Here is a 114059-nt window from a genome sequence, read left to right on the forward strand (position 1 = left end):
ACTTCAATCCTAACACAGGATCCCGGTGCTTTCTTTCTTTTTTCTATTAACTTTTCCTACAAAAACTTTACCCTACGGTGCTTTTCCTTATGTTTAATCGCCTCAATCGCATACGATTAAGCTCCCTTCGTGTCCTGCTTCCTAAGCCCCTCGAATTCGAGGGGCTTAAATTGAGATTATGGACTTTTCCCACAGCTGCAAAAAGGACTCTCCTCCCGGAAAGCCCTTTCTGCTGTTCTTCTATTCTGTTTTCCTTAAATCGTCGCAATATCAATGAGGCTTAAGGTCTTCACGTCCGTATTCTCCAGACTGGTTACCAGAGCCTTGGCGGTATCGATGGCAGTCAGCACATTGACGCCTGTCTCAATGGCATTTCTACGGATAACAAAGCCGTCATGGCTGTGATCCACACCCTGGGAGGGCGTGTCGATAATCAGGTCGATCTTATGGCCCAGAATCAGGTCCAGGATGTTTGGGGACTCCTGCTCCAGCTTTCTGGTCAGGCGCACGGAGACGTCTGCCTCCATGAGCGCTCTTGCGGTACCCTTGGTGGCGTAGATACAGTAGCCCAGCGCCTCAAAGCGCTTCGCAATCTCCACTGCTTCTTCCTTATCCTCGTCCCGGACGGTCATGATCATATTTTTATACTTGGGCAGACGGATGCCTGCGCCCAGGAACGCCTTGTAAAGGGCCTCGTTGAAGGTTTTTGCAATACCCAGACACTCACCGGTGGATTTCATCTCCGGTCCCAGGCTGATGTCCGCGCCGCGGATCTTCTCGAAGGAGAATACCGGCATCTTCACCGCGTAGTAATCTGCCTCCGGCTGAAGGCCCGGCTGATAGCCCAAATCCTTAATCTTATAACCCAGAATCACCTTGGTAGCCAGCGGTACAATCGGAATACCGGTTACCTTACTGATATAGGGAACCGTACGGCTGGAACGGGGATTTACCTCAATGACGTATACCTCGTCGCCCACCGCGATAAACTGAATATTGATCAGACCGATGACATGTAAGGAGCGGGCCAGGCGCTTCGTGTATTCCTCGATGGTAGCCTTTACCTTATCGCTGATGCTCTTGGCCGGATATACGGAAATACTGTCTCCGGAATGGATACCCGCGCGCTCGATATGCTCCATGATACCCGGAATCAGGATATCCTCTCCATCGCAGACCGCGTCTACCTCAATCTCCTTACCCTGCAGATACTTGTCCACCAGAATCGGATGCTCCTGGGCGATCCGGTTGATGATGCCGATGAACTCTTCCACATCCTTATCGTTGATGGCAATCTGCATGCCCTGGCCGCCCAGTACGTAGGACGGGCGAACCAGAACCGGATAGCCCAGCTCGTTTGCTGCCTTCTTTGCCTCCTCGGCGGTAAATACCGTATGTCCCTTGGGTCTCGGAATCTGACACTGCTCCAGGATCTCGTCAAAAAGTTCTCTGTCCTCTGCCGCGTCCACATTCTCCGCAGAAGTTCCAAGAATGGGCACGCCCATCTTCATCAGGGCCTCGGTCAGCTTAATGGCAGTCTGTCCACCGAACTGCACCACAGCTCCGTCCGGCTTCTCCAGACGCACAATGCTTTCCACGTCCTCCGGAGTCAGCGGCTCGAAATACAGCTTATCTGCAATATCAAAGTCGGTACTTACCGTCTCCGGGTTATTGTTGATGATAATGGTCTCATAGCCTTCTTTCGCAAAAGCCCAGGTACAGTGTACAGAACAGAAGTCGAACTCGATACCCTGTCCGATGCGGATGGGGCCGCTGCCCAGAACCAGTACCTTCTTGCGGTCTTTTGTTTCTACGACTTCATTTTCACTGCCAAATACAGAATAGTAGTAGGGTGTGCTTGCCTCGAACTCTGCCGCGCAGGTATCTACCATCTTGTATACAGCGGTGATGCCGTTGGTGTAACGGAGCTCTTTAATCTCCTCCTCCGTCTTGCCGGTCAGGCGGGCAATGACATTGTCCGGGAACTCGATCCGTTTCGCTTCTTTTAAGAGCTCCGGCGTCAGGGGCTCGCTCTTCAGGGCCTGCTCCATTTCCACCAGAATCGCAATTTTATCAATGAACCAGATATCAATCTGGGTAATGGCATGAATCTCCTCATAGGAAATGCCCTTGCGGATGGCTTCCGCAATCAGCCAGATACGGCGGTCGTCCACCACATGAAGCTGATCCAGGATTTCCTCTCTGGAAAGATTTGTAAAATCATAGGACATGAGGCTGTCCACGTGCTGTTCCAGGGAACGGATGGCTTTCATCAGAGCGCCCTCGAAATTATTGCAGATGGCCATGACCTCGCCGGTGGCCTTCATCTGGGTGGTCAGAGTACGCTTTGCGCTGATAAATTTATCGAAGGGCAGACGGGGCATCTTCACAACACAGTAGTCCAGCATGGGCTCAAAGCTGGCCTTGGTCTGTCCGGTAATGGCATTGGGAATCTCATCCAGGGTATAACCCAGAGCGATCTTCGCTGCCACCTTGGCAATGGGGTAGCCTGTAGCCTTGGAAGCCAGTGCGGAGGAACGGCTGACACGGGGATTTACCTCGATCACGCAATATTCAAAGCTTTCCGGATGCAGGGCATACTGGACGTTGCAGCCGCCGGTAATGTTCAGCTCGCTGATGATATTCAGGGCAGAGGTACGCAGCATCTGGTACTCCTTATCGCCCAGGGTCTGGGAGGGAGCTACGACGATACTGTCGCCGGTGTGTACGCCGACCGGGTCGATATTTTCCATATTACATACGGTAATGCAGTTGCCGGCGCTGTCGCGCATAACCTCATACTCAATCTCTTTCCAGCCTGCAATGCAGCGCTCTACCAGAACCTCGCCCACACGGGAAAGTCTGAGACCGTTGGCCAGAATCTCCTCCAGCTCCACCTGGTTGTGGGCAATTCCGCCGCCGCTGCCGCCCAGGGTGTATGCCGGACGGAGTACCACCGGGTAACCGATTTTATTGGCAAAGGCAATACCTGCCTCTACGTCCTTTACTACCTCGGAAGCCGCCACGGGCTCGCCGATTTTCTCCATGGTGCTCTTGAACTCCAAACGATCCTCGGCCTTCTTGATGGTCTCGGAAGTAGTTCCGATGAGACGTACGTTGTGCTCCTTTAAGAAGCCGCGCTCCTCCAGCTCCATGGCCAGATTCAGGCCCGCCTGACCGCCCAGGGTCGGCAGTACACTGTCGGGTTGCTCCTTCAGAATCAGCTGCTCTACCACCTCGACAGTCAGCGGTTCAATGTATACACGATCCGCGATATCCTTATCGGTCATGATAGTGGCCGGATTGGAATTTAAAAGAACTACCTCGATGCCCTCCTCCTTCAGGGAACGGCAGGCCTGGGTGCCCGCATAGTCGAACTCGGCTGCCTGGCCGATGATGATCGGGCCGGAGCCGATGACAAGTACTTTTTTAATCGACGGATTCTTAGGCATTTTTCTTCACCTCCATCATGCGAATAAACCGGTCAAACAGGTAGCCGGAATCCTGGGGACCCGGGCATGCCTCCGGATGGAACTGTACGGTAAAAATGTTCTTACCGGTGTATTTCAGACCCTCGTTGGTTTTGTCATTGACATTTTCAAAGGCTGCCGTAGCTACGGCCGGGTTCAGGCTGTTCACATCTACGGCATAGCCGTGGTTCTGGGAGGAAATGTATACTCTTCCGGTCTCCAGATCCTTCACCGGATGGTTGCCGCCTCTGTGGCCGTATTTCAGCTTGTAGGTGTCCGCGCCTGTGGCCAGGGCCATCAGCTGATGTCCCAGACAGATGGCAAAAATCGGGATATCGCTCTCATAGAGCTTCCGCACCTCGTCGATGATGGGACCGCAGTCCTTGGGGTCTCCGGGGCCGTTGGACAGCATGATACCGTCCGGATTAGACGCGATAATCTCCTCTGCCTTTGTATCTGCCGGATAAATCGTAACCTCACAGCCTCTTTCATAGAGAGAACGGGCAATATTGCGCTTTGCGCCGAAGTCGAGAAGAGCTACCTTATAACCGTCCCGCTTCATCACGGATTTTTCTCTGCAGGTTACCTTTTCTACCACCTTACCTGTACGGTATGCCTTTAAACGGGGCAGTACCTCGTCCAGATTATCATATTCTTTTGTGGTAATCATACCGTTCATGGTGCCGCTCTCACGCAAAATCTTGGTCAGGGCACGGGTATCAATACCTGCGATTCCGGGAATATCATATTTTTTCAGGAAATTCTGAATTGTATCTGTACTTCTGAAATTGCTGGGAAGACGAGAAAGCTCCCGAACAATATATCCATCCGGCCAGGGACGTCCGGACTCCATATCCTCATAACATATACCATAATTACCAATCAGCGGATAAGTCATTACCACTGCCTGTCCCGCGTAAGAGGGATCAGTCAGCACTTCCAGATACCCGGTCATTGACGTATTGAACACGATCTCACTTATCACTTCGCGTTCCGAGCCAATGCTGGTGCCTGTAAACACATGTCCGTCTTCCAATATCAGAAAAGCTTTCATTCGTCCACCTGTTCCTTTCAAAAATATAGTCTCTTTGTATATACTTTCTCAAAAAAAAAAGACATACCATGCCCACTCGCATTTCCAGTCTTTTTCCCTCAAATTGAAGTTATTATACTATAACTTTTTTTGATGTTCAAGAGTTTTTTTCGGTACAATCCGATTTTTTCGCGACATTTTTTTCATACCATTTTTCATAGCTTTTGCGGGCGGCTTATCTTAGCCGCCCGCTGTTCCCTATTTTTCTGCTTTCGCCGCCTGCCGTTCCAAAAGCCGCCGCTCCACGGTTGGGAACCGCTGCAAATCTGTATGCGGAATCGCCTGGGCCGCGCGCATGAGCTCGATGAACTCCTCCACCGCGCCGAACTGGACGTATTGCATCCGTTCGATGATCTCCTCTGCCTTTTCGGTAAGGCTTCGATCCAGTAACAGCTTTTTCGCCCCCTGCAGGGATGTATTTCCCGGGGAAATGATTTTGTCCCGGTCGATATCCGGGTACATGCCGATGGTCACCGCCGACTCCTTGTCGATGTGGGTGCCGAAGGCTCCGGCCACATAAAAGCGGCCCACGTCTTCCATGCCAAGACCAATCAGGTTCATCATGTATTCCACCATAGTCATGGCCGCCGCCTTGGTGCGGATGAACTCGTCGATATCGCTCTGGTAAAAATAGAGACCCTGGGCGTATTCGATGGCGTATTCCATATCTTTTTCGGAAGCTGCGTCGCGCATGGGGAGCTTTTTAAGTCCGGGAATCCGAAGCTTCTCTTTTTCATCCTCGTCTCGGCTCTCTTCCGTCCGAATTTCCGCTTCTTGAAATCTCCCCCGCAGATCAATCCAGCCATTCAGATAAAGCTCTGCCAGCAGATCCACGATACCGGAGCCGCAGATGCCCTTCGCCTCTGTCTCACCGATTACATGTGCCTTCAGCCGTCCGTTTTCCGTGGTTACGCTATCCACCGCGCCGTTCTCCGCCCGCATACCGGTACGGACCGAACCGCCCTCCAGGGCCGGGCCTGCCGCGCCTGCGCCTGCCAGCAGGAATTCCTGATTGCCCACCACCAGCTCGCCGTTGGTTCCCACATCCAGGAAGACACTGATCTCCTCCCGGTCGGGAAGCCCCGTAGCCAGCATACCGCTGATGATATCGCCGCCCAGGTAATTCTCCATGGCCGGACAAAGGTATACAAAGCCCTGTACCGGAATTCCAAGCTCCGCTCCCCGGCATACCTCCGGCTCCAGAGTCTGTACCGCGTAGGGCGACTGAAAAACCCCGAAAGCATCCAGACCCAGTAGAAAATGCATCATGGTCGTATTGCCCGCCACGGTCAGGATGTTGCACTTCCTGGTATCCACGCCCGTTTCTTTCGAAAGCTGAACCATAAGCTTCCGGAATCCCTTTGCCGTAGCCTCCTGAAGCTCACGGCGCCGCTCCGGATGATCCTTAGTATAGAAGATCCGAGTCAGAATATCGTCCCCGTAAGCGATCTGCGGATTGAATACACTTTCCGAGGCAAGCGTCTCTCCGGTATTTAAATCCACCAGCTCCATTATAATCGTAGTACTGCCCAAATCCGCGCAGAGACCATAATGCTGTGCTGCAGTATCGCCCGGCTCCAGCGCAAGCAGTTCCCAGACACGTCCGTCGAATCCCAGGGACGCCGTCACCTGCCAATCTGCTTGCTCGCAGATCGCCAGACAATCATTCAGTACCGCCGGGCGGATCCTGATATCTGCCTCATCCCGAACAACGTGAGAAAACACGCTCTGCGAGTCTCCCGTATAAAAAGAACCACAGTCCCGCAGAGCAGCCAAAAGCCGCTTCTGCATGGATCTGTGGTCCTCCTCACAGGGTCGGGGCAGCTCTACATATACTTTTCTGCTCCATTCCTTCATATTCTAACTAGTTATCCAGCAGCTTATCCTGGCCATTCCAGCTGTACAGCTTACGGATTTCCTTTCCAATCTTCTCTGACGGATGCTCAGCAGCCAGCTTTCTCATAGCCTTGAAGTGAGCCTGTCCGCCCGCCGGAGACATATCAAGCAGGAAGTCCTTTGCGAAGGTACCATCCTGGATATCCTTCAGGATCTTCTTCATGGTCTTCTTGGTCTCTTCTGTGATAAGCTTCGGTCCGGTAATGTAATCACCATACTCTGCAGTATTGGAGATAGAATAACGCATTCCTTCAAAGCCGGACTGGTAAATCAGGTCTACGATCAGCTTCATCTCATGGATACACTCGAAGTAAGCATTTCTCGGGTCGTAACCAGCCTCTACCAGAGTCTCGAAACCAGCCTGCATCAGAGCGCAAACGCCGCCGCACAGAACTGCCTGCTCACCAAACAGGTCTGTCTCGGTCTCGGTTCTGAATGTGGTCTCCAGGATACCGGCTCTTGCTCCGCCGATAGCCAGGCCGTATGCCAAAGCATACTCCAGAGCTTTGCCGGTCGCATCCTGCTCTACCGCTACCAGGCAGGGAGTTCCCTTACCAGCCTGATACTCGCTTCTTACGGTGTGGCCCGGTGCCTTCGGAGCGATCATGGTAACGTCTACGTTCTTCGGCGGTACGATCTGATTGAAATGGATGTTGAAGCCGTGGGAGAACATCAGCATGTTGCCCTCTTCCAGGTTCGGCTCGATATCCTTCTTGTACATAGCTGCCTGCAGCTCATCGTTGATCAGAATCATGATAATATCTGCGCGCTTTGCAGCCTCTGCCGCTGTATAAACCTCAAATCCCTGCTCCTCTGCTCTCTTCCAGGATTTGCTTCCCTCATAAAGACCGATAATGACATGGCATCCGGACTCCTTCGCGTTCAGTGCCTGTGCATGTCCCTGGCTGCCGTATCCGATTACTGCGATGGTCTTTCCATCCAGCAGAGACAGATTGCAGTCTTCCTGATAATAGATCTTTGCCATTTTTTCATTCCTCCATTTTACTTTGTGTAAATAATTTATGCTTGAGGCGGCGGCATCCGGCCCGCAGCCGGTAATGTAGTCACCTGAAGTATCGTAACATAAGTACTGTCGGATTAGCTGAAATCGTAATCCATCAGTTTGCCGTCCTCGTCGTACATCTTCACATCGAAGGTACCTCTGGACAGGCCAGTAATACCGGTTCTCGCCAGCTCCAGAATCTCATATCCGCTTAAGAGATCAATAAATGCCTCAATCTTGGACTGATTACCGGTCAGCTCGATGACCAGAGATTCTTTCGCCACATCCACAATCTTCGCACGGAAAATATTCGCTACGGCGATCAGGGACTGACGGTTCTCTTCACTGACCTTCAGCTTAATCATAATCAGCTCGCGGCAGATAGAAGTCTCGGGCTCCAGGCGCTTGATATCAATCACGTCTACCAGCTTATTCAGCTGATTCTCAATCTGCTGCATAATAATCTCGTCGCCCTTGGCTACTACGGTAGCTCGGGAATAACGGGGATCGGCGGTTACACCAACCGTCAAACTGTCGATATTGTAACCACGGCGGCTAAACAGGCCTGCGATACGGCTTAACACGCCGGAAGTATTGTCGACCAGAATAGAAAATACAACTCGTTTCATAGTTTTCCCTTCCCTTTTAAGTATTCACTGCGCGGACAGTTGTCCTGTCCGCGCAGTCAAAGCTTTCTATTGATTCTACCAAGTTCGACACCCGTTGTCAACCTTTTAAACAGGGAATCTTACTCCGATTTCATCCCCTAATTAGTCAGCATCATCCGGTCGTTGGCGAACTCGCCGCCGCTGACCTCCTCGAATTTGGCCAGCAGGTCGGATACTTTCAGGTTTTTCTTCTCCTCGCCCGCCACATCGTATATGATATGGCCCTCGTACATCATGATCAGACGGTTGCCGTGTACGATGGCATCCTTCATATTGTGGGTGATCATCAGGGTGGTCAGCTGATCCTCGCCAACGATGCGGTCGGTGGCGTCCAGTACCTTGGCAGCGGTCTTCGGATCCAGGGCTGCTGTATGCTCATCGAGAAGCAGCAGACGCGGTTTCTTCAAGGTAGCCATCAGAAGGGTCAGCGCCTGTCTCTGTCCGCCGGACAGAAGGCCCACTTTACTGGTCAGACGATCCTCGAGACCCAGACCCAGACTTGCCAGACGCTCTTTATAATACTCCCGCTCCTTCTGAGTAATACCGGGCTTTAAGAAACGCTTTGATCCTCTTCTGGCAGCCAGCGCCAGATTTTCCTCGATTTGCATGCCTGCTGCGGTTCCGGTCATGGGATCCTGAAATACACGTCCCAGATAAGCCGCGCGCTTATGCTCCGGCAGCTTTGTCACATCTACGCTGTCGATAAAAATCTTTCCTTCATCTACCGGCCATACGCCTGCCACTGCGTTCAGCATGGTGGACTTTCCGGCTCCGTTGCCACCGATAACGGTAACGAAATCACCCTCGTTCAGATGCAGGTTCAGGCCTGCCAGCGCGGTTTTCTCATTTACGGTGCCTGCGTTAAAGGTCTTCCATACATTTTCTACTCTAAGCATTTGCCGTACCTCCCTTTTTTACCGGTTTTGCAAAATATTTGCCCTTCAGGTACGGAATAGCCAGGAAAATAGCTACGACCAGAGCGGAAATCAGTTTCATGTCGTTGGCGTTTAAGCCCGCCATAATAACCAGCTGGTATACAATCCAGTAAATGATAGCGCCAAGCACTACCGTAAACAGCTTAAAGCCAAAGTTACGGCTGATTTTTCCGAAGAGAACATTTCCAATGATAACGGCTGCCAGTCCGATAACGATGGCGCCACGACCCGCATTGACATCCGCAAAACCATTGTACTGAGCGTACAGTCCGCTGGACAGTGCCACGATGCCGTTGGAAATCATCAGACCGAGCATTTTGCTGGTGTTGGTGTTGATACCCTGGGCTCTGGACATGTTTTCATTGTTACCGGTCGCACGGATGGAGCAGCCAAGCTCGGTTCCGAAGAACCAGTAGAGAATCGCAATGATAACCAGTACAAATATGCCCGCTACGAAATTGGTGTTCTGATAGAAGGGAACACCCTTAACCCAGCGCAGGGATACAAGCTGGTCGTATTTACCGAACGCCAGCGCCTGATTTGCCTTTTCTCCCATGATACGAAGATTCACGGAGTAGAGGCCAAGCTGTGTCAGAATTCCGGCCAGAATCGCCGGGATTCCCATGGCCGTATGGAACAGTCCGGTTACCAGCCCTGCCACCATGCCTGCCAGGAATGCCACAAACAGAGACGTCCATACAGAGTGACCGCTCTGCATCATCATAATACAGACCGCGCCGCCGGTAGCCATGGTTCCGTCCACAGTCAGATCTGCCAGATCCAACACCTTATAGGTGATGTACACGCCGATTGCCATAATACCCCAGATCAGTCCCTGGGCACAGGGTCCCGGCAGAGCATTCAAAAACTTTAAAATATCCACTTTTTACTTCCTCCTGCCTTGTAATTACGCAAAATTGCGTAAAGCTTTCAATATTATATCAAAAAGCGGGCAAAAAGGGAAGTCCTTTTTACCCGCTTTTTAAATTCATGCAAAATGCGCTGTTACAGCTTACTCTGCTGTCTCAATTGCTACATAGTCATCCGGGATGGTTACGCCCATAGCCTCTGCCAGCTCCGGATTGTATTTCTTTGTGAACTCCGGTGCGTACTCGATCGGCATCTCGGATACGTTTGCCTCGCCGGTCAGAATCTTCACTGCCATCTTACCGGTAGCTACACCCAGGTCATAGTAGCTGATGGAAAGAGTTGCCACACCACATCCTGCGCAGATACCTTCCTCACCTGCGATTACCGGAACCTTCTCCGGCTCACAGATGTTGCGGACGATCTCGGTGTTGGATGCTACTGCATTGTCAGTCGGCACGTAGATGACATCACTCTCGCTTGCTGCTGTAGTTGCTACAGAAGAAAGGTCATTGGAATCAGAGAAGGAATACTGCTTGCAGGTATAGCCCAGATCTTCCAGAGCTGCCTGTACGGTGTCTACCTGGTACTGAGAGTTTGCCTCAGCAGAGCAGTACAGAAGTCCTACGTTCTTCGCATCCGGGAACAGCTCGTTCAGCATAGCTGCCTGCTGGTCAAGCGGAGCCAGGTCAGAAGTTCCGGATACGTTGGTTCCTACCAGGCCGTCGAAGTTGTCGATATCAAGTGCTACGCCATACTCGGTAACAGCGGTTCCCAGTACCGGGATGGTATCGGTTCCCTGTGCTGCTGCCTGGAGAGCCGGTGTGGCATTTGCAAGAATCAGGTCTACATTGTCAGATACAAGCTGATTGATGATGGTCGCGCAGGTAGCGGAATCTCCGGATGCATTCTGCTCCTCGAAGGTTACATTGTCTTCACCAAGTGCTTCTACGATAGCGTCCTTGAAGCCCTGTGTTGCTGCGTCCAGTGCCTCATGCTGTACCAGCTGGCAGATACCTACGGTGTAGGTCTGTCCGTCTGTGGAAGCCGCGTCTGCGGTATCGGTTGTTTCTGTGGTCTCAGCTGCTGCGTTGTCTGCGGTTGTGGTATCAGCCTTTCCTCCGCATGCTGCCAGGGACAGGGTCATTGCGCCTGTCAGTGCTAATGCGAGTAACTTTTTCATAGTAAATCCTCCTGTTTTCCTCCATTTTGCGGCACTGACGCTTTGACGCCACAATGCTTTGACGTATTAAAGTGCCGCATCACTTGCTTTATTGTATACCCCGAGGTGCTGTTTGTCAATGCTTAATTTTGGAAAATATGGTTGATAAAACGGAAGGTTGTGGGCTCCGGGGAGAGACAGAAAGCCCTCGGGGGACACGCAGATTTTCCTACTCCTCGCAGGCGGCTTATACGCATCTGACCGCCCAACTCGCCCTTCGGGCTCAAACAGGGGCTCCTTCAGATGCTGCCAGCCTGCTCGTCCCTACGGAAAATCAGCTAACGTCCCCCGAGGGCTTCCTGTCTCTCCCCGGAGATCTACATTTTTGACTCTTACGCCTTAAATATCAGAAGATAGAGAAATTCCCCTTCCAGGTGTTTAGCTTATTTTCCGTCGCTTCTGACTGCGCTAGGCAGCACCTGAAGGAGCCCCTGTTTGAGGGCGCAGCCCGAGTTGGGCGGTCAGGTGCGGATCAGCCGCGCGGGCAGAAGCAGGAAAATAATGCGTTCACCTGGAAGGGGAATTTCTCTATCTTCGTCCGTTCATTTATTCGATTGTCATCTCAAAACTGATTCTCTCTCCGCTCGAATCACCCGGATAGTAATCCACCGTAAAACTCTTCACGCCGTCCAGAATCTGCACAACTTTCTGGTATGTGCCCGTCCGTCCTGCCGGGAGGTAAGTATAGTCATAATCTTCGAACAGATACCGTGGCCGGCTCTCTTCCTCTTCGGTGTGCCACCAGTCCAGCACATCGTTATACCTGCCGTTGTCCTCGTTGAAGTAGATCCCGTAGTAGCTATCCCCGTAGCGGGTCTCGTCGCCCTCGTTGGTGACCTGAAAATCCAGCCGGTAGAAGGTGTAGCCTTCCTCTGCCTGTGCGCCCTCACAGGTGTCGCCCAGGCATTCACTGCCGATGGGTTCCAGAGTACAGTAGGAACCACCGGTATCCGCGGTCATCATACCGGGAACCAGGCGTTTGACCCAAAGCTGCAGGGTAACTGCCAGAAAAATAATTCCCAAGACCAGAAAGATACCGCCGACAATCCGAAATATCAGTGTATTTTTCTCCGTTGTCCTAGATTCCATCCCCAGCACCTCCATCCTGCGCTTCAAAGTCTTCCGGCAGCAGACCTTCCGCCTCTGCCTCATCTGCGGCCTGCTCCAATTCTGCGGCCTCATCATCGGTCAGGCTCTTGATGGGCAGCTCGATCCTATGGCTGCGGAGCAGGTTGCCTCCGTCCCAGTCCGTGCAGTCGTACTCGTCCAACCACAGTACTGCTGTGTCCGCGTCAGCATCCACCAGGAAACCGTACCAGCCGTCGCAGTATGTCTCCCCTTTGAAGGAGCTGTCATCCAGCGCCGGGTACACGCCCAGAATCTGCGCGTAGGGTTCAAAATAATAACTGGAAATGGGTTCCCGGTAATGGCCTTCTGTCTCCAGATAGATGCCATAAAGCCCGTTGTAATCCTCGTACTGGCCGTCGCTCTCGCCCTGTACATGGACCGCCACCAGCTTTTTGCCTTCCTCCATGGTCGGGAAGACGTTTTGATCCGCCACTTCCCGGCACTCCAGTATCTGCAGGGTGATGCCATCCTGGAAAATAAAGGAATCGCCCACCCGGTTTTCCACGATTTCCACACTATTTCCGCCGTTCGTATCCGACACAATCACACCCGTCACCAAACTGGTCGTCGTATAGTTCATGGTCCCCACAAACAGGAAGATACTGACGATAAAGAACAGGAGGCTGAACACAAAGAAGCCCACACCCTTTTTCTTCGCCGTCTCCCCCTCGAAAGCCGTGTAGGTATACCCGTCCTCCTGATAGGTAAAACTGCCTTCCCGTTCTTCGCCGGGATGGGCGCTGTAGGTGCGATGGCTTCTGTGACAGTCCTTATCGGAGCTGTCCCCAAAGCGGTCATGTACGGCCTCGTGCTGCTCCTCCGCCGTCTCCTGCCGGTTGAAGCAGCCACATTTGGGACAGATGCCATAATATTTCTCGTAGTCAAATTTCTTATTGCAGTTGTAACAGCGCACCGGCGACCTCCCTCCTACTCCCAGGGGAGCTGTGAATTTTCGATTTTTTTATCGCGAAGCATCAGCTCGGTCACGGCCTCCTTTGGGGACTTGTCCTCAAATAGTACCTTATTGACCTGCTCGATAATCGGAATTTCGATGTTATATTTCCGTGCAAGAGCCACAGCTGCCTTGGCGGAATAGACGCCTTCGACCACCATTTTCACCTCGTTCATGGCCTCCCGCATGGTGCGACCCTGCCCCATCAGGTAACCGGCCTTCCGGTTCCGACTGTGTACCGAGGCACAGGTTACAATCAGATCGCCAATACCGGACAGGCCGTTGAAGGTCTCCTGGCGTCCGCCCATGGCGGTGCCGATGCGGCTCATTTCCGCGATTCCCCGGGTAATGAGGGCTGCCTTTGTGTTGTCGCCGTAGCCCAGGCCGTCCGCGATACCTGCCGCCAGCGCAATCACATTTTTCAGGGCACCTCCCAGCTCGATGCCCAGCATATCCGGGCTTGTGTATACACGGAATACCTGATTCATAAAGAGATTCTGGATGTACTCTGCTGTCTCCCGGTCATGGGCGCCTGCCACCACCGTAGTCGGTAAACCCCGGCTAACTTCTTCTGCATGGCTGGGTCCCGACAATACCGCCGCACGGCAGTTTGGAATCTCATCTTCGATGACCTCGGTCATAATCTTCAATGTGCTTTCCTCAATGCCCTTGGATACGCATACGATTAACTGACCGTCCGCCACGCAGGGAGCCATATTGTGGGCCGTGCTGCGGATGCAGGCGGACGGAACCGCCAGCACCAGCATGTCCATGTTCTTCACGGCCTGCTGCAAATCATTGGTAATCTGAATCGCTTCGGGAATCTTTACGCCCGGAAGCTTATCCTTAAGCTCCCGGTTCTTTAAAAGACTCTCCACCGAAGCCGCCGAGTGAGACCAGAGGGTCACTTCGTGCCCGTTATTGTGAAGCACCAGCGCAAGAGCCGTTCCCCAGCTGCCTGCTCCAATCACACCTGTTTTCGCCATAGTATTTCTCCTTTATTTCGCTTTCTGTCCAAGCTTGCTCTCCGTACCGTTTAAGAGTCTTCCGATATTCTTTCTGTGGCGGAAGATAGCCATCAGGCACAGGAAAATCGTAATCGCGTAGAGCTCATAGAGATGTCCCTGGGACAGTCCCCACTTTCCCTGCTGTCCAAACAGAATCGTTCCCACCGGCAGCCAGATGCTGACCAGAATAGACCCCAGGGATACGTAACGGGTCGCGCCCACGGCGCCTCCAAATAATACAACGGCCACCAGGGTCATAACCGGATCCAGGGACAGGTACAGACCTGCGGTAGCCGCAATGCCTTTTCCGCCCTTAAACTTCAGATAAAAAGGAAAATTATGCCCCAGAATCACACCCAGGGCTGCGTACATTCCCAGAAGCACGCCCATATTTTCATCCGGATAACGGCCCGCAAACAGGGCGCGTACCAGAAGCACCGCGAAGACACACTTAAAGCAGTCTCCCAGCAGGGTAATAAGGCCTGCCTTCCAGCCAAGCGTCCGGAGCGCGTTGGTGGCTCCCGCGTTGCCGCTTCCATGCTGGCGGATATCCGTACCTTTTAATTCTCCATAGATATAACCTGTCTGAAACAGTCCAAACACATAGCCGATCGCCACACATACCAGACGTATCATTACTGATCTCCCTTTCTTTCCCGAATCAGGAACCGCAGAGCGGTTCCCTTGAAGCCGAACGCATCCCGGATTTTATTTTCCAGATATCTGGTGTAGGAGAAATGCATCAACTCCTTGTCATTTACAAAAATGACGAAGGTGGGCGGCTTTACCGCCACCTGTGTAATATAGAAAAGCTTCAGACGCTTTCCTTTATCTGAGGGCGGCTGCTGCAGGGCAACGGCCTCAGTCATAATCTCGTTCAGCACGCCGGTGGCCACGCGCAGATTCTGGTTCTGGATCACCATGTCGATGAGCTCAAAGAGCTTCGGCAGGCGCTGACCGGTCACAGCGGAAATGAACGTAATCTCCGCGTAAGGCATATAGGATAAGATATTGCGGATCTTATTGGTATATTCGTAGACGGTCTTGTCATTTTTCTCGATGGCATCCCACTTATTGACTGCAATGATGATGCCCTTGCCGCGCTCATGGGCGATACCGGCGATCTTCGCATCCTGCTCGGTGACGCCCTCTTTCGCGTCAATGACCAGAATGACCACGTCGGCCCGCTCCACCGCTGTCACGGTACGGATGATACTGTAGCGCTCCAGCTCCTCTTTGATCTTGTTCTTCCGGCGCAGTCCTGCCGTATCAATGAAAATGTAGTCCTTGCCGTTCCGGCGCACCTCAGTGTCGATGGCGTCACGGGTGGTTCCCGCGATATTGGATACGATGACGCGGTTCTCGCCGATCAGCTTGTTGATAATGGAAGATTTTCCTACATTCGGTTTTCCGACGATAGCAATACGGGGACGGTCATCCTCCTCAACCTCACCGGTCTGCTCCGGGAAATGCTTCACGACCTCGTCCAGCAGATCGCCGATACCCAGTCGGGAAGCCGCGGAAATCGGCACCGGATCGCCGATACCCAGATTATAAAATTCATAGGTATCCGCCATAAACTTCTGGAAGCTGTCCACCTTATTGATAGCCAGCACTACCGGCTTTCTGGAACGGCGCAGCATATCCGCCACCTTGGAATCCGCGTCCACCAGCCCCTGACGCACATCCGCCAGGAAGATAATCACATCCGCAGTATCAATGGCGATCTGGGCCTGCTCCCGCATCTGGGACAGGATGATGTCGCTGCTGTCCGGCTCGATTCCACCGGTATCAATCAGGGTAAATGCGTGATCCAGCCATGTTACATCCGCGTAAATACGGTCTCTTGTTACGCCGGGCGTGTCCTTTACGATGGAAATATTCTCCCCCGCAAGCGCGTTGAACAGGGTGGATTTTCCCACGTTCGGGCGTCCGACAATCGCTACTATCGGTTTACTCATTCTCTAATTTCTCCTATTCTTCTTGATACTCTATCTTAATTCTCAGATCGGCCGAGTACGGCATCCAGAAAAGATTTTCCGTCTGATTTTACAATAGTTATGGGCACTTGTAAAGCCCCGGACAGTTCTTCCACGGTCACATCGTCCAGGAATACCTGCTCGCCGCTCTTCATCATATGCTCGGTCAGCAGAAGCTCCTCGCCCAGGTTCAGGTCGGCTAACTGCTTTTTCAGATCCTGTCCGGTCAGAAGGCCGGCCACGGTAATCTTACCGCCAAAAAACTCATTTTTCACGGCTTTTACCTGCAAATCCAGTTTTGGATATTTGGCTTTAATCTCCTGACCAAGCTCTTCGAGAATCGGCGCTGCCAGTTCGCCGGTGGCTATGGTCACACGGCGCTCGCAATCGTCTCCAGCCAGGGCTGCCAGTTCTTCACGCACCTCTTCTTGCAGAAGCCTTATCATACCGACGCCATTTTCCAATTGCATGTATCCGTCGTAGCTGTCTTCTGTCGGAATCTCCTCCTCTGCCAGCAGATACCACTCGTCGCCTGCGTGAATGAAATGGCTGCCATATTCTTTATAGAGACGATCCTGCCAGCTGTGAATCAGGGCCAGCACTGCGCACGCGTCCTTTTTTGTAAAAGGTTCCAGAGGATACAGGCCGTCCCGATAACGGGTCAGTCCCACCGGCACCACCGAGACACTCTGCAGATAAGGCAGATATTTTACCAGCTGCTCAATGCTGTATTCCAGCTCTTTACCGTCGTTGACACCTTTGCAGAGCACAATCTGACCGTTCATAACAATGCCCGCCTCATAGAAACGATCCACCTTTTTGAGGGCGTCCCCGGCGAAGCGGTTATGAAGCATCTGACAGCGAAGCTCCGGGTGCATGGCCTGGAAGGAAATATTAATAGGCTCCATGCGGTAGGTGATGATGCGCTGTACATCCTCGTCACTCATATTGGTAAGGGTCACATAATTGCCCTGCAAAAAAGAAAGCCGGGAATCATCGTCCTTGAAATACAGGGTATCCCGCATGCCCTTCGGCAATTGATCAATAAAACAGAAGATACATTTATTGCTGCAGGAACGATAATCGTCCATCATGCCATTTTCAAACTCGATGCCTAAATCGTCCTCGTATTCCTTCTCGATTTCCAGCTCCCACTCCTCGCCGTCTGCCTTGCGGACCAGAATCTCCAGATATTCCTCATTGATCAGATAGTGATAGTCAAAGACGTCTTTCACCGGCTGGCCGTTCACAGCCACCAGCACGTCTCCCGGCTCCAGCTCCAGCTCTTCGGCAATGCTGCCCGATTCTATGGTTTTGATTACGTGTTCTTTCGTTTTTTTCATATTTTCGCAAAAACTCCTTCTTTTCCATTTACCATCATACATTATTTGAAAATAAAAAGCAATCTGTCTTGACGATCTGTATCGGAAAATGGTATAAATGATATGTAGTATGTTTTCACTAACATATCGAAATTTACGTCATATTATTCGGAGGACAGTCATGTCAGAAACAAATCAGTTTGACAATATTTTACCCATCGCGCCGCTGAAAATCGCCGCTCTGGAAGGCAGCATGTATTTTGCCAGGAAGGTGGACAACTATCTGGTGGATTTTCGTAAGACCGCCAATATGCAGCACCGCGATAACGTATATTTTCAGGAGTATGCTCAGGATTCCTACCTGGTAGACTGCTCTTGTCCCCGTTTCGGAACCGGTGAAGCGAAAGGCCGTCTCGGTGAATCCGTCCGCGGAAGCGACCTGTTTGTCATCGTGGACGTCTGCAACTACAGCATCACTTACAATGTCTGTGGCCATGAGAATCACATGTCTCCGGACGATCATTATCAGGATCTGAAGCGTATCATTTCCGCTGCCACCGGTAAGGCACACCGCATCAATGTGGTGATTCCGTTCCTTTATGAGGGCCGCCAGCACCGCCGTACCAGCCGTGAGTCTCTGGACTGCGCGCTGGCCCTGCAGGAGCTTCAGAATATGGGTGTTACCAATATCATCACCTTCGACGCCCATGACCCGCGTGTACAGAACGCCACCCCTCTGAACGGCTTTGATAATTTCCAGCCGCCTTATCAGTTTATGAAAGCGTTGCTGCGCACCGAACCGGATCTGCAGGTGGATAACGATCACCTGATGATCATCGCCCCTGATGAGGGCGCCATGGAGCGTGCGGTATACTTCTCCAACGTCCTGGGTATCGACCTGGGTATGTTCTATAAAAGAAGAGACTACTCCACCATCGTAAATGGCAAGAATCCCATCGTAGCCCATGAGTTCCTGGGAACCTCCCTGACCGGCAAGGACGTCATCATCATCGACGATATGATCTCCTCCGGCGGAAGTATGCTGGATGTGGCTAAGCAGATGAAGGAGCGGGGTGTGCGCAACGTCTATGTCTGCTGCACCTTCGGCCTTTTCACCGATGGCTTTGAAAAGTTCGACGAGTACTACGAGAAGGGCTACATCAAGCGTATCGTCACCACGAACCTGAACTACCGCTCTCCGGAGCTTCTTGAGAAGCCCTACTACACCGAAGCGGATATGACCAAATTCCTGGCTACGATTATTGATACCATGAATCATGACACTCCGATTGGAAAGATCAACAACCCGACCGAGAAGATCCGGAAGCTCCTGGAAAAGAGACAGAACGGAGAGCTTAGGAAATAAATCAGAACTCCGATAAAACAGGGGCCGATGCAAAATTATCGAAATGGATAGAATTGCATCGGCCTTATTTTTTATCCCAAATTAACCACTCTATTTCAGCATCAGGAACGCCCCCAGATTTCCGCGCTTTCCATGGGACGCCCGGTGGCTGAATAAAAGAGAGGGATTACAGCAGGTGCAGAGATCCGTGACTGCTGTGTGCTCCGGCAGAATTCCTGCTTCCCGGAAAATCAGCTCGTTGGCTCTCCAGAGATTCAGCTGGTACTTGCCATTTTCTTTGGCATAGTATAATTCCGGCCAGTATTCCTTTGAAAACGCCTTCCGGAACTCTTCGATCACATCGGCGCTCACCTCATAGCAGTCCTGACAGATAGAGGGACCGATAACTGCCCGGATGTCCGATGGGTTACTTCCATATTCTTCCTGCATTCGTTCTACTGTCTTTTTCCCGATCTTTCCCACCGTACCCCGCCAGCCGGAATGGGACAGGCCGATGGCCTTCTTTACCGGATCCACAAAATACAGCGGTACGCAGTCCGCGTAAAAGGTGGCCAGCACGAGCCCCGGCACATTGGTAATCAGACCATCTATGTCGGTGTAGTCCTTTGGGCGCGCAAAACCCTTGCCCCGATCGGCTTCGGTGACAGCCCGGATGTTCGTGGTATGGGTCTGATCAGAGCAGACCAGATCGGCGCAGTCGAAGCCCACAGCTTCGCCCAGCCTCCGATAGTTTTCCCGTACCGCTTCTTCCCTGTCGCCACGGGTGAAGCTTACGTTCATGGTACTGCAGACGCCCTCGCTAACGCCGCCCAGACGGGTGGAAAAGGCGTGGGTAACGATGCCGGTTTCCTCCAGAAGGGAAAATTGTAAAAACGGAACGCCTGCACGCTCCACCAGGTGTGTCGTTATTCTGTCTTTTACTTTTTTCCATTCATAGACATTCTCTCTGTCCAGCTTCGTCATCTCAACCGCTGCCTGTTTCTGTTCCATTCGATTTTCTCCTTTGCATTGCCACCGATGTCTTTCCTTCTTCACTGTATTTATTTTACTTTTAAACTTTTCTTGATTGAATATTATATTTATTCAATAAAAACAATAAGGAAAGGCATCCCGAATCAGCCGGATGTTCCTCCCCTGAATCGCCACCACATCAAATCGACAGGCCTGCCCGTCCGAAACGCGGTGCTTCATCCGGTAATAATCAGCCACCTTACATATCTTCTGCTGCTTCCGTAGATTTACGGCCTCTGCCGGAGTCCCGTAAGCCGCGTTCCTCCGATATTTTACCTCTATAAATACAAGTGCGCTGCCGTCCCGGGCGATAATGTCAATCTCACCCAGACGGCAGCGAAAATTCTGTTCCAGTATCTCATAGCCCTGCGCCTTCAGAAACACAGCGGCCAAAGCTTCCTCTTCCGTGCCGATTTGACGGCGGTTTTGCATAGAAGCCTCCTAAATTTTTTCAGCGCATCTTCTTGAATTGTAAACAATTCAAGAAGCATCGGATATTCATCCGATGTGAAAAGAATAGCAAAAACAAGCTTACAAGCAAGCTTGACACTTGTTTTCACTATCCTTTTCGCGCCCTCTAAATTATTTACGTATAGTTTTTAATAAAGGTTCTGCGATGAATCGGCGTCGGCCCCAGTTCTTTCAAAGCCGCGATATGCTGCGCCGAGCCGTAGCCCTTATTGGACGCGAAGCCGTATCCCGGGTAAATCTCCTCGTATTCCACCATCATATGATCCCTGGTGACCTTGGCAATGATGCTGGCCGCCGCAATGGACACACTCTTGGCGTCGCCCTTGATAATGGGAACCTGGGGAATCTCCACCAGCGGAATCGTCACTGCGTCATTTAACAGGACGGACGGCTGCACCTTCAGATTGGAAATCGCCATCCGCATGGCCTCATAGGTGGCCTGCAGAATGTTGATCTCGTCGATACGGGCCGGGCTGATAACGCCGATGCCCGTCGCCACCGCCTTTTCCATAATCTCATCGTACAAAAGCTCACGCTTTTTCTCCGACAGCTTCTTAGAATCGTTAAGATAGAGAATCTCACAGTCTGGTGACAGAATCACAGCTCCGGCCACCACCGGGCCTGCCAGCGGTCCTCTGCCCACCTCGTCGATGCCGCAGACGGCTCCATAGCCCCCGTACTGATGCTCAAAGGAACGCATGCCCTCCAGACGCTCCCGCTCCTTCGCTAATTTTTCCTGTTTCCGCTGCTCCCGCTCCACGCGCAGCTGCTCTGTCTTTGTCATAATCCCGCCTCTACTGATGCTTCAAAATGCCGAAAGAATCCAGGGGCCAGATACGCAGCCATGCCCGTCCGATGATCTCTTTCCGGTGAATCAGCGCCACGCTGGGATCACGGCTGTCTGAGCTGTAGTTCCGGTTATCGCCCAACACGAAATACTCATCATCACCCAGGGTAATGGGCTCCGCAGCCAGTCCTGCGTCCTGCATGACCTCGCGGCCATAGGATTCCTCAAGCACCTCTCCGTTGATATAAATCTCACCATCTGCAATCTGCACGGTCTCACCCGGCAGTCCGATGATACGTTTGATATAATACGTATTATCCTTGTAGCGGAACGGAAACACAATAATGTCAAACCGCTCCGGATCGTGGAACCGATATGTAAGCTTATCCACGATCAACTGATCGCCGTCGTCCAGGGTATTTTCCATAGACTCACCGCTCACATGGGTCCGCTGCCCTACAAAGGTAATAATCAGAAATGTGATAGCCAGAACAATGCCCACATATACCAGCATGCCGAGAAGCTCCCGCATAACATTCGGCTTCTCTTCTGTCTCGATATCCTCTCTGTTATCTCTCTGTTCCATTGTCAGTCCTCCTGCGCCTGTTCCGGCAGCTCCAGTGTGATTTTGCCCAGCTTTCCACTCCGGAAATCTTCCAGCAGGATAGCTGCAGCCTTGGTCAGATCCGGTTCTCCGCCCTTCATCAGGCAGCCCCTTCGCTTCGCGATCTCTCCCAAAAGCTCCACCTCGCCAAGCGCCTCATCTGCGTCATATCGCTCGTTGATGGTGCCGCTGTACCTGCTTTTCAGAAGCTTCAAAAGTTCCAGAGACAACTCCTCTGTATTCAAAATTTCTTCTTTAATGGAACCAATCATAGCCAGCTTGATACCCACCTCCTGGTCCTCAAACTTTGGCCAGAGGATACCCGGGGTGTCTAAGAGTTCCACCTGCTTATTCAGGCGCACCCACTGGGCGCCCTTGGTGACGCCGGGCTTATTGCCGGTCTTGGTGCAGGCCTTGCCCGCAAAGCTGTTGATAAAGGTAGACTTGCCCACGTTGGGGATACCCGCCACCATGGCGCGGACTGGACGGTTCAGGATACCTCTTCTTCGATCGCGCTCAATTTTCTCCTTGCAGGCTTCCTGGACAGCCGCGTTCACACTCTTAAAGCCTGCACCGCTGCGGGAATTGAGCTTCACCACCTGGAAGCCCTTTGCCCGAAAATAAGCGCTCCAGGCCTCGTTGGCCGCCTCGTCCGCCAGATCGGACTTATTTAACAGGAGCAGTCTCGCCTTATTGCGGCCCAGATCGTCGATGTCAGGATTTCGGCTGCTCAGGGGCACGCGGGCGTCCACCAGCTCGATGACCAGATCCACCAGCTTGATATTCTCCTGCATCATTCTCCGGGCCTTGGTCATATGTCCCGGATACCACTGTATATTCATCGTTCATTCTCCATTTTCTATCTATTTCAACCACCCGAAGCGCTCCCCGGGCGTCACCACAAACCAGGCCCTGCCCAGTATATCTTCCTTTTTTACATTGCCGATGTTGGCGCTTCGGCTGTCCTCACTGTTGTTGCGGTTATCGCCCAGCACGAAATATTCGTCCGTTCCCAGCTTTACGCCTTCCTCAGCCAGTCCTGCGTCCTGCATGCTTTCGGTCTGCACGGTCTCGTTCAGCAGCTCGCCGTTGACAAAGACGCGGCCGCTCTTGATGGTGACGGTGTCGCCGGGCTTTCCTACCACCCGCTTGATGTGGTAATGGGCGTTCTGGTTGCCGTTGGGCTTAAACACAATCAAATCTCCGTAGGACGGTGACTTCACTTCATAAATCAGACGGTTAATTAACACCTTATCGCCGCTTTTCAGGGTTGGCTCCATGGACTCGCCCACATTGCTTAAGGAATAACCGAAAAACCAGACCACCATACAGCCTACCACAAAGGCCAGAATAATCTCTCCTATCCAGACTGTCGCTCCCTGCAGAGCGGACAGATTGATTGTTCTTTTTCTCCGTCGGAAATTTAATCCTCTTCTACGCATCGTTACGCCTCCACAACCTTTCCAAACAGGATTCTGCCCCTGCAAAATCCCCGCCTGCCCGGAGGGCCTTTCCTGTGTCCCAAAGCTACATGAAAGAAAAAGGGAGAATTTTCATTCTCCCTCTTATCTTTACAACTTCGTGATTATTTTACAAGCTCTTTCACCTTTGCGCGCTTTCCTACACGTCCTCTTAAGTAGTTCAGTTTCGCACGTCTTACCTTACCATGACGAACAACCTCAACCTTCTCTACGTTCGGGGAATGCAGCGGCCATGTCTTCTCAACGCCTACGCCGTTGGAATTCTTTCTTACAGTAAAGGTAGCGCGGGCTCCGCCGCCCTGCTTCTTCAGTACGATACCCTCGAATACCTGAATACGCTCACGGTTACCCTCTTTGATCTTACCGTAAACCTTTACGGTATCTCCTACCTTAAACTCCGGTACTTCAGCCTTCAGCTGCTCAGCCTCAATGTTCTTAATAATCTCGTTCATTTCGTTGTCTCCTCCTTATTTTCTGGATGTTCTTACCGCCAGTACAAAGGACCCGAAACCGCACCGGAGGCCGGCGCGTATCTGTCTCGCTTCTCTCTCGATCTTATCAAATAGAATTCTGCCAAAAGATGCCCTTTCCGACTGCTGCAGCAGCGGACCATCTGCTTTTTTATCACAACGTGGTTAATTTTATCATAGGAATCCTGAAAATGCAAGGATTTCTTTCTATCATTTTCATATAATTTTCTTAATTTTATTTTAAAGCGCCCACCTGAATCCAGCGTCCCCGCAGAAGCCGGATCAGGAAAAAGATACCGCGGCAGATAAGTTCCACCGCCATAGTCGCCCAGACGCCTAAGACCCCGAACTGTCTGGTAAATAAGAGCACCGTCACCACACGGATGCCCCACATGCTGCACAGATTGATGCGAAACGGACCCTTGCCGTCTCCCGCGCCCCGGAGCGCTCCGATAACCACGATACTGACCGCAAACAGCGGCTCGGAAAAGGCCACAATGCGAAGCGCCCGGGTACTTAGAGCAATCACCTCTGCTTCTCCTGTCAGCAGTCTGGTAAGTATCGGAGCAAAACAGAACAAGAGCGTGCCGGTACAGCTTACCAGCAGGAAGCCCACCAGCGTCGTACCGTAGGCAAAGCGCTTCGCCATATCCTTTCGAGCAGCGCCAATGCTCTGTCCCACCAGCGCCGTCGCAGCCGCCGCCACGCCGTAAGCCGGAAGGTAACAGATTCCTTCCGTCTGCACCGCCACATAGTTGGCTGCCACCGCCACCGGCCCCATGCCAGTTACAACGCCGGTCATGACAATCTGCGCCAGACACAGAGTGCTGCGTTCCAGTGCCGCCGGGAGAGCCAGAAACCAGGTATTTTTCATGCAGACCTTTGTAAAACGCCATGTTTCACCGCCCTGAAGCTTCAATGGACCTTTTCGAATCAGCAGAAATGCCAGCAGCGTCAGGCCTACACAGGCCTGGGCAAGACCGGTCCCGATGGCCGCGCCCCGGACGCCGAGTCCCGCGCCCCAGATAGTCCTATTTCCTATTTGTCTGACAGGGTTAATCAGAAAGAAATTGAAAATCACATCCAGCACGCACATGCCCACATTCATGATGCTCGGAAGCACCACATTGCCGCTGCACCGGAAAATGCTGGAATAGATGGCCGACGCCATACTGAAAGGCACAAAAAATGCCACCGTACAGAAATATGCCCGCGCATAGGGCGCAATCTCCGCCTCCGCGCCGAGAATGGCAGGCAGAAACTGACTGATACCGATGACCACTGCCCCGAAGGCCGTACCGAAAATCACATTAAAAAGAATAGCCTGACAGAGCACATCCCGGCTGTCACTCTCCCGTCCCGCGCCCAGATACTGGGCTACCTGCACGGAAAAGCCGATGGCCGCAGCATTGACAAAGGCATTCATGAACCAGATACTGCTGGCCACAACACCGATGGCTGCTGTAGCCTGATAACCCAGGCCCCCCACCATGGCTGTATCGATATAACTCATAAGAGTCATTACGAGCTGCTCCAGGATCGCCGGAACAGACAGGGAAACCACCAGCTTCATCTGTTCTTTTACCGGAATTGCCTCGCCTGCGCGCAGGCGGGCGCTCACCTCAAGCATGTTCATAATGACTCTCCTGTTACACCGTAATGCGCAGAAATCACGCCAACAGCGTGATTTCCGGCTTACTTATATAAATGATTTACGCATGAATACCGCGGTTCTCGTCGCCGGTTTCATTTACACCGAACTCATAATCATTGCCCGGCAGAATCATGTTCAGCAGGATGCCTGCGATGGCTGCGATAGCCAGTGCAGTCAGGGTAATCGGGGTGCCGCCTACCGTGAAGGTGATGCCGCTGCTGAAGCCCAGTCCGCATACAAAGATAACGCCTGCGATAATCAGGTTTCTGGACTTAGTCAAATCTACCTTGTTCTCTACCACGTTACGCACGCCGATGGCAGAAATCATACCATACAGCATGAAGCTGACGCCGCCGATGATAGCAGACGGCATGGTACTGATGATAGCGGATACCTTCGGAATAAAGCTTACGATAATAGCGAAAACTGCTGCAATCCGGATAACCCGCGGGTCATGGACACGGCTCAGCTCCAATACGCCGGTGTTCTCGCCGTAAGTGGTGTTCGCAGGTCCGCCCAGGAAACCAGCCATGGAGGTAGCCAGACCGTCGCCCAGCAGGGTTCTGTGAAGACCCGGATTTGCGATGAAGTTCTCTCCTACGGTAGCGGAAATCGCGGACATATCGCCCACGTGCTCCATCATGGTAGCGATGGCGATGGGCGCCATAACCAGAATGGCGGTTACGTCAAATTTGCAGATCTGAAGAGGCGGAACTCCTACCCAGCCGGAAGTAGCGATGGCTGAGAAGTTCAGGATAGCAGAGCCGTCCGGATTTGTCATGCCTGCCATGGTCATCAGAAGAGCGACCACATAGGAAATCATAACGCCCATCAGGATGGGGATAATCTTGAACATTCCCTTGCCCCAGATATTGAATACGATGATGACAGCCAGAGCAACCAGTGCCAGGAACCAGTTGGTGGAAGCATTGTTGATGGCAGATCCTGCCAGGCTCAGTCCGATACAGATGATAACCGGTCCGGTCACAACCGGCGGGAGGAAACGCATCACGCGCTTTACGCCTACCAGGCGGATAATCAGGGCCAGTACCAGATACAGAAGACCTGCCACTACGACACCGCCGCAGGCATAAGCCGCTTTGTCATTGACGCTCATGGTGGCGTACATGCCGGTATCCAGATGTGCTACGGTAGAAAATCCACTCAAGAAAGCGAATGAGGATCCCAGGAATGCCGGAACCTTAAACTTGGTGCAGACATGGAACAGCAGGGTTCCAAAGCCCGCGCAGAACAGTGTTACAGCTACGGTCAGTCCTCTTGTCGGTCCCTCTCCGCAGGCATCCACGAAATAGCTGTTGACCAGAATCGGAACCAGAATCGTAGCTCCGAACATGGCGAACATGTGCTGCAGACCCAGAATCAGCATCTTGGGTATACCCAGTTTTCTGGCATCACGAATTACTCCATTTGATTCATTCATAACGTTCTCCTTCGTTTGATAAGATATACTTGTTTATAGTAGCTTAATCTTATTTATTATAGTGACATTTGTCCTTGATTACAAGAACTTTTTCATCGAACCGCAGAATTTTCTGTCTCCCTGGTAATATAGAAAAAGGTCAGCACAAAAATGATACCTTTTACAATGGATGTGGAGGAGAACGCCCACCAGATACCGGTCAGCCCCATACGTCCGCCCAAAAGAACGGCCAACGGAATCCGGGCGCTGGTGAAGCTAATGCTGATAATGCTGCAAAGGCGGGTTCGTCCAAGTCCCGATAAAGCCCCCACCGTCATCAGCTCTTCGCACATAAAGCCCTCACAGAAGCCAATGATAATCAGATAACCGACTGCAATGGAAATGGCTTCCGGCTCATAGAAAAAGATTTTCGCAATGGGCCCGGGCAGTAAAACAAAGGCCAATGTGATCAAAAATCCCCAGACTCCCACAGTCCAAAGTGAAGCCCGGTAGCCTTTTTTTACCCGGTCCATTTTTCCCGCTCCATAATTCTGGCCGATAAAGGCATTCAGAGCCGCCGCGAAGCCATCTGCCGTATTCCAGGAGACGGATTCAATCTGACCGCCCACCCGCTGTACCGCCACCGCTGCTGCGCCGTAAGCAGACACCATCCGGGTCAGCACCATGGAAATGGCGCAGTAAGCCATGCCCTGCAGGGCTGTGGGAATACCGATTTTACAGATGCCCTTCAGATATTTCGACGGGATCTTCGCATAGAGGTGAATGCCCTTCAGCACATTTTCATTTTTCCGGAACACCACGCCCAGCACCATGATTCCCATTACGATAAACTGTGCCGTCACGGTAGCAATGGCAGCCCCGACCGCTCCCAGCTTCGGAAACGGACCAAGTCCCAGAATCAGCACCGGATCCAGAATCATATTGATCGCCAGACCGATGAGGTTCGCCACAAAAGGCGTCTTGGAATCGCCCTGGGCTGTATACAATCCGGTCAGTGTCAGTGTCAGAAATGAAAATACCAGCAGACCGCAGGCCACCCGTGTGTAGGAAAAGGCCGCATCCAGCGCTTCCGGATCCGTCAGCTTGAAAAAGCCTACCAGCGGATGCAGAAATATCACACACATGGCTGAAAAAGCCAGTCCCGTCAAAAGTGACAGCTGCACTGCTGCCTGGGCGTAGCCATGGGCTTCTTCCCAATCGCCCCGGCCAATATACTGGGCCACCTGCACCTGACCGCCCATACGGGACATAGATGCCAACCCTTGCGAAAGCCAGATATACATACCGCCCACTCCGACGCCTGCCACAGCCTTAGAGCCCAGCTGTCCTATCCAGGCCATATCGGTAATATTATATAAGGTCCCAAGAAAAGACGAAGCCATGATAGGAATCGCCAGCTTCGTCAATGTCTTCAAAATGGGACCTTTGGTTAAATTTCCTTCCAATGTCTCTTCCCTTTTCTCTCTCATTACGGCAGGGCGCGCAAAATCGCCATACCCTCTGCCAGATCGCCGATTTTTCGATAATAATTCACATCCGGCTCCAGATCCCGGAAGCCCGGCTGTGGGACATAGACAGTCCGAAGTCCGGCCGCCCGGGCTGCCTTTACGCCGCTGAGCGAATCCTCAAAGGCGATAACCTCGGAAGGCTTTAAGCCCCCTCGCTTCATGGCCAGCCGATACAGATCCGGCGCCGGTTTTCCTGCCTGTACTTCATTTCCAAAAGCTGTACAGTCTAGCATCTCATAGATTCCGTGAAAACGCAGCATTTTCTTCGCCCGTTCCCGAATAGTACCGCTGGCCACACCTACGGTCATGCCTTTTTCTTTTGCCAGGGTCACGATTTCCTTTGCGTAAGGCATCAGGGGCATACGGCCATCCTCCAGCGCCCCGGCCATATATCCGTCGCGGATCGCGCGCAGCTCCGGTATAAGACGCGCTTCTCCGGTCACGCTCTCAATCGCACGCTCCAGCTCCTTTCCGCCGATGCCGTTCCAACTGTTCAGTGTCTCATCCGAAATGGGAATCCCCATTTTATGAAAGGCCATCTTCCAGCACTGGGCATAAAGACGCTCGGAATCAATCAGACAACCGTCCATGTCAAAGATAACGCCCTTGAAACGGCGTTTTCTCTTATTTTTCTCCTGCATTTCCTTTTGTTGCTCTCGATAAGTCTCGTAGAGATCCGGCCGCCGCTCTTTCGTCCGCAGAATAGATAGCTCCTGCCGCCAGCCTTCAATATTTGTGTGATTTCCGGACAACAGCACCGGCGGTACCTCTTTATCGTGCCACACCTCCGGGCGGCTGTACTGGGGATATTCCAGAAGTCCGTCCTGGAAGCTTTCAAACTCCGCGGACACTTCATTATTCAGCACCCCCGGCACCAGCCGGGAAATGGCGTCGATCATGACCATAGCCGGAAATTCCCCGCCGGTCAGCACATAATCGCCAATGGATACATAGTCTGTCACAATCTCTTCCAGCACACGCTCATCAACGCCCTCATAATGGCCGCAGAGGAAAATCACATCCTCTTCCTTCGCCAACTCCTCCGCCATGCCCTGATGGAAGGTGGTTCCCTGGGGCGTTACATAGATGGTCCGGGCTTTTTTCCCGATTTTCTCCGTCACCGAAGCCCAGGCCCGGTACACCGGCTCAGCCTGCATGACCATGCCCGCGCCGCCGCCGTAGGGGTAATCGTCCACTTTATTGTGCTTATTGTCTGCAAAGTCACGAATATTGATGGCATTCAAACCAATCGTTCCATTTTCGATGGCCCGGCCTGTGATGCTGGTCTTTAAACCATTTTCAATCATTTCCGGAAATAAAGTCAGCACATGATATCGGTTCATCAAAGCAGGCCCTCCGGGATACGCACGATCATTTTTGCAGCTTCCACGTCCACATCCAGAATGCAGGACGGAATCGCCGGAAGCAGGATCTCCTTGCCCTCGTCCGTCTCCACCACGTACACGTCGTTGGCTCCGGTCTGCAGCACATCCGTCAGGGTGCCGAGACGCTTCTCCTCTTCATCGTAGACGTCCATGTCAATCAGATCCACGATGAAATTTTCATTTTCCGCAAGCGGCACCGCCTGCTCTCTATCGATTAAGAGATCTTTTCCTCTGTATTTTTCGATTTCGTTAATGTCCTGAAATTCCTGAAATTTCAGAATAACCTGATTTTTGAAAAACTTTATGCCGGTGACCTTCAGAGGCATATAGTCTTTTCCTGTGTCCAGATATACCTTTTTCAGCTTCCGGAAACGCTCCGGATCATCCGTGGTCGGGAATACCTTTACCTCGCCCTTCAGACCATGTGTGGATGAAATGACGCCTACACGCAGATACTGTTCCATTGTGTTTCCTCCCTTTTTGTCATTAATAATAGAATCCTGCAAGGCAGGATTCTCCGCCTTTTATACAATAGTTCCTATTGTATAAAAGAACAGCGGGTGTCTCCACCCGCCGTCTGTGCGGAATTCTACTGAAGAATCTCCACAACTACTTTTTTCTCTTCCTTAGATGACGCTGCCTTGACAACGCTGCGAATGGCCTTGGCGATACGACCCTGTTTGCCGATTACCTTGCCCATATCAGAAGGCGCTACGCGGAGCTCGACCAGAATGGTTTTCTCATTCTCTGTCTCCGTAACGACAACCTCATCCGGATGCTCCACCAGTGATTTTGCAATCACTTCTACTAATTCTTTCATTCGATACCTCGATTATTTCTCTACGCCTGCTGCCTTCAGGATCTTGCCTACCATCTCAGTCGGCTGAGCGCCGTTTGCAAGCCACTTCTTAGCTGCCTCAACGTCTACCTTGAAAGTACTCGGATCTGTGCTCGGATCGTAGGTACCGATCTCCTCGATAAAACGACCGTCTCTCGGGGATCTGGAATCTGCTACGATGATTCTATAGAAAGGAGCTTTCTTCTGACCCATTCTTCTTAATCTAATCTTTACTGCCATTTGTTTCACCTCCGCATTTTCTGCTGTTAATATAGTATTTTTATTTATTTAAAAAGGAAAACGCATACGTCCCTTTTTACCACGTTTGCCGCCCATTCCCATCATGCCGGGCATCTGCTTCATCATCTTACGCATCTGCTCGAACTGCTTCACCAGGCGGTTGACCTCGGCGATATCCACACCTGCGCCTTTGGCAATGCGGTGCTTTCTCGACGGGTTCAGAATCTCGGGATTGGACCGCTCCTTCGGCGTCATGGAAAGAATGATCGCCTCGGTGCGCGCCATCTTCTTCTCGTCGATGGCGTTTTCAATGTCCTTCATCTGGCTTCCCAGACCCGGCATCATGGCCAGCACGCTGGAAAGACCTCCCATTTTCTTCATCTGGTTCATACTCTCCAGATAATCGTCAAAGCCAAACTGTGCTTTCTTCAGCTTCTGCGTCATGGCCTTGGCTTTTTCCTCGTCCACGGACTCCTGCGCCTTCTCAATCAGAGTCAGCACATCGCCCATACCGAGGACACGGGACGCCATACGGTCCGGATAAAACTGCTCCAGATCCGAAAGCTTCTCGCCCATACCTATATATAAAATCGGCTTTCCGGTCACTGCCTTGACAGACAGGGCCGCTCCGCCTCGGGTATCTCCGTCTAACTTGGTCAGGATGACGCCGTCGATGCCAATCTTGTCATTGAACACAGTGGCCACATTGACTGCGTCCTGTCCTGTCATGGCGTCTACGGTCAGAAGCGCCTGATCCACATGCAGATTTTCTTTGATCTCCTGCAGCTCCTCCATCATGTCTTCGTCCACATGCAGACGGCCTGCAGTATCGAGGATGACCACATTGAAGTTATTCTTCTTCGCGTACTCATAAGCGCCCTTCGCGATATTCACCGGCTTCTGATTCTCGCCCATGGTAAATACCTCTACGCCCTGCTTCTCGCCGTTGACCTGCAGCTGCTTAATCGCAGCCGGACGATAGACGTCACAGGCTACCAGCAGTACCTTGCGGCCCTTGCTTTTCAACTTTCCGGCCAGCTTGGCCGCCGTGGTGGTTTTACCGGCTCCCTGAAGACCCATCATCATCAGAACGGTCACTTCACCGGGGTTCTTCAGCTTCAGCTCCGTGGTCTCGCTGCCCATCAGGGAAATCAGTTCCTCATGGACAATCTTTACCACCTGCTGTCCCGGCGTCAGACTGTTCATCACATCCGCGCCGATGGCGCGTTCCTCTACGGACTTGATAAACTGCTTGACTACCTTAAAGCTTACGTCGGCTTCCAGAAGAGCCATCTTGACTTCCTTTAAGGATGCTTTCACATCCGCCTCGGAAAGACGTCCCTTACCCCGCAGGTTCTTAAATACATTCTGTAATTTATCAGATAAACTTTCAAATGCCATCTATAAATTCTCCAATATCCCGTTTAACTGCCGTACAAGCGCTTCCTTGTCCGGTTCTTCGGTCTCCCTTAAGGACTTTTCCATCTCTTCGATCTGCTCTTTGATGGTCACAAACTTCTCAACCAGGTGAAGCTTCGACTCGTATTCCTGCAGAATCTTGTTGCACCGCTTAATCAGATCATGCACGCCCTGGCGGCTGATACCCTTTTCCTCCGCCACCTCGCTGAAGGAATAATCGTTCAGCACCACGTCCTCGTAAATCCGCTTCTGATGATCTGTCAGCAGTTCTCCGTAAAAATCATATAGCAGCGTCTGCTCCAGAATTTTATCCATACTTCTCACCTGCCTGACTTATCATACACAATCCGGGCAGTGATGTCAAGTATTTTTTCTTGACAAAATTATTTTTCGGATATTCTGCCCTTTAACCCAGAATTCCCAGGTGCTCCAGCAGAATCTTCAGGCCGATACAGATGAGAATCACGCCGCCCGCGAATTCCGCTCTGGATTTGTACTTCATACCAAAGATATTGCCGATGCGAATACCGATGGCGGAAATCACGAAAGTTGTTACACCGATAAATGTTACGGAAGGAATCAGCGCCACGTTTAAAAAAGCCAGGGTGATCCCCACGGCCAGGGCGTCGATGCTGGTGGCTACCGCCAGCATCAGCATGGTTTTGAACGCAAATGGATTCTCTTCCTTCGGACAGACCTCCCCGTCCTCTTCTTTTCCCAGAGCCTCCCGAATCATATTGACGCCGATGATGAGAAGCAGCACAAAGGCAATCCAGTGATCGACGCTGGTGATGTAATTCTTAAACCGGCTGCCCAGCAGGTATCCAAGAAGCGGCATCAGCGCCTGAAAGCCGCCGAACCAGACACCTGCGATACAGCATTCTTTTACACCCGCCTTCTGTACCGCCAGACCCTTACAGACCGATACGGCGAAGGCGTCCATGGACAGGCCTACCGCAAGAATGAAAAGTTCTACCAATCCCATAATGAAGTTCTCCTTTTTCTTTTTACTCCGGCGCACAAGCCCCTATATAAAACAAGAGACCTACCCGCAGAATTTCTTCTGCGGATAAGTCTCGTTATTTCATACAAAACCAGGCTTTATGGCCAATGTGTTGATTTTGTCACGCCAGCCGGCGCTAACTACTCCCTTATGCACTGGTCGCTATTCTACTATATTTTTTCAACAAATGCAAGGGGAAATTCCTCATTTGCCAGATTTTTTACAGGTTGATCTTCACTAACCGCGGCCGGAAGCCTGCCTCGTCCAGCTTCTTGACGATGCGGTTCTTGTGCTCAGTACCGAAGGCCTCGATGGTGATGCGCAGCTCCACGCCCTCGTTCCGGTTGGTACCGATAAACTGATTGTGATCAAGCTTGACGATATTGCCGTTCTCGTCGGCGATGACCTGGGAGATCTTGACCATCTCTCCGGGCTTGTCCGGAAGCATGGTGGATACGGTGAAGATACGGTCTCTCTGGATCAGGCCGAACTGTACCATGGAGGACATGGTGATGATGTCCATATTTCCGCCGCTTAAGATGGAGACAATCTTCTTACCTTTCACGTTCAGGTGGTTCAGAGCCGCTACGGTCAAAAGACCGGAGTTTTCTACCACCATCTTGTGGTTCTCCACGATATCCAGGAACGCGCCGATGAGCTCGTCGTCGGTGACGGTGATGATGTCGTCCAGATTCTTCTGAATATACGGGAAAATCTTGGTTCCCGGAGTCTTCACTGCGGTACCGTCGGCGATGGTGCTGACTGTCGGCAGGGTGGTCACCTTCTTATTCTTCAGAGAAACCTGCATACAGTTGGCGCCTGCGGGCTCCACGCCGATAACCTTGATATTCGGATTCAAAAGCTTTGCCAGAGTAGACACGCCGGTGGAAAGTCCGCCGCCTCCGATGGGAACCAGAATGTAGTCTACCAGCGGCAGCTCCTTTACAATCTCCATGGCAATAGTTCCCTGGCCGGTGGCTACCGCCAGATCATCGAAGGGATGGATAAAGGTATAGCCGTGCTCCTCCGCCAGCTTATACGCATACTCACACGCCTCATCATACACGTCGCCGTGAAGCACGACCTCAGCGCCATAGCTCTTGGTACGCTCCACCTTCATCAGCGGTGTGGTGGTCGGCATCACAATGACCGCTTTTACGCCGTAGGCCTTGGCCGCGTAAGCCACGCCCTGGGCGTGATTTCCGGCGGATGCGGTAATCAATCCCTTGGAGCGCTCTTCGTCGCTTAAGGTACTGATCTTGTAGTAAGCACCGCGAATCTTGTACGCGCCGGTTACCTGCATATTTTCCGGCTTCAGATATACCTTATTGCCGGTGCGCTCGCTGAAATACGGACTGTATAACAGCTTGGTCTCGATCGCTACTTTTTTAACCACCTCTGAGGCTTCTTCGAATTTTTCCAGTGTAAGCATGTTTTTCTCCTCTTATATTGTATTTTTACAAATTTTGTCAGTCATCATTTTCCTGATGGAACAGGGCGTTCACAAATTCGTCCGCGTCAAACTTCTGCAGATCCTCGATGCTCTCACCCACGCCGATGTACTTCACCGGGATACCAAGTTCGGACTGAATTGCCACCGCGATACCGCCCTTGGCTGTGCCGTCCAGCTTCGTCAGAATGATGCCGGTGATGTCGCAGACCTCTTTGAACTGACGGGCCTGCTCCAGGGCATTCTGTCCGGTGGTGCCATCCAAGACGACCAGTGTCTCACGGAAAGCGTCCGGGTACTCCCGGTCGATAATCCGGTTGATTTTCCGAAGCTCCTCCATCAGATTCTTCTTATTGTGAAGACGTCCCGCCGTATCACAGAGTAATACGTCCGCATGCCGTGCCTTGGCCGCGCAGACTGCGTCATAAACTACGGAAGCCGGATCTGCGCCCTCGCTGCCGCCGATAATCTCCACGCCGGCCCGGTTCGCCCACTCGGTCAGCTGCTCACCTGCTGCCGCGCGGAAGGTATCTGCCGCCGCCAGAATCACCTTTTTGCCCTGATCCTTCAGCTTGCCTGCAAGCTTCCCTACCGATGTGGTCTTACCCACGCCATTGACGCCGATGACCAGCACCACGGACTTCTCCTGCTCGAAGCGGTATGCCACGTCGCCCACCTGCATCTGCTCCTTGATACTGTTGATCAGAAGCTGCTTGCATTCGGATGGCTCCTTGATGTGCTGCTCCTTCACCTTCTGCTTCAGATCCTCCAGGATAGCGTTGGTGGCATTAATGCCGATGTCGCCCATGATCAGGATCTCCTCGATCTCCTCATAGAAATCGTCGTCAATCGCGGAATATCCGCTGAAAATACTGTCAATACCGGCCGCGATGTTTGCTCTGGTCTTGGCAAGACCGGAGACCAGACGGCTGAAAAAGCCTTTTTTTTCCTCAGACATTTCATTTCCCCCTGAATTTAACTATTCATCTAATTCCTCTTCAATCAGATTTACGGAAACCAGCGTGGAAACGCCCTTCTCCTGCATGGTAATACCATACAGACGATCTGCGGACTCCATGGTTCCCTTCCTATGTGTAATAATAATAAACTGTGTATTCTTTGTCAACTTATGAAGATATTTTGCAAAGCGGTTTACGTTGGAATCATCCAAAGCTGCCTCAATCTCATCCAGCAGACAGAAGGGCGAGGGTTTCAGGTTCTGAATGGCGAACAGGAGTGAAATGGCCGTCAGGGCCTTTTCTCCGCCGGAAAGCTGCATCATGTTCTGCAGCTTTTTGCCGGGCGGCTGGGCGATAATCCGCACGCCTGCCTCCAGCATGTCCGCATCCGGATCCAGCTCCAGGGTTCCCTTTCCGCCACCGAACAATTCTTTGAAAGCCTTGTCAAACTCTACCCGAATCCGGGCAAACTGTTCTTCGAACTGGCGGCGCATGCCTGTATCCAGTTCCGAAATAATGCCCATCAGGGTCTCCTCGGCCTTTACCAAGTCGTTCCGCTGGGTGTTCATAAATTCATACCGCTCTGAGATATTTTTATAATCCTCAATGGCATTCACATTGACATCACCCAGCTTCCGTATCTCATCCTTCAGCACACTGGTCTGCTTCTTCAGTGCCGCCAAATCCATATTCTCTTCCTGTTTCATGGGAAGGGCTGTGTTGTAGGTCAGCTCGTACTCCTCCCACATGTAATCGGTCAGAGAATCCGCCGTTTCTTCCAGTTTTTCCCTCTGACTGTTCAGGCGGAAAACCTCTTTATCCAGCCGGGTCTGCTTATCGGACAGCTCCTCACGCTTCGTAAAGAAATCCTTCTGGCCGGTCAGCAGTGCTTCCCGCTTGCCGCCAAGCTCTGCGGTCTCACCGTTTAAGCGCTCGCTCCTGGCGATCATGTCCTCTATCTGCTTCCGCAAAGCGCCGATGCCTTCCTCTTTGGCTTCAATGTCGGCATTGCCCTTCTGCATACCCTCGTGAATCTCCTGCTCTTCCGTATGAAGTCTCACAAGCTCCCGCTCAATACGGGCCGCGTTTTCATCCACAAAGCCCGCCTTCTGGGTCAGAGCCGCCAGCTTCAGGTGCGCCTTTTCGTTGTCGCCGATGCTCTCAGCCTCGCTCTGCTTCAGCTCAGCCAATCTTGCCTGCGCCGTCTCGATTCTGGCCTCGTTCTGCTTCTCCTGCTCCTCAGACTCCCGTATTTCCCGGAAAATAGCTTCGCGGCTGTCATGAATATCCGCAAACTGCTTCTCGATTTCCGAGAGTTCCTTTCGAAGTCCGGAATAGCCCTCAATAATCTCATCCAGTCTTGCTTTCGCCTGATCGGAATTCATCTTCGCCGTATTCTGCTGCAGATACAGCCGCTGTAGCTCTGTACTTAAGGACTCTGCCTCCGCGCGCCGCTCCCGGCGCTGCTCCCGCAAAGTTTCGATCTGAAGACGGGCTTCCCGGATATCAGCCTCCAGCTTCTGTACATTCTCTTCCAGCTCCGTCAGTTCCCGCTTTCGGCCAAGCAAATTGCTGGAATTGCGGAAGGCTCCGCCGGTCATGGAGCCGCCGGGGCTTAAGGACTCGCCCTCCAACGTGACGATAAAGATAGAATGCTTGTATTTCCGGGCAATGCGGATAGCGTCGTCAATGTGCTCTGCCACCAGTACCCGGCCCAGCAGATGCTGTACTACCCGATCATACTTTTTGTCCGCCCGTATCAGAGTACTGGCAAGGCCGATGGCGCCCTTTTCCTTCAGGGCCTCCGGCTTCGCGAAGCCGCCCCGTCCACCCACGCTGGTCAGGGGCAGGAAGGTGGCCCGGCCAAACCGGTTCTTTTTCAGATATTCAATCAGCTCCTTGGCAGTATCCTCATTTTCCGTGACAATATTCTGGATGCTGCCGCCCAGAGCTGTCTCGATGGCGGTCTCATACCGCTGATCCACTTTGATGAGGTCCGCTACCACGCCCTCGATGCCCGGCACGTTCTTTTTCTGCTCCATGACCTTGCGGATGCTGTTGCCGTAGCCATCGTAGCGCTCGGCCATGTTCCGCAGGGATTCCAGGCGGGAGGATTCCCGGTGAAAAGCGCTCTGGCCAATCTCCAACTCCTCGTTCTTTTTTCCCAACTCCCGGCGCAGGCCTTCGGCTTCCGCCTCCTTCTCCCGCTGAGCTTCCGACAGTGTAATAATTCTTCCGGAAATTTCTTCCAGTTTCTTCAGATGTCCTTCGTACTGTACCCGCTGCTCTTCCTCACTGCTTTTCGCCAGCAGCAGCTTCTGATTCAGCTCCGTTCTCCGAATCTGGGCCTGCTCCTGCATGGCGTCGTAGCGCTGCAGGCGGCCCTTGGTGGAGGCCCGCTCATTTAACAAACTGATGATGGTGTTCTTGCAGATCTCAGCGGCTGTATTTTCCGCCTCGATCTGCTCCCGCAGCTCCTGTAAGCGCGCGTCGGCCTCGCCGGAAACGGAGGCAGCTGCCTCCAGCTGCTTTGCAAGCTCCGCCTGCTCTGCCGCCAGTTTTTCTCTGGCCTCCTGCCGCTCCTTCACATCCGCCGCGATATTTTTCAGACGTCCTTCCAGCTGCTCGCCGCCCTGTCGGACGGAGTTGATCTGCTCCTTCAGGACTTCAATCTGGCCTTCCAGCTGCTGACGGCCCAGACCCGCCCTGGACGCCGCTTCCTTCGTCTCATCCAGACGTCGGTTCAGCTCCTCTAACTCTTCTTCGATGCGGGCGTGTTCCTTTTTGATATTCTCATACTGTCCGGTAGTCTCTTTTAACTCCCGATCCGTATCGCTGATTTTCTGCTCCAGCTCCGTCAGCGCCCCCTGGACACGCTCCGTCTCCAAAAGGAACATATTCACATCGCAGAGCTTTAATGCTTCTTTTTTCTTCAGATATTCTCTGGCTGCCGCTGACTGCTTTTCCAGCGGTCCCAGCTGCTTTTCCAGCTCCGCCAGAATGTCGTTAATGCGGACGATGTTCTGCTTCTCGTCCTCCAGCTTCTTCTGGGCCGTGTTCTTCCTGCGTTTGAATTTCACGATTCCGGTGGCCTCGTCGAAAAGCTCCCTGGACTCCTCCGGCTTACTGCTTAGAATCCGGTCAATCTGGCCCTGTCCGATGATGGAATAGCCCTCTTTACCAATACCGGTATCGTAAAACAGCTCGTTGATATCCTTGAGCCGACAGGCTGCGCCATTGATCAGGTACTCGCTCTCGCCGGAACGGTAGAGACGTCTTGACACCGTCACCTCTTCATAATCTATGGACAGCTGATGATCGGAATTATCCAGCGTAATCGCCACATAGGCATAGCTTAAGGGCCGCCGGTTTTCGGTTCCCGCGAAGATGACGTCCTGCATACTGCCGCCTCGCAGCTGCTTCACCCGCTGCTCGCCCAGAACCCAGCGCACCGCGTCCGCCACATTGCTCTTGCCGCTGCCGTTGGGTCCTACAATGCCGGTGATCCCGTTGTGAAAATCGAATACAATCTTATTTGCAAAGGACTTAAAGCCCTGTACCTCTATACTTTTTAAATACATTCCTTACCCCGTTATCCGCGGACTTTTCTGGCCAGAAGTGCCCGGTACGCCGCTTCCTGCTCCGCCGCCTTCTTAGTCCGGCCGCTGCCGCTTCCAAGCACCTTCTCGCCCAATACCACATTTACCGTGAACCGCTTATTGTGATCCGGTCCCTCTTCCTTCACCAGTTCATAGTGAATCGGTTCCTCGGTTTCACTCTGAATCTGCTCCTGAAGGATAGTCTTGCTATCATAAAAGAGTTTTTTATGCTCAATGTCATTTAAAATAAAATGATGTACGAATTCTTTTGCATTAGCAAAACCACCGTCCAGATAAATCGCGCCAAGCAATGCCTCCATGGCATCTGAGGTAATGGAATCCCTGTCACGTCCGCCGGTCAGCTCCTCGCCTTTTCCCAGCCTCAGCCATTCGCCTAACCCCAGGTCTCTCGCGCACAGCGCCAGGGTCTGCTCACAGACGATGCTCGCGCGGGTACGGGTGGCCTCACCCTCCGGCATGGTCGGATAATTCTGATACAGGAACTCACTGGTGGCAAGCTCCAGTACCGCATCTCCTAAGAACTCCAGGCGCTCGTTGTTCTGCAGGCGGTCCCAGTGGCGCTCGTTGGCATAGGAGCTGTGGCACAGGGCGTGCTCCAAAAGCCTCCGGTCGTGAAAATGGTAACCCAGTTTGTTTTCTAATTCTTCCAGCTTCATTTGTTCTCCTCACAAACAATAACGTAAAAATGTCTCAGAAAAGCCGCAGCCTTTCTGAGACAAGTTTCATATTCTTCTTAGTCCTTCTTCAGATTGCGAATGGCTTCCACCGCGTCGCCGACGGACACGATTTTCTCAGCTTCCTCCTGGGCGATCTCGATGTCGAATTCTTCTTCGATTCCCATGATAATCTGAAATACGTCCAGAGAATCTGCTCCCAAATCGTCTACAAATGTGGTGTCCATGGTGATCTCATCCTCATCCACATTCAGAACATCCGCAATAATTCCTTTCAGTTTTTCAAATTCCATTGTTTCATCCTTCCTCTCTTACGATATTCTCTTTAATCTTATCATTAATCCGCTGCTCTTTAAATGTTACGCACTGGATAATGGAGTTCTTTACTTCTTTTGCTTTGGAGCTTCCGTGGGTCTTCACCACCAGGCCCTTAAGACCCAGAAGCGGCGCTCCGCCGTATTCGGTAGCATCAAAGGACTTCAGCGTCTCCTTCAGCGCCGGCTTCACCAGCAGCGCGCCGATTTTGCTTCGGAGAGTGCTCATCATACCGGCCTTGATCTTGCTGACCAGCACGGCTCCCACGCCCTCATAAAGCTTCAGGATGACATTTCCTACAAAGGCCTCACAAACGATAACGTCCGCCTGTCCGTGGGGAATCTCTCTTGCCTCAATATTGCCCACGAAATTGATACCCTCACACTCCTTCAGAAGCGGATAAGTCTCTTTCACCAAGGCGTTGCCCTTCTCCTCCTCGGCTCCGATATTCACGATAGCCACCCGGGGATTCTTCACGCCCATGACGTGCTCCATGTAGATGGAACCCATCTTGGCAAACTGTACCAGATGAGACGGTCTGGCATCCACGTTGGCTCCGCAGTCAATCAGCAGAGACACGCCTTTTTCCGTCGGAATTAACGGCGCCAGGGGCGGTCTCTCCACGCCCTTGATGCGTCCCACCAGAAGCTGGCCTCCTGCCAGTACGGCTCCCGAGCTGCCTGCCGATACGAAGGCGTCCGCCTTCTCCTCTTTTACCAGCTTCAGTCCGACTACAATGGAAGAGTCCTTCTTCGTCCGGATAGCTGCCACCGGCGGCTCCGCCGTCTCGATCACCTCTGTCGCGTTCACGACCTCTACCTGCTGCTCTCTGTATGAATATCCCTTTAGCTTCTCCCGAATCAGTTCTTCTTTGCCCACGAGCAGAACCTGAATGTCCTCCCGCAGCGCTACGGCTTCCATGGCGCCCTTGATAATCTCGTCCGGCGCATTGTCGCCGCCCATTGCGTCCACCGCAACTCTGATCATATCCTGCATAAATCCTTCCTCCTGATCTCCTGATCCTATGTATGCAGATCCTTTATCATAATACTAAATATCAAATGAGAAATCAACAGTTTCTTTTGGGTTTGATTTTTTCGCTGATCCATGTATAATTACAATAAATACAACAATTTTGACAACATATTTTACATAATATAAGAATTTCAGAGGAATCTTTATGCAGAAAAAAGCTTTAGGAAATACAGACATCAAAGTCAGCGTCGCGGGCTTCGGGGTGCTTCCCATGGGTCCAAGCCAGCTGGCTCTGCCGGTGGAGCAGGGTGCAGCGGTGATCCGCTACGCGCTGAAAAGAGGATTTAATTTTCTGGATACGGCGCAGTACTACCGAACCTATCCGTATATCAAAAAGGCACTGGAACATGAGGGCTTTGACGATGTGGTCATTTCCTCCAAATCCCTCTGTACCGATTATGACGGGATGATGGAAGCGGTGCTGGAGGCCCGGGAGGAGCTGGGGCGCGACGTCATTGATATTTTTCTCATGCATGAGGTACGTTCGGGACAGCTTGAGGAGCGGGCCGGGGCTTGGGACGCGTTACAGGACGCCCGGGCAAAGGGGCTGGTGCGGGCCATCGGACTCTCTACCCATCACATTGATGTCACGGAGGCCGCCGCTTCCATGCCGGAGCTGGATGTGGTCTTTCCGCTGATCAATTACGCTGGACTGGGGATTCGAAAAGGGGATGCCTTCGGTTCGAAAGAGGAAATGCTCGCGGCCATCCGCCGCTGCCACCGGGCTGGCAAGGGCGTCTTTTCCATGAAAGCCTTCGGCGGCGGAAGTCTCACGTCCCATTATCAGGAAGCGCTTGACTATGTATTCTCCAAAGAGGAAATCGATTCGGTCATGATCGGCTTTGGAAAAAACGCGGAGGTGGACGATCTCATCGCCTATCTCGACGGCTCCATGCCAAAGACCTACAACCCGGACGTCTCCAAAAAGAGGGTCTACATCAACCAGGAGGACTGCGAGGGCTGCGGCTCCTGCAAGGCCGCCTGTCCCGCCGGGGCCATCTTTTACAACGACAACGGCCTGGCTGAGGTCAACCATGACAAATGCCTGACCTGCGGGTACTGCAGCCCGGTGTGTCCGGTGCGGGCTGTAATTATGTATTAGTCAGCGATATAGAAAGAAAATACCACCTGTCAAATGACAAGTGGTATTTTTTATGGAGCTGTGCGCTCAATATCCGAACTCGAGATAGTGAGCGTATTGTTCCCCGAAATGTTGAAAGTCAACACGAGCTTGCGTCCTTTGTCCCCATCATCGTACACATAAACCGAGTTGACAAGCGTGTCGATGATACGCCGCTGATACTCAACATCTTCTATATCACCCCTCTTGAACGATTCGAGCCAATACATAATTCGCTCCTTCGTCAAGAGGGGCTTTTTCATTTCCTCCCGGGCAATCTGCCCTTCGAGGTCTCTGCGTTCTTCTTCCAGCTCCTCAAGACGTTCCTTCGTTGTTGGTGTGATAATGCCTTGCTCTATTGCAGACATGAGGTTCTTGATTCTCTTATTGGTCTCCTTCAATCGTTCCTGTAAACCTATGAGAATGGAGGTGTCTTGAAGCTCCTTCTCAATCAGCTCCATAGCTCGAGTGGATATTTTTTCTATGTTTTCATCGGTGAGTACCTGTTGCACCGTGAACTCAACGACAGTCCGCTCGAGCCATTCTTTTTTCTCGACTTTCTTCTCACAGTTATGCTTCCTCTTACGATTTACGCACTTGTAGTAATGGTGAACCTTCCCGGTCTTTGAAGTGCCACTCTCACCCACCATAGGCTCGCCACAGTGACCGCAGAAGACCTTTGTAGTGAGTAGATAGTCCTCTATGGCTTTGGATTTTGCCCGGGCTGTGTAGTTGTGCCGGAAGGTTGCTTGCACCTTATCGAACAAGGTCTTGTCGATGATAGGAGGTACTGCGTCCTCCAAGACTACATCATCGTATCGGTACACTCCAATGTATTTATCATTTCGCAGAATCCGGGACAAGCTGTTCTTATTGAAAGCATTTCCTCGGGAGGTCTTGAACCCATGCTCATTCAACCAGTTTACAATCTGCGTTTTGGACTTGCCCTCTGCGTACATCGTGAAGATAGTTCTGACGGCTTTTGCACCTACTGGGTCAATCTCATACTGACGGTCATTTCCTATCTTATAACCAAGCACAGGACTTCCCATAGCGATACCGTGGAGAGCGTTCTCTTTCATACCTCGCTTGATACTCCGGGCAAGGTTCTCGCTGTAATACTCCGCATAGCCCTCGAGGACGGATTCAAGAATGATTCCTTCCGGGGTGTCCGGCATTGGTTGTTTGGCGTAGAAAATCTTCACACCATTACGTTTGAGCTTTGCTTTGTAAATGGCACTGTCGTACCTGTTTCGGGCGAAGCGGTCGAGGGTGTACATAATCACAGCGTCAAAATGCCCCTTCTCGCTGTCTTTGATAAGCCGCTGGAAGCTCGGTCTGTTGTCTGTCTTGCCGGAGATAGCCCGGTCGATATATTCGTCTACGACAATAAAGTCGTTCTTGAGAGCAAATTCGTGACATTCACGAAGCTGTCCCTCGATTGATTCTTCTCGTTGGTTGTGGCTCGAGTAACGAGCATATATTACCGCTTTGATAGTCTCACCTCCAATATCTTCTTTCTATATATCAAAGCGAAGGGAATGACCTTATCACATTGCCGCAGTTGTTCCCTTATCCCCCTCAAGCTCCTCACGGTTCTCAAATTCATAAGCCATAGACATGAACTCATGCTTCGCTCGCCGGGACAGTCCTCGGTAGATACGAAGAATGTCTTCCTCGTCTTCGTTGGCTGGTTTGGTCTCGGGTAAGTCTTCCTCGTCTGCGAAGAAGTCCATGACGGAACACTCAAGCAATTTTGCCATTTCCAGCATTTCGGATTCCTTCGGTAATGACCCTTTAGTGTTGATGGCTGTTGCGAAAGAACTTGAACCCTTAACAGCTTTGACAATGGCGGTCAGATTCGTGCCTTTTTCAGCACAGATACGATTGATATTCTCTGCGAATGTCATAGTGATTCCTCCTCTGCAAAAAATAAATTCGTAAAAACCGAATTTTCCTATTGACAATTCGCATAATAAGAATTAGAATAAGAACATGAAGTTCGGAAAATGCGAATTGGCAATAAGAAAGCGACCTCTCGAAAATGGCAGTTTTCGGGAAGTTATAGTTATTGATGGTCTTATAAGAATAATAACAATAATTCGCCTATTTGTCAATGGCAATTCTGATTTCAAGAATTTATATCGTGAAGGAGGTAAGAGATTCGTGGACATTAAAGAGAGAATGACAAATGTGGGAATGACACAGGTAGACATGATACTGGAATTGCAGAAGCGAGGTTATGCAGTTCAGCCGCCTATGATGTCAAGTATTCTCCGAGGGGTTTATACCTATCCCAAGGCAAAGCAGATTCTCGCTGTTTGCAAGGAAATTCTCAAGGAACGTGAGAATGAATGAGCCTGTCAGAAGTACAGGTAAATGACCTCGCAAGACCCTTAGTGGGTATCATCACAAAGTTTTACGCAGACCCTAAGAATGAGGAGGATTTTCAGAAATGGCTACGCAATGTAGAGGAACAAAAACAAAAAGAATCAACAGACATAAGCTCGCTGTGATTCAAGCATATATCATCATCGGTACGCTGGTACTGATTGGCTTTATCGGTGGTCTTGTCGTAGGACGAGCTACCGCTCCGAAGAAACAAGTTACCGTAACGGAGACGGCTGAAGTTCCTTCCTACGAAGCCGATTCCCTCCCGGTTGCCGAAGAAGTTACATATTTCGATGTACCACTTTCACACAGCTTGCAGAGATACATCTACGAGGTGTGTGCGGACGAAAATGTTCCAGTGTCACTCATTATCGCAATGATAGACCAAGAGAGCAAGTTCAACCCGGAAGTGGTTAGTAAGACCGGGGATTACGGTCTCATGCAGATTAACACCATCAATCACGAATGGCTGGCAGAGGAATACAGAACAGCGGATATGCTTGACCCATATCAGAATGTTTTCTGTGGAATTAAGGTCATTGGTTCGTACATTCAGAACTACAATGACTACGGTTTAGCTCTGATGGCATACAACATGGGTGACTACGGTGCTAAGAAAGCATGGGAAAACGGTATCAAATCCACCTCATACAGTGAGAGCGTTCTTGCTCTCATGCAAAAGTATGAACAGGAGGTGAATGTAAATGCCACAAATGCTGACGCTAAGTAACGGCAGACCCGAAACAATCCTATCCCCGAAGGATTTTGAGGATTTGATTGATAAGCACATGGGTATGGACTGTGCGAATTACTATCAGAATCAGATAGAACAGCTTTCAGAACTCATTCGAGACCTTGACAGTTATGTGGACGATAAAGACGTTCACTCGACCGTCAAGGAGGTGCTGAAAGAACATGGCTACTAACCGAAAAATCGGTAACAGTTTTGAGACCGAGTTCTGTGAGCTACTGTTCCAGCATGGATTTTGGTGTCACAACATGGCGCAGAACGCCGCCGGGCAACCAGCAGATGTTATCGCTGTTAAAAACAAAACGGCGTACCTCATTGACTGTAAGGTGTGTTCAAACAACCGATTCCCTCTCTCGAGAGTGGAAGAAAATCAGCACTTTGCTATGGAAACATGGAAAGCCTGTGGAAATGGCGAGGGCTGGTTCGCACTCAAGGTCGAGGACGAAATCATTATGATTCCTCACTTTTCAATGGTGGCTCTCTCCTATGAGAAGTCAACTCTGAATCTGACGGACATTCGAGAGTATGGAACGCCACTGGAAAGGTGGTTGAAGAAATGCTGATTGAAGTCTCAAACACACTGACAGTCGAGAACCCTACCCCGGAAATGGTGCTGTGGTGCAAGAGAAACCTCACCATACCAAACCCGGAATATGCGAAGAAATCTCGCATGAACCTGTGGCTCGGTAACACGCCGAAAGTCCTGTCACTCTATGAGACCCGAGGAACAACGCTGGTGCTTCCGTTTGGAACACTCCGACTACTACCGAAGGACATATCCGATAAGGCACTGTTCTTGAGCGAATTTGCCGCCCCTGTGGAGGTAAATTATAACGCCGATGTTCCACTTTATGACTACCAAGAAATCGCCGTACAAGCGATGGTAGCCGCCAAGTATGGGATATTACAGAGTGCCGCCGGAAGCGGTAAAACGCAGATGGGTATTGCCCTCGCCGCAAGGCTGGGACGGCGTACATTATGGCTCTGCCACACACTCGACCTTATTAAACAGAGTAAGGAACGAGCCAAGCTCTATATGAGCGAAGACCTCATGGGTACTATCACGGAAGGAAAAGTCAATCTCGGTGAGGGAATCACCTTCGCCACGATTCAGACCATGTGCAAGCTCGACCTCGCACAGTACCGGGACTACTGGGATTGCATAATCACAGACGAGGTACACAGGGTCAGCGGCAGTCCTACCGCCGTGACACAGTATCAAAAAGTGCTGAACAGTTTATCGGCACGACACAAATACGGTCTGTCAGCAACGGTACACAGGTCAGATGGAATGATTAAAGCTACCTACGCCCTCGTTGGTGAGGTTGCCTACAAAGTCCCGAACGAAGCTGTGGCTGACAAGATTATGAAGGTAGGTATCTACCCTGTGGGTACAGGGGTGCAGATAAGCCGGGAAGCCCTTAACACGGACGGAACGCTGAACTACACAAAGCTCATTACCTATCTTACCGAAAACGCCGCCCGGAATCAGCTCATTGCAGATTCCATTGAGCAGAGACCTTCTCTGATTCTGTCGGACAGGCTGAATCACCTCGAGGTGCTGATAAGTCTTCTCCCGGCTGATATGCGGAAGGACGCTGTGATGATAAGCGGCAAAATGACAACTAAAAAGGGCAAGGCTGAACGAGAACAGGCTCTTGAGGACATGAGGAGAGGCAAGAAGAAATACCTCTTTGCTACATACTCACTGGCGAAGGAAGGGCTGGACGTACCACGGTTGGAGCGTCTGTACCTCACCACCCCACAGAAGGACTACGCTGTGGTGACACAGAGTATCGGGCGTATCGCTCGTACCTTCGATGGAAAGTCAGACCCTATCGCCTACGATTTCGTGGACGATATAGCTTACCTCGTGAAGTCCTATAAGAAGCGATGTACGACCTATCGAAAGAACGGCTGTTACTTCGTAAAGGAAGGAGGGACAAGCCCATGCGATTGATTTCTTATGACTGTGAGGTCTTCGCCTATGACTGGCTCGTAACCCTCAAGGATAAGGAAACAGGCGTTTACACCTGTATTTGGAACGACAACGAAGCTCTGAAAATGGCATTGTCCGATGATTGTATCTATGTCGGTTTCAACTCGAAACACTACGACCAGTACATCATCAAAGCGATTGCCGCCGGGTTTGCCACGGAGGAAATTAAAAAGGTCAACGATTTCATTATTGCCGGAGGGCAAGGCTGGCAGTGTCCGCTTCTCGATGGTATCTACTTCCGTTTCAGTAATGTGGATATTCGAGACGATACGCAACAGGGGTTATCCCTTAAAGCCATTGAAGGACACCTCGGTATGTCGGTTAAAGAATCCAGCGTACCGTTTGACATTGACCGTCCTCTGACCCCGGAGGAAAAAGCCGAGACGGAGTTCTACTGTAAACATGACGTTGATACCGCCGAGAGACTGATTGACATTCGTAAAGACTACTTGAAGAACAAAATCAACCTCGGTCGGCTGGCTGGTCTTGATGAAGTCAAGGCAATGGGTATGACGAACGCCAAACTGACTGCGGCAATGCTGAAAGCAACCAAGAAGCCACACGATGATGAACGCAAGTATGTCTACCCGGACAATCTGCGAAAAGAGTACATACCACCCGAGGTTTTCGCTTTCTTCGATAGAATGTATGACCTCTCCATTTCAGACAGTGAGCTTTTCAAAGGCAAGTTCAATCTGAACATCGGTGAGTGTCCTGTGACACTCGGGTATGGCGGTATTCATGGTGCAATCCCAAACTTCTTTTGGGAGGAAACCAAGGATAGAGGAATTTGGAATGAGGACGTAGGAAGCTACTACCCACACCTCTGTACCATCAATGGGTACACAAGCAGAAACATTCCGTCTCCGCAGATTTACGAGGACATTCTCGACCGCCGTATGAAAGCGAAAGCCGCTGGCGATAAGCACACGGCGAACGCTCTGAAACTGGTTTGCAACACCACCTACGGTTGCTTGCTGAATCAGTACAACGACCTCTACGACCCTCTCATGGGTAGGTCGGTCTGCATTTCCGGGCAGTTATATCTACTGGAACTTGCAGAGCATTGTTACCAAGAGATTGAAGGACTGCGAATTGTCCAGCTCAACACGGACGGTATCATGGTCGAGTGCGATAAGAAGGACTACGACACACTGACCGCTATCTGTGCTGAATGGCAGTCTCGTACAGGCTTTGACCTCGAGGAAGATACCGTTGTCAAGATAGCGCAGAAAGACGTAAACAACTACGTTGAGGTTCAGCCGGGCGGCAAAGCAAAAGCCAAAGGCGGCTATCTCGTGAAGGGTATCGCTCCGGCTGGTGCTTTCAATATCAATAACTCCTGTGTGATTGTGGCTACCGCCCTCAAGGAGTTCTTTGTAAACGGAACGCCTGTCGAAGACACCATCAATAGTTGCGATGATATTTTCCAGTTTCAGATTATCGCCAAAGCCGGGGCGAAGTACCGGGAAGCCTATCATGTGGTGGACGGTGAAAAGCAGTCCGTTCAGAAGGTGAACCGAGTGTACGCCACAGCGGACGAGAGATACGGAAAAATCTTCAAGGTGAAAGCCGAGGACGATTCCGAAGCGAAAATAGATTCTCTCCCGGAACACTGTATCATCGACAACGATAACGAGCTGTCCATTGACGAGGTAGACAGAAGTTTCTACATTGCAATGGCGAAAAAGCGAGTTGACGATTTCAAGGGTATCAAACCCGAAAAAACTAAAAAGCCAAGGAGGACAAAGAAAATGGCAACTACTACCAAGACCACAAATGTATATCAGAAGCTCCTTACTGCAAGGGCAAAGTTCCTTGAAGCGAACGTGGAGAAGACAGGAAAGAATATGCACCTGTCCTTCAAATACTTCGAGCTTGAGGACATTGTACCGACCGCTATCCGCATTTTCAATGAGGTTGGTCTTATCCCTGTGGTGAACTTCACCGCTGATGTTGCAACCATGAACATCATCAACACCGACAACCCGGAGGAATCCGTACCGTTCGTTGCTCCGTTCAATCAGATTGCTCCTATCGTGAGCAACGCTGGCAAACAGGCTACAAACGAAATGCAAGCTCTCGGTTCTTCCATCACCTATATGCGCCGTTACCTGTATATGATTGCGCTGGACATTTGCGAGAGCGATTCCATTGACGCAAATCTCGGCAATGGCGAGACTGCTTCCGCTCCGGCGGCAGAGAAGAAAGCCCCGGCTACTCCCGAGCAGAGACAGGAAGTGAAGGAGAATCTGACTGCTCCGGCTGACAATGCTTCTGCTTTACAGATTAAGGGTCTGAAAGCTGTTCTCAAGAAGCTCAAGGACGCTGACCCGAGCAAGGAGGAACTGATTGCGAACATCGCAGTACAGACCAAGGGATTCACGGAGATTTCCAAGTCCGATTGCGAGACGCTGATTCAGAAGATTACCGCAATGCTGGAAGGAGGGGCTAAGTAATGGCAGACATTAAGTGGCTCGAGGGCAATCGTATTCAGATTGCCCCTCCCAAGAGAACCAAGAAAATCACAGGTACTCGCTTCGCTACTATCCTCGGTCTGAATCCGTGGAGTACCGCATTTGAAATGTGGTGTGCGATTACCAAGACCTATGAGAAGCCCTTCGAGGACACTATCTACACGGTTGCTGGTAAGACCATCGAGCCGAAACAGGCTCGCTACATGGAGCAGTCCTACGGTATGGACATTGTTCGCCCTTCCGATGTGTGGGGTGAGGACTACTTCAATAAGACATGGGGAGATTTCTTCTCGGAGAGCAAACACCTCGGCGGTATGTGGGACTATCTGATGAAGGGTGAAGACGGCAAGACCATCGAAGCTGTTCTCGAAATGAAGACCACCAAACGTGCGGAGGACTGGCAGAACGATGTTCCCGAGTATTACGCATTACAGGCGGCATTATACGCTTACCTGTACGGTGTGGACGATGTGATTATGGTCGCTTCCTTCCTTGACGAGAAGGACTACAAAGACCCGGCGGCGTATCAGCCGACCGCAAGCAACACCATCACTGTTGAGTTCAAGGTCTCCGAGCGTTACCCGGACTTCGCAGACAAGGTAGCCGCCGTTGAGCAGTGGTGGGTTGATTATGTCGATACTGGTATCTCCCCGGAGTATGACGAGAAGAAGGACGCTGAAATCCTTGCGGCACTCCGCACCAACACCCTGTCTCCCGAGACTGACATTGAAGCTCTGATTGCAGAAGCCGAAGGTCTCAAGAAGGAGCTGGACAAGATTTCCGCTTCTACCGCAGACAAGGAGAAGCGTCTCAAGACCATCAATGACATTATCAAGGAACACGCTATGGGGCAGTTCCGTGATGATGATAAGAAGGTCGAGGTCAAGGGTTCTACCTATGTGTGGACTATCTCTCGTTCCGAGACTACCAGCGTTGATAAGGACGCTCTGAAAGCTGACGGATTGCTGGATAAGTACAGCAAGAAATCTGAAACCTACCGTATGACGGTTAAATAAGGAGGACAAATTCATGGCAAACAGTAAGGAACTGACCGAACAGGTCATGGAACTGCATAAGAAGCAGACCGAGGAAATGAAAGCTCTCGAAGAACAACGTGAGGAAGCTCTCAAGGTTGAGAAGTACGATGAAGCCGCTGTTGAGCTTCACAATATGTACAACAGCTATATCAAGGCTGGTTTCACCGAGGAACAGGCATGGAAGTTGACGGAAATCGTCTTCGCCAACAGTACGAAAAAAGGATTTTTTTAAGGAGGACACTACAATGGCAAGAATCCCTATGACGAGCGGTTTTGTAATTATCCCGGAGGGAGAATACGTTTTCCGCATTTATGACGCAACCTATGACGAGGATTTCGGTCGTATCGAAATCAAGCTGGTAAACGCACAGGGCGCAACCCACACCGAGCGTTTTTCTATCAAGGATAAGAATGACGAGTACAACGAAAAGGCTCTGAACGCTTTCTCCTACTTCGCTAAGACGGCTATGAATGACTACACGATGGAGGACATTGACCCGGAACAGCTTATCAATCACTACATTCGTGCAGAGGTTGTTCACACCAAAGTTCCGAGCAACAAAGACCCAAACAAGGAAGTCACTTTCGCAAACCTCGGGGACAAGTCTCCGGCAGATGGTTTCGACACCGAGCCTGTCGCTCGTGCGCTCACTCTCGGCAGTGGTAACAATGCCGCTCCGAAAGCCGCACCTAAGACACAGACTGCTTCCGCTCCGGCTAAGACTGGACTGGATATTGACGCACTGTTGGGTTAAGCAATCAGCCGGGAGGGGCAAGTTCCTCTCCCGGATTTTTAATAGGAGGTGTCGCATGACAGATAATGTCAATCACCCGGCACATTATGAGACCGGGAAATTCGAGTGCATTGAGGTAATGCTCGAGACACAGGGCGTGGAAGCTGTTCTGAATTTTTGTCAGTGCAATGCTTTCAAGTATCTGTATCGTGCCAAGCGGAAGAATGGTCTCGAGGACATGAAGAAAGCCGTTTGGTATCTGAACAAATATATCGAATTGAAGGAGGGTCATAACTATGACGAAACGACAGTTGGTGAAATGGCTGGAAGCCAAACAGAGTGACGCAAAGGCAGAGGTCGAAATCCAGTACGCAACGGCTGAAAAAGCCTATTTTGCACAGAGAGACGAAGCTCTGAAAATCAATGAAACTGTGGACGAGGTGTTCCGTTTGATTTCGGAAGCTGATACGGTGGCGAACCGCTGGAAAGAAGCTCTCGAGAAGGTTGAAGGGATTGATACTACCTGTGGTTGGTACACCTCTTTGACAACGAAGCTCTCTGATTTGTCTGATAAAGAGAACATTCGTATGTACATTATGAAGGATTTCACGGACGGTACTGACGCTCTCCGTCAGTTGAAAGCAAAGCGTTCCGAAACCCTTCGTGAAATTGAGAAGAATTATATCAATGTGATTGCGAATGTGGAATCCATGAAGAACGCAAAGACGGCGGTTGAGTATCTTGAGAAGCTGGGGTTCGACCTGTCCGCTCTGATTGAAGCTGACAATCACCCTGTTACTACCGCACTCACTGTGGAGGTAGATACCAAGTTTCTGTTTATCGGAGGTGAAAAGAAATGACAATCAATGAGTATCAGACCGAAGCTCTCCGCACTGCGGCTGGCATGAACCACCCGAACAATGACGAGATTCTTCTCAACGGCGTTATGGGTCTCTGTGGTGAATCCGGCGAGTGTGTGGACATGGTTAAGAAGTACCGCTTCCAAGGTCACGAGCTGGACAAAGCTCACCTCGCAAAAGAGCTGGGCGATGTGGCGTGGTATCTCGCAGTTACCGCCCACGCTATCGGCTACGACCTCGAGACGGTGTTGCAGATGAACGTAGACAAGCTCCGCAACCGTTACCCGAATGGGTTCGAGAAAGAGCGCAGTCTTCACAGACAGGAGGGTGACGTATGACACTGGCAGAACGTATTGAGAAGTTCAATAACCTCATGGGTGACATTGTTCCCCCGGAGGTCAAGAAAGACCTGTTGGAGAAGGGATTCTTCACCGCTCCGGCAAGCACTAAGTATCACGGTAATTATGAGGGTGGTTTGTTCGACCACAGCTACATGGTAGCTCACTACCTCAAGAAGCTCACGGAGGAGTGCCGTCTTGACTGGCAGAACCCTCGCTCACCTCTGCTGGTTGGTATGTTCCACGACCTCTGTAAGATGGACAACTACCAGCACCCGGTCATTGCTGAAACTCTCGGCGGCGAGGAAATCAGAGACGATTTCAAGTGGGAATACGCTACGGACACTCTGCTCAAGGGTCACGGTGATAAGTCGGTTATGGTGCTGGCACAGTATTTCAAGCTCACCGAGGAGGAAATCATGTGTATTCGCTATCACATGGGAGCTTTCTGCGATAAGTCCGAATGGAACGATTATACACGAGCAGTGCATAAATATACAAATGTTCTGTGGACACACCAAGCCGATATGCTCGCTTCTCATATAGAGGGGGTGTGAGGTATGGTGGCAAGAATCCCGAATTTGGAGCTTCTGCTCTATAAGGCACAACAGGCTCTCGCCCATGACCCGGACTTCGTTCAGAAGATTGCCGAGATTAAGGAGAATGATAGCCGCAAGAAAGTCTACCTCGATTTCAGTGTTGAGTGTTTCTCACAGATTTGGGGTAGCACCTGTACCGGGTTCGATGTGACCGAAGCTGGTGAGCCTGTTATGGCTGGTTCGGCTATGACCGAGGAATACACCACCATCGTACATGAGAAGACCACAGATACCTACTGTGTGTTCTTCGGAGACCGCCCTTGCTACAAGGTGGATAACCCGAGCAACGAGTTTTACGAGGACATGATGAAGCGTCAGATGGCAAGCCTGTCTCGAGCCAAGAACCGCTATTAAGGAGGAGTGAGCGATGATTAAATTTGAGAAACCCGATGTATGGGGCTGGGAACACGCTATCCGAGGAATGAGAAATCCCCTCAATAGCTGGGAACGCTCCGACAGCTACCCGGCGGTTGACTGCGGCAAGTGTGGAATCATCGACCGAGAAGGTATCTGTCACCCGAAGGAGCATGACTGTACTCCGTATGAGTGCTATGCAATCGGTGACAATGATAAAGACCTTATGACCCGGCTCATTCGTGGCGGCGCACCTCACCGTAAGTTCCTTCGTCAGATTTTCGTATCGGTGGATATTACCGCTCCTCTCTATTGGTGGAAGGAGTTCGATACATACAAGGTCGGCACGACAGCTAATAGCTGTTCCACCATGCACAAGATACAGGCAAAGGAGTTCACCTTCGAGGACTTCTCCTGTGAGCATTTGGACGAGCCGAGCAAGGCGATTCTCGGTGTTGTGATTAACGAGCTTAACAACAATCGTGGCTGGTACAACGATTACAACAGGCTCGTGAGTGAGGGTGATTTCACCGATGTTGAGCGTAAGCAGTTTTGGTGGAACATGATTCAGCTTTTGCCCTCCTCTTTCAATCAGAAGCGAACGGTCACTATGACCTACGAAAACCTTCTGAATATGCTGGAATATCGCAGAGGTCACAAGCTGGACGAGTGGCGTATGTTCTGCGATTGGATTCTCACCCTCCCTCATGGTTCGCTCTTGAAGGAAGGTGTGGGTAATGAACAGAGCTGAACGGCGTAGGCAGAAGAAAGCCGGAATAAAGGTGCAGAAAGAACCCACTCTGAATCTGAAAGTCAGTGATTTCGACCACATGGTCTCTCATGCGGAGAAGTCAGCCAAGGAAAGAGCGACAGCGGCGGCAATCCACGAAATCGACCGACAGATTCTTGAGCATGACGAAGCCTATTCTCTCGACATTGACGCAATGGTGCTGTGGACGCTTCATGTTTACCTCGGGTTCGGTAAGAAGCGTCTCGAGAGATTCTACCGGGATATGTTGAAGGAACACATTCACATGAGGGAGGTCTACGAAATGGACGATACCTACCCGGAACGCTACAAACTCAAGGAGCTTTGCAATGTCGATGTGGAAGCTCTGAATAATGAATTTAAGGAGGTTATACACAATGTATAAGTTGAAGAACGTCAACGGCAGAGTGAACGCTCTGCTCCGCACCGGGAAGGACTTCGTAAAGAACAACCTCTCCGTGTCTGCGGCACAGCATATCATTGATACTGGTAAGCTGGTGGAATCTGACAACCCGGACTACCCTATCTGCATTGATGACCAGTGGTATTTCGAGGGCGTTGAGGTCAAGAAGACAGCAAAGAAAGCCCAGTTGAGTTCCATGTATGGGGAAATGAAGGAGGACAAGTAAATGAGCCGAACTTTCTACTCCGAGTATGTGAATCATTGTCTGCGATTCTATGCTCGACACGACAGACCGAAGTTCCACTCGGAAGCAGACAAGCATAACTGGGCGGCGTGTGACAGCGCACTCAAGTCGTTCTCCGATAATGACCGAGCAATGCTCCTGTATATCTATCGTGAGGGCGATACCGTCCCGGACAATATCTATCAGTTGGCGAAGTCCAAAGGTATCTCACAGGACAGCATTTGGAAGCTCGTAAATGAGCTGGAAAGAAAGGTGGCAAAGCGGCGTGGTTTACTATGACAATATTCCCGAGGAATTAAAGAAACTCGACCAGTGGGTGTGTGCGAATGATGGAAGCAAAGTCCCTATGAAAGCATGGGAGAACGAAGCCGCTTCCTCAACCAACCCGGAAACATGGTCTGATTTCGAGACTGCTCTCGAATCGTACAACCAGCACTATTACGACTACTGCGGTTTCGTGTTTGCGGACAATGGGTATGTCGGGATTGATATTGACGAGGGGTACGATGAAGACGGTCTTATGGGCGTCCTCGGGGCTGATATTGTCGGTAAGTGCCACAGCTATACGGAGAAATCCCGGAGTGGGCGTGGATTCCATATCCTACTCCGTGGAACTCTCCCCTTCAAGGGCAAGAACAATCTTGCTGGCGTGGAGATTTACAAGGCGGCTCGCTACTTCATTATGACCGGGAACACCCTTCTCTACCGAGAAATCATCGAGAACCAAGAAGCGATTGATTATGTTGTAGAGAAATACTTCCCGGAAGCTCGAAAGACCTCCGATAAGGTGGTTGTTGGGCGAGACAAGATATACGCCCCGGTATGGGAAGAACCTGTCGTGAATGGGCGTGTAAAGCTCCGTCCAGTATATCCAAGAATCCCGGACGGAAGCCGCAATATCTGTCTCACCTCCCTCGCTGGTATGCTCCACAATCAAGGCTACTCCAAGTCACAGATTTACGAGGAGCTGTTGTACGCCAATACGGTTGCCTGTGACCCACCTCTCGACCGAAACGAGTTGCGAACTATCTGCAACAGCGTCACGAGGTACAAGCGATGAAGATTAAATGCTGTAAGGACTGCGTTGCTCCGAAGCGACACCCCGGCTGTCACGGTGTATGTCCCGAGTATCTATACGAAAAGGCACTGTGGGAGGAAGAAAAGAAAGTCATTCGTGAGGAACATAGGCGATTCAGTGAGCTATACGAGCAACGCTCCGAGGGTGTGCGAAAAGCATTAAAACACAGAAGACGATAACTTGCACAGAAAAGATAAAAATTTATCTTTTAGGTATTGACATTCAATCTTGTATGTGTTATCTTATAATCACAGCAAGACAAAAACTTATCTAATAAAGATTAAGGAGGATTTTATCATGGAAGTTATGAGAAACATGACTATTGACACTGAACTGTTTGAACTGGGAGACATTATCTCCTTCACACTCACCACAGGGGAAAAGGTTAAGGCGAAAGCCATTCGTGAGACCCCGAACGGTATGCTTTTCATCACCGTTGACTGTCTCAAGGACGAGCAGAAAATGTTCGAGAATCCCGGCAGAGCCGAAAAGGTTGACTACGAACATTCCGACCTTCGCAAGAAGTTGAACGGAGAAATCTTCGAGAGCTTCCCGGAGGAAATCAAGGGTCGCATGGTTGGTATGCGAGTAGGTCAGACAAACTGCTTTGATATGCTCCGTATTCCTACCGAGCGTGAAATCTTCGGAGAGAACTCTTACGGTAAGGACGAGCCTGTATCTGTTAGACGCTTCTACGGCATGGAGAACCGCCGTGAGCGTATCGCTTTCCAAGGCTCGGAGACAGGTACATGGGAATGGTACTGGTTGCAGAATAAGGTTGAGGATTCCGCTTCCGATTTCGCCTATGTCGGCTACAACGGTAGTGCGTCCTGCGACGACGCTTCCAATTCTCTTGGCGTTCGCCCGGTCTTTCTCTTATCCTAAAATCTCGCCCCCTTGTGGGGCGAGTTCAATAAAGAACGGAGGTAAATGTCGTGCAGACAAGATGTGAAAACTGTAAGAAAAGATGTGTCTGCCACGCTTGCCCTCTACATAATCAATGCCGCTACGCTTTGAGGTGCAAATCCTCAAAGTGTTACTGCGGAAAATATAGGAGGTTATCAGAAAATGGAACAGAACAAAATCTGTCCTCTCCTCACGACTAACACTGTCGTAGACGAGAATAACACCGTGAAAATTGGCACACAGCCTGTTTTCTGCGTAACCGAGCAGTGTTCGTGGTGGTTGGAGGACAAACAGAAATGTGCAATCGCAGTTATGGGAGGTAAGAAATAATGGCATATTACATGAATAAGAGCGTCCCGGCGAAGCGAGGAGATATTTTCTACATTTCCAACTCCAAGTGCTACGCCACAGACCCGAGTAATACAGAGGGAAGACCAGCAATCGTTGTCTCCTCTGATAAATTGAATGAACACGCAGATGTTGTCGAGGTGGTCTATCTCACCACCAAGGAAAAGCGTCTCATGCCTACTCATGCAGAGGTGCTGTGCAAGATTCCTTCAACCGCTCTGTGTGAGACCATCTACACGGTCAATAAGGACAGGCTGGGCGATTTCGTCCGTACCTGTACCGATAAGGAAATGGAGGGTGTCAATGCTGGAATCCTCTGCTCACTCGGTATCGCCGCTCCTGTGGTCGATGGTGAGCCTGTTGACAACTCTGTAACGGTCGAGAGGAATCTTTACAAGCACCTTTACGAAGACCTTCTCAATAAGGTAATGGCGAGGTGATGGATATGGGTAAAGGAGCTGATATGAGCTGGGAAGACATTCAGAATGAGTTCGACATTATGAACCGAATGTCGTGCCGCCCGGTTGGGTTGCAAAAAGTCCCCGGCAATCATATTTTCGATGAAGACCAGTCTGTGAAATGGAACAGAGAACAGGTCGAATTGAATAACAAGAAGTATCAGAGTGAAGTCGCTCGGCTCAACACCGAGAAGAACAAGGCTCGAGATTCCGTCTACAATCTGATTATCGAAAAGATTCAGTATGAGGTGGGTCACAGGCTCTCTCGCAAGAAAGCGGAAGCCATTTGGAATCGTGCTCATGAGGACGGACACTCTTTCGGATTCTATGAAATCCGTTGCCGCCTGTCAGACCTTATTGATTTGACGATTACTCTGCTGGGAGGTGATAAGTAATGCAAGAGCTTTTCGAGACACGCAACGGTCGTGTCATTATGGACGAGGACTTATCCTCGAAGATGTATCTGATTAAGCAGTATCACCCCGAGAAAGCAGACGAGACCAGCTCCGGGTTTGAGTGGTCTGAAATGGGTATGGCAAACCTGTTTGGCTTGCTCTATTCTCACGAAGCTCGCTACTGCCCGGAACACAAGAGCTGGTACACCTATCACGAGGGGGCATGGCGTAAGGACGAGGGAGCAATTCTCGTGTCCGAGAAGATTAAAGATTTCGTTCGTTTGATGATTCTCTACTGCGGAGAAATCGAGGACGATGATACCCGAAAGTCCTACACCGGGTTCGTCAATAAGATGGGTGACAGGCGTATGCGAGATAGAATCCTCAAGGACGCAACAGGTGAGCTTCGTATCTCTGCTGTGCAGTTTGACGCAGACCCTTATCTCATTAACTGTCTCAATGGTACATACGACCTTCGAGACTTCTCCTTCCGGGAACATAGCTGGGACGATTTTCTCACCATGCAGACAGCATTTAGCCACACTATCTCCAAGACGGTTAAGTGTAAACGCTGGGAGAAGTTCATTAAAGAGGTCACACAGAATGACGAGGACAAGGCAGACTTCCTTCAAAGAGCTTTGGGTTATTCCATGCTGGGTATGAGCAACGAGGAGTGTATGTTCATTCTCCACGGTAAGACCACTCGTAACGGTAAGTCTACTCTGCTCAACACCATCGAGACCATGCTCGGTGACTATGCCAAGGTTGCCCCGGTCGGTATGATTTGCCGTGGAGACCGTCAGAAGGACGCAGAAGCCGCCAGTCCTACACTTGCCGGATTGAAGGGCAAACGCTTTGTCACAATGTCCGAGAGCAACGAATACGGCAAACTGGACGAGGAGAAAATCAAACAGCTTACAGGTGGTGAGGAAATCTCCGCTCGTGCGCTGTATCAGTCGGCAATCACATTCAAGCCGCAATTTACGTTATGGCTTTCCTGTAACGACCTTCCGATGGTAACGGACAAGTCTCTGTTCGCTTCCGAGCGTATCAAGGTGGTAGAGTTCAACCGCCACTTCTCCCCGGAGGAACAGGACACTCACCTAAAGGACGAGCTGTGTGAACAGTCCAGCATGAGCGGCATTTTCATGTGGCTGGTGCGTGGGTATATCCACTACAAGGAGCGTGGACTTGCAATGAGCGGTAGTCTGAAATCGGTTGTCACCAAGTACGAGCGTGATAACGACCTCGTATTGCAGTTCCTCGAGAACCGCTGTGAGCGTGTCCCGGAGGAAAGCTCGCCAACCGTTATCAAGGCGAAAGACCTGTACAACTCTTTCAAGATTTGGGCGAAGTCCGAGGGTGCTTATATCCTGTCGGCTCGTAAGTTCAATTCTGAAATGGAGCGTCACCCGGAATGGTTCGACAGGAAATCGACCTCGAGCGGCTATGCAACTTACTGTGGTTTGAAATTGAAGGAGGTGCTGTAATGACTTTACAGGAAAAATCAGAGCTGGTACGGCTCTTGAACCTATACCAAGCTGACCTTCTCAATCAGAATCAGAAGAATATTGAGAACGGCAGAACCGAGTATTTTGTTCCCGGCGTGAAAGCACAGTATGAACACGCCCGAATTATCAGCACGAAACTCTCTGTCGAACTCGGCAAGGGTATCAAATCATGGTGGGAGGTATAACTATGAATATGGTTTGCAAATGCGGTGGCAAGGAGTTCTTCACCGAGGAACACGGCAATCAGACAGGACTTTACTGCTCCGCTTGCGGTAAGTGGCAGAAATGGCTCAAGAAGGACGAGATACGACTTTTCAATCACGGTGTCAAGGTAGAGAACGCTTCTCTGTTGGAACGTCTCAAGGCTCGTATCGAGGAGAGTGCAATCAAGGTATCTACCGTCAAAGCTCCGCACACCTACATGAAAGCTGTCGGCACGAGGGAGCTTGAGAAGATTCTCGAGGAGGAGTTGGGAAATGAAGACACGAAATGACATACTTGCTGAATATGTCCGCAGTCGTTACCCCGAGATTGAGAAGACCTTCGACTTTGCCGCCTACTCCGCTGGTGTAGCTCTCAAAGAGTTCGGCAGATGTATCAAAGAAGCGTTCGGAGGTACTGATAAGGAGGTAGACGATGTTTGCGATTCAGAACATTAAGACCGGGAAGTTTTTGTATGGCACAGACTACCGATACCGCCCTCCTCACCAGCGTACCAGCAAGACGAAAATGCTCACTTACAGCTCTATCGCAGAAGCCGCACACGACTTTTGGGTTAAGAGGAAGTGCGGTAAAAATTACAGAATCGTTGTGCTGAAATCTGTTGAGGTTAAGCGAGTGATTGACTACTACGAGAGCAAAAACTTCATTTAACACAAAGCGGATAAGTATTTATCAAAAATGACATTTACCAAACTATCTGAAAAGGATTGAAAAACAATCTTTTCATAAGAACGAGTTATTCTTATTATTACAGTAGTTAAAGTAGCTGTTCTCAAGGTATTGCGTGTAACTTCCTCTATATAGAAAAATCCCTATATATAGAAGTTATACGCAAAAACCGATTTTCAACTACTTCTACTACTGCAATAAGAATAAGAAGAAAGGAGACCGAAATGGATATAGATAAACTGTTAGCAGACAGTTCCGAGGAGACTGTTGCGACTAAGGAGACTGTTTCCAGCGAGGAGAATGTCGGAACGAAAGCCGTTGCGACTACTGGAAAGAAAGAAATGAAGTCTAAGAAGAAAGGTAAGCCGAGGGGTGGCAACTCTCCTGTGATTGGTACGAATGGGTTCAACCTTGACGCTGGGGATAATGCGAAGTTTTTGAGCGTCAACATGACACTGTTCAATATGCCAAACATTGATATGGAAAGTGAATCGGAGGTTCAGCAACGACTTTCCGACTATTTTGCGTTGTATGCGAACGCTGATATGAAACCGACTGTTGCTGGTATGGCAATGGCGTTGAATGGCATGAGCAGACAGACGTTGTGGGCTATCACACATGACGCTCCGTTGGGTGGGCGTGGAAATTATAGCACGTTGCCGCCGAGCGTGACTGACACCATTAAAAAGGCGTACTTTTTGCTCGAAAATTTGTGGGAATCCTACATGAACTCCGGCAAGGTCAACCCGGTAGCTGGTATCTTCCTCGGCAAGAACAACTATGGCTACCAAGACAAGACCGAGTACGTTCTCACACCGAACCAGCAGAACGACAACGACTATTCCGCTGATGAAATCAGAGAACGCTACATTGCAAGCGACCAGCAGAAGCGACTTTCAGCAAGCAACTCTGACGAGGACACGAGCGACTAAGCGACTTTCGCTCACGCTCCGACTTTCCGACTATTAGCCGAGCGACTATCGACTATCGACTTTCGACTATGAAATTGCTCCGGGATTTCCCGGGGCTTTTTCTATGCAAAAATTCACGGAAATTTTCAGAAAATCAGCCGGACACGGCACTCACCTCTTTACCTCTTTAGTGTATTGAAGCAAAATGCACCCCGGGCGGCGTTTCTTCTATATAATGCGAATTTTTCGCCCGGTGCAATTCGTAAATTTAGAATTTAGATATTGACAATTCGTATAATAAGAATTAGAATAACAATAACAACACAAACAAGATAAACAGCCAACACGAAAAAGATAAATTTTTATCTGAAAAGTATTGACAAACAATCTTGAAAGTGTTATTGTATAGTCAAGGCAAGACAAGAAACAACACAAATAAGATTATATGGAGGTATTCAAAATGAGAAGATATGAATTAGCACCGAACGGAACACAAAAAAGTTTCTATGGAAAAGCCGTTGTTGAAATTGACAACGCCGGGAATGAAACGCTTTACAGCTATAACACCCCTATTATAAAGCGGCTTGTAAATGGTTCACTTGTTAGGTTGTGGGACGGTTGGAGTAACACCACCGGGAAACATATAAAAGCGTTTTGCGGTTTGAATAAAGCCGGGTTTATGGGGCTTGAACACGAACCAACGCCACAAGAAAAAGCGGCGGCGTATAACGGTACACTTTACAGATAAAAGAACGGAGAAAAGAAAATGAAAGTTAAAACCACAAGAAAAGCTATTGTAAACGGTTCTTATAATGTTAAATGCGCCGGGTATTGCGATTTGTCCCACTTGTTAAACAATCATTCACCCATTGCGTACACTTGCGGCGTGTATGGTTGGAATTTTGACGTTTATGAGGTTTACGGCGTTACGATTTGCACAGGTTATAGAAATATGCCGGGTGCAAGGCTTCAAAAAATTAGTGAATACGAGGAAAAAGCCCGGGCTATTTTGAGTTGGGAAGACAAACGCCCATTTGAAGAAAAGCAAATAGCCGTTGAAAACCTTTTGAAAGAATTTTGTAAATTGAACGGGGGCGTTATTTATGAATAAATACAGCTTTACGAACAACGGCAAAACGTGGGAACGTATCACGAAAAAGCAAGCCCGGGCGGCTTATAACAACGGTTTAACCGTTCTGTTTTGCCCGGTGAATATGCGCCCCTTTACGCCGTGGCATTTAGAAATTGACGTAAACAAAAATTTTGAAGGTTATAACGGTGTTTCTTTTGAAAAAGCCGTGAACGCTTTTGAAATTTATAATTGCACCGACAACGAAACAGGGCGTTATACGGCGTTTTATATCCCGGTTGTAACGGTTGACAGATTCACCGGGGAAACGCCCACGGCGTACACGTTGGGAACGGTCAAACAATATGATTATAGCGTTATGGAGGGTTGAAAAATGAAAAGATTTGAAAGTTTATGCAATGAGTACCGGGAAAACAAACGTTTAATTGAAGAATTGCAAGCTATGAACGATTCTATAAAATCAGATATTCTTGCAATTATGGGAAACGATGAAATGCACGTTGAAGGGGCGGCAAAAGCCACTAATAAAACGGTTGTTTCAAGTCGTTTTGATTCAAGCGGATTCAAGAAAAAATACCCGGATTTGTTCACCGAATACAGCCGGGAAACAAGTTATAAACGCTTTTGCGTTCTGTAAAGGGGGTTTTATTATGCGTAAAGTGTCCGCAACGGTTATTTATAAAGATAATACGCTTTATAATTTAACGGTCAATCATAAAGGGGTTTTAATTTCGTTGGTTGCATACGATGAAACAAGCGTAAAACACCCATACGAAAAACGCACGTTTCAAACAATGTATAAATCAGTATTAAACATACTGAAAAATAATAATTTCTATTGTGGTTATTATGAGCAATTCGGGCGGCGTTGGTATGATATTCAGTTTATCAATTTAGAAAACCCGGTAAATATTGAAAAATTCGGAATGGAGGTATAAACATTTGATAATTTTATGTATTTTAATTTTTCCGTTCGTTGTGTTAGCTGATTTATTAAAAATGAATAAATGATTTTACAGCCCCGGTTATATGCCGGGGCTTTTTTTGTGCGTGTACCTCCACCCGGTAAACGTAAAACATAATCAAGAATAGCCGCCCGGGTATGCGTGGCAAGCCTTGAACGCTTGTGAACGTGTCCCGGGCTTGTGTCGTTCGTGGGCGTGGGTGCATTGTGTCCGGCGTTCATCGTGTCCGGCGGCGTGGGTTGTTTGGTTGTTCGTGTCGTTGTGTCCGGCTTGCGTTGTGGGGCGTTTCCCGGGGCTTTTGTTCGTGGGTGTATGTTTATATGGGTTTACCGTTTCCCGGGCTTGTGGCGGCGTTTTCGGGGCTTGTGGGTACACCCCCGGAGGGGGATTGACAAGGGGCGAAACCGGGCGAGGGAGTACGCTGAATATTCTCAAAAAATAAAAAGACCCTATAAAAGATAATTTCTTATCCTATCAGTGTTGACAATCTCCCTTTCTCGTGCTATACTCGTATCACAAACAACATATAGGAGGTCAAAACATGGTTAAGAATAACATTGAAGTTGATGTAAAGGTGAAGCTCCTCGAAGCTGGGAAGACACAACAGCAGTTGGGTGAAGAAATCGGCACTACTGGACAGTACATCAACCGAGTTCTCAAGAAGAATGGTGGAATCGTGAACGATACCTTCGTGAAAATGATGGACGCTCTCGGTTATAACATCGTTCTCACCTACGAAAAGAAGGATTGAAGTAGCTAAAGTAGTTGAAAACAGCATTTTGCGTGTAACTTCCTCTTAGTACACGCATATATAGCAAAAGTTACCGCAATTTTTGATTTTCTACTACTTTTACTACTTGAGGAGGTGAATATCTCGTGAAAGCGATTGGTTATATCCGTGTATCTACTGAGGAACAGTCTGCGGACGATAAATACGGTATCGAGGTACAGAAACAGGCTATTTCAGATTATGCCAACAGAAATGATTTTGAAATCGTGTGCTGGCTGACCGATACAATCAGCGGTGCGAAGGACAATCGCCCGGAACTGGACAAGATTCTCTACAATGCAGACCAGCTCCCGGCACATGAAGCCGTGATTGTGTTCAAGAATGACCGTGTTGCTCGTGACACAAAATTGTATTTCTATTACTTCTACACGCTCGAGAAGCGGAATGTGAAACTGCTCTCTACCGAGGAGCATTTCTCGGAAGGTGACGATTTCGCCAACATCTACCGCTCTCTGCTGATGTTCGTTGCGGAACAGGAGCGAAAGAACATCGCTCTGCGTACCGGTCGTGGACGGTCTCTCAAGGCTCAATGTGGTGGGTACTCCGGCGGCAACAAGCCGTATGGTTATTACTGCGTAGACGGTATGCTCATGCAGAACCCGGAAGAACGCCCTATCGTGGAGACGGTATTCCGAGAGCATGACGAGAACCACACCTCTTTGCTGGACATTTGCGAGATTCTATATGATGGTGGGTATCGAACCCGAAAAGGCAAGAGATTTCAGCCGTCCACCATTCGAGGAATCCTATCTAATCGCCCCTTCTATGAGGGTAAGTACAAATATGGAGACATGGGCTGGGTACAGGGCGTACACTCACCGATTCTCCCATTGGAGGTGTAGATATGAAGAAAATGCTATCTATTATGCTTGCCGGAATGCTTATGCTGGCGGTCTCCGGGTGTGGAGCTGAACCACAACACAAGGTCTCGTATGTCAGCGGAGAAAAGCTCACTGTTCTCGAACAGTACGATTGTGTGGCTGTCTATACGCAGTACACCAACAACAGCTCCGAAACTGCTGTCCCGGCTGATGAAGTGTCGGTCAAGGCGTTTCAGAACGGTGTCGAATTGTCACCGCTTGTCCCGACAGGTGACAGAACCAACGGCTATGTGCAGTGCGATTCCAACGTACAGAGCGGCACGACCGCTGATGTGGTGTGGCTGTTCGAGCTTGACGATGATTCTACCGTATCGGTGGAGCTGTCCGGCGGCGAGAAGGTCGAAATCTCATTGACAGAGGAATAAGCCTATGTGGGTGCTGGCAATATTGATATTTCCCTTTGCGGTACTCTATGAGATTGTGAAAATGAATGAGCAGTCTCACCACAGAGGGAAACGAAAACGAAGAAAAAGATTTTAATGACGAGGGTGCGTTATCGCACAGAGATTTAATTCTCTGAACGGTGACGCACTCTCTTTTTGTTTGGAGGTATTTATGAAAGAGTTACTTGAAAAAATTCTCGGGCAAATCAAAAAGACCCCGGAAGGGGTCAGAGCCTATGAGGATTTATACCATATCTGTCTCGAGACACAGAAGACAGACATTCCCCTATCTGTGGAGTATTTGAAAAAGCTGTCGGACATTATCGAGAATCGGATTCCGCAGTCTGAAACGGACAAGGAGCTTCGCTCCCTGTTCATGCTTCACAAGAAGGTTCTGCTTGCCGCCGCTCCGTTTGATTTTGAAAGCTATCTGCTCTATGTCGAATGGGAACGTGAGCCGGACAAGAAGTTCTATGTCCCTCGCCGTGAGGTCATGCACCCTGTCGTACAGGCAATGCAAGATTTGATTGACGATAGGCTGGACTTACTTACGATTTCCATGCCGCCCGGTACTGGTAAGTCCACTCTCGGTATCTTCTTCCTGTCGTGGGTCATGGGTCGATTCCCGGATTCGCAGTCCCTTGCGTCCGCTCACTCGGGTATGCTGACACGCTCCTTCTATGACGGTGTGTATCAGATTATCACTGACAGCGAATACCTGTGGGCTGATGTGTTCCCGGGAGTAAAGATGGCGGCAACGAACTCCAAGGAGGAAACCATTGACCTTCACAAGAAGCACCGATTCTCTACACTCACCTGTCGAGCAATCAATGCTTCACTGACTGGTGCTACCCGATGTGACAAAATCCTCTACGCCGATGACTTGTGTTCCGGCATTGAGGAAGCTATGAGCAAGGAGCGATTGGATAAGCTATGGAGTGCCTACACCAATGACCTTAAATCTCGAAAAAAGGAAGGTGCGAAGGAAATCCATATCGCTACCCGATGGTCTGTCCATGATGTTATCGGTCGATTGGAGAATCAGTATGGCGGTGATTCCCGAGCGAAGTTCATTGTTCTTCCGGCACTGGACGCAGACGGTGAAAGTAATTTCAATTACACCTACGGTGTCGGATTCAGCCGCCACTATTTCGAGGATATGAGGAACAACCTTGATGAAGCGTCTTTCAAGGCTCTGTTTATGAATCAACCTATCGAGCGTGAGGGTCTGCTCTACGATGTGGACGAACTGCGCCGCTACTTCGAGCTTCCGGCAGAAGACCCGGACGCTATTATCGGTATTTGCGATACCAAGGACAAGGGTTCTGACTACGCTTTCCTTCCGGCGGCGTATGTGTACGGTAATGACTACTACATTGACGATTGTGTCTGCGATAACAGTTTGCCGAACATAGTTGACGCTCGATTGGTGGATATACTGCTCCGCTGTAAGGTCAAAATGTGCCGTTTCGAGAGCAATTCCGCTGGTGGTCGTGTTGCCGAAAAGGTGCAGAATGAGGTCAAGAAGCGTGGCGGTATCACTCGCATTACGACCAAGTTCACTACTGCCAATAAGGAGACAAAAATCATCGTCAACAGTGCATGGGTCAAGGAACACTGTCTGTTCAAAGACGATAGCCTGTATAAACGTCAGAGTGATTATGGTCGCATGATGGATATGCTCGGCTCTTACACTGTGGCTGGTAAAAACAAGCACGATGATGTTCCCGATGGTATGGCTATGCTGGCAGAGTTCGCACAAAGTCTGTCCGGCGCAAGGGTTGAGGTATTTCAGAGACCGTGGTAACACAGGTCGTATGAGTTATCCACACTTTCCACATAATTATCAACATATAGTGTGTTAGCGTATTGACTTCTACTATATCTTGTGGTATTATGATATGGTAAAAAGAACGAGTTTGAATGGGTGCATGATTGCACGAGGTAATTTAGACCTCAAGCAGTCATGCACCCATTTTTTGTATGCAGAAAGGAGGAAGGAACGTGGAACATCAAATTGACGAGAGCAAGCCGAAGTATCTAAGTCAGACACGATTTATGAGCGGTCGGCGCATTATCAAGACCAGCGTGACAGAAATCACGGACGAAAACGTGGTCGATGTTCTCCGTAAGGCTCTTGCTACTCACGATTTGAACCGCAGTGAGATTGACTACCTGTGGAAGTATTACCGTGGAGACCAGCCAATCAGAAACCGTGTCAAAGACGTTCGCCCCGAAATCTGCAATAAGATTACCGAAAATCGTGCAAACGAAATCGTGTCCTTCAAGGTTGGGTATCTGTGTGGCGAGCCGATTCAGTATGTCAGCCGTAATGGTGGCGAGGAAATCGTAAAGCAGATTAACACCCTCAACGAGTATATGTTCGCAGAGGACAAAGCCGCTCAAGACCAAGAGCTTGTTGAGTGGCAGATGATTTGTGGTACGGCGTTCCGTCTTGTCCTTCCCGATGAACCGGGTGAGGAAGACGAAGCTCCTTTTGAGCTTTACACTCTCGACCCGAGAGACACCTTCGTTGTGTATTCAAACGAAATCGGTAACAAGCCGCTGATGGCGGTTAAGTACAGCAAGGACGATAACGAGATTTTCCACTACTCGATTTACACCGAGAATCGCTATTACCTCGTGGACGGAGACATTTTGGTGGAATCCAAACCTCATGCCCTCGACATGATTCCGATTATCGAGTACCCGGGAAACAATGCTCGTCTCGGTTCTTTTGAGATTGTGCTTCCTCTACTGGACGCAATCAACAATGTGGAAAGTAACCGTATGGACGGTATGGAGCAGTTGGTACAGGCTTTTATTAAGTTCATTAACTGCGACATTACCAAGGAGGAATACGAGGAGTTCTTACAGCTCGGCGCAATCAAGGTGAAGTCCGTGGACGGACAAGCCGCTGATGTTGGTGTAGTCACCACAGAGCTGAATCAGACACAATCGCAGACCCTCAAGGACGATTACTACAACGCAATGCTCACTATCTGCGGTATGCCGAACCGTAACGGCGGTTCTTCCACGAGTGATACTGGTTCTGCCGTGTTGCTCCGTGATGGTTGGTCTGACGCAGAAGCTCGAGCAAAGGACAGCGAGAATGTCTTCAAGCGAGCAGAAAAGAAAATGCTCAAGCTGGTTCTTCGTATCTGTCGAGACCTCGGCGGTCTCACGCTCAAGTTGAGTGATATTGATATGAAGTTTACTCGCCGTAACTACGAAGCCATTCAGAGTAAATCTCAAGTCCTTATCTCCATGCTCCAAGAGCCTAAGATTCACCCACAGTTGGCGTTCCAGCATAGTGGAATGTTCTCTGACGCTGAATCTGCTTACACCATGAGCATGAAGTATTACGAGGAGCAACAGGAGAAAGCCGCTGAACTGGCTAAGAAGACCACTCTCGATGATTCCGGGGACGATGATAATGACCCGGACAATAACGATATTTAAGCGGTAAGCCGCTGTGAATATAGGCAGAGAAGCCTTAAATCGCAATAGTCAGAGAAGACTTAAACCGCAAACATTGTCACAGAAGACATTAAAAGACAGGAGGATTTCAACATGGCAAAAATTGACATTAGCAAGATTGACGGCTATGCCGACATGACCCCGGAACAGAAAATTGCCGCTCTTGAAGCGTTCGAGACAGAAGACCCCGATTACAGCGGATATGTAAAGAAGGATATTTTCGATAAGACAGCTTCCGAGCTTGCGGCTAAGAAGAAGGAGCTGAATGAAAAGCTCACCGAGGACGAGCAGAAAAAGCAGAAGGAACAGGAGGAACGTGAGGAGTTACAGTCCAAGTACGACAAACTGCTCCGTGAAAGCGAAGTTTCCAAGTTCAAGGCAAAGTTGCTCGGCATGGGTTACGAGGAGAAGCTGGCTGACGCTACCGCAGAAGCAATGGCTGATGGTGATACCGAGAAGGTCTTCGCCAATCAGAAGAAACATCTTGAGAATGTCGAGAAGAAGGTTCGTGCGGAAGCCCTTAAAGATACACCGAAACCGACCCCGGACGGAGATTCCAAGATTATGACCCTTGAGAAGTTCCGTAAGCTGTCTCCACAGGAGAAATATGATTATTCTGTGAAGAATCCCGAGGACTACAAAGCCCTCTACACCAATAACGATACAGGAGGTAATGAGTAATGGCTCATAAGATTTATGACAACTTCTTCCTCTCCAATGAGGTTGAAGACCAGTTCAATTCCCACCTCGATTTACAGCAGTTCTGTACTGTTGATAACTCTCTTGTGGGTACTGCTGGTATGATTCGCAAGATTAACGTCTACAAGGCTACCAACGGCACTGAAAAGCTCGGTATGGGCGAAGGTAATACCAAGTCCATCGAGGTTTCTTACACTCCGGAGGAGTACAAGATTCTCATGGCACAGAACAAGTTCGAGTATTATGACGAACAGGAAATGACCGACCCTATGCTCGTTCCTGTCGGCACTCGTCACATGGGTACTGACCTGTTCAACACTGTGAATGGTGACATTTACGGTGAGTTCAAGAAGGCTACCATGGTTGTTCTTGTAGAGAAGTTCAACTTCGCCGCTTTCGTGGACGCTGTTGCAAGTCTGAACATCGAAAGCACTGACAATCAGCCGGAGAAGGTCGCTCCGCAGACGTTCGCTTTCATCAATGGTGCTGACACTGCCGAGCTTCGTAAGAATCTCGCAGAAGACCTCAAGTATGTGGAAGCATACGCACGTTCCGGCTATGTAGGTACTGTCGCTGGTGTGAACATTTACACCAAGAAGGACGCTACTAAGGGTACTGTCGTAGTTGCTACTCGACAGGCTGTAACGATTTTCAACAAGAAGGGTGTTGAAATCGAACAGGAGCGTGACGCAGACCATCGTAAGAATGATATTTACTCTCGTAAGTATTATCTTGCCGCTCTGACTGACGCTACTAAGGCTGTCAAGGTTTGCAAGGGTACGGCTAAGGTCACTACCGACACTACCGTACAGAAGGAAAAGGTCTACTACGCTAAGACCGACAACGGATACATCGTTGGTACTCCTAAGTCTGACCCTAAGACCGAAGGTTTTTACGAGATTACTTTTGCCTAAGTAAAGGAGGTGGACAACATGACCGAGGAAGAAAAGCTGATTGCTCTCAAAGCGATGGTCGGTGGTTCGGACAGTGACGAAGTGCTGTCCACCTATCTTAAACTGGCTGGTCGTAAAATCATCAATCGAGCATATCCGTATGATTCCAGCGTAACGGAAGTTCCGGCACAGTATGACACTCTCCAATGCGAGATTGCCGCTTATATGCTGAACAAGCGTGGTGCGGAGGGTCAGACCTCTCATTCCGAGAACGGTATCTCCCGAAGCTATGAAAATGCTGATATTCCTTCCTCAATGCTCAAGGTGGTTACTCCTCATGTGGGGGTGATTAAATGAGAATGATGGAACGAAACAAGAGCAAATTCTTCTACGCTCTGTACAAAGAGAAAGTCCCTAAGACGGACGAATACGGAAATGTTACAGGGGAATATGAAATCATTCGAGACAACCCGGTAGAGTTCTCCGCTAATATCTCTGCCGCCAAGGGTGAAACAAGCACCCGACAGTTTGGAGAAAGCGAGAGCTATGACAAGGTAATTGTCATGGGGACGGACGCTCCCCCTATTGACGAGTACACAGTGCTATGGGTCGATAAAACGCCACAGGTTGATGAAACCGGGGCTTTGGTTACGAACGATGATGGTGAGGTCATTACTCCTCACGATTATATCGTCAAGAAGGTAGCCAAGAGCTTGAACAGCGTATCGGTTGCGATAAGCAAGGTGACTGTCAGTGGGTAGAAAAGTTATCTCATTCGGATTGTCAACGAGTGAAATCAACCGAGCTATGAAAGAGCTGGCTGATTACAAACAAGAAATCCTTAGAAAAACAGAACTCCTCCGAGAGAAAGTAGCCGAGCGGCTGGCTGATGAAGCGAAAAGCGGATTCAGCGGTGCAATCGTTGACGAGCTTATTCTCAAAGGAGGGCAAACTTCTCCACGATACGCACAAGTCGATGTGTCGGTTGACAATCGAGGGTCGGTTACTGTCGTTGTCGCAAGTGGTGAAGACGCTGTATGGGTTGAGTTTGGTGCTGGTGTCTATCATAATGGCTCTCCCGGTTCGTCCCCTCACCCTCACGGTGCGGAACTGGGAATGACAATCGGTGGATTCGGTAAGGGTAACGGCAAGAAAGAAGTTTGGGGATTCTACGAAAATGGCGAATTGAAGCTGTCTCGTGGTACTCCGGCTCGTATGCCGATGGCTCTTGCAATCACCACCGTTTGCAATGATATTCAGTCTATCGCAAAGGAGGTGTTCGGGTGATTGACATTGAGACAGAGGTATTCAGTATCGTGTCCGCAGAGGTGCGAAAGAAATACCCGAAAATCTATATGACTGGCGAATATGTCAAGTCTCCACCTTCCTTCCCTTGTGTCTCTCTCATTGAGACAGACAATCAAGTTTATCGAAACACTCGAGATTCCGGGTGTATCGAAAACCACGCACAGGTGCTTTACGAGGTCAATGTCTACTCTAACAAAACGAGTGGCAAGAAGACTGAATGTAAAGCAATCATCGCTCTCATTGATTCCAAGATGGAAGCACTCGGTTTCACACGAACCCTTATGAACCCTGTTCCCAACGAGGAAGACGCAACGGTTTACAGAATGGTGGCTCGATACAGGGCTATCGTCTCTAAAAACAAAACTATTTATAGGAGGTAAACAAGCATGGCTATTAGCACTTACAAGATTTTTCTCATGCAGAAGAACACTTCCGCATGGGAGAAGCTGATTGACATTAAGGAGTTTCCCGACCTCGGCGGTGCGCCGGAAATGCTGGAAACTACTACTCTGTCTGACAAAATGCAGACTTACATTCCGGGTATTCAGTCCCTCGATTCTCTTGAGTTCACTGCGAACTATACTCTCGAGGAGTACAAGAAGCTGAAAGCACTGGAAGGTACAGAGAAGGAGTTCGCCGTTTGGTTCGGTGGTACGGAAGCTGGCGATACCGTCACTCCTACTGGTGACAGCGGTAAGTTCAAGTTCAAAGGCTCTCTGTCTGTTTATGCTAACGGCGGCGGCACGAATGAGGTTGTCGAAATGACTATCACTATCGCTCCGTCCACTGTTATTAGCATGGACGCAGAGTAAGGAAAAATAAGGAGGATAAATCATCATGGCAAAGCAGTTGAAATTCACTTTCAAGGATAAAGAATATGTCCTTGAGTTCACTCGCAGAACGGTTACGGAAATGGAGAAGAAGGGCTTCGTTGCGGCAGAGGTCGAGAACAAGCCTATGTCTACTCTCCCGGCACTGTTTGAAGGTGCGTTCCTCGCACATCATCGTTTCGAGAAGAAGGAAGTTATCAACGAAATCTTCTCCCACATGACGAACAAGGAGGAGCTTATCGGTAAGCTGGCAGAAATGTACAACGAGCCGATTATGGCACTGGTCGAAGAACCCGAGGAATCCGAGGGAAACGTAAGCTGGACAGCGAGTTGGTAAGTGATTCGCTGTTGACAGATGAATCCGCTAACAAGGGGAGCGAGCGTGAGAATCGCTCTGCTCCCCCTTCTTATTCGGAGATTTTTCTCGCAAAGTTCCCCTATTACTTATCAATAGGCATGACGGAAGAACAATACTGGGATAGAGATTCCACTCTCGTGAAGTCCTACCGCAAAGCGGAGAAGCTTCGCAAAGAGAGGGTCAATCAAGAAATGTGGTTACAGGGTATGTATATCTATGACGCAATTTCTCGTCTGTCTCCGATTCTTCGTGCTTTCGCCAAAAAGGGAACGAAAGCCCAACCTTATGTTGAGGAAGCATACCCCATCAATAAAAAGACGGTGGAGGAAGCAGAACTCAAGAAGGAAAAGGCTAAGTCTGAAAAGGGTCTGCGCTATATGCAAGCGTATATGGTACAGGCAAATAAGCAGTTACAAGAAAGGAAGTGAGTTTTATGCCTACTACAATCGAACAACTCGAATTGGAAGTTCAGTCGAGTTCCACCTCGGCTGTCGCTGGTATAGACGCTCTTTCCGCTTCTTTGTCCAAACTCAAAAATGCAGTTAGGGGCGGTGTCGGATTAACAAGCGTTGCAAATCAAGTACGCAATCTCGATACCGCCCTTAAAAGCATGGATAGTTCCGGGGCAGATAAGATTGACAAGCTCGCTTCCAGTTTGGAAAAGCTGAAAGGTCTCGGCAGTCTCAAAATTTCGTCTTCCATCGGAAATCAGCTTCAAAATATTGGCAGTGCCGCCGCTTCCCTCACTGGTGTAGATTTCAGTGCCATGGAGAAGCTGGGGACAGCACTTCAACCGTTGAACAATCTGAACGCTTCCGGGCTAAAGTCCACTATCAATGCGCTCAATAAGTTACCGAAGCTGGCAGGCACCCTCGACAACATGGATATGACTAAGTTCACCAGTCAAATTCAGCAGTTGTCTACGGCTCTTGCTCCGCTGACAAATCAGCTCAATGCTGTGACTGCGGCGTTCAATCGTCTTCCTACGAACATTCAGAGAGCTATTACCGTCACGAACAGAATTTCGCAAGAGAACAATAAGGCGGCAAATAGTTACATGAATCTGTATGCCAAAATCAAAATGGCTATGGGTGTTGTTCGTACTGGTGCGAGAGTAATCGCTTCGTGGATAACACAGTCCAACCAGTACATTGAGGATTTGAACCTGTTTACCGCTTCTATGGGTAAATACGCAGAGGAAGCACAGAACTACGCAGAAGCAGTCAGCGAAGCTCTCGGTATCGACCCGGGCGAGTTCATGCGAAATCAAGGTGTGTTCAACACCATCATTAGCGGTTTCGGCGTGGCGAGCGATAAAGCGTACCTCATGTCCAAGAACCTCACACAGCTCGGCTACGACATTTCTTCGTTCTTCAACATTTCGTTTGAGGACGCAATGCAGAAGTTACAGTCGGGTATCTCGGGTGAACTTGAGCCGCTTCGTAGACTGGGTTACGACCTGTCTGTTGCAAGACTGCAAGAGGAAGCTCTTGCTCTCGGTATCGAGAAAAAGGTCTCTGCTATGACACAGGCTGAAAAGTCGCAGTTGCGTTACTACGCAATTATGACACAGGTAACTACCGCTCAAGGCGATATGGCTCGTACTCTGAACGCTCCGGCGAACCAGCTTCGTGTTTTACAAGCACAGGTTACGCAGTGTGCAAGAGCTTTGGGTAATATCTTTATCCCGGCTCTGAACGCAGTATTACCGTATGCAATCGCTTTGGCGAAGATTGTCCGTATGCTGGCAAACTCTATCGCAAGTCTGTTCGGATTCAAACTCCCGGAGGTAGATTATTCCGGCATTTCTGCTGGTGCTTCTGCGGTTGGCGATTTGGCTGACAATGCCGGGAACGCTTCCGATGGACTGGGTAAAGCCGGGAAAGCGGCTAAGAAGCTGAAAAATGCTCTGCTCGGTATTGACGAGCTGAACGTCCTGTCTAAAGACGATAGTTCCAGCGGAAGCGGTAGTGGCTCGGGTGCTGGTATCGGTGGTGGGGATTTAGGCATTGACCTTCCTACCTACGATTTCCTCGGTGACGCAATCACTTCCAAGGTTGACGAAATCGTTCAGATGATTAAGGACGCTATGTGGGAAATCACGGCTGTTATCAGCGGATTCTTACTGGCAATCGGTACTATCCTTGTTGTCACAGGTGCAAACATTCCTCTCGGTCTCGGTCTCATGGCTGTTGGTGCTGTCGGTTTGGCGGCTTCGGTAATGGCGAACTGGAACGGAATGTCGGAACGGTTGGCGAAGGTACTTACCCTCGTTACTGGGGTGCTGGGCGGCTTCCTGTTGGCTATCGGTGCTTTCCTTGTATTTTCGGGTGTCAATGTACCGCTCGGTGCTGGTCTCATGGTGGCTGGTGCGGCGGCTCTCGGTACTGCGGCTGTAATTAACTGGAAGTTCCTCAACGGAGACCTGTCGAACGCTCTGTCCATTCTCACGGCAATCGTGAGCGGTGCGTTGCTGGCTATGGGTGCATTGTTCGCCTTTACTGGCGTTGATGTTCCTCTCGGTATCGCATTGATGGCGGCTGGTGCTGTCGGCATGGTTACAGCAATCGGTCTTAACTGGGATTCGATGTCTGACCCTCTCCGTAGGACAATCGGTATGCTCGAAACCATTGTTGGAGGTGCATTACTGACATTCGGTGCAATTCTCGCTCTGACTGGTGTAAACGTTCCTCTCGGTGTTGCGATGATTGCCGCTGGTGCGGTTTCTGTCGCTTCGGCAGTAGCTTTGAATTGGAACTCCTTAACAGGTGATGTTCAAGAATCCGTACTAAGCATTGTGGCTATCGTGAGCGGTGCTTTAATCGGTGTCGGTGCAATCCTCGCTCTGACAGGAGTTGCAACCGGGCTGGGTATTGCGATGATTGCCGCTGGTGCTGTCGGTCTTGCCGCAACGGTCGGTTTGAATTGGAATAGTATGCCGGACAATATCAGAAAGGTTACTACGAAGATTCTTCTTATTGCTGGGGCGGCTTCCATTGCCATAGGTATGATTCTCGCTTTCACAGGAGTTGCAACTCCTCTCGGCGTAGGTCTTATCCTTGCTGGTGCGGCGGCTCTCGGTACGGCTGTGGCTCTTAACTGGGACACTTTGACAAACAAGCTAAAGGGCGTAACTACTAAAATACTTGCTATCGCTGGGGCGGCGGCTCTTGCAATCGGTATTATCCTGTGCTTCACCGGGGTTGGTATTCCTCTCGGTGTTGGATTGATATTATCGGGTGCGGCGGCTCTCGGTACAGCAGTAGCTATTAACTGGGAAACCATCAAAGAAAAAATCAAGGGAGTTTTTACCAAGATTAAATCAATGGCTGGTTCTCTCGGTAAACTTGCTATCGGTCTCATGTTGTGTCTGACAGGTGTTGGTATTCCTCTCGGTCTTGCTCTCATTGCAGATGGGGTCAAAGACTTCGCTACTGGAAAACCTGTTAGCTGGGATTCGATGGTGAGCGGAATCAAGGAAGCTCTCGGAAATATATCTGACGAGTGGAACAAATTCAAAAAGAAGGTTAAGAACAGCAAGCCTGTTCAATTCCTTGCCGAAGTAAAGAACAATGCTTCGGAATGGTGGGACAACGTAAAGGGTTGGTGGTCTGATAAGACGAAAGACGGTCTCTCTCTTGAAACTGGCGTAAAGCTCGTAAAAGATGGCTGGTCTTCTGTGAAGAACTGGATTGGTAACATTCCGGCTGTGAAACAGGGTGTCGGGCTTCTGAAATCCGGCTGGTCTACCGTGAAAAACTGGATAGGCAACATTCCTACCGTAGACCAAGCTGTCGCACTCGCAAAGAGCGGCTGGCAGACGGTCAAGGGCTGGATTGGCAATATCCCGGGAGTATCGCAAGCAGTAAGTCTTGCGAAATCCGGCTGGAACTCTGTAAGAGAGTGGGTCGGTAATATCCCGGTTGTCAGTCAAGGAATCTCGTTGCTGAAATCCGGCTGGACAACGGTTAAAAACTGGGTCGGCAATATGCCTACCCTGTCCCAAGCAATCAATCTCATTAAGAGCGGTTGGCAGACAGTAAAGGGTTGGATTGGTAACATTCCTACTCTGTCCCAAGCAATCAGCCTTATCAAGAGTGGTTGGACTACGGTTAAGAATTGGATTGGAAATATCCCGGTTCTTTCTCAAGGTATCAGCTTACTCAAGTCGGGTTGGACTACGGTTAAAAACTGGATTGGTAACATTCCTACGCTTTCGCAAGGAATCTCGTTGCTGAAATCCGGCTGGTCTACCGTAAAGAACTGGATTGGTAGTCTTCCTGTTATCGCTCAAGGTATTTCGCTTTTCAAGTCCGGGTGGACAACGATTCAGAACTGGATTGGTAGCCACACCGTAGGTGTCGGTATCTCTCTATGGAAAAACGGTTGGCGTTCTATCTCGAGCTTCGTTGGTACTTCGGTATCTGTCGGTATCTCGCTTTTCAAATCCGGCTGGACTTCTATTAAGAAGTTCTTCGGACTGGCGAACGGCGGTATCGTTGGTGCAAACGGCGGCGTGAAGATGTTCGCTTCCGGCGGTATCATCACTCAGAATATGTGGAAAGCAATGCCGAAATATGCTGGCGGCACGAACCGAGCGCATGGCTCTATGTTCGTTGCTGGTGAGAGCGGTGCAGAGTTGGTAGGTCATGTAAATGGCACTACCGAGGTGCTGAACCGATTCCAGCTTGCTTCTGTCATGCACAGCTCCATCGTAAGCGGTATGGCACAGTTCTCCGGGTACTGGCAGTCCATGTCTCGAGACATTGTGACTTGTGCGAACGGTATCATCAATGCCGTTGTCGTAAGTACCGCCGGAATCAACGAAAACCTCGTGCTGGCTTCGGCAAGCGGTTATGACCCTTATAACTCGCTGGCACAGACGGTGTACGAAGATTCCAAGAAATCCTATGACGGTGCATATTCCGATGATTCGTGGTCTCGCAATATGCGTGAGTTCTACCACGAGTATGTCGAGCCTACACTCAAGGAAATCGCTACCGATACCAAGAGACAGGCAGACAAGAAGGAACAGACCATCGTAAAGGTCGGCAACCGTACAATCAATGACGCTGTTACCACGCAGAAGGAAGCGAACGGTTTCAGCTTCACCGAGTAAAGGAGGTGTGTAGCGATGGCATATTTAGCGATAAATGGTTATGAGCTACCACCTTGTAAACGAGGTGTGAGCGTGGTCGTAACCACCGTGGTTGACAGCGGACGTGACGCTAACGGTGCTGTTGTGGGTCAAAGAGTTGGACGAGACCAGTACAAGATAGATGGGCTTGAGTGGGCGTGGCTCACTGCGGCTCAATGGGAACGGATTCTCTCTATCTTGAGCAATTTCTTCGTCTATGTCGAATTTAATGACCCAGTAACAAACAAACGCAAAACCGTAAGAATGTACTGCGGAGACCGTACAGGAGAACCCTACTGGGTGACAGAAGACGGTACTCCAACGCATTATCGGAATTGCAAGGTAAATCTTATCGACACTGGCGAGTAAAGGAGGGGTCTTATGCAGAAAGTATCGAAAGCATACAAAGAAAGCATGAAGTCCTCTCTCCGTGAGAGAGCATACATTATGATTTCTTTCGGACTTGTGAACCAAGAAGTACAGGCGAAAGCTACGGTCGATAATGGCAGTTATGCCTACTACTCGAACAAGGACAATATCTTCGGAGAGCATATTGACGATACGGTCTATGCCACTCTCGAGGAGGAGTTCACGAAAGTAGATGGCTCTATGTTCTTTCTCCCTCGGGCTACCGAGGGAGGGAGATACTATGATACCGGGATTGTCTCGGACAAGCTGATTTCCGAAGCTCGATGTGAAGTGATTATCAGCTTGAACACAATCGCAACGGATTTCAAGGGTCTCACGATTAACTTCGGTGAGAATTACCCGGTTGATTTCGATATTGTCGGAAGTACCGGGCAGACCATTGAGTTTAGAGGGAATACAAAATCAAAGTGGAGTACCGAGGAAGTATTGGAAAATACAACCTATATCAAGCTGGTGTTCTACAAGATGAAGAATCCTCAAAGCCGTTTGCGTATCTACTCTATCATGTTCGGTTACGGACTTGTGTATTACAACGATTCTGTTATGAGTTCTGCTCTTGACAGTTACGTTTCCCCTATCGGGGCTGATGTTCCGCAGTTCGATTTTTCGGTAACGCTGAAAAACTACGACCACTACTTCAATGTGGATAACCCGAACTCGGCTATCAACTACCTCGAGACAGGACAGGAAATGGATATTATGTACGGTTATCAGACCCCGGGTTCTGACACTATCGAGTGGATTCAAGGAAACCACCTGTGGTGTTCCGAATGGGAAAGTGACGATAACACGGCTACAATCCGTTGCCAAGACATTTTCCGCAACATGGACAGCGAGTATGTGAAGGGTCTGTATAGTGCCGCTGGTAAAAGCTACTACGCACTGGCAGAGGAGATTTTGAAGGACGCTGGGATTTCCGAGTATTATATCGACCCACGTTTGAAGAAGCTCTACTCTAACAACCCGATTCCGAGAGTGAAATACAAAGAAGCATTGCAGATTATCGCAAATGCCTGTCGATGTGTTCTCACCCAGTCTCGAGACGGCAAGGTTCAAATCAAGTCGAATTTCATGCCGAGTGCTTCCATCGCAACCAACGGCGAGGAGACCTACTCCAATGCCGCAAACGTGCTGACGGACACACCGAAGGTCGAATATGCAACCCTCGCCGGGAATTATACCCCTACCGATGGGACGATGTTCTTCCTTCCGAGAAACGGCAAGGCGGCTCTGACAACCGGGTATGTCTCGAAGGAAATCTCCGGGGCAAACGGAACATTCACAAAGAATCCTGTCGTTACTATCACGATGGAAACGATTCGAGCTTATTACGGTTTGAAGCTGGTCTTCGGTACAGCTCTCCCGGCGGCGTTCACAATCAGAACGTACAAGGGTGGCGAGCCTGTAAATGAATACCCGGTTGAGAAAGACGAAATCAACACCACTTCGATTATTCTTCGAGATTTCGATGATTTCGATGTGATGAAGATTGAGTTCACAAAAACCGCAGAGCCGTACAACCGTATCGTACTGAATTATTTCAGTTTGAGCGATGTTGTGGATTTCACCATGAATCGCCGGGACATGACCTCCTCCCCGAAAGCTATCAAACAGGAGCTTATCAAAGAGGTTATCGTCCCATGTTACACCTACCAAGAGAATAATCGAGAAGAAAACCTTGTCTATGAGGACATAGATGTAGTCGCTGGTGAGGTCGAGACTTATTACATTCAAGACCCTTCCTATGGTTATAAGGTGAAGCTCGATGAAGTCGAAGGTAAGGCAACCGTAGTGGCATGGAGTAACTACTTCGTTACCATCAAATTCAATGTCACTGGCTCGTTTAAGCTCGAGGTACAGGGTTATCGGTACAAAATCGTTGAGAAGTACGCTACGGTGTCTCTCAATGCTCGTGGTAAGACAGTCAAGTGGAAGAATCCTCTGATAAGTAATACCACGATGGCGAATGAGCTTGCCGCATGGCTGGCTGATTACTACACAGCCGGAATCGAGTACGAATACGATACTCGAGGAAATCCCGAGCTGGACGCTACCGACATTGTGTATCAAGAAAACGAGTTTCACGATGGTATGAGGGTAAATATCTACCGTCACACTGTCAATTTCAAGCAAGCATTTTCGGGTCGAGTAACCGCCCGAAGGATTGGAGGTTAAAATGTCGTGGTCTACACCGAAAACCGATTGGAACGGTGAGACTGTCGATGGTGTTTACACCGGGGACAGATTCAACGCCGTGGACTTCAATCGAATTAAGAACAACCTCGAATACCTCCGTGAGTTGGCTATCAAGATGTATGACGAGTTCGCTATTCAGTCTGTCGGAAGCGATAAGACCGTAAAGGACTACTTCTATGCTGATGAAATCAATGCACTGGAAGCGAACCTCGTTACCATAAATACCCACAGTCTCAAGAGGTCTTACGGCACTGCTCCTACCTATGCCGCCAATGGTAATACGATGGATTTCAAAGAACTCAATCGTTTGGAGAGAGCAATCCTTGACCTTTACGACAGGCTCACCAATGAGAGTGAGGGAAGGAGGACATTCACATGGAATTTTGGTATGAAGGGAGGGTTATAAATGGCGTGGAAATTACTTCCTACTGATTATACGGACGCTGTTTGGAGTGGTCTGAAAAGATACACACAGGTCGATAACTCCGATGGTACGGTATCGTTCAACGATGTTACGACCTACACCAATAAGGAGAAATCCTTCTTCGGTGCGAAAGACGCTAACCGTATGAACGAAGCTCTGAACTACATCATGTCTATGCTGGAAAACGGCACGAACTTGTATGAGGAGTTTCAGACCTACTTCACCACGCAGAAGGAGCTTTTCAAAAGCTCGGGTGATAGTTCTTATCAAGAGCTGACCCAGTATTTCGTCAACCTCAAGGCACAAGGCGATTCGTCTTTGGCACAAATCGAAAAGACCTATGAGGAACACATGACTACCTACGAGGGCGAGCAGACTGCGGCATTTAACACATGGTTTGCTGGTATCAAAGGTAAGCTGAACGAGGATATTGCCGGAAGTCTGCAAAATCAGATTACCGAAGTAGACGAGCGTTTGGCGGCACTGGAACACATGACCTTGAAGAACCTTTTCACTGTACCTGTTGCGATTGACAACACTGGTACTACGCTTCTTGCTGACGATTTGGGTAATGCAATCGTGGCAGATTGGAAATATAAGGAGGAATAAAAATGAGTGCAATCAGTATTGAAACCAAGAAAGTGACGGAACTCACGGCGTTCACCGCACCGACCGATTCGTGTCTGATTCCGATTCACGATGGCACAGGCTTGAAGAAAATCACCTTTGCCAATTTCAGAGCCAAGGCGGTTGAGGGTACGGAAGCGAAAATCGCTCCTCTGCTCTTTAACAACGCCGGGGCGCACAATGCAATTTACCGTGGTAAGTCGCTGGGTAGCACCGTGACTACCGCCCAGTATGCCGCTATCAAGGCTGGTACATTCGATGATTTATACATCGGTGACTACTGGACTATCGGCGGTGTCAACTACCGTATTGCGGCGTTCGATTACTACCTCAACAGTGGTGATACGAACTGTACTACCCACCATGTAGTTATCGTGCCGGACACTTGCCTGTACAACGCACAAATGCACAACACCAGCTCCGGCGGTTGGGAAAGCGGTGCGGCAAATACTACGGCTGGCGGCTATGTCGGCTCGGATATGTACAAGAGCAATCTCGAACAGGCTAAGACCACTATCAAGAGTGCGTTCAGCGGTCATGTTCTGAAACACAGAATCTATCTGACGAACGCTGTTGCGAATGGTCGTGCTTCCGGCGGCGCATGGTGCGATTCCGAAGTTGACCTTATGTGCGAGCAGATGGTCTACGGCAGTGGTATTTTCTCCCCTGTTTCTGACGGTAGCAATGTCCCGGCTAACTACCGTGTCGAGAAATCCCAGTTGCCGCTGTTCCAGCACGAGCCGAGCCGTATTTGCAATCGTGCGACATGGTGGTTGAGAGACGTTATTACCGCTTCCGATTTCGCCAGTGTCAACGACGACGGTAGTGCGAACTACTACAACGCTTCCAATTCTCATGGCGTTCGCCCGGCTTTCTGTATATCTTAAATCTGCGCCCCCTTGTGGGGCGCACAAGGAGGTTTATTAACAAGTGTCTGTATTGAAATCGAAACGAAAACCGTCACAGTTTGAGGTATTTCACCACCTCAACAAAATGCGTAAGGAGGTCACGGATTTACTGCTCCGTGATTTCGGGTACGACCTCGACAAAGCCGTGAAGAAAGTTGAAACAACCTTCGGCGGCAGACCGTATGAGGAGTTATCACCCGATGAAAAAGTCCGATATGAAAAGCTCATGGAAAAGAACACTGCGTTTGCAGAATGGTTCATCGCAGACGAGCGAAAAGTGATTGTTGATTGTCTGCGTAATATCACCGAGGAGGTATATGTTGCAAACAGCATTTACCCAACCTACCGGGAAGAACTGATTGAGCGTAGAGTTCACCAAAACCGAGCAGTCGGACAGTGTTATAGGCTCACACAGGAATTGCAGTATGCTATCGAGACCCTTCCTGTCGATGTGAACAAGTACCTTCGTTTCGCTGAAATGATACAGACCGAAATAAACCTTCTTAAAGGTTGGAGAAAGTCTGACAACAAGTTCAAGTCGGCTCTCCAAGAGGGTAATCTCTGATTCCGCTTCCAATTTCGCCAATGTCAACAACAACGGTAATGCGAACTACAACAACGCTTCCAATTCTAATGGCGTTCGCCCGGATTTCGATTCTGTGATTGAGTAGCCTATCGAGCGTTTCACAGACAGAGAAAGGAGAGATTATCCTTCCGTATGGTAAATACTAAATGCGACACCTCCTATTACGATAGCCGAGGTTATCAGCGCAAGATATTTGATGGAAATGTTCTTTACGAAAGTAAAGCTAAAGCAATGAAAGGTAGTGATTGGAAACCACAGGTACAGAGGTTTAACATGACCTATCTGTTGGAGTTATCGAAAATGCAACGAGACCTTGAGTACATGGAGTATGAGTTCTTACCAACTACAAACTTCACCTTGCATGAACGAGGAAAGCTCCGGCGTATTACAGGCGAACAGGTTCAAGACAGAATCGTGAAACATGCTCTCTGTGACGAGGTTTTGAATCCTCTGATTGAACCACACCTCATTTATGACAATGGAGCAAGCGTTGTCGGAAAAGGTATCGCTTTCACTCGTAAGAGGTTGCTCACCCACCTTCGGAAATATTATGCACAGCATGGTAGCAACGAAGGGTACATTCTTCTGATAGACTTCTCGAAATACTACGACAATATCAGACATGATGTGTTGTTGAAGTTGTTTGAGCAGTATGTCGATGATGAACACGCCCTATGGCTTCTGCGGAAGACCGTAGAACGCTCAAGGGTTGATGTATCGTACATGAGTGATGAAGAATATGAACACTGTCTCGACAAGTTGTTTGATTCTCTCCTCTATCAGTATATGAACCCGAAGCTGTTCACAGGCGAAAAGTTCATGGGAAAGCACCTCAATATCGGAGACCAAGTGGCACAGACCGCTGGAATCTCTTACCGAATACGAATTGATAACTATGTCAAAATCGTTCGTGGTGTGAAATTCTACGCTGGCTACATGGACGATAGTTATGCTATCCACGAGAGCAAAGAGTTCTTACAGGAGCTTCTTGAGGACATTATCGAGATAGCGAACGAACTCGGAATCACGGTCAATACCCGGAAGACGAGAATCTGTAAGCTCTCCGAGCATTGGCGATTTCTTCAAGTTCAATACTCTCTAACGGACACCGGGAGGGTGATTCAGAAAATCAATCCAAAACGGCTTACTGCAATGAGACGGAAAATGAAGAAACTCGCTCCGAAGCTAACAGAAAAGGAGTTTACGGACTTCTATAAGAGTTGGTTTAAGAATCATTACAAAATAATGAGTAAGAAACAACGAAGTAACATGGACACCCTATTCAATCAATTAAAGGAGGTAACGAAATGTACACTATCACCCTTGCCAATGGCACAAAGCTGACCGGGCTGGATATGAACGGCACGAACTATGTCAGCAAAGAAAAGGTGGACGAGACTATCTTCAAGGATAATCTCTCTACCATGAAGGTCTCCGATGGAGAGACCGAGACTACCTACACTGATATGGTCTTCATTCAGCAGATGGAATGGGCTGACGGCACTTTCTATCTTGCGTTCCGTGAGAAGACCAAGGAGGAGAAGCTGGTAGCCGCTCTCAACGCAACCTCTAATAGTATCACCGATGTACAGGTGGCACTTGCGGAAGTATACGAAATGGTTTTAGGAGGTAACTAACTATGGCTAAGATTTACGTTGCACTGATTCGCAAAGGTCTCAAGACCATTAACGATGTACCCGAACAGCTCCGAGAGGAAGTCAAGAAGCTGTTGGAGGAATAATCATGCTGTGGCGCATTTTGCTATGGCTCAACAGGAAGGAGGTGAAAAACATGGCTGTTATCTATGTAGCACTCATTGTCAAGGGTAAGCGTACTTACGCAAGCGTTCCGGCTGTTCTCAAGGAACAGGTTAAGGAAATGCTCATTGACCTTGAGCTGGAAGACCTTATCACGGAATAAGGCGGCATGAGGGAGGGTCACTCCCGGCTCTCCCTCACATTCTAAAAGAGGAGGACAAGAAATGTGAGCATTGAGTTCAATCAGATTCTTACCTTCGTCTCCGTTGTTGCCGCCGTGTACTTTGCTTTCAAGAGCAATAGTCGAGCCAATAATGACGAGGTGAGTAAGAAAGCACAGGTTGACGCTATTCTGTCTCAAAAGCTGGATTCTATCAGTGATGATACGAAAGAAATCCGCAAGGAAATCACAGACGTTAAGGTAAAGGTCAACGACCTGTCCGAGCGTGTCATGATGGTTGAGCAGTCTACGAAATCCGCACACCACCGACTTGACCGATACGAGGAAGAAGAAATCTACCACGGTAAGCCAAGAAAACGATGGTGGGTATGAAAGGGGTGATACCCGATGAACCATTCAGATTTTGTCAAAACCGTTGCGGCGTATATCAAGAAGTACGCCCCGGTGTACGGAATCGAGGTCGTGTCACCTATCATCGCTCAAGCGGTGTTGGAAAGTGGCTACGGCACTTCCGAGCTGGCTGTAAACGCTCATAACTATTTTGGTCTGAAATACCGGAAAGGTCGTTGCAAGACCTGTATTGGTATCTATCACATGGTAGGAAGTGAGCAGAACGCAGACGGCAGTTACACCTGTTCTGCTATGCAGTGGTGTAAGTTCAAGGATATGGAAAACGGAGTTATCGGCTACTTCGATTTCATCAACATTCCGAACTATAAAAATCTCAAAGGCGTTACCGACCCTCGGAAATACCTTGAGAATATCAAAGCCGATGGCTATGCTACGTCTCACAAGTATGTGGACAACCTCATGCGTGTTATTGAGACATGGCATTTAACCGATTATGACAAGAAGGAGGAAACAAAAATGAGCAACAGTCCTTTAGTGGTCTACACCAAGCTCTCCCCGAACCATTCCGGGCAGAGAACCCATTCCATTGACCGTATCACGCCGCATTGTGTAGTAGGTCAGCTCTCCGCAGAGAGTATCTGTGGCTGTTTTATCAGCACCTCTCGACAGGCGAGTTGCAACTACGGTATCGGCACTGACGGTCGTATCTCCATGAGCGTTGAGGAGAAAAATCGTTCGTGGTGTTCTTCCAGTCGTGAGAACGACCAGCGAGCAGTCACTATCGAGTGTGCGTCTGACAAGACAGCTCCGTATGCGTTCAATAACGCTGTGTATGCGTCCCTCGTGAACCTGTGCGTTGATATTTGTCAGCGTAACGGCAAGAGCAAGCTCTTGTGGCTGGGCGATAAGAATAAGACCCTTGCCTATGCGCCGAAGTCCGATGAAATGGTACTGACGGTACATAGATGGTTCGCTAATAAGTCTTGCCCGGGAGACTGGCTGTACAACCGTCTCGGCAACCTTGCCGCAGAGGTCACTAAGCGTCTCACAGGCGGCTCTACCGACACTGGTAAGGTAGATGTACCCTCTGACGGTAAAACGCTGTACAGGGTGCAGACAGGGGCGTTCTCGAAGCGTTCCAACGCTGACGCATGGGCGGCAAAACTGAAAGTCGCTGGCTTCGATACCTACATCGTACAGATGGATAATCTGTACAAGGTACAGGTCGGTGCTTACAGTCAGAAGTCCAATGCCGAGAACATGATGGCGAAGCTGAAAGCCGCTGGCTATGACGCTTTTATCACTACCAAGTCCGGCACTGCGGCTGGTACTGCGAAGAAATCTGCGGCTGAAATTGCCAAGGAAATCTACAATGGTACTTGCTCTGACGCTCGCTGGTCTTCGTGGGGCAACGGCGCAGACCGTGTAAATCGTCTGAAACAGGCTGGTTATGACCCGAGCGAAGTACAGTCCGAGGTCAATAAGCTGTTTTAACCCAAGTAGTAAAAGTAGTTGAAAATCGGTTTTTGCGTAAACTTTTGCTATATATGCGTGTATATAGAGGAAGTTATACGAAAAAAGCCAAGAACAGCTACTTTAACTACTTCAAATATCAAATTTAAGGAGGAAATCAACATGATTAACTGGAAAGTGCGTGTAAAAAACAAGAGCTTTTGGATTGCTCTGATTCCGGCGGTGCTTCTGCTGGTACAGGTGATTGCCGCTGTCTTCGGTTACACCCTCGATTTGGGTGAGCTGGGGGACAAGCTGTTGGCTGTTGTCAATGCTCTGTTCGCAGTCCTCACGATTCTCGGTATCGTGACTGACCCGACCACTGCTGGCATTGGAGATTCCAAACAGGCTCTTACTTACGAGACACCTAAAAAAGAGGACGCAGTTTAACCTACGTCCTCTACTATGAAAACAAATCCGACACAGTGCTTCACGAAAAAGAATGAGTTTGGATTTGCACTATTTGGTGGACCTGAGGGGAATCGAACCCCTGTCCGAAAGCCTGTTCCCTGTTCTTCTACTATCGTAGTCAGTTCTTTGACATTCCCTCCGTCCGCCGGGAACTAACACCCTGCGGGCTTCAGTAGCTTCATGATACGCCCATGCGCGCAAAGCTTAACGCATGTCGTTTCCCACATAGTCGATGCCGGATTCTTAAAGTGCGGGTGCTCTAAGGCCGACAGCTGCCATTAGGCAGCGTATGCTAAATTATCTTCAGCGTTTATTTTTAATTTTGCGATTTGACGCATCGCCTGCGGATAGCTTCACCAGCTGCGAGACCCCCGTCGAAACCAGTACAAGCCCTGGCTGGGACTGCCTGAAACGCTGTGAACGGCAGCCGTTTTGCCCTCTTCGGGTAATCTGTTCTCCCAGTATAGACCGAAACCCCTGAAAAATCAAGCCCTTTTCTTAAATTTAAACTCTTATTCCACCAGAATCGCGTTCGGATAGATCCGGTCCATCCGTTCATCCGGAAAATGCGTATCCAGCCACCCGTCCGCGAAGGTCTCGATGCCCTCGCCAGTCTGCCGCACCGTATAGCGGTTCAGGGCCAGACCCGACAGGCAGACATCATAAATCATAAATACCAGCAGAATCCAGGTCATCCAGGTTCCGAATTTCTTCGGAATCTTCTCGATCCAGCCGGAAAACAGCGGATACAGTACCTTCATCCAGACCACCGCTGCGATGCCCCAGAAGAAGCAGTACAAGAGGTTAATTCTGCCGCCCAGATTGAACGGAATCTTACTGTAATCCCAGAACACTGTGCCGAATACCAGCTCCGTAAAGACGCTGCAGATATACTCATAAGCGCCGCCCAGAACCGTGCCGAAGCAGAAAATATAGCTGTCGCTCCGATCCTTATACCGGTACAGCACCGCCGTCAGAAGGGCACAGCCCAGTCCCCAGACGATACTGAAGGGTCCGTACACCACACTGCTGCGGCTCATGAGCTTGCCAGCCGTCACATAGCAGAAAATGGTTTCGGTGATATCGCCCAGGAACGCGCCCAGCAAAAACAGACACACCAGCTTATAAAAGCAGCAGCCCACCGCAAAGACGCCTGCCTTCGCCCGCGCCGCGTCCGCTTCCTTTTCCTGCTCCCGTCTGGCTCTAAGAAGCTCTTCAGCCGCCAGCCTCGGATAGGCCCGCTCCATACGGCGCAGCACAAAGGCTGTCAGCTTTCCGCCCATCTCATCAGAGGTTTTCTGCAGATTCTCCGCCACGCCATACAGCAGAGACGCCTTTTTCACGCTGGATCTCACCTTCAGGATTCCCACCAGTGTGCCGAAAAAATCCATAATGAAAATGATACCAAGCACAAGTAGAATGATTTTTCCGACCCCATGGGGTAAAAGCTTCAGCACATCCCGTAAAAACGGATTCACAAAACGGATGCAGAGTACTCCAAGCAGACCCCACACCACCGACCAGGGCAGGCTCACATAGCCGCCGAACTGGAAGCGTTTCCGGGAGAAATCCCACCATTTCCGATGGAAAATCCGCTCCAGCACGAAGCCGGTCGTGTAGGTCACAATAAAAGAAAGAATCACGCCGCCCACAAACAGGAAAAACAGGCTGTCACGAAGCTCTGTCAGGAAAATGGCAAATAACAGTCCGCCCACGCCGTAAGCAGGACACCAGAGACCATAGAGAAAGCCCACATCCACAAATTTTCTCTGCCGCGCCGCCGCTCCGGCCGTGCCAGTCACCCAGCCCGCAAAGCTGTATGTAAAAAAGAGCCACAAAAGCTCGTATCCCGTCATGTCCATACCATTTTCCTCCTCTGTCCGTCCCTGCACAGGTCTCTTGTATGGGGCTTATTATAACGGTTTTCCGTGCTCCACACAAGCCTCTTTTACAAAAGAAGCGAAGCGCCTGGCCGCAAAAGGCATGGTTTCCCAGTTTCGCCACAAAAGCGCCACCGGCCGCTCCAGCCGTTCCCGGATTGGGCGCAGCTCCAGCCCATCCTCGAAGCCCTCCAGCACCAGCCGATACAGAATCGACACGCCCAGACCCTGACGGATCATGGCCAGAATCGAATAGTCATCGTATACCTTGTATTCGATCCGCGGCTCGATCTGAAGCTTCGCGAATGCCCGCTCCGGCACACTGTATTCGCCCTCATCCAACAGGATAAAGGGTTCTCTGCCAAGCTCCGCAAGCGACACATCTTTCTGCCCGGCCAGCGGATGTCCCTCCGGCAGTACCGCCACCATCTCGTCCCGGTACAGGACGCTGACCTCCATGTCCGGCACCGCCTCGGCATTCACGAAGCCAAAGTCAATGCTTCCATCCCGCACCCAGCCTGCAATATTCGTGTACTCCCCCTGCTGCAGCACAAAGCGCGTACCCGGGTACTTTTTTTTAAACTTCCTCATAAGCTCCGGCAGCAGATTTCGGCTGACACTGGTAAAGGTTCCGATTTGGATAACACTGTTTTCCAGCCCCCGCATTTCCCGTTCCTTCCGCTCAAGCGCCTCCTCCGCCTGGTAAATCTGCTGAAAATAAGGCAGATAAGCCGCGCCGTCCACCGTCAGCAGCGTTCCGTCCTTTCGCCGGTTAATGAGCGTTGTCCCCGTCTCCTGCTCCAGCGCCTTGATCGTCTGGCTCACCGCGCTCTGGGAATAACCCAAAAGCTCCGCCGTCTTCGTAAAGCTCCCCGTTTCTATGATTTTACAGAAAATTCCGTATCGCGATATCATATGGTTCTCTCCATCAGTTTAACTTATGTTTTTATTATAATCATTCATTTTACTTATGTAAAGAGAACTGATAAAATAAAGCAAGCTACAAAAGGGAGGAATTATCTTATGAAAGAAAGTAAAGCCCAGGGATTCCGGCTCGGCATGCGGGACGGCATTCCCATCGGCCTCGGCTATCTGGCTGTGGCATTTTCGCTTGGCATAACCGCGCGGAACGCAGGTCTCAATGCCTTTCAGGGATTTCTGATTAGCATTTTAAATAACGCGTCCGCGGGTGAATACGCCGGCATCACGGTCATCGCTGCCAATGCCGCTTACGCGGAAATCGCCATTGTGACTCTGATTACCAACGCCCGCTATCTTCTGATGAGCTGCGCCATGAGCCAGCGGCTGGAGCCCGGACTTTCTCTGGGACACCGCCTTTTGATGGGCTTTGATATCACAGACGAGCTTTTTGGCATCGCCATTGCACGCACCGGATATCTGAATCCCTATTATACCTACGGCGCCATGCTCATGGCAATGCCCGGCTGGTCCATCGGCACATCCCTTGGCATCATTGCAGGCAACATTTTACCGGAGCGCGTGGTCAGCGCCTTAAGCGTGGCCCTCTTCGGCATGTTCCTGGCTGTGATCATCCCGCCTGCCCGGAAAAATAAGGTGGTGGCTGTTCTGGTGGCCCTGTCCTTCGCCGCAAGCTTCGCCTGCTCGGTTCTGCCGTGGATCAGCACCCTGTCGGACGGTACCCGCACCATTATCCTGACGGTCGTGATTTCCGCCGGAGCCGCGCTTTTGTTCCCGCTTTCCAAAGAAAACACTGCTGAAAAAACTGCCGAGAAAGGAGTTTCCCACTCATGACCCATAATATTTACATCTACATCCTGATTATGGCCGCCGTATCCTACGCAATCCGCGTGCTGCCGCTGACCCTGATTCGAAAGCCGCTGGAAAATCAGTTTCTCCAGTCCTTTCTCTACTATGTGCCCTACGTAACTCTGGCCGTCATGACCTTTCCGGCCATCATCCACGCCACCCAGTCTCCCATCGCCGGAGCGCTGGCCCTCGTCATCGGCATTGCCGCCGCCTGGATGGGCGCGGGACTGCTGCCCGTAGCAGTCATCTGCTGCGCCGTAGTATTTGTGACGGAGTTCTTTTTGTAAGCTTACTTTTACGTAACCTTTCTTATTTCGCGCAGCCGAAAGGGCTGAGGCAGTTTTAAACCGCCTCAGCCCTTTTTATCTCATACCTTCTCTTTTCCCCTTAAATCTTATCCGGATGCTTACTCAATGGTAATTCCGGCCTTCTCCAGAATCTTCGGCACATTCTTCTCTGCGCCGATAGCCATGATATGTACGCCGTCGCAGATGCCCTCGTCCTTGATCTTCGCGATCATCTCGGCAGCCATCTCGATACCAAGCTGTGTGGGCAGTCCCTTAACGCCCTTCTCCTTGCCCTCTGCTGCCGCAGCGGAGAGACGGTCGATCATATCCTGGGGTACTGCGATACCCGGTACGTTCTCATTCATGTATTTCGCCATACCAGCTGCCTTCAGCGGGATGATACCTGCCATGATGTGGGTATGGATGTTTGCCTTATCCACCTCGTCCATGAAACGCTTCAGGCCTTCGATATCAAAGATACCCTGGGTCTGGATGTACTGTGCGCCTGCGTCTACCTTCTGGCGCAGCTTGTTAATCTGCAGCGGAAGCGGATCATAAACCGGAGTTACCGCAGCCCCCTTATAGAAGGTGGGCGCATTATCCAGATCATTGCCGCCGCAGTCCTTTCCGGTAGCTTCCATATAAGTCAGCATATGCAGGATACCTACGGAATCCAGATCGTAGACCGGCTTGGACTCCTTGCAGTCGCCTACGGTCGGATGGTCTCCGGTCAGAGCCAGCATGGTATCGATACCGAATGCCGCTGTGGAGAGCATATCGCCCATGATACCCATACGGCTTCTGTCACGTCCGGTAACCTGTACGATGGGCTCCAGCCCTGCTTCCTTCAGCTTGATACAAAGACCAAGGGAGGAAGCCTTCAGACAGGCTGACTGCATATCGGTTACGTTCACGCCGTGAACCTTGCCCTTCAGAAGCTCTGCTACTGCAAGCTGCTCTGTAAAATCATATCCCTTCGGGGGAGCCATCTCAACGGTTACACCGAATTTACCGCCTTCCAGCGCTTTCTCTAACATTCCCATTATTTATTCCCCCTGATATTAATTGTTCTCGGATAAGATACCTTTGCGTATCCCTTGTCCGGTCTTCTCTTTGTCAGGAGATCCAGTCTTCCCAGAGACTCCAGACGTTTGTAAATCATAATCCATGCGCAGTCATTGTCCGGATTCACCTCGCACTTGCCGTTCTTCTGTCCGCCGCAGGGACCGTTTACCAGAGACTTGGCGCAACGGGAAATGGGGCAGATGCCGCCGGTGGTTCCCAGCACACAGTCTCCGCACAGATGACAGGCTTCCTCAAAGAGACCGAAACGAACAGCCTCGCCTAAGAACATGGTATTATTGGACGGATAAACCGGTGCGGACGGGCTGTGGGCTGCCGCCACCTGCACGCCGTCGCCGCAGGACATACAGACTACGGCGTCCGGTCCTGCCGCGTTCAGCTTCTTCATGGCTGTCTTCACGCCCATATTCATACAGCAGTAATCTGCCATATTCGTGGCTACTACGGTCTTTCCCTTAGATTCCAGATACGCTTTCAGTTCTGCTACTTCCTTCTCACCGCCGGTCGCGCATGCGGTCGCGCAGCTTCCGCAGCCCAGAATCGCAATCTTCTGCGCGTCTCCGAGCATCGCCATCAATTCATCGATGGGCTTTTTCTGTGTGATAATCATGATATCCTCTCCTTAAAATTCGGGTGTTTGTCCACGGGAGGCTTTCCTTTTTGAAAGTCACTTCTGCCCGAAGAACCTATTTCTATTTTAATACATTTCTCACAAAAATCAACCCGTAATTTTCTTTTTTTAACAGAAAATATCATTTTTATAACATCATTATTTTCATATCATAACACTTTATAACATTTTTGTTTTTAACAACTTTGCCTGATTTGCAAGCTCAGGCTATGATCTATCCTCTCTATGCCTCTGCTTTTTCTTCTTTCTCCTGTTGAAACTCCGCAATCGCATCCAGAAACTGTCTTCCGTACTTCTTCCGCTTATTTTCTCCCACGCCTGAGACCTCCAGAAATTCCTCTTCCGTGGCGGGCAGCTTCACACACATATCGATCAGCGTCTTATCGTTGAAAACGATATAGGGCGGCACCCCATTTTCCCGGGCTATCTCCATGCGGAGTTTTCGCAGAACCTCGAACAGCTCACTTCCTGCACTGGTCAGGCCGTCCGTACTCTTAACTTTGGCCGTCTTCTTCTTTTTCTCCGGCTCCTTCGCCTTCCAGGTCCGCAGCATGACCCGGGCATCCTCCTTCATAAGCGGCGCGGTATCCCCCAGCTTCAGGACACTGTACTGTTCCTCGGTCTGGCGCAGATACCCTTCGCTTACCATCTGGCTAATCAGAGCGCGCAGATCCGCTTCTTTTTTCTCCTTCAGGCTTCCGTAGGATTCATAGTTCATCATTCCCAACTCCCGCAGTCTGACCCGGTTGGCTCCAAGCAATGTGCCGATGACAATCTGAATGCCGTAACGTCCGCGGGTCTCCGTCACGCATTTCACCACCTGCCTGGCTTCCTCGGTCAGGTCGATCTCCGTGTATTCCCGGTGGCAGTTGCCACAGTTTTCACAGGGGTCTTCCGTCTCTTCTCCGAAATACTGTAAAATATAGTTTCTCAGGCATCCCGTTCCCCGGCAGTACTGCTCCATGGTCTGAAGTCTCCTGGTATCCCGCTGGCGAATCAACCGCGCCTCTTCTCCGGTCAGCTCGGAAAAATCCTTCTGCTCCAGTAAAAATCGATTGATCATCATGTCCTGTGGTGAAAATAAGAGAATACACTGGGCCGGTTCGCCGTCCCGTCCGGCGCGCCCCGCCTCCTGGTAATAATTTTCCATGCTCTGAGGCATGTTGTAGTGAATCACAAAACGCACATTGGATTTGTCGATGCCCATGCCGAAAGCGTTAGTGGCAACGACGACTGGCGCCCGGTCATAGATAAAATCCTCCTGATTTTTCTTCCGTTCCGCGCCGCCAAGACCCGCGTGATAGCGCGTCACCGCCACGCCCCGCTTGAACAGTTCTTCGTAAAGCTTGTCCACATTTTTCCGGGTGGCGCAGTAAATAATGCCGCTGTCCGACGGGTGCTTTTCTATGTAGTCCAGGATAAAATCGTCCTTTTTCCGGATATGCTCTACACTGTAATAGAGGTTTTCCCGGTCAAAGCCGGTCACAACCACGTTCGGGTTGGCCAGTTGCAAGGTTCGCAGGATATCATCCCGCACGTTTTCAGTGGCTGTGGCCGTAAAGGCGCTGACCACCGGCCGTCTTCCCAGCTTTCGGATAAAATCCACGATTTTCACATAGCTGGGCCGAAAATCCTGCCCCCACTGGGAGATGCAGTGGGCCTCGTCCACAGTCACCATGGAAATCTCCGTATGTGTGGCAAAATCCAGAAACTCCCAGCTTTCCAGCCGTTCCGGGGCCACATAGATAATCTTGTATACACCCTGGGCCGCCAGGGAAAGGGCCTTTCGAATCTGTCCTTCTGTCAGCGCTGAATTGATAAACGCCGCATGTACTCCGACGTCATTGAGCGCCTTCACCTGATCCTGCATCAGTGAAATCAACGGCGACACCACCAGGGTAATCCCCGGCAGCAGCAGCGCCGGCACCTGATAGCACACCGACTTTCCCGCTCCCGTCGGCATAATCGCCATCGCGTCCCTGCCATTTAAGATCGCCTCAATAATCTCCTCCTGCCCGGGGCGGAAGGTATCATAGCCGAAATAGTTTTTTAAAACTTCGGTTGGTTTCATACTTTCTTTCCTTCCATATAGCTTTTTAGTTCTTCCAGTTTCTTTACTGTCATTTTTTCTGAGTAGTGTAAGCCATCATAGGTAAGATGAAGTACGGGATATTGCCCTTTTGTCTTCAATAGCATATGTATTTCAATCAGCCATTCCACCACTGCCTGTATCTCATTTCGAGTCATATCCTTCAACGCTCCATACTCCGGTATTTCATTCAGATTGTTCTGTTGTATACGCTCCGACTGGTGTCCTTTCAAAATATCCGTAAGCATTGTAACTCCATAATATTTGGAACGGCTCATATTCTGTACCGCTGTCAATACTGTATAAACCACGTCATTCAAATCTAGCCCTTTTAGCGTAACCGGTTCCATATTTACTTTTTCTATTTTCACATCTGCTATATCTGCCTGTATCTGTTTTCTTACTTTTACCTCCGTACATTTTCTATTCTGCACAAGTATTTCATCGTTTTTATCATTTTTTTCCTCTACGTCCGGAGTATATCCCATTTGATCATAAAATGCTTTTTTACTGATTGTTCGGTCGCATCCTCTTCCATCCTTTCTGTAATTAGTACATCCCAAAAAATAATCTTTTTTCTGACTCGCATCTTTTCCCGGTTTTATAATCAGATAACCATCTCTGCATTTGTCACATTTTTGAATGGACAGTTTTCCGCCATTACAATCATTTGTCATGAAACCACACACTTCAGGTTCATTTGTACAAATATACAGTCGGAGCCCATATGCTCTTTTATACTTCAGTTGTAAAGGATATCCACATATCGGACATACCTTTCGATCTATTCGCCTCTCTGCTTCTTCGTTCCATTCTCCTTCCAATTTAATATTTTTATAATCTCTCTTCAATTCAAGCAGAAACTCCGAGGGATTGCTTTCTGGTGCCACAAAATATACACGATTCTTGGTTCTTGTCATTGCCACATAAAAAAGCCGCCTTTCCTCTGCGTAATCAATGGAATGATCCCCTTTGATTACAAATCCAAGAACCGGATCGTCCTCTATTTTAGCAGGAAATCCATAGGTTTCATTTTTTCCGTTAATGATAATAACATCATCATAACCAAGCCCCTTTGATGAATGTGCCGTCATAAATACGATTTTCAAATTCGGATATTTTACACTTTTTACTTTATCCCCACGCCTTACAAACTCAAATAGTCCTGTCCGTTCCAATTGGTCTCCGTCAAAACCGAATCTGCCAATCAGCAGAATTGTTCCCGCCTTTTTTCCTTCTTTTTTTCTGCTTATTACGATATGATCGAGGGCTGTCTGAACTGCATTTGCCAGTGCGTAGTTTGCTCCTGTTCTTCTGTCCGCATTTACCTCTTTTCTTCGGCTGTCATAGGTATAAATAATCACCGGATCTTCAATCGTTTTGGGCGAAATCAATTGCTTCTTTATTTGCGCACTGTTTTTTTGAATAAAATTGCCTGCGATATCTATTACTTCCTGAGAATTTCGGTAGGTTCTTACTATTTTAAGCATTTTAGCATATCCCATTTTCTCAGCAAATTTTGTAAACAGTGTAATATCAGAACCACTAAAGGCATAGATGGACTGCCAGTCATCACCCACCGCTATAATTTTAGCATCCGTTACTTCAGACAGCGCTTTTGTCAAATCAAACCTCTGTCTTGAAATATCCTGATATTCATCCACAATTATATATTTAAAATCAAGCTTCTGCTTCATTTCCTTTACTTCATTTAATAGCCTTGCAGATTCATTTATCATATCTTCGAAATCAACTGCTTTGTTTGTCTTTAGCCATCTGTCATATTCCAGATAACACTCCTGGCAAATATCCAGAAATAACTTACTTCTCACATTTGTTGTCGAATGATACATCCGTGCAAATTCATCGCTTCCATATCCATTTACCTTAAAATTGGATATAAAACGGCAAATCAGGCTCAGAAGCTTACGGATGTACCGGTTTTCTTCCCCCGCAACAAGCTGTTCCATCACTTCTTTGTTATTCCTTGGCCTTAATTCTATCCCGCACACCTCTAATTTTTCTTTCAGATGCTCAATCAGACTTCGATTATCCTTATAACTTGAAAATGTATAAATAAGCTTTGTTCCATGTTTTCTGTGGAGCATAATCTTATCATTTACCGCTTTTTTATAACATTCCAATTCTTCATCACTATATCTGTCATTTTTACCATCTTCTGAAATCCCGAAATGTTCAAGATAAACCTGATTATCTCCCTGTAGAATTGCAAAATCCGGTGTATAAGGCTTCCTGGAAAATGCAATATAATACGGATATGTCGGTTCGTATTCATAATCAATGTTATTCAGATACAGGAAATTTGCGATTTCAACTTCCTGATACGAACGTAAAATCTCATTTTGAATCGTGACTGATTTTTTTGTTCTTGCATCAATCACCTCTCTTTTAAAGTTTTCCAAATCACTGCGCAAGGTTGAGTAATTTGCTTTGGCGATATGATTGAAAAAACCATTCAGTTCATTCCCCTCATACGGCGCATCAAAATAAGTTGCAAAAAACATAATGAGTTTATTGACAATACTTTCATTTTTCAGCAGAGAATTTCTAAAATAATCCCGGAGTACAAAATACATTTTTGAATTATCCACAATTGTCATGGTTTCCTCCGGGGAATGCTTATGTATAATCGCATTTCCAGTAGAATGAAAGGTTGCGATCGGGCACTCAATATGAAGTCCTTTCTGAATTTTATCTTTCAGTTCATTCACAGCCTTATTGGTAAAAGAAATAACCAGAATCTGAGAGGGATCTATTTTTCCTTTTTCAACCAAATATTTTACTTTCGCTGCAACTGTGGTTGTTTTCCCAGCACCTGCACCAGCAATCACAAGAGAATAGTCTTCATCTGTCAAAACAACTTTTCTTTGATCTTTATCCAGGATAACATTCGGATCCACTTCCTTCAAAATATTGTCCAAATAATCTTTTTCCTGAGCCAACATCTTTGAGACATAATGTTCGTTATGCTCTTCCACATAGGTTTCCAAATGCGTATATCTTTCTAATATACAGCTTATTTCTGCTTCTTTTACACGGTTTGCCCGGCAGAAATCAGAAAGCACCCCGCCTTTTTGCAAAACTCCAAAAAAATCTATTACTTCCGTATATTGAGAATATATATCTGCATAGTCACTTTTTGCTATATACCCTGTTCGCTCCAGAAGCTTTTCAATTGTATCCTGTAATACCAGTATTCTATTACAATTTTCATTTCGTATTTCTGTCGTTGTATTTCCTTTATGAGAATCTGAGCCCTTTCCGTCAAATTTATCTTTGGCACGTCCTAATATGCGATCTAAAAATCCCATAATTTTCTCCTAATCGTATAAACTCTTTTCCTCATTATGTACTTTTTCCAACATTTTGTCTACTGTGATTTACTGATAACGAAACGCAAAATGGCAGAGGGGAAGCCTCCGCCATTTTTTCTGTCAGTACTTTTCTGTATAGAGTTCAGGAGCTTCATTTCCTGAATGCTCACTTTTCTTCAGTAACTCTACCAGTCCATGCTGGTTTCCCACATTCGTAACATCAATTTTATGTACACATTCTCCCATCCACGGCAATTGGCTGCTTAGTTCTTTCATTAACCGATAGATATCTACGGTTGTAATTCTATTAACAGACAAATATCCGGACCCCTGTCTATGCCGAAATCCATGCTTTCTAAAAAATTTTCGCAGATCACTATATGCATGATGGTAATCATTTCCAGGATAATGCTTTTTTAATTGATATGTATCCAGGTCAAAATTCAATGCTTTCACATATTTTCTTTCCAATATGCTAAGCCCTCATCGCCTGTCTGTAATTTCTCAGAAAATTTTCTTCGTTAAAATGCTCTGGAGCATCCAAATAGCCGTCACTCTCATAGAACATCCATTCCACTGCATTATTCATAAACCATGACTGATCGGATAGTATATTTGAAACGATCCCAAAATACGCGAAATCATTCTCATTCCCACTGTCCCGGTAAACCCTTGCGCCTGAGGTATCTTCCATTCGAAGCAGTCCATATTTGGCAAATAAACGGTCCAATGTCTGATAGACTGACTCCAGCTTATAGGTTTTCTCTTCCGTAATCTTCTTTTCATCCATCCGAATCAACATCTTCAGCATCCGAAAACCTCCCGTCCAATGAATTTTAATAGAGATTCTTCACCTTAAACTCCTTCTCTGCCTCGCGCCGCTGATCCTTTTTGGCAATGTCCTGACGTTTGTCGTAGAGCTTTTTACCGCGGGCCAGACCTACCTCGACTTTAACCAGACTGCCTTTCAAATATACCTTTAAGGGCACCATGGTGTAGCCTTTTTCGGCCATCTTGGACGCGATCTTCCGGATTTCGTATTTGTGCATCAGAAGCTTCCGGGGGCGTAAGGGGTCTTTGTTGAAGATATTACCCTTCTCGTAGGGACTGATGTGCATGCCGTAGACCCATACCTCCTCCTTTTCCACCTTGACAAAGGCCTCCTTGACGCTGCATTTTCCCATGCGGATCGACTTTACCTCGGTTCCGGCCAGGGCGATGCCGGTCTCGTAGGTCTCGTCGATGAAATAATCGTGATATGCCTTCTTGTTATTGGCAACTAACTTGTAATTATCCTTCCCCATCTTGTTCTCCTCATCTATCTGTTCTGTATCATAACTGCTCACACCTAAGGGCTTGCCGCTGGCAGCTCCTCACGGATGCTTCGTACTCTCAAATCACTTTCCTACGTCTTCAGCAGTCAATTCTTCCGGCCATACTGAACCGTTACTCTGTATCTTTCGTCGATAATAATTCGTAATCAATGGTCCTGCACAGCCGATCCGTCCCCTTCACACGAATACGCACCCGCTCACCGATGCGCCAGACCTTTCCGGTCCGAGCGCCCCGAAGCTCGCTTCCGGCTTCATCATACTCGTAAAAATCGTCTGTCAGCGAATTCACATGCACCAGGCCCTCCACTGTATTGTTCAGCTCCACATACAGACCGTAAGCTGTCACGCCAGAAATGACGCCGTCAAACGCTTCGCCGATATGCTGCTCCATGTACTCCACCTTCTTTAGCTTCACGGTCTCCCGCTCCGCCTCCTCGGCCCGCCGCTCCAGCTCGCTGGAGCGCTTGGCCACCTCCGGCAGAATCGCCTCGTAATGTACCACCCGGTCGCCGTTTAAGCGCCCCCGCAGGTTCTCCTTGATAATCCGGTGAATCTGCAGATCCGGATACCGCCGGATGGGCGAAGTAAAATGACAGTAATGGGTAGCTGCCAGTCCGAAATGTCCGGTGCAGTCGGTGGCGTACTTGGCCTGCTTCATGGAGCGCAGGGTCAGGCGGCTGATCATGGCCTCCTCCGGAGTCCCTGCAATCTTATCCAGCAGCTTCTGTACCTCGCCCGGATGAATCTCATCGCCCGATGTATGAAGCGCGTACCCGAAATTCCGGATAAAGGTTCCCAGACGGCTCATTTTTTCACTGTCCGGCTTCTCATGAATCCGGTATACAAAGGGCTGAGCCTGCCAGTAATAGTCCTCCGCCACAGTCTCATTGGCCGCCAACATGAAGTCCTCGATCAGTCTTGTGGCCGCATTTCGCTCGTAAGGCTTAATATCAATGGGATATCCCTTTTCATCCAAAATCACCTTGGTCTCCGGGAAATCAAAATCAATGGAGCCCCGCTTTCTTCTCCGCTTTCGAAGGAGGGCCGATACCTCCGCCATCTCCTTTAACATGGGAACCAGCTCCGGATAGAGCGCTGTCTCCACCGGATCATTGTCCAGCACCTTCTGTACCCCTGTGTAGCTGAGTCTGCGATTCACACAGATCACCGTCTCCGCAATGGTATGACCGATAATCTTACCTTTCTCATCCATGGTCATGATGCAGCTCAAGGCCAGGCGCTCCTCCCCTGCATTCAGAGAACAGATCCCGTTGGAGAGATTGCGCGGCAGCATGGGAACCACCCGATCCGCCAGATAGACGCTGGTGCCCCGGTCAAGGGCCTCGTGATCCAGAGCGCTGTTCTCCTGCACATAGTTGGTCACGTCAGCGATATGCACGCCCAGTACATAGTTATCACCATCCCTCCGCAGGGAAACCGCATCGTCCAGATCCTTTGCGTCCTCGCCGTCGATGGTGACGCAGACCTCATCGCGCAGATCCAGCCGTCCGGCCCGGTCCGCCTCTGATACCGGCTTTGCCACCCGCTCCGCCTGGTTCAGCACCCGCTCCGGAAACTCGGTGGGGATAGCGTAAGCCAGCATAATCGCCAGCACTTCCGTAGCCGGATCATCGGCCTCGCCCAGCACCTGCGTAATCTTACCCTCGGGATTCTTCCGGCCCTTGCCGTAATCAGTGATCTCGGCCACGACTTTTTGTCCGCTGACTGCCGGGCCGATTTTCTCCAGAGGAATAAAGATATCGTGGTTGATCCGCTGATTATCCGGGACCACAAAGCCGAAGTTCTTGCTGCGCTCAAAGGTGCCTATGACCTCCGTCACGCCGTGGGACAGAACCTTCGTAATGACGCCCTCGGGCCGTTTGCCCGCATGACCCTTGATCACTACTTCCACCGTATCGCCCAGAAATGCGTCTCCGGCGTCATTTTCCCCGATGAAAATGTCCTGTTCCTCGCCTTCTACCGACACAAAACCGAAGCCTTTGGCATGGCTTGTATACACGCCAACCACCTTTTTGATCTCCGCTTTTCCGTAGCGTCCCCGCTTGGACAGCGAGATTTTTCCTTCGGAGAGAAGTTCATCCAGAACTTTATTCAATTCCTCCCGGTCCCTCTTCTCCACCTGCAGGATGATCGCCAGCTCCTTCTGCTTCATGGGCACATAGCGCGGATCATTGATAAAATCATATATAATTTTCTTTCGCTCTTCAAATGTTTTGTCTGCCATAATTCCTCCGGCATATTACGTAAATCCGGCATGCCTCATTGCCATAACGCAGAAAGCACCCACGGTCATCCCGGGAGTGCTTTATCTGTCGTAAAATGTAATAAAAGATCTATTACATTAAAAAATGTTCAAATTCAGTACCAGTGCCAGTACGATAAAGGCAATTGCCAGAATCTTGGTCGCAAGTACAATCTTACCCTCTGCGGAACGGCTCTTATTCTGCTCCCAGAAAGAATTGCCGCCTGCAATCGCTCCCAGACCGTTGGACTTGCCTTCCTGCATCAGTACCACAACCGTCAGCGCGATACACACCAGTACAAAAAGAACCATTAAAATAGCTCGGATTACTCCCATGCTTAAACCTCCTTAACCAGCAGAGATTTGCCGGTCATCTCTTTCGGCTGCTCCATTCCCATCAGCTCGATGAGCGTCGGAATGATATCTGCCAGACAGCCATTCTCTCTCAGACCGTATGCCGGATCTGCGTTTACCAGAATAAACGGAACCGGATTGGTGGTATGTGCTGTCCAGGGCTCGCCTGTCTTATAATCAATCATCATCTCGGCATTGCCGTGATCCGCGCAGATAAACATCTGACCGCCTGCCTCTTTCACTGCCTCAACCGCGCGTCCCACGCAGCCGTCTACGGTCTCAATAGCCTGTACTGCAGCCGGAATCACACCGGTATGGCCTACCATATCCGGGTTCGCGAAGTTGATGATAATTACATCGTACTTATCAGACTTAATGGCCTCTACCAGCTTGTCGCAGACAGCCGGAGCGCTCATTTCGGGCTGCAGGTCATAAGTTGCTACCTTCGGAGACTTCACAAGAATGCGATCCTCGCCCTTGTTCGGCTCCTCAACGCCACCGTTGAAGAAGAAGGTTACATGTGCGTACTTCTCTGTCTCGGCGATACGAACCTGTGTCATATTATGAGCTGCCAGATACTCGCCAAAGGTATTGTGAAGCTCTACCTTGTGGAAAGCTACCAGCTTGTTCGGAATGGTTGCGTCATATTCGGTAAAGCATACATAGGTCAGATTCAGGCGCTTCTCACGGGGGAAGCCGTCGAACTCATCACAGCAGAACGCTCTGGAAATCTCTCTTGCGCGATCCGGCCGGAAGTTGAAGAAGATCACAGAGTCGCCATCCTGAATGACAGCCACCGGCTTGCCGTCCTTCTTTACCACTGCCGGAAGAACAAACTCATCGTTCACACCCTCTGCGTAGGAAGCTGCGATAGCACTGACGCCGTCAGCCGCCTCGTTGCCCTCTCCCTTTGTCAGGGCGTTGTAAGCCTTTTCTACCCGATCCCAGCGGTTGTCGCGGTCCATGGCGTAGTAACGTCCCATAACGGAAGCCACTTCTCCGACGCCGATCTCCTGCATCTTGTCTGTCAACTCCTGTACAAAATCCTTTCCGGAGGTGGGCGGTGTGTCACGGCCATCCAGGAAGCAGTGTACATAGACCTTCGTAAGACCGTGGCGCTTTGCCAGCTCCAGCAGTCCGTAGATATGGGTATTGTGGCTGTGTACGCCGCCGTCGGATACCAGTCCGAACAGGTGCAGTGCGGAGTCCTTTGCTTTCGCGTTCTCCACAGCCTTTACAAGCGCTTCATTTTCAAAGAAGTCTCCATCCTGGATCTCCTTTGTGATACGGGTCAACTCCTGATATACGATGCGTCCCGCACCCATGTTCATATGACCAACCTCAGAGTTGCCCATCTGTCCGTCCGGAAGACCAACTGCCAGTCCGCTGGCATTGCCCTTTACAAAGGGGTAGTCCTTCATCAGACCGTCCATAACCGGAGTCTTCGCCATCGCAATGGCATTGCCCTCCGGATTCTCATTCAGACCGTAGCCATCCAGAATCATCAGTACTGTCGGTTTCTTACTCATTGTTCTTCTCCACCTCTGCGATCGCTGCTTTCTTCATCGGGATTCTGCAGTTGCGGTTGCTGCCGAACTCTACGATAACGTCGTCCTCTGTGATGTCAATGAGAACGCCGTAAAATCCACTTGTGGTTACGACTACATCGCCTACTTCCATCGTAGAAAGCATAGCGTTCAGACGCTTCTGCTCCTTCTTCTGCGGACGGATAGCTGCAAAATACATAAATGCTCCGATTACTACTACGTAAAGAATGATGGTTCCCCATCCCATTGCTGCATTGCCTGTTGCAAGTAAATTCATGTTCATTCCTCCTGAAATATACCCGTTCTTATCTTTTATCTGCGGGCGCTTCTATTATACTAGCATACTTCCCGATCTCCGGTCAAGTATTCCGGCTGTATTTTCTGCGGTTTTCTGCTGATTTTATGACTGGCCGTTCATCAGGCCGTCCAGCTTCCGCTTCTTGTAGGCCTGGTACTCGCCCCGGTCAATAGCGTCCCGGATCTCAGTCATCATGGTATTGTAGAAATACAGGTTATGAAGGACGCAGAGACGCATACCCAGCATCTCCTTCGCCTTTAACAGATGGCGGATATAGGCCCTGCTGTAGCGGCGGCAGGCCGGACACTGGCAGCCCTCCTCGATGGGCCGGTCATCCAGCTCGTACTTCGCGTTGAACAGATTGATCTTACCCAGGTTGGTGTAGAGATGTCCATGGCGTCCGTTGCGGCTGGGATATACGCAGTCGAAGAAGTCCACGCCCCGGTCTACCGCCTCCAGGATATTGGCCGGCGTTCCCACGCCCATCAGATAGGTGGGCTTGTCCTCGGGAAGATACGGCGTCACCGCCTCGATGATCCGGTACATATCCTCATGGGACTCGCCTACTGCCAGTCCGCCGATGGCGTAGCCGTCCAGATCCATCTGAGAAATCTCCTTGGCGTGCTCGATCCGGATATCCTCATAAATCGCTCCCTGGTTGATTCCAAACAGCAGCTGGTTCTGGTTGATGGTGTCCGGAAGGCTGTTCAGCCTCTGCATTTCCGCCTTACAGCGGGCAAGCCAGCGGGTGGTGCGGGCCACGGATTTCTCTACATAATCCCGCTCCGCCAGGGCCGGAGCGCACTCGTCGAAGGCCATGGCAATGGTGGAGGCCAGATTGGACTGAATCTGCATACTCTCCTCCGGTCCCATGAAAATCTTCCGTCCGTCAATATGGGAGTTAAAATATACGCCCTCTTCCTTTATTTTGCGTAAGGAGGACAGAGAAAATACCTGAAATCCGCCGGAATCTGTCAGAATCGGCTTGTCCCAGGACATAAATTTGTGAAGTCCGCCCAGCTTCTTCACCACCTCGTCGCCCGGTCTCACATGGAGATGATAGGTGTTGGAAAGCTCGATCTGGGTTCCGATCTGCTCCAGATCGGAGGTGGCTACCGCGCCCTTAATGGCCGCCACGGTTCCCACATTCATGAACACCGGCGTCTGTACCGTACCGTGTACAGTTGTAAATTCGGCACGCTTGGCGCGGCCGTCTTTCTTTAATATTTTATACATACTTATTTCAAACCTCTCGCTTTTAATTCTTCAATCACCTTATGGTACATGGGCATCTCCCGCTGTCGCCATGGGGCTTGTATATATGAATCTCCGGAAGGTATCCCGCTTCACCTGACCCGTATAAGTGCCGCCTCGTCGGCTTTCTGTCCCATCTTATCGTCCCCAAATTTTCTCTATAAAATCCATACGGGCGCTCATGCCCTCCATCAGCGCGTCCACAATTGTCAGTGCAGTCATGGCCTCTACCACAACTACCGCGCGCGGCACAATCACCGGATCGTGACGACCTTTCACGCTGATTTCGATATTTTCCCCTTTCTGGTTCACGGTATGCTGCTGCGCTGCAATGGAAGATGTGGGTTTCACGGCAGCGCGAAGCACAATTCGGCTTCCATCGCTGATACCGCCCAGCGTGCCGCCTGCATGGTTAGATTCCTTTTCAATACCATTTCCATGATTTACAAAGGGATCGTTGTTCTGCTTTCCGCGGGCCTTCGCTGCCGCGAAGCCGCTTCCAATTTCAAAACCTTTCACTGCCCCAATCGACAGAACCGCCTTGGCCAGATTCGCGTCCAGCTTTTCAAAGCAGGGCTCGCCGACACCTGTGGGCATGCCGTCTACGATACATTCCACTACGCCGCCGACGGAATCCTTTTCTTCCATACACTGTCCCGTGTATTCTCCCGCCTTTTCTGCTGCCTCTTTATCCGGCATATAGAAAGAATTCTTCTGAATTTCTTCCATGTCGAACTGCTTCTCATCTATTTCCACAGGTCCGATGGATCGGGTATAGGCACAGACCGTAATACCCAGTTCCTTCAGAATCTTCGCCGCCACAGCTCCTGCGGCCACGCGCCCGATGGTCTCACGTCCCGAGGAACGTCCGCCGCCCCGGTAATCCCGAAAACCATACTTCATATCAAAAGTATAATCCGCATGTCCCGGACGATAATAAGACGCGATTTCGCTGTAATCCTGTGAACGCTGGGAAGTATTGGCTACCAGAATCGAAATTGGAGTTCCTGTTGTCCGTCCCTCAAAAACACCGGAAAGAATTTCCGCCTTATCTCCTTCGGTTCTGCTGGTTGTAAACTGAGATTGTCCGGGTTTTCTCCGGTTAAGATATTCCTGAATATCCGCTTCGCATAAAGGCAGTCCTGCCGGACAGCCGTCAATTACTACGCCTACTCCTTTTCCATGGGATTCCCCCCAGGTAGAGATTGCAAAATGCTTGCCATAAATCGATCCTGCCATTTTTTCCTCTTTCCCTTCTGATAGCGGTCTTCCGTAAAGCTTCCGCTTCTTATCTTATATTTCGTATGATCCTGTTTATCATACCGAACTTTTTTTCATTCGTCAACGCATAAAATATTTTCTCCATGAACACGCTTGAAACAGAGAAACCGCGGTTTCCGAAACATTTTTCGAAAGCCGCGGCTTCTCTGTGAGTTGTATAAATCATGGCAGATGATTAGATATTGTCTTATTGAAATTATTCTGCAAGCTTATAAACCTCCATTACCATATCCACGTCATAACCTGAATATGCGCCCGCCTTTCCTGTGCCGGAAATCTTCATGGCATTCTCTGCGCAGATCTTGCAGTCCTCCGCCTTGATACCAATGTCGCTGAGTCTGGTGGGCAGACCCATACGCTTCTGCCAGTCTTCCAAATTGCGAAGGCCTTCCATGACGGTATCCTCCTGGTTATCATAGAGACGCGCGCCCATGCAATTTACAGCCCAACGTACGAATTTGGCCGGATTGCTCTTCCATGCATATTTCACCCAGGCATCTGTGATAATGGAAAGAATCTCGCCGTGAGTTCTCTTGAAGGTAACAGTAATCGGATTCTCCATATGATGGCATACCCAGTCTCCCATCTCTCCGGCTGCCGGCTTCGTGTTGGACATGGCCATAATCGCGGCCAGATTCAGGTTTGCACGGGCATCGTAGTTAGTCGGTTCCTCTTTTGCCACCAGACCTTCCTTCAGAACCGCCTTTACGATAGCCTCGAAGTAACCCTCCATAATCTCATTTCCATTGATGGGGGCAAAGTATACTTCCCAGCAGTGGGACATGATATCCATAGCGCCGCAGGCCATCATCTTCGGCGGCAGGGTATAGGCAAATTCCGGATTGATGATTGCGAAATCAAAGAAGAAGCCCAGGTTGTAAAGACCAACCTTCTCCGGAACCTCCAGACTGTCATCTACTACCATCGCACACAGAGACTGCTCGCTTCCGGTTCCGCCCAGTGTAGAAATAACACCGTGAGGAATAACGGGATCCGGAGTGAAAATATCGCGGTTCACAAACAGGCTCTCCTTCATATTGGCCTGTACAGCGATAAATTTCGCGGTATCCATAACGGAGCCGCCGCCCACAGCCAGAATAAAGTCTACCGGATCCTGATGTACCTTCTCGATACACTCCTTACAGTAGCTCAGACGGGGATTCGGCTTTACATCTCCCAGCTCATAATAAGAGATGCCGCTGGCATCCAGGGACGCCCGAACATCCTCCAGAATCTTGGTCAGATAGCTTCCGCCGTCGTGCACGATCAGGCAGCGGTTACCATATTTCTTTATTTCTTCTCCCACGGTTTTGTGAGTGTCTTTTCCGAAAATTACGTTTGTTTTCTGTGAATCATAGAAATTATTCATAATAATCACCTCATTCTCTGGCTGGAATTTTATTCCAGAATTCCCAGTTCCTTCATCCATGCATTTACATCAATGATTGCGTCCTTAGACGGCTCCAGTGTACCTTCACAGAGCGCGTCCGCATCTGCATCCTCTCCCAGCTGGCTCACCACATCGATGACCATCGGAAGATTCATACCGGTCAGGTGACGGAACTTATAATGCTCCATCAGTCTGCTTACGCAGTTAAAGGGTGTTCCGTTGGGAATATCCGTCATAATGATGACGTCTCCCTTTTTCAGCTCCTCTTTCAGTCTTTTTTCTACCTTTGCTGTCAAATCGTCCGGTCCTTCGCCCGGCTCAAACGTGATAAAATCCAGATCCGGCTGATCTCCAATCAGCATTGTCGTACTTTCTACCATTCCCTTTGCCATTCCGCCATGGGAAACCAAGATTACTGTCACCATCACAAATGTCTCCTTATATATTCCTGCATATTTTTGCATAATTTTGAATTCTGATACATATCTGCAGCCATAGACATCTGCAGCTTCAGGGTACAGAGCTCGTTGCCGTCCTGATAGGTTAAAAGCACCTTGTCATAGACGTCGCCCATCCTGCCCGTTTCTCCCATCGCCATTTCCCGGCCCGTTTCCATTTCCACGATTTTCACGTCTTTTATCAGCGGATAGGGAATCATGACGGAACAGAAGGTTTCTTCTTTTCCGTCGTTCGCCCGGATTACAATAGCTTTTTCCAATACCCGGACATGAACAATCGCCTGCTCCGGGTTATGCGGATCTCCGTCGAGATAAATCATCTCATACTGCCATCCCAGCACCTGATCGCTCTTTTTTCTGCCGCGTATCATCTGAAATGGATGAAATTTTGCTTTTTCCATAACAATTCTCCTCAGGCCTTTTTCCAGTTCAGCTTTTCGCACAGGAAGGCTTCCACGATATCAAGAACCTGCGGCGTCCAGAAGGGAGAACCTCCGTGGGCAGCGTTATGCATCCGGTACATGGTTGCGTCTTTTCCGGCCTCGCGCATCCTTCGATAGAGAATGACGCTCTGTTCGAAGCTGCAGCTCTTATCCTTATCCCCGTGCAGAATCAATACGGCCGGCGTCTCGCCTTCAAGATAAGATACCGGACTCGCTTTTTCCGCCAGATCAAGATGTTCCTTTACCGGCACGCCCAGAAGCTCATCCAGATGTTCGGTGGATGTGGAATGATAATCAATCATAGCCGGAAGATAAGCAGGACCGTAATAGTCCACTACTGCGCCAATCCGCAGGCTACGCTCCCGATATTCCGGCATCATAGCCATCAGAAGCGCCGTATGCGCGCCCGAGGAACTGCCCCAGGCTGCCAGCTTATCGGTATCCCAGCCAAGCTCCTCCGCATGCTCCCGCAGAAACTCAAGCGCCAGCCAGCCGTCGTCCGACTGAGTTGGGAAATGAAATCCCGGAGCAGGCCGGTATTCCACGCTTGCCACGATAAAACCGCGCCGCGCCATTTCCACCAGCTGCGGAATGCCCGGAACCACGCTCTGCTTCTGCCAGGCTGAACCGCGGATAAAGAGCACCAACGGACGCTTTTCACCGTCCCCGACCGTAGAAGGAAGCAAAAGCTGCAGTTTCAGAGATACGCCGTCGATATTGGCAAATTCCACATCCCGAATGTATTTTACAATCTTGACCTTTGAAAAATCTGCTTCCAGTTCCCGCATACCCTCCGCAGTCAGCGGAGAAGCCTCCATATCCGGCGCCGGAATGCTCCAGCGCTCATTTTCAGAACGAAGCTCCATCTCTATTCCTCCTCTATGCGCTCCATTTCCACCTGTTTCAGAATCAGGCCTTCTTCCATGGTGCATGCAATTTCAAAAAAGTATCGGACTCCCGCTTCTGCTTTCAAATTCAAGATCTGGCTTTTCATGGTGTCCAGTTTAATGTGAATCTTATGGAAGCCCGGCTCACACAAAATGTTGCACTGCTTCTCCATCTCAATTTTCGAAACAGGCGCCCCGTCCAAAATGATCTGAAAGCTCCGGATATGACCGCGGATTCCCTGCTGTCGGTAAAAGGACAGCATGGCCTCTCCATCGTGTGAAAGCTTCTCCTCGTCCACCGCGTCGAACCGTTCCCGGGTGTCCGTCTTCGCATGTTGCTTGCCCGAACGGGAGGGCAGAAAGCTTTTTTCCAGTTTATTCCAAAAGCGCATATCCGTAACTTCCTTTCCCTTTGTACTGTCAGATCCCGATTTCAAAAATGGCTGCCGGAGTGCTTGCACTCTGACAGCCATCTCTCCGTCTCAACTAATCCGTCAAATTTGTTTCGTTCCGCTTACGCGCTGAAGATGCCAAGCAGACCGAATATGATTGCAAACACTACCATTGCCAGAATAATATGAATGGACTTCTTTCCACTGCGCAGTGCCTTTACACATGCAAGAGTCAGCAGAAGGGGAAGAATCTTCGGGCAGATGGCGTCAAACAGAGCTGTCTGAATATTGAACTCTGTACCGCTGATGGTAAAATTCAGCGCGCACTGCAGATTGACGTAATTTACAATCAGACCACCCATAACGCAGCATCCTACGATACCGGCTGCATTCATGATCTTATCCAGGGTTCCTGCTGCCATCACATCAACGATGGCGTCTCCGCCCTTATTATAACCCAGCTTGAAGCATGCCCACATGCAGCCAACCATAATGGCGTACATTGCAACCGCGTAAATAATCGGTCCAAGAACCAGTCCGTTGTTGGTCAGGTCAATACACAGGGCCAGGACAATCGGAATAATAATACCCTGAATCAGGGAATCACCAATACCTGCCAGCGGTCCCATCAACGCAGATTTCAAGCCTACAATCTGGTCTGCGTCGCAGTCCGCTCCTGCTGCCACCTGCTCCTCCATGGCGATGGTTACGCCGTGGATAACCGTACCTACCTCAGGTTCGGTATTCAGGAAGGTCAGATGACGTGTCAGGGTCTCTTTCTGCTTCTCCACATCGTTCGGATACAGTTCCTTTACAACCGGAACCATGGAGTACATAAATCCAACGCCGTGCATGAACTCATAGTTGCCGCCTACGGCACAGGATAAAAACCAGTTTAAAATAGATTTCTTCTGTGTGCTTTTGGAAACCTTTACTACTTCAGCCATTTATGCCACCTCCGCTTTCGTACGATAGAAATACAGAACCGCGCCTACAAAACCAATCATCGCAATCGGGATCAGGCCCAGGCTTAAGTAAGCGGCTGCAATAAAGCCTACCAGAAGCCAGATGCGCGCCTCGTCCTTGAAGATGAAGGAAAGGTTGATTGCAATACCAACTGCAGGAAGCATACCGCCGATAAGAGATACAACGGTCAGAATCTTGCCGTTCAGTATGTCTGCCAGAGAGTATACCAGATCGGAACCGAAGTACGCGCAGAGCATACAGGGGATACCGTATCCGATAAAGGTAATAATCAGTGGAAGCAGCCAGGCCGGAATCCACAGAGAATTGATTTTTCCGTCATCAATAAGCTTCTGTGCCAGATGTCCGCATGCAGCCAGAACTGTCATCAGCATCGTGTACAGCGCGATAGCTACCAGACCTACCGGAACTGCCAGAACCAGAGCCGCGTCCATATCAAGACCGGTGGCCAGAACAAAAGCGGTACTCAGAACGCCAGCCGCACAGGGGTCTGCCGGGGAAGCTCCGCCGGCTCCAATCCATCCCAGGTAAATCATGTTGATCTGCGCACCAATCATCGCGCCCTCCAGCGGTTTTCCGAATACCAGGCCTACCAGGAAGCCTGCAACCAGAGGTTTGCTGAATACGAAATAGCCTCGTGCGAAGGAATTGTTACCAATCCAGTAAATTACACCGCACAAAAATGCTTGAAATAGTGTCATAACTGTACCCTCCTTGTAACATTACATATCTTTTGCTTGCCTATCTCATTTTAACAATTTCGCCAGGTCAACCGGTGCATTGTCAATCGCCAGCTGGTAGACCATGGTTACTCCCTTGTCAATCAATGCCCGCATAGCGTCCTTTTCACTGTCGCTTGCGAACAGATCCCGGATTAACTTCTTCCGTTTTCCGTATTTGTTGCCACTGACTGCCGCGGAACCGCAGATGATTTTGTCATATACGACTCCCGCTTCATTCATGCACAGAAAACTCTGCGCACATTTGGTCAGAAGCATCACTTTCTCATTTTCAGGGGAATCCTCTTTCAGATATTCAATCGCCTGATCCACGGTGAAAATCTGCAGTTCCGTTCCAGCCGGCTTCATTCCCATAAAGATCTTACAGGTAAACTTATCATTTACCAGATCATCATCTGCAAGAACGATTACATTCGCATGGGTCGCCTGCATCCATTTGGTACAGACTTGTCCATGCAGTAATCTCTCATCGATTCTTGCCAGGACAACGTTTCTCATGTTTTTCCTCCTTTCCTTATGCCTTTCCGGTAGATCCGCACAGGTCCATGTGATGTGCCGCTACAGCCTTTGCTCCTTCGCCCAGCTTCTCATACAGATCGTACGGTGCCCAGCTTCTGAAGTTCTCCGGAAGTGATTCCTTATAGTTCTTATAGCTGTCAATTGCTCCTGTGTACAGCTCATAAGCAACATTCAGTTTATTGATTCCCATGCTGCAGGCCTTCTTCAGGTTCTCATCACCTGTACCGGATCCGCCGTGCAGTACCAAGGGTACCGGAACGGTATCGCGAAGCTCCTCCAGCAGCTCAAACTGAAGCTTCGGGGTATCCTTATACGCGCCGTGCGCGGTTCCGATGGCTACAGCCAGCGCGTCTACGCCAGTCTCCTCAACGAATCTCTTCGCCTCATCCGGACGGGTAAATACGCTCTCATCGCCCATGGCCACATGTCCCAGCTCTGCCTCTACGCCCATACCGCATGCATGCGCGATTTTGGTCAGTTCCTTTACCTGTGCCATATTTTCTTCAAACGGAAGCTTGGAGCGGTCTACCATGATGTCTGTGAAGCCTGCGTGGATAGCCCAGATAGCATGCTCGTACTCTGCGCCATGGTCCAGGATAATGGATACCGGAACGCTGGCCTGTGCAGCCTGCTCACGCGCCCATTTTCCGAAACGCATGATGTCGTTCTTGCCGTACATGAACAGCATAATAACCGGGGAACGCTTCTCCTCTGCCGCCTGCAGGCACGCCATGAAGTTGATTTCATTACCGATTCCAAGTGCCGGAACGCAGTAGTTT

129 protein-coding genes, 1 other RNA gene and 1 pseudogene (1 of these 131 running past the window's edge) are annotated in these 114059 nt (G+C 49.7%); 66 read left to right on the top strand and 65 right to left on the bottom strand.

What is annotated here, in order from left to right; all coding sequences use genetic code 11:
• Positions 1-254: 254 nt before the first annotated feature.
• The 14 genes from carB to ACESZP_RS10170 form a co-directional block, all read right to left on the bottom strand.
• Positions 255-3452, bottom strand: a complete 3198-nt coding sequence (gene carB, locus ACESZP_RS10105) for a carbamoyl-phosphate synthase large subunit (RefSeq protein WP_499708954.1) — start codon at positions 3450-3452, stop codon at positions 255-257.
• Complete coding sequence (locus ACESZP_RS10110) at positions 3445-4524, bottom strand: carbamoyl phosphate synthase small subunit (RefSeq protein WP_178038717.1); 1080 nt, start codon at positions 4522-4524, stop codon at positions 3445-3447. Before ACESZP_RS10110 ends, carB begins: the two co-directional genes overlap by 8 nt.
• A 237-nt stretch (positions 4525-4761) precedes the next feature.
• The gene (locus ACESZP_RS10115) at positions 4762-6420 is read right to left on the bottom strand and encodes an ASKHA domain-containing protein (protein WP_178038716.1); all 1659 of its coding nucleotides are present in this window, start codon (positions 6418-6420) and stop codon (positions 4762-4764) included.
• Positions 6421-6427: 7 nt separating this feature from the next.
• Positions 6428-7483 (bottom strand): ketol-acid reductoisomerase, encoded by a 1056-nt coding sequence (ilvC, locus tag ACESZP_RS10120; protein WP_349164300.1) that lies wholly within the window; start codon positions 7481-7483, stop codon positions 6428-6430.
• Between the two features lie 74 nt (positions 7484-7557).
• Complete coding sequence (ilvN, locus tag ACESZP_RS10125) at positions 7558-8091, bottom strand: acetolactate synthase small subunit (RefSeq protein WP_178038714.1); 534 nt, start codon at positions 8089-8091, stop codon at positions 7558-7560.
• Positions 8092-8228: 137 nt separating this feature from the next.
• Positions 8229-9026 (bottom strand): ABC transporter ATP-binding protein, encoded by a 798-nt coding sequence (locus tag ACESZP_RS10130; RefSeq protein WP_349164165.1) that lies wholly within the window; start codon positions 9024-9026, stop codon positions 8229-8231.
• Positions 9019-9948: an ABC transporter permease gene (locus ACESZP_RS10135; protein WP_349164166.1), complete on the bottom strand. Its 930-nt coding sequence runs from the start codon at positions 9946-9948 to the stop codon at positions 9019-9021. Before ACESZP_RS10135 ends, ACESZP_RS10130 begins: the two co-directional genes overlap by 8 nt.
• A 129-nt stretch (positions 9949-10077) precedes the next feature.
• Positions 10078-11115 (bottom strand): ABC transporter substrate-binding protein, encoded by a 1038-nt coding sequence (locus tag ACESZP_RS10140; protein WP_499708955.1) that lies wholly within the window; start codon positions 11113-11115, stop codon positions 10078-10080.
• A 585-nt stretch (positions 11116-11700) separates the two neighbouring features.
• Complete coding sequence (locus tag ACESZP_RS10145) at positions 11701-12243, bottom strand: hypothetical protein (protein WP_499708956.1); 543 nt, start codon at positions 12241-12243, stop codon at positions 11701-11703.
• Positions 12233-13195 carry a hypothetical protein gene (locus ACESZP_RS10150; protein ID WP_499708957.1) on the bottom strand — a complete coding sequence of 321 codons (963 nt, stop codon included), beginning with the start codon at positions 13193-13195 and terminating at the stop codon, positions 12233-12235. The genes ACESZP_RS10145 and ACESZP_RS10150 overlap by 11 nt, the downstream gene beginning before the upstream one ends.
• Before the next feature lie 14 nt (positions 13196-13209).
• Complete coding sequence (locus ACESZP_RS10155) at positions 13210-14220, bottom strand: NAD(P)H-dependent glycerol-3-phosphate dehydrogenase (RefSeq protein WP_499708958.1); 1011 nt, start codon at positions 14218-14220, stop codon at positions 13210-13212.
• Positions 14221-14232: 12 nt separating this feature from the next.
• Positions 14233-14877 (bottom strand): glycerol-3-phosphate 1-O-acyltransferase PlsY, encoded by a 645-nt coding sequence (gene plsY, locus ACESZP_RS10160; protein WP_349164171.1) that lies wholly within the window; start codon positions 14875-14877, stop codon positions 14233-14235.
• A complete protein-coding gene (gene der, locus ACESZP_RS10165) occupies positions 14877-16202 on the bottom strand; it encodes a ribosome biogenesis GTPase Der (protein ID WP_178038705.1) in 1326 nt (441 codons plus the stop codon). The genes plsY and der overlap by 1 nt, the downstream gene beginning before the upstream one ends.
• Before the next feature lie 35 nt (positions 16203-16237).
• Complete coding sequence (locus tag ACESZP_RS10170) at positions 16238-17563, bottom strand: DUF512 domain-containing protein (protein WP_499708959.1); 1326 nt, start codon at positions 17561-17563, stop codon at positions 16238-16240.
• A gap of 160 nt (positions 17564-17723) precedes the next feature.
• On the opposite strand from ACESZP_RS10170, the gene ACESZP_RS10175 reads away from it, so the two are divergent.
• A complete protein-coding gene (locus ACESZP_RS10175) occupies positions 17724-18908 on the top strand; it encodes a ribose-phosphate pyrophosphokinase (protein WP_499708960.1) in 1185 nt (394 codons plus the stop codon).
• Between the two features lie 90 nt (positions 18909-18998).
• Here the strand turns inward: ACESZP_RS10175 and pgeF are convergent, their stop codons facing one another.
• The 24 genes and pseudogenes from pgeF to plsX form a co-directional block, all read right to left on the bottom strand.
• A complete protein-coding gene (pgeF, locus tag ACESZP_RS10180) occupies positions 18999-19898 on the bottom strand; it encodes a peptidoglycan editing factor PgeF (RefSeq protein WP_499708961.1) in 900 nt (299 codons plus the stop codon).
• Between the two features lie 93 nt (positions 19899-19991).
• Positions 19992-20351, bottom strand: coding sequence for a YraN family protein (locus ACESZP_RS10185; protein WP_178038702.1), 360 nt, complete (start codon positions 20349-20351; stop codon positions 19992-19994).
• A 154-nt stretch (positions 20352-20505) separates the two neighbouring features.
• Entirely contained in the window at positions 20506-21174 is a 669-nt protein-coding gene (gene rnhB, locus ACESZP_RS10190) for a ribonuclease HII (protein ID WP_178038701.1), read from the bottom strand.
• A gap of 10 nt (positions 21175-21184) precedes the next feature.
• Complete coding sequence (lepB, locus tag ACESZP_RS10195) at positions 21185-21763, bottom strand: signal peptidase I (RefSeq protein ID WP_178038700.1); 579 nt, start codon at positions 21761-21763, stop codon at positions 21185-21187.
• Between the two features lie 2 nt (positions 21764-21765).
• Positions 21766-22623, bottom strand: a complete 858-nt coding sequence (gene ylqF, locus ACESZP_RS10200) for a ribosome biogenesis GTPase YlqF (RefSeq protein ID WP_178038699.1) — start codon at positions 22621-22623, stop codon at positions 21766-21768.
• A gap of 21 nt (positions 22624-22644) precedes the next feature.
• Positions 22645-23223, bottom strand: coding sequence for a signal peptidase I (gene lepB, locus ACESZP_RS10205; protein WP_178038698.1), 579 nt, complete (start codon positions 23221-23223; stop codon positions 22645-22647).
• Between the two features lie 143 nt (positions 23224-23366).
• Positions 23367-23714, bottom strand: coding sequence for a 50S ribosomal protein L19 (gene rplS / locus ACESZP_RS10210; protein WP_178038697.1), 348 nt, complete (start codon positions 23712-23714; stop codon positions 23367-23369).
• Positions 23715-23967: 253 nt separating this feature from the next.
• The gene (locus ACESZP_RS10215) at positions 23968-25368 is read right to left on the bottom strand and encodes an MATE family efflux transporter (protein WP_499708962.1); all 1401 of its coding nucleotides are present in this window, start codon (positions 25366-25368) and stop codon (positions 23968-23970) included.
• 76 nt (positions 25369-25444) lie between these two features.
• Positions 25445-26827 (bottom strand): uracil-xanthine permease family protein, encoded by a 1383-nt coding sequence (locus ACESZP_RS10220; RefSeq protein WP_499708963.1) that lies wholly within the window; start codon positions 26825-26827, stop codon positions 25445-25447.
• A gap of 92 nt (positions 26828-26919) precedes the next feature.
• On the bottom strand, positions 26920-28296 hold the full coding sequence (locus tag ACESZP_RS10225) for an MATE family efflux transporter (protein ID WP_499708964.1): 1377 nt from the start codon (positions 28294-28296) through the stop codon (positions 26920-26922).
• Positions 28296-28976, bottom strand: coding sequence for an HAD family hydrolase (locus ACESZP_RS10230; RefSeq protein ID WP_499709046.1), 681 nt, complete (start codon positions 28974-28976; stop codon positions 28296-28298). Before ACESZP_RS10230 ends, ACESZP_RS10225 begins: the two co-directional genes overlap by 1 nt.
• Positions 28956-29678, bottom strand: a pseudogene (gene trmD, locus ACESZP_RS10235) (tRNA (guanosine(37)-N1)-methyltransferase TrmD); the annotation flags it as partial. The pseudogene trmD and the gene ACESZP_RS10230, both read right to left, overlap by 21 nt.
• Positions 29678-30184, bottom strand: coding sequence for a ribosome maturation factor RimM (gene rimM, locus ACESZP_RS10240; RefSeq protein WP_178038692.1), 507 nt, complete (start codon positions 30182-30184; stop codon positions 29678-29680). The pseudogene trmD and the gene rimM, both read right to left, overlap by 1 nt.
• Before the next feature lie 125 nt (positions 30185-30309).
• Positions 30310-30540 carry a KH domain-containing protein gene (locus ACESZP_RS10245; RefSeq protein ID WP_158362258.1) on the bottom strand — a complete coding sequence of 77 codons (231 nt, stop codon included), beginning with the start codon at positions 30538-30540 and terminating at the stop codon, positions 30310-30312.
• Between the two features lie 12 nt (positions 30541-30552).
• Entirely contained in the window at positions 30553-30798 is a 246-nt protein-coding gene (gene rpsP / locus ACESZP_RS10250; RefSeq protein WP_158362256.1) for a 30S ribosomal protein S16, read from the bottom strand.
• A 48-nt stretch (positions 30799-30846) separates the two neighbouring features.
• A complete protein-coding gene (ffh, locus tag ACESZP_RS10255; RefSeq protein ID WP_499708965.1) occupies positions 30847-32199 on the bottom strand; it encodes a signal recognition particle protein in 1353 nt (450 codons plus the stop codon).
• A complete protein-coding gene (ylxM, locus tag ACESZP_RS10260; protein ID WP_499708966.1) occupies positions 32200-32532 on the bottom strand; it encodes a YlxM family DNA-binding protein in 333 nt (110 codons plus the stop codon).
• Positions 32533-32623: 91 nt separating this feature from the next.
• A complete protein-coding gene (locus ACESZP_RS10265) occupies positions 32624-33202 on the bottom strand; it encodes a manganese efflux pump MntP (RefSeq protein ID WP_499708967.1) in 579 nt (192 codons plus the stop codon).
• Between the two features lie 238 nt (positions 33203-33440).
• Positions 33441-34652: a threonine ammonia-lyase gene (gene ilvA, locus ACESZP_RS10270; protein ID WP_178038689.1), complete on the bottom strand. Its 1212-nt coding sequence runs from the start codon at positions 34650-34652 to the stop codon at positions 33441-33443.
• A gap of 37 nt (positions 34653-34689) precedes the next feature.
• Complete coding sequence (gene ftsY / locus ACESZP_RS10275; protein ID WP_178038688.1) at positions 34690-35628, bottom strand: signal recognition particle-docking protein FtsY; 939 nt, start codon at positions 35626-35628, stop codon at positions 34690-34692.
• Between the two features lie 21 nt (positions 35629-35649).
• A complete protein-coding gene (gene smc, locus ACESZP_RS10280; RefSeq protein WP_499708968.1) occupies positions 35650-39210 on the bottom strand; it encodes a chromosome segregation protein SMC in 3561 nt (1186 codons plus the stop codon).
• Between the two features lie 11 nt (positions 39211-39221).
• Positions 39222-39905: a ribonuclease III gene (gene rnc, locus ACESZP_RS10285; RefSeq protein WP_178038686.1), complete on the bottom strand. Its 684-nt coding sequence runs from the start codon at positions 39903-39905 to the stop codon at positions 39222-39224.
• Between the two features lie 77 nt (positions 39906-39982).
• Positions 39983-40216 carry an acyl carrier protein gene (acpP, locus tag ACESZP_RS10290; RefSeq protein WP_178038685.1) on the bottom strand — a complete coding sequence of 78 codons (234 nt, stop codon included), beginning with the start codon at positions 40214-40216 and terminating at the stop codon, positions 39983-39985.
• A gap of 4 nt (positions 40217-40220) precedes the next feature.
• Complete coding sequence (plsX, locus tag ACESZP_RS10295) at positions 40221-41225, bottom strand: phosphate acyltransferase PlsX (protein ID WP_435391116.1); 1005 nt, start codon at positions 41223-41225, stop codon at positions 40221-40223.
• A gap of 193 nt (positions 41226-41418) precedes the next feature.
• Here plsX and ACESZP_RS10300 point away from each other — a divergent pair, with 193 nt between their 5' ends.
• Positions 41419-42375: an aldo/keto reductase gene (locus ACESZP_RS10300; RefSeq protein WP_499708969.1), complete on the top strand. Its 957-nt coding sequence runs from the start codon at positions 41419-41421 to the stop codon at positions 42373-42375.
• Positions 42376-42425: 50 nt separating this feature from the next.
• On the opposite strand, the gene ACESZP_RS10305 is transcribed toward ACESZP_RS10300, so the two are convergent.
• Positions 42426-43904, bottom strand: a complete 1479-nt coding sequence (locus ACESZP_RS10305) for a recombinase family protein (protein ID WP_499709047.1) — start codon at positions 43902-43904, stop codon at positions 42426-42428.
• 39 nt (positions 43905-43943) lie between these two features.
• A complete protein-coding gene (locus ACESZP_RS10310) occupies positions 43944-44303 on the bottom strand; it encodes a hypothetical protein (RefSeq protein WP_147609118.1) in 360 nt (119 codons plus the stop codon).
• 256 nt (positions 44304-44559) lie between these two features.
• On the opposite strand from ACESZP_RS10310, the gene ACESZP_RS10315 reads away from it, so the two are divergent.
• From ACESZP_RS10315 to ACESZP_RS10620, 62 genes are all read left to right on the top strand, one after another.
• Entirely contained in the window at positions 44560-44751 is a 192-nt protein-coding gene (locus tag ACESZP_RS10315) for a hypothetical protein (protein ID WP_499708970.1), read from the top strand.
• A gap of 154 nt (positions 44752-44905) precedes the next feature.
• Complete coding sequence (locus ACESZP_RS10320; protein ID WP_499708971.1) at positions 44906-45514, top strand: transglycosylase SLT domain-containing protein; 609 nt, start codon at positions 44906-44908, stop codon at positions 45512-45514.
• Positions 45489-45710 (top strand): hypothetical protein, encoded by a 222-nt coding sequence (locus ACESZP_RS10325; RefSeq protein WP_015554713.1) that lies wholly within the window; start codon positions 45489-45491, stop codon positions 45708-45710. Before ACESZP_RS10320 ends, ACESZP_RS10325 begins: the two co-directional genes overlap by 26 nt.
• Complete coding sequence (locus tag ACESZP_RS10330; protein ID WP_015554714.1) at positions 45700-46098, top strand: PDDEXK family nuclease; 399 nt, start codon at positions 45700-45702, stop codon at positions 46096-46098. The genes ACESZP_RS10325 and ACESZP_RS10330 overlap by 11 nt, the downstream gene beginning before the upstream one ends.
• Entirely contained in the window at positions 46092-47495 is a 1404-nt protein-coding gene (locus ACESZP_RS10335) for a DEAD/DEAH box helicase (RefSeq protein WP_499708972.1), read from the top strand. Before ACESZP_RS10330 ends, ACESZP_RS10335 begins: the two co-directional genes overlap by 7 nt.
• Entirely contained in the window at positions 47486-49993 is a 2508-nt protein-coding gene (locus ACESZP_RS10340; RefSeq protein WP_499708973.1) for an ERF family protein, read from the top strand. The genes ACESZP_RS10335 and ACESZP_RS10340 overlap by 10 nt, the downstream gene beginning before the upstream one ends.
• A complete protein-coding gene (locus tag ACESZP_RS10345) occupies positions 49993-51027 on the top strand; it encodes a YqaJ viral recombinase family protein (protein WP_499708974.1) in 1035 nt (344 codons plus the stop codon). The genes ACESZP_RS10340 and ACESZP_RS10345 overlap by 1 nt, the downstream gene beginning before the upstream one ends.
• A 13-nt stretch (positions 51028-51040) precedes the next feature.
• Entirely contained in the window at positions 51041-51280 is a 240-nt protein-coding gene (locus ACESZP_RS10350) for a hypothetical protein (RefSeq protein ID WP_499708975.1), read from the top strand.
• Positions 51281-51293: 13 nt separating this feature from the next.
• The gene (locus tag ACESZP_RS10355) at positions 51294-51803 is read left to right on the top strand and encodes a hypothetical protein (protein WP_418546530.1); all 510 of its coding nucleotides are present in this window, start codon (positions 51294-51296) and stop codon (positions 51801-51803) included.
• Between the two features lie 55 nt (positions 51804-51858).
• The gene (locus ACESZP_RS10360) at positions 51859-52125 is read left to right on the top strand and encodes a DUF3310 domain-containing protein (RefSeq protein ID WP_055304131.1); all 267 of its coding nucleotides are present in this window, start codon (positions 51859-51861) and stop codon (positions 52123-52125) included.
• Positions 52079-52642: a hypothetical protein gene (locus ACESZP_RS10365; protein WP_147609126.1), complete on the top strand. Its 564-nt coding sequence runs from the start codon at positions 52079-52081 to the stop codon at positions 52640-52642. The genes ACESZP_RS10360 and ACESZP_RS10365 overlap by 47 nt, the downstream gene beginning before the upstream one ends.
• Entirely contained in the window at positions 52639-52980 is a 342-nt protein-coding gene (locus tag ACESZP_RS10370; protein ID WP_191229576.1) for a nucleoside triphosphate pyrophosphohydrolase family protein, read from the top strand. The genes ACESZP_RS10365 and ACESZP_RS10370 overlap by 4 nt, the downstream gene beginning before the upstream one ends.
• Positions 52977-53537 carry a hypothetical protein gene (locus tag ACESZP_RS10375; RefSeq protein ID WP_499708976.1) on the top strand — a complete coding sequence of 187 codons (561 nt, stop codon included), beginning with the start codon at positions 52977-52979 and terminating at the stop codon, positions 53535-53537. Before ACESZP_RS10370 ends, ACESZP_RS10375 begins: the two co-directional genes overlap by 4 nt.
• Positions 53538-53540: 3 nt before the next feature.
• A complete protein-coding gene (locus ACESZP_RS10380; protein WP_055304134.1) occupies positions 53541-53933 on the top strand; it encodes a hypothetical protein in 393 nt (130 codons plus the stop codon).
• 13 nt (positions 53934-53946) lie between these two features.
• On the top strand, positions 53947-54684 hold the full coding sequence (locus ACESZP_RS10385) for a hypothetical protein (protein WP_419055888.1): 738 nt from the start codon (positions 53947-53949) through the stop codon (positions 54682-54684).
• Positions 54671-55087, top strand: a complete 417-nt coding sequence (locus tag ACESZP_RS10390; protein WP_055304138.1) for a hypothetical protein — start codon at positions 54671-54673, stop codon at positions 55085-55087. Before ACESZP_RS10385 ends, ACESZP_RS10390 begins: the two co-directional genes overlap by 14 nt.
• Positions 55080-55331 carry a hypothetical protein gene (locus tag ACESZP_RS10395; protein WP_499708977.1) on the top strand — a complete coding sequence of 84 codons (252 nt, stop codon included), beginning with the start codon at positions 55080-55082 and terminating at the stop codon, positions 55329-55331. Before ACESZP_RS10390 ends, ACESZP_RS10395 begins: the two co-directional genes overlap by 8 nt.
• Positions 55332-55628, top strand: coding sequence for a hypothetical protein (locus tag ACESZP_RS10400; RefSeq protein WP_015554728.1), 297 nt, complete (start codon positions 55332-55334; stop codon positions 55626-55628).
• Positions 55585-56409, top strand: a complete 825-nt coding sequence (locus tag ACESZP_RS10405; protein ID WP_499708978.1) for a primase alpha helix C-terminal domain-containing protein — start codon at positions 55585-55587, stop codon at positions 56407-56409. Before ACESZP_RS10400 ends, ACESZP_RS10405 begins: the two co-directional genes overlap by 44 nt.
• Positions 56410-56724: 315 nt before the next feature.
• Positions 56725-57312: a DUF6273 domain-containing protein gene (locus ACESZP_RS10410; RefSeq protein ID WP_499708979.1), complete on the top strand. Its 588-nt coding sequence runs from the start codon at positions 56725-56727 to the stop codon at positions 57310-57312.
• A 183-nt stretch (positions 57313-57495) separates the two neighbouring features.
• Positions 57496-57663, top strand: coding sequence for a hypothetical protein (locus ACESZP_RS10415; protein WP_015554731.1), 168 nt, complete (start codon positions 57496-57498; stop codon positions 57661-57663).
• Positions 57663-58121, top strand: coding sequence for a type II toxin-antitoxin system PemK/MazF family toxin (locus ACESZP_RS10420; RefSeq protein WP_147567703.1), 459 nt, complete (start codon positions 57663-57665; stop codon positions 58119-58121). The genes ACESZP_RS10415 and ACESZP_RS10420 overlap by 1 nt, the downstream gene beginning before the upstream one ends.
• Positions 58122-58126: 5 nt before the next feature.
• Positions 58127-58534: a hypothetical protein gene (locus ACESZP_RS10425; RefSeq protein WP_499708980.1), complete on the top strand. Its 408-nt coding sequence runs from the start codon at positions 58127-58129 to the stop codon at positions 58532-58534.
• A complete protein-coding gene (locus ACESZP_RS10430) occupies positions 58534-60024 on the top strand; it encodes a DNA primase family protein (RefSeq protein ID WP_499708981.1) in 1491 nt (496 codons plus the stop codon). The genes ACESZP_RS10425 and ACESZP_RS10430 overlap by 1 nt, the downstream gene beginning before the upstream one ends.
• Complete coding sequence (locus tag ACESZP_RS10435) at positions 60024-60230, top strand: hypothetical protein (RefSeq protein ID WP_499708982.1); 207 nt, start codon at positions 60024-60026, stop codon at positions 60228-60230. The genes ACESZP_RS10430 and ACESZP_RS10435 overlap by 1 nt, the downstream gene beginning before the upstream one ends.
• A 2-nt stretch (positions 60231-60232) precedes the next feature.
• Positions 60233-60538, top strand: coding sequence for a hypothetical protein (locus ACESZP_RS10440; protein WP_499708983.1), 306 nt, complete (start codon positions 60233-60235; stop codon positions 60536-60538).
• Positions 60522-60704, top strand: coding sequence for a hypothetical protein (locus ACESZP_RS10445; RefSeq protein ID WP_187115939.1), 183 nt, complete (start codon positions 60522-60524; stop codon positions 60702-60704). Before ACESZP_RS10440 ends, ACESZP_RS10445 begins: the two co-directional genes overlap by 17 nt.
• Positions 60682-60918 carry a hypothetical protein gene (locus ACESZP_RS10450; protein ID WP_499708984.1) on the top strand — a complete coding sequence of 79 codons (237 nt, stop codon included), beginning with the start codon at positions 60682-60684 and terminating at the stop codon, positions 60916-60918. The genes ACESZP_RS10445 and ACESZP_RS10450 overlap by 23 nt, the downstream gene beginning before the upstream one ends.
• Positions 60919-61160: 242 nt before the next feature.
• Positions 61161-61868 (top strand): hypothetical protein, encoded by a 708-nt coding sequence (locus tag ACESZP_RS10455; RefSeq protein ID WP_499708985.1) that lies wholly within the window; start codon positions 61161-61163, stop codon positions 61866-61868.
• 439 nt (positions 61869-62307) lie between these two features.
• Positions 62308-62595: a DUF8033 domain-containing protein gene (locus tag ACESZP_RS10460; RefSeq protein WP_499708986.1), complete on the top strand. Its 288-nt coding sequence runs from the start codon at positions 62308-62310 to the stop codon at positions 62593-62595.
• 18 nt (positions 62596-62613) lie between these two features.
• Positions 62614-62958 carry a hypothetical protein gene (locus ACESZP_RS10465; protein ID WP_499708987.1) on the top strand — a complete coding sequence of 115 codons (345 nt, stop codon included), beginning with the start codon at positions 62614-62616 and terminating at the stop codon, positions 62956-62958.
• Positions 62951-63307 (top strand): hypothetical protein, encoded by a 357-nt coding sequence (locus tag ACESZP_RS10470; protein WP_499708988.1) that lies wholly within the window; start codon positions 62951-62953, stop codon positions 63305-63307. The genes ACESZP_RS10465 and ACESZP_RS10470 overlap by 8 nt, the downstream gene beginning before the upstream one ends.
• Before the next feature lie 3 nt (positions 63308-63310).
• Positions 63311-63574 (top strand): hypothetical protein, encoded by a 264-nt coding sequence (locus tag ACESZP_RS10475; protein WP_499708989.1) that lies wholly within the window; start codon positions 63311-63313, stop codon positions 63572-63574.
• A 13-nt stretch (positions 63575-63587) separates the two neighbouring features.
• The gene (locus tag ACESZP_RS10480) at positions 63588-63875 is read left to right on the top strand and encodes a hypothetical protein (protein ID WP_499708990.1); all 288 of its coding nucleotides are present in this window, start codon (positions 63588-63590) and stop codon (positions 63873-63875) included.
• 568 nt (positions 63876-64443) lie between these two features.
• Positions 64444-64653: a helix-turn-helix domain-containing protein gene (locus ACESZP_RS10485; RefSeq protein ID WP_015554739.1), complete on the top strand. Its 210-nt coding sequence runs from the start codon at positions 64444-64446 to the stop codon at positions 64651-64653.
• 125 nt (positions 64654-64778) lie between these two features.
• Positions 64779-65534: a recombinase family protein gene (locus ACESZP_RS10490; protein WP_147567697.1), complete on the top strand. Its 756-nt coding sequence runs from the start codon at positions 64779-64781 to the stop codon at positions 65532-65534.
• Between the two features lie 2 nt (positions 65535-65536).
• A complete protein-coding gene (locus ACESZP_RS10495) occupies positions 65537-65938 on the top strand; it encodes a DUF5067 domain-containing protein (RefSeq protein WP_499708991.1) in 402 nt (133 codons plus the stop codon).
• A 190-nt stretch (positions 65939-66128) separates the two neighbouring features.
• On the top strand, positions 66129-67763 hold the full coding sequence (gene terL, locus ACESZP_RS10500) for a phage terminase large subunit (protein ID WP_499708992.1): 1635 nt from the start codon (positions 66129-66131) through the stop codon (positions 67761-67763).
• 197 nt (positions 67764-67960) lie between these two features.
• Entirely contained in the window at positions 67961-69418 is a 1458-nt protein-coding gene (locus tag ACESZP_RS10505; RefSeq protein WP_499708993.1) for a phage portal protein, read from the top strand.
• Positions 69419-69529: 111 nt separating this feature from the next.
• Positions 69530-70117 (top strand): hypothetical protein, encoded by a 588-nt coding sequence (locus tag ACESZP_RS10510; RefSeq protein WP_499708994.1) that lies wholly within the window; start codon positions 69530-69532, stop codon positions 70115-70117.
• Entirely contained in the window at positions 70117-71049 is a 933-nt protein-coding gene (locus ACESZP_RS10515) for a hypothetical protein (protein WP_499708995.1), read from the top strand. The genes ACESZP_RS10510 and ACESZP_RS10515 overlap by 1 nt, the downstream gene beginning before the upstream one ends.
• A gap of 18 nt (positions 71050-71067) precedes the next feature.
• On the top strand, positions 71068-71385 hold the full coding sequence (locus ACESZP_RS10520; RefSeq protein ID WP_055304190.1) for a phage head-tail connector protein: 318 nt from the start codon (positions 71068-71070) through the stop codon (positions 71383-71385).
• Positions 71382-71789: a hypothetical protein gene (locus ACESZP_RS10525; protein ID WP_015554745.1), complete on the top strand. Its 408-nt coding sequence runs from the start codon at positions 71382-71384 to the stop codon at positions 71787-71789. Before ACESZP_RS10520 ends, ACESZP_RS10525 begins: the two co-directional genes overlap by 4 nt.
• A 46-nt stretch (positions 71790-71835) precedes the next feature.
• A complete protein-coding gene (locus tag ACESZP_RS10530) occupies positions 71836-72315 on the top strand; it encodes a hypothetical protein (protein ID WP_147609146.1) in 480 nt (159 codons plus the stop codon).
• Positions 72312-72716: a hypothetical protein gene (locus ACESZP_RS10535; protein WP_055304187.1), complete on the top strand. Its 405-nt coding sequence runs from the start codon at positions 72312-72314 to the stop codon at positions 72714-72716. The genes ACESZP_RS10530 and ACESZP_RS10535 overlap by 4 nt, the downstream gene beginning before the upstream one ends.
• Positions 72717-72722: 6 nt before the next feature.
• The gene (locus tag ACESZP_RS10540) at positions 72723-73148 is read left to right on the top strand and encodes a phage tail tube protein (protein ID WP_015554746.1); all 426 of its coding nucleotides are present in this window, start codon (positions 72723-72725) and stop codon (positions 73146-73148) included.
• Between the two features lie 25 nt (positions 73149-73173).
• Positions 73174-73503: a DUF5055 domain-containing protein gene (locus ACESZP_RS10545; protein ID WP_015554747.1), complete on the top strand. Its 330-nt coding sequence runs from the start codon at positions 73174-73176 to the stop codon at positions 73501-73503.
• Positions 73497-73952 carry a hypothetical protein gene (locus ACESZP_RS10550; protein WP_499708996.1) on the top strand — a complete coding sequence of 152 codons (456 nt, stop codon included), beginning with the start codon at positions 73497-73499 and terminating at the stop codon, positions 73950-73952. The genes ACESZP_RS10545 and ACESZP_RS10550 overlap by 7 nt, the downstream gene beginning before the upstream one ends.
• A gap of 5 nt (positions 73953-73957) precedes the next feature.
• Positions 73958-78643: a hypothetical protein gene (locus ACESZP_RS10555; protein ID WP_499708997.1), complete on the top strand. Its 4686-nt coding sequence runs from the start codon at positions 73958-73960 to the stop codon at positions 78641-78643.
• Positions 78644-78658: 15 nt separating this feature from the next.
• On the top strand, positions 78659-79030 hold the full coding sequence (locus ACESZP_RS10560) for a DUF6711 family protein (RefSeq protein WP_015554749.1): 372 nt from the start codon (positions 78659-78661) through the stop codon (positions 79028-79030).
• Positions 79031-79042: 12 nt separating this feature from the next.
• Complete coding sequence (locus ACESZP_RS10565; RefSeq protein WP_499708998.1) at positions 79043-81265, top strand: hypothetical protein; 2223 nt, start codon at positions 79043-79045, stop codon at positions 81263-81265.
• Position 81266: 1 nt separating this feature from the next.
• A complete protein-coding gene (locus ACESZP_RS10570) occupies positions 81267-81692 on the top strand; it encodes a hypothetical protein (protein WP_499708999.1) in 426 nt (141 codons plus the stop codon).
• Complete coding sequence (locus ACESZP_RS10575; RefSeq protein ID WP_147567688.1) at positions 81693-82319, top strand: hypothetical protein; 627 nt, start codon at positions 81693-81695, stop codon at positions 82317-82319.
• Between the two features lie 2 nt (positions 82320-82321).
• Entirely contained in the window at positions 82322-83224 is a 903-nt protein-coding gene (locus tag ACESZP_RS10580; RefSeq protein WP_499709000.1) for a DUF6273 domain-containing protein, read from the top strand.
• Positions 83225-83267: 43 nt separating this feature from the next.
• The gene (locus tag ACESZP_RS10585; RefSeq protein WP_499709001.1) at positions 83268-83810 is read left to right on the top strand and encodes a hypothetical protein; all 543 of its coding nucleotides are present in this window, start codon (positions 83268-83270) and stop codon (positions 83808-83810) included.
• A gap of 153 nt (positions 83811-83963) precedes the next feature.
• A complete protein-coding gene (locus ACESZP_RS10590; protein WP_499709002.1) occupies positions 83964-85175 on the top strand; it encodes a reverse transcriptase domain-containing protein in 1212 nt (403 codons plus the stop codon).
• Positions 85139-85468, top strand: a complete 330-nt coding sequence (locus ACESZP_RS10595; protein ID WP_412576820.1) for a hypothetical protein — start codon at positions 85139-85141, stop codon at positions 85466-85468. Before ACESZP_RS10590 ends, ACESZP_RS10595 begins: the two co-directional genes overlap by 37 nt.
• Positions 85469-85470: 2 nt before the next feature.
• Entirely contained in the window at positions 85471-85572 is a 102-nt protein-coding gene (locus ACESZP_RS10600) for a CD1375 family protein (RefSeq protein WP_015554755.1), read from the top strand.
• Between the two features lie 50 nt (positions 85573-85622).
• Positions 85623-85751 (top strand): CD1375 family protein, encoded by a 129-nt coding sequence (locus ACESZP_RS10605; protein WP_015554756.1) that lies wholly within the window; start codon positions 85623-85625, stop codon positions 85749-85751.
• A 63-nt stretch (positions 85752-85814) separates the two neighbouring features.
• Positions 85815-86141: a hypothetical protein gene (locus tag ACESZP_RS10610; protein WP_499709003.1), complete on the top strand. Its 327-nt coding sequence runs from the start codon at positions 85815-85817 to the stop codon at positions 86139-86141.
• A 15-nt stretch (positions 86142-86156) separates the two neighbouring features.
• Positions 86157-87614 carry a glucosaminidase domain-containing protein gene (locus ACESZP_RS10615; RefSeq protein ID WP_499709004.1) on the top strand — a complete coding sequence of 486 codons (1458 nt, stop codon included), beginning with the start codon at positions 86157-86159 and terminating at the stop codon, positions 87612-87614.
• Positions 87615-87755: 141 nt separating this feature from the next.
• The gene (locus ACESZP_RS10620) at positions 87756-88022 is read left to right on the top strand and encodes a phage holin (protein WP_015554758.1); all 267 of its coding nucleotides are present in this window, start codon (positions 87756-87758) and stop codon (positions 88020-88022) included.
• A gap of 74 nt (positions 88023-88096) precedes the next feature.
• On the opposite strand, the gene ssrA is transcribed toward ACESZP_RS10620, so the two are convergent.
• The 3 genes from ssrA to ACESZP_RS10635 form a co-directional block, all read right to left on the bottom strand.
• Positions 88097-88436: a transfer-messenger RNA gene (ssrA, locus tag ACESZP_RS10625) on the bottom strand.
• Positions 88437-88555: 119 nt separating this feature from the next.
• Positions 88556-89905 (bottom strand): putative ABC transporter permease, encoded by a 1350-nt coding sequence (locus ACESZP_RS10630; RefSeq protein WP_499709005.1) that lies wholly within the window; start codon positions 89903-89905, stop codon positions 88556-88558.
• A gap of 51 nt (positions 89906-89956) precedes the next feature.
• Positions 89957-90838, bottom strand: coding sequence for a LysR family transcriptional regulator (locus tag ACESZP_RS10635; protein ID WP_499709006.1), 882 nt, complete (start codon positions 90836-90838; stop codon positions 89957-89959).
• 108 nt (positions 90839-90946) lie between these two features.
• Between ACESZP_RS10635 and ACESZP_RS10640 the strand changes: the two genes are divergently transcribed.
• A complete protein-coding gene (locus tag ACESZP_RS10640; RefSeq protein ID WP_499709007.1) occupies positions 90947-91696 on the top strand; it encodes an AzlC family ABC transporter permease in 750 nt (249 codons plus the stop codon).
• Entirely contained in the window at positions 91693-91998 is a 306-nt protein-coding gene (locus tag ACESZP_RS10645; protein WP_499709008.1) for an AzlD domain-containing protein, read from the top strand. The genes ACESZP_RS10640 and ACESZP_RS10645 overlap by 4 nt, the downstream gene beginning before the upstream one ends.
• 119 nt (positions 91999-92117) lie before the next feature.
• Here ACESZP_RS10645 and ACESZP_RS10650 read toward each other — a convergent pair whose 3' ends face one another.
• The 22 genes from ACESZP_RS10650 to ACESZP_RS10755 all read right to left on the bottom strand — a co-directional run.
• On the bottom strand, positions 92118-93041 hold the full coding sequence (locus tag ACESZP_RS10650; protein WP_499709009.1) for a methylenetetrahydrofolate reductase: 924 nt from the start codon (positions 93039-93041) through the stop codon (positions 92118-92120).
• A complete protein-coding gene (locus tag ACESZP_RS10655) occupies positions 93041-93691 on the bottom strand; it encodes a methylenetetrahydrofolate reductase C-terminal domain-containing protein (RefSeq protein WP_158362228.1) in 651 nt (216 codons plus the stop codon). The genes ACESZP_RS10650 and ACESZP_RS10655 overlap by 1 nt, the downstream gene beginning before the upstream one ends.
• A gap of 244 nt (positions 93692-93935) precedes the next feature.
• Entirely contained in the window at positions 93936-95783 is a 1848-nt protein-coding gene (gene recQ / locus ACESZP_RS10660; RefSeq protein ID WP_349164188.1) for a DNA helicase RecQ, read from the bottom strand.
• On the bottom strand, positions 95780-99133 hold the full coding sequence (locus ACESZP_RS10665; protein WP_440321794.1) for a UvrD-helicase domain-containing protein: 3354 nt from the start codon (positions 99131-99133) through the stop codon (positions 95780-95782). Before ACESZP_RS10665 ends, recQ begins: the two co-directional genes overlap by 4 nt.
• 123 nt (positions 99134-99256) lie before the next feature.
• Entirely contained in the window at positions 99257-99607 is a 351-nt protein-coding gene (gene vapD / locus ACESZP_RS10670; RefSeq protein WP_178038190.1) for a VapD family protein, read from the bottom strand.
• Between the two features lie 4 nt (positions 99608-99611).
• Positions 99612-99947, bottom strand: coding sequence for a hypothetical protein (locus ACESZP_RS10675; RefSeq protein ID WP_178038189.1), 336 nt, complete (start codon positions 99945-99947; stop codon positions 99612-99614).
• A gap of 25 nt (positions 99948-99972) precedes the next feature.
• Complete coding sequence (gene smpB / locus ACESZP_RS10680; protein ID WP_178038188.1) at positions 99973-100440, bottom strand: SsrA-binding protein SmpB; 468 nt, start codon at positions 100438-100440, stop codon at positions 99973-99975.
• Positions 100441-100582: 142 nt separating this feature from the next.
• Complete coding sequence (gene rnr / locus ACESZP_RS10685) at positions 100583-102715, bottom strand: ribonuclease R (protein WP_499709010.1); 2133 nt, start codon at positions 102713-102715, stop codon at positions 100583-100585.
• A gap of 117 nt (positions 102716-102832) precedes the next feature.
• The gene (gene secG / locus ACESZP_RS10690) at positions 102833-103069 is read right to left on the bottom strand and encodes a preprotein translocase subunit SecG (RefSeq protein ID WP_158362216.1); all 237 of its coding nucleotides are present in this window, start codon (positions 103067-103069) and stop codon (positions 102833-102835) included.
• Positions 103070-103071: 2 nt separating this feature from the next.
• On the bottom strand, positions 103072-104616 hold the full coding sequence (gene gpmI / locus ACESZP_RS10695) for a 2,3-bisphosphoglycerate-independent phosphoglycerate mutase (RefSeq protein WP_440321798.1): 1545 nt from the start codon (positions 104614-104616) through the stop codon (positions 103072-103074).
• Positions 104609-104911 carry a preprotein translocase subunit YajC gene (yajC, locus tag ACESZP_RS10700; RefSeq protein WP_435391114.1) on the bottom strand — a complete coding sequence of 101 codons (303 nt, stop codon included), beginning with the start codon at positions 104909-104911 and terminating at the stop codon, positions 104609-104611. Before yajC ends, gpmI begins: the two co-directional genes overlap by 8 nt.
• Positions 104912-105034: 123 nt before the next feature.
• Positions 105035-106168 (bottom strand): tRNA guanosine(34) transglycosylase Tgt, encoded by a 1134-nt coding sequence (gene tgt, locus ACESZP_RS10705; protein WP_178039375.1) that lies wholly within the window; start codon positions 106166-106168, stop codon positions 105035-105037.
• A 156-nt stretch (positions 106169-106324) separates the two neighbouring features.
• Entirely contained in the window at positions 106325-107425 is a 1101-nt protein-coding gene (gene aroC, locus ACESZP_RS10710; RefSeq protein ID WP_178039374.1) for a chorismate synthase, read from the bottom strand.
• A gap of 238 nt (positions 107426-107663) precedes the next feature.
• Positions 107664-108836 (bottom strand): iron-containing alcohol dehydrogenase, encoded by a 1173-nt coding sequence (locus ACESZP_RS10715; protein WP_349164193.1) that lies wholly within the window; start codon positions 108834-108836, stop codon positions 107664-107666.
• Positions 108837-108865: 29 nt separating this feature from the next.
• Entirely contained in the window at positions 108866-109282 is a 417-nt protein-coding gene (locus tag ACESZP_RS10720) for a PTS sugar transporter subunit IIA (RefSeq protein WP_499709011.1), read from the bottom strand.
• Positions 109282-109716 carry a hypothetical protein gene (locus ACESZP_RS10725; protein ID WP_178039371.1) on the bottom strand — a complete coding sequence of 145 codons (435 nt, stop codon included), beginning with the start codon at positions 109714-109716 and terminating at the stop codon, positions 109282-109284. The genes ACESZP_RS10720 and ACESZP_RS10725 overlap by 1 nt, the downstream gene beginning before the upstream one ends.
• Positions 109717-109727: 11 nt before the next feature.
• Positions 109728-110624, bottom strand: coding sequence for an alpha/beta hydrolase fold domain-containing protein (locus ACESZP_RS10730; RefSeq protein WP_178039370.1), 897 nt, complete (start codon positions 110622-110624; stop codon positions 109728-109730).
• A 2-nt stretch (positions 110625-110626) separates the two neighbouring features.
• Complete coding sequence (locus ACESZP_RS10735; RefSeq protein ID WP_499709012.1) at positions 110627-111037, bottom strand: hypothetical protein; 411 nt, start codon at positions 111035-111037, stop codon at positions 110627-110629.
• Positions 111038-111159: 122 nt separating this feature from the next.
• The gene (locus tag ACESZP_RS10740; RefSeq protein ID WP_349164197.1) at positions 111160-111984 is read right to left on the bottom strand and encodes a PTS system mannose/fructose/sorbose family transporter subunit IID; all 825 of its coding nucleotides are present in this window, start codon (positions 111982-111984) and stop codon (positions 111160-111162) included.
• Entirely contained in the window at positions 111985-112722 is a 738-nt protein-coding gene (locus tag ACESZP_RS10745) for a PTS mannose/fructose/sorbose/N-acetylgalactosamine transporter subunit IIC (RefSeq protein ID WP_499709013.1), read from the bottom strand.
• A 45-nt stretch (positions 112723-112767) separates the two neighbouring features.
• Entirely contained in the window at positions 112768-113259 is a 492-nt protein-coding gene (locus ACESZP_RS10750) for a PTS sugar transporter subunit IIB (protein ID WP_499709014.1), read from the bottom strand.
• Positions 113260-113275: 16 nt separating this feature from the next.
• Positions 113276-114059, bottom strand: the 3' portion of a protein-coding gene (locus ACESZP_RS10755; protein ID WP_178039365.1) for a ketose-bisphosphate aldolase. It continues 44 nt past the right edge of the window; only the last 784 of its 828 coding nucleotides appear in the window; its start codon lies off the right edge, out of view; its stop codon occupies positions 113276-113278.

This window comes from Candidatus Dorea massiliensis AP6, assembly GCF_964245105.1.
Classification (GTDB): domain Bacteria; phylum Bacillota; class Clostridia; order Lachnospirales; family Lachnospiraceae; genus Laedolimicola; species Laedolimicola intestinihominis.

Coding starts and splice junctions, on each gene's coding strand:
- carB (WP_499708954.1), bottom strand. CDS start 3,452: ATGCCTAAGAATCCGTCGATTAAAAAAGTACTTGTCATCGGCTCCGGC.
- ACESZP_RS10110 (WP_178038717.1), bottom strand. CDS start 4,524: ATGAAAGCTTTTCTGATATTGGAAGACGGACATGTGTTTACAGGCACC.
- ACESZP_RS10115 (WP_178038716.1), bottom strand. CDS start 6,420: ATGAAGGAATGGAGCAGAAAAGTATATGTAGAGCTGCCCCGACCCTGT.
- ilvN (WP_178038714.1), bottom strand. CDS start 8,091: ATGAAACGAGTTGTATTTTCTATTCTGGTCGACAATACTTCCGGCGTG.
- ACESZP_RS10130 (WP_349164165.1), bottom strand. CDS start 9,026: ATGCTTAGAGTAGAAAATGTATGGAAGACCTTTAACGCAGGCACCGTA.
- ACESZP_RS10140 (WP_499708955.1), bottom strand. CDS start 11,115: ATGAAAAAGTTACTCGCATTAGCACTGACAGGCGCAATGACCCTGTCC.
- ACESZP_RS10145 (WP_499708956.1), bottom strand. CDS start 12,243: ATGGAATCTAGGACAACGGAGAAAAATACACTGATATTTCGGATTGTC.
- ACESZP_RS10155 (WP_499708958.1), bottom strand. CDS start 14,220: ATGGCGAAAACAGGTGTGATTGGAGCAGGCAGCTGGGGAACGGCTCTT.
- plsY (WP_349164171.1), bottom strand. CDS start 14,877: ATGATACGTCTGGTATGTGTGGCGATCGGCTATGTGTTTGGACTGTTT.
- der (WP_178038705.1), bottom strand. CDS start 16,202: ATGAGTAAACCGATAGTAGCGATTGTCGGACGCCCGAACGTGGGAAAA.
- ACESZP_RS10170 (WP_499708959.1), bottom strand. CDS start 17,563: ATGAAAAAAACGAAAGAACACGTAATCAAAACCATAGAATCGGGCAGC.
- ACESZP_RS10175 (WP_499708960.1), top strand. CDS start 17,724: ATGTCAGAAACAAATCAGTTTGACAATATTTTACCCATCGCGCCGCTG.
- pgeF (WP_499708961.1), bottom strand. CDS start 19,898: ATGGAACAGAAACAGGCAGCGGTTGAGATGACGAAGCTGGACAGAGAG.
- ACESZP_RS10185 (WP_178038702.1), bottom strand. CDS start 20,351: ATGCAAAACCGCCGTCAAATCGGCACGGAAGAGGAAGCTTTGGCCGCT.
- rnhB (WP_178038701.1), bottom strand. CDS start 21,174: ATGACAAAGACAGAGCAGCTGCGCGTGGAGCGGGAGCAGCGGAAACAG.
- lepB (WP_178038700.1), bottom strand. CDS start 21,763: ATGGAACAGAGAGATAACAGAGAGGATATCGAGACAGAAGAGAAGCCG.
- ylqF (WP_178038699.1), bottom strand. CDS start 22,623: ATGAATATACAGTGGTATCCGGGACATATGACCAAGGCCCGGAGAATG.
- lepB (WP_178038698.1), bottom strand. CDS start 23,223: ATGCGTAGAAGAGGATTAAATTTCCGACGGAGAAAAAGAACAATCAAT.
- rplS (WP_178038697.1), bottom strand. CDS start 23,714: ATGAACGAGATTATTAAGAACATTGAGGCTGAGCAGCTGAAGGCTGAA.
- ACESZP_RS10215 (WP_499708962.1), bottom strand. CDS start 25,368: ATGAACATGCTTGAGGTGAGCGCCCGCCTGCGCGCAGGCGAGGCAATT.
- ACESZP_RS10220 (WP_499708963.1), bottom strand. CDS start 26,827: ATGAATGAATCAAATGGAGTAATTCGTGATGCCAGAAAACTGGGTATA.
- ACESZP_RS10225 (WP_499708964.1), bottom strand. CDS start 28,296: ATGAGAGAGAAAAGGGAAGAGACATTGGAAGGAAATTTAACCAAAGGT.
- ACESZP_RS10230 (WP_499709046.1), bottom strand. CDS start 28,976: ATGCAGGAGAAAAATAAGAGAAAACGCCGTTTCAAGGGCGTTATCTTT.
- rimM (WP_178038692.1), bottom strand. CDS start 30,184: ATGGAACAGTATCTGCGTGTAGGCGTCATTTCATCCACACATGGTCTG.
- ACESZP_RS10245 (WP_158362258.1), bottom strand. CDS start 30,540: ATGAAAGAATTAGTAGAAGTGATTGCAAAATCACTGGTGGAGCATCCG.
- rpsP (WP_158362256.1), bottom strand. CDS start 30,798: ATGGCAGTAAAGATTAGATTAAGAAGAATGGGTCAGAAGAAAGCTCCT.
- ffh (WP_499708965.1), bottom strand. CDS start 32,199: ATGGCATTTGAAAGTTTATCTGATAAATTACAGAATGTATTTAAGAAC.
- ylxM (WP_499708966.1), bottom strand. CDS start 32,532: ATGGATAAAATTCTGGAGCAGACGCTGCTATATGATTTTTACGGAGAA.
- ACESZP_RS10265 (WP_499708967.1), bottom strand. CDS start 33,202: ATGGGATTGGTAGAACTTTTCATTCTTGCGGTAGGCCTGTCCATGGAC.
- ilvA (WP_178038689.1), bottom strand. CDS start 34,652: ATGCTTACACTGGAAAAATTCGAAGAAGCCTCAGAGGTGGTTAAAAAA.
- ftsY (WP_178038688.1), bottom strand. CDS start 35,628: ATGTCTGAGGAAAAAAAAGGCTTTTTCAGCCGTCTGGTCTCCGGTCTT.
- smc (WP_499708968.1), bottom strand. CDS start 39,210: ATGTATTTAAAAAGTATAGAGGTACAGGGCTTTAAGTCCTTTGCAAAT.
- rnc (WP_178038686.1), bottom strand. CDS start 39,905: ATGAAGCTGGAAGAATTAGAAAACAAACTGGGTTACCATTTTCACGAC.
- acpP (WP_178038685.1), bottom strand. CDS start 40,216: ATGGAATTTGAAAAACTGAAAGGAATTATTGCGGATGTTCTGAATGTG.
- plsX (WP_435391116.1), bottom strand. CDS start 41,225: ATGATCAGAGTTGCGGTGGACGCAATGGGCGGCGACAATGCGCCGGAC.
- ACESZP_RS10300 (WP_499708969.1), top strand. CDS start 41,419: ATGCAGAAAAAAGCTTTAGGAAATACAGACATCAAAGTCAGCGTCGCG.
- ACESZP_RS10310 (WP_147609118.1), bottom strand. CDS start 44,303: ATGACATTCGCAGAGAATATCAATCGTATCTGTGCTGAAAAAGGCACG.
- ACESZP_RS10325 (WP_015554713.1), top strand. CDS start 45,489: ATGCCACAAATGCTGACGCTAAGTAACGGCAGACCCGAAACAATCCTA.
- ACESZP_RS10330 (WP_015554714.1), top strand. CDS start 45,700: ATGGCTACTAACCGAAAAATCGGTAACAGTTTTGAGACCGAGTTCTGT.
- ACESZP_RS10335 (WP_499708972.1), top strand. CDS start 46,092: ATGCTGATTGAAGTCTCAAACACACTGACAGTCGAGAACCCTACCCCG.
- ACESZP_RS10340 (WP_499708973.1), top strand. CDS start 47,486: ATGCGATTGATTTCTTATGACTGTGAGGTCTTCGCCTATGACTGGCTC.
- ACESZP_RS10345 (WP_499708974.1), top strand. CDS start 49,993: ATGGCAGACATTAAGTGGCTCGAGGGCAATCGTATTCAGATTGCCCCT.
- ACESZP_RS10350 (WP_499708975.1), top strand. CDS start 51,041: ATGGCAAACAGTAAGGAACTGACCGAACAGGTCATGGAACTGCATAAG.
- ACESZP_RS10355 (WP_418546530.1), top strand. CDS start 51,294: ATGGCAAGAATCCCTATGACGAGCGGTTTTGTAATTATCCCGGAGGGA.
- ACESZP_RS10360 (WP_055304131.1), top strand. CDS start 51,859: ATGACAGATAATGTCAATCACCCGGCACATTATGAGACCGGGAAATTC.
- ACESZP_RS10365 (WP_147609126.1), top strand. CDS start 52,079: ATGACGAAACGACAGTTGGTGAAATGGCTGGAAGCCAAACAGAGTGAC.
- ACESZP_RS10370 (WP_191229576.1), top strand. CDS start 52,639: ATGACAATCAATGAGTATCAGACCGAAGCTCTCCGCACTGCGGCTGGC.
- ACESZP_RS10375 (WP_499708976.1), top strand. CDS start 52,977: ATGACACTGGCAGAACGTATTGAGAAGTTCAATAACCTCATGGGTGAC.
- ACESZP_RS10380 (WP_055304134.1), top strand. CDS start 53,541: ATGGTGGCAAGAATCCCGAATTTGGAGCTTCTGCTCTATAAGGCACAA.
- ACESZP_RS10385 (WP_419055888.1), top strand. CDS start 53,947: ATGATTAAATTTGAGAAACCCGATGTATGGGGCTGGGAACACGCTATC.
- ACESZP_RS10390 (WP_055304138.1), top strand. CDS start 54,671: ATGAACAGAGCTGAACGGCGTAGGCAGAAGAAAGCCGGAATAAAGGTG.
- ACESZP_RS10395 (WP_499708977.1), top strand. CDS start 55,080: ATGTATAAGTTGAAGAACGTCAACGGCAGAGTGAACGCTCTGCTCCGC.
- ACESZP_RS10400 (WP_015554728.1), top strand. CDS start 55,332: ATGAGCCGAACTTTCTACTCCGAGTATGTGAATCATTGTCTGCGATTC.
- ACESZP_RS10405 (WP_499708978.1), top strand. CDS start 55,585: ATGAGCTGGAAAGAAAGGTGGCAAAGCGGCGTGGTTTACTATGACAAT.
- ACESZP_RS10410 (WP_499708979.1), top strand. CDS start 56,725: ATGGAAGTTATGAGAAACATGACTATTGACACTGAACTGTTTGAACTG.
- ACESZP_RS10415 (WP_015554731.1), top strand. CDS start 57,496: ATGGAACAGAACAAAATCTGTCCTCTCCTCACGACTAACACTGTCGTA.
- ACESZP_RS10420 (WP_147567703.1), top strand. CDS start 57,663: ATGGCATATTACATGAATAAGAGCGTCCCGGCGAAGCGAGGAGATATT.
- ACESZP_RS10425 (WP_499708980.1), top strand. CDS start 58,127: ATGGGTAAAGGAGCTGATATGAGCTGGGAAGACATTCAGAATGAGTTC.
- ACESZP_RS10430 (WP_499708981.1), top strand. CDS start 58,534: ATGCAAGAGCTTTTCGAGACACGCAACGGTCGTGTCATTATGGACGAG.
- ACESZP_RS10435 (WP_499708982.1), top strand. CDS start 60,024: ATGACTTTACAGGAAAAATCAGAGCTGGTACGGCTCTTGAACCTATAC.
- ACESZP_RS10440 (WP_499708983.1), top strand. CDS start 60,233: ATGAATATGGTTTGCAAATGCGGTGGCAAGGAGTTCTTCACCGAGGAA.
- ACESZP_RS10445 (WP_187115939.1), top strand. CDS start 60,522: ATGAAGACACGAAATGACATACTTGCTGAATATGTCCGCAGTCGTTAC.
- ACESZP_RS10450 (WP_499708984.1), top strand. CDS start 60,682: ATGTTTGCGATTCAGAACATTAAGACCGGGAAGTTTTTGTATGGCACA.
- ACESZP_RS10455 (WP_499708985.1), top strand. CDS start 61,161: ATGGATATAGATAAACTGTTAGCAGACAGTTCCGAGGAGACTGTTGCG.
- ACESZP_RS10460 (WP_499708986.1), top strand. CDS start 62,308: ATGAGAAGATATGAATTAGCACCGAACGGAACACAAAAAAGTTTCTAT.
- ACESZP_RS10465 (WP_499708987.1), top strand. CDS start 62,614: ATGAAAGTTAAAACCACAAGAAAAGCTATTGTAAACGGTTCTTATAAT.
- ACESZP_RS10470 (WP_499708988.1), top strand. CDS start 62,951: ATGAATAAATACAGCTTTACGAACAACGGCAAAACGTGGGAACGTATC.
- ACESZP_RS10475 (WP_499708989.1), top strand. CDS start 63,311: ATGAAAAGATTTGAAAGTTTATGCAATGAGTACCGGGAAAACAAACGT.
- ACESZP_RS10480 (WP_499708990.1), top strand. CDS start 63,588: ATGCGTAAAGTGTCCGCAACGGTTATTTATAAAGATAATACGCTTTAT.
- ACESZP_RS10485 (WP_015554739.1), top strand. CDS start 64,444: ATGGTTAAGAATAACATTGAAGTTGATGTAAAGGTGAAGCTCCTCGAA.
- ACESZP_RS10495 (WP_499708991.1), top strand. CDS start 65,537: ATGAAGAAAATGCTATCTATTATGCTTGCCGGAATGCTTATGCTGGCG.
- terL (WP_499708992.1), top strand. CDS start 66,129: ATGAAAGAGTTACTTGAAAAAATTCTCGGGCAAATCAAAAAGACCCCG.
- ACESZP_RS10510 (WP_499708994.1), top strand. CDS start 69,530: ATGGCAAAAATTGACATTAGCAAGATTGACGGCTATGCCGACATGACC.
- ACESZP_RS10515 (WP_499708995.1), top strand. CDS start 70,117: ATGGCTCATAAGATTTATGACAACTTCTTCCTCTCCAATGAGGTTGAA.
- ACESZP_RS10520 (WP_055304190.1), top strand. CDS start 71,068: ATGACCGAGGAAGAAAAGCTGATTGCTCTCAAAGCGATGGTCGGTGGT.
- ACESZP_RS10525 (WP_015554745.1), top strand. CDS start 71,382: ATGAGAATGATGGAACGAAACAAGAGCAAATTCTTCTACGCTCTGTAC.
- ACESZP_RS10530 (WP_147609146.1), top strand. CDS start 71,836: ATGAAAGAGCTGGCTGATTACAAACAAGAAATCCTTAGAAAAACAGAA.
- ACESZP_RS10540 (WP_015554746.1), top strand. CDS start 72,723: ATGGCTATTAGCACTTACAAGATTTTTCTCATGCAGAAGAACACTTCC.
- ACESZP_RS10545 (WP_015554747.1), top strand. CDS start 73,174: ATGGCAAAGCAGTTGAAATTCACTTTCAAGGATAAAGAATATGTCCTT.
- ACESZP_RS10555 (WP_499708997.1), top strand. CDS start 73,958: ATGCCTACTACAATCGAACAACTCGAATTGGAAGTTCAGTCGAGTTCC.
- ACESZP_RS10560 (WP_015554749.1), top strand. CDS start 78,659: ATGGCATATTTAGCGATAAATGGTTATGAGCTACCACCTTGTAAACGA.
- ACESZP_RS10565 (WP_499708998.1), top strand. CDS start 79,043: ATGCAGAAAGTATCGAAAGCATACAAAGAAAGCATGAAGTCCTCTCTC.
- ACESZP_RS10570 (WP_499708999.1), top strand. CDS start 81,267: ATGTCGTGGTCTACACCGAAAACCGATTGGAACGGTGAGACTGTCGAT.
- ACESZP_RS10575 (WP_147567688.1), top strand. CDS start 81,693: ATGGCGTGGAAATTACTTCCTACTGATTATACGGACGCTGTTTGGAGT.
- ACESZP_RS10580 (WP_499709000.1), top strand. CDS start 82,322: ATGAGTGCAATCAGTATTGAAACCAAGAAAGTGACGGAACTCACGGCG.
- ACESZP_RS10590 (WP_499709002.1), top strand. CDS start 83,964: ATGGTAAATACTAAATGCGACACCTCCTATTACGATAGCCGAGGTTAT.
- ACESZP_RS10595 (WP_412576820.1), top strand. CDS start 85,139: ATGTACACTATCACCCTTGCCAATGGCACAAAGCTGACCGGGCTGGAT.
- ACESZP_RS10600 (WP_015554755.1), top strand. CDS start 85,471: ATGGCTAAGATTTACGTTGCACTGATTCGCAAAGGTCTCAAGACCATT.
- ACESZP_RS10605 (WP_015554756.1), top strand. CDS start 85,623: ATGGCTGTTATCTATGTAGCACTCATTGTCAAGGGTAAGCGTACTTAC.
- ACESZP_RS10615 (WP_499709004.1), top strand. CDS start 86,157: ATGAACCATTCAGATTTTGTCAAAACCGTTGCGGCGTATATCAAGAAG.
- ACESZP_RS10620 (WP_015554758.1), top strand. CDS start 87,756: ATGATTAACTGGAAAGTGCGTGTAAAAAACAAGAGCTTTTGGATTGCT.
- ACESZP_RS10630 (WP_499709005.1), bottom strand. CDS start 89,905: ATGGACATGACGGGATACGAGCTTTTGTGGCTCTTTTTTACATACAGC.
- ACESZP_RS10635 (WP_499709006.1), bottom strand. CDS start 90,838: ATGATATCGCGATACGGAATTTTCTGTAAAATCATAGAAACGGGGAGC.
- ACESZP_RS10640 (WP_499709007.1), top strand. CDS start 90,947: ATGAAAGAAAGTAAAGCCCAGGGATTCCGGCTCGGCATGCGGGACGGC.
- ACESZP_RS10645 (WP_499709008.1), top strand. CDS start 91,693: ATGACCCATAATATTTACATCTACATCCTGATTATGGCCGCCGTATCC.
- ACESZP_RS10650 (WP_499709009.1), bottom strand. CDS start 93,041: ATGGGAATGTTAGAGAAAGCGCTGGAAGGCGGTAAATTCGGTGTAACC.
- ACESZP_RS10655 (WP_158362228.1), bottom strand. CDS start 93,691: ATGATTATCACACAGAAAAAGCCCATCGATGAATTGATGGCGATGCTC.
- recQ (WP_349164188.1), bottom strand. CDS start 95,783: ATGAAACCAACCGAAGTTTTAAAAAACTATTTCGGCTATGATACCTTC.
- ACESZP_RS10665 (WP_440321794.1), bottom strand. CDS start 99,133: ATGGGATTTTTAGATCGCATATTAGGACGTGCCAAAGATAAATTTGAC.
- ACESZP_RS10675 (WP_178038189.1), bottom strand. CDS start 99,947: ATGCTGAAGATGTTGATTCGGATGGATGAAAAGAAGATTACGGAAGAG.
- smpB (WP_178038188.1), bottom strand. CDS start 100,440: ATGGGGAAGGATAATTACAAGTTAGTTGCCAATAACAAGAAGGCATAT.
- rnr (WP_499709010.1), bottom strand. CDS start 102,715: ATGGCAGACAAAACATTTGAAGAGCGAAAGAAAATTATATATGATTTT.
- secG (WP_158362216.1), bottom strand. CDS start 103,069: ATGGGAGTAATCCGAGCTATTTTAATGGTTCTTTTTGTACTGGTGTGT.
- gpmI (WP_440321798.1), bottom strand. CDS start 104,616: ATGAGTAAGAAACCGACAGTACTGATGATTCTGGATGGCTACGGTCTG.
- yajC (WP_435391114.1), bottom strand. CDS start 104,911: ATGAATTTACTTGCAACAGGCAATGCAGCAATGGGATGGGGAACCATC.
- tgt (WP_178039375.1), bottom strand. CDS start 106,168: ATGTATAAAATATTAAAGAAAGACGGCCGCGCCAAGCGTGCCGAATTT.
- aroC (WP_178039374.1), bottom strand. CDS start 107,425: ATGGCAGGATCGATTTATGGCAAGCATTTTGCAATCTCTACCTGGGGG.
- ACESZP_RS10715 (WP_349164193.1), bottom strand. CDS start 108,836: ATGAATAATTTCTATGATTCACAGAAAACAAACGTAATTTTCGGAAAA.
- ACESZP_RS10720 (WP_499709011.1), bottom strand. CDS start 109,282: ATGGTGACAGTAATCTTGGTTTCCCATGGCGGAATGGCAAAGGGAATG.
- ACESZP_RS10725 (WP_178039371.1), bottom strand. CDS start 109,716: ATGGAAAAAGCAAAATTTCATCCATTTCAGATGATACGCGGCAGAAAA.
- ACESZP_RS10730 (WP_178039370.1), bottom strand. CDS start 110,624: ATGGAGCTTCGTTCTGAAAATGAGCGCTGGAGCATTCCGGCGCCGGAT.
- ACESZP_RS10735 (WP_499709012.1), bottom strand. CDS start 111,037: ATGCGCTTTTGGAATAAACTGGAAAAAAGCTTTCTGCCCTCCCGTTCG.
- ACESZP_RS10740 (WP_349164197.1), bottom strand. CDS start 111,984: ATGGCTGAAGTAGTAAAGGTTTCCAAAAGCACACAGAAGAAATCTATT.
- ACESZP_RS10745 (WP_499709013.1), bottom strand. CDS start 112,722: ATGACACTATTTCAAGCATTTTTGTGCGGTGTAATTTACTGGATTGGT.
- ACESZP_RS10750 (WP_499709014.1), bottom strand. CDS start 113,259: ATGAGAAACGTTGTCCTGGCAAGAATCGATGAGAGATTACTGCATGGA.